Here is a 115,343-nt window from a genome sequence, read left to right as displayed (position 1 = left end):
GCCTGGCAGCAGCCTCCCTTGCGTCACGTCGACGGATTTATTCGTTGCGCTGACGATCATCCACAAGAACGGGAATACAGAGACGACGGTGGCCGCGATGAGGAAAGCATACGTGAAAGCCCTTCTCGGTTTAACCATTTCGATCACCTGCCGCTTTGAACTGGATGATGGAGAAAAGGACAATCAGAGCTACGACCGAATAAGACACCGTTGCCGCGTAGCCGAAGTCCGGCGTGTATTTGAAGGACAGGTTGTAGATGTACTGGGAAATGGTCGTGGTCGCGTTGCCCGGACCGCCCTTGGTAATATTCATGACCTCGTCGAAGAGCTGAAGCGTCCCGATCGTGGAGGTGATCGAAGTGAACAGGATGATCGGCTTCAGCAGCGGCACGGTGATGCCGAAGAACTGGCGGACCGGACCTGCTCCGTCGATGCGGGCCGCTTCATAGATCGAGCTGTCCACGTTCTGCAGCGCGGAGAGGTAGAAAATCATGTTGTACCCGGTCCATCGCCAAGTAATGGCGATGATGATCGTCGCTTTGGCCCAGAATGGGTCCGTCAGCCACCCGATCGGCTGGGAGACGAGATGGAGCTGGATCAGCGCCGTGTTGACCAGCCCGTCTTGGCCGAACAGGTATTTGAAGATGACGGAATAAGCGACCAGGGAAGTGACGCAGGGCAGGAAGATCGCCGTGCGGAAAAAACCTCTGAACTTGAGCCCGCTGTCGTTGAGCAGCACGGAAATGAACAAAGCAAGCACAATCATGATCGGAACCTGGATGATGAGGTAAGTGAATGTGTTCTTCACGGCCGCCAGAAAGGTCGTGTCTCCGAACAAGCGCCTGTAGTTCGCCAAGCCGGCAGCGTGCAGGTTCGTGCCTTTGCCCGATTTCAAAGACAAGAGGAACGCTTGAATCATGGGATAGAAATAGAAGGCGCAGATCAGCAGCACCGCAACCGAAACAAATATCCAGCCGATGGCTTGGGATTTCCGCTGCAATCTCGCTCCGGTTCTCGCATTCATGCGGGAGCAGCTCCTTTCTTTTGAGGACGCCAAAATAAGGGTAGAGCGTCCGGAAGCCGGCCGGGTGTATCCACACCGCCTGCCTTCGGACGCCCAAGATTTCGGAAAGACTATTGGGTTTGCGCTTCCGCTTGCTGCTGAGCGTCCTTCAGAACAGCGTCAATCGATTTCCCGCTCAAGAAGTTCTGCATTTCCACGATCAGGATATCTTCGATCGCATATGTGCTGGCGCCATAGTTGACGCGCGGGATCTGATTGGTCCAGTTGGCGAAATCGGCGATGACGGTCTGATTGTTATAGAAGGGATCGGCTTGGGAATAAGCTTCTCCGGAGGCGGCAGGCGCATAGGTTCCGATGGCGCCGATGTCGGTGATCAGCTTCTGGTACAGCTCCGTGCTGGAGCCGAACGTTTTGGCCATGAAGTCGGCAGCCGCCTCTTTGCCGGGCACGTTGAGGACATACCACGAGCTGCCTCCGAGGTTCGATGCATTGACGGCGCCCGATTGGCCGGACAGTCTTGGAATCGGCACGACCGCCCATTTGCCGGATTGATCTCCTTGCGACTTGATGGAAGCGCTGATCCAGTTGCCGGTCGGCACCGAAGCGACGTCGCCGCTGTTGAAGGCCGCCAGGTATTGGCTCCAATCGGACACCGGCTTGACCATGTTGTCCTCGATCATCGTTTTGTACAGCTGGAAGGCTTCCTTGAGAGCCGGATTGCCTTCCAGGTAAGGCTTCTTGCCGTCTTTGTCCATGTACCAGGAGCCTGCCGTCTGGATCATGGTCCGGACGATTCCCAGGTCGTTGGGATCCAGGGCGAGCATATTTTTGCCGGTCGCCTCTTTCACTTTTTTGCCGATCTCGATGTACTGGTCCCAGGTGATGTTTTGCAGGTCGGAGGTTTTGTAGCCGGCTTTCTCCAGATAATCCGTCCTGACAAACAGGCCGGTCACGCCGGAGTCGAACGGGAGTCCGTAATTTTTGCCGTCGACGCTCGTCGGCCCGATTTTGTACTGGGCGAAGTCGGAGCCTTTGATCGAAGAGGTGAGATCGAAGAACATGTCCGGGAACGCCTGGAGGAAGCTTTGCGCGCGGTAGTCCTCGATCAGGACGATATTCGGAAGGCCTTTGTTCGAACCCGAGCCGAAGCCGGTATTCAGCTTCTGGACGATATCGGCCTGGGCATTTTCAATGACGGTGATTTTGGTGTCCGGGTGGTCCTTCGCATACAGTTCCTTCGCGAGCTCCAAAGCTTTGATGTTGAAGTTCTTGTCCCAGGCCCAGATCGTGATTTCCTTGGATGAGCTTCCGCCGCTCGGCTCGGTTCCGCCTTTATTGGCGCTGGAGCTGTTGCCGGAGCCGCTGTCGGAGCTGCAAGCGCTTAGGATCAGGAGCAATGCCATGGCTAAAAGCAAGGTTGCTTTTTTCATTCTCGAACCCCCAAAATCATAGTTTGTAAGCGATTTCCGCCTTGAAGCCATCGTAGCATCCGCGAAAATGAGGGGGTTAGCATTATCTTTATCTCAACCGGTACTTTTATCGCTTTCCTGCAGATGACAGCCCTTTCATTCCGCACTTTATTTGGAAAGCAGCACGATTTTCAGCTTTTTTGAAAAGGAATCCGAATCCGTACCCGCGTCCCTTCTCCCTGCACGCTGTGGATGGAGATTCCGTAAGGCTCGCCATAGAGCAGGATCAAGCGGTCGTGGACATTGCTCACCCCTATTCCCGTGAACAGCTGCCGCCTGCTCTTGGAGCTCTTGGGCCTCGGCCCGCTCATGTCCATGCCGTCTCCGTTGTCGGCGACCTCGCAGGTCAGCGTCTCGCCTTCCCGGGTGATCGTAACGTACACATGACCTTCCGGCTTCGTATTGAAAGCGTGAAAAAAGGCATTTTCGATGAAAGGCTGGATGATGAGCTTCGGCAGAGACGCTTCGCAGCATTCCTCCGATACGAAATACTGCACCCGGATGCGATCGCCGTAACGCACCTGGTTGATGAATACGTAATGCTTGAGATTGTCCAGCTCCTGGCCGACCGTGACGGTCTCGCTGACGTTGCCTATGGCGTTCTGGAGCAGGGAGATCAGGGCGTTGATCGTTTCCGCCGCCTTCTCCCGGCTTCCCTGCTTCACCATGATTTTAATCGAGGCCAAAGTATTGTACAGGAAATGGGGATTGATCTGGCGCTGCAGCGCGGCCAGCTCCGCCTGCCTCTGCTTCTGCTGGGTCTGCACGAGCTGCTCCACATATTCATGCAGCTCGTCGAGCATGAAGTTGAAGGCTTGGGCCAGCTGCCGGGTTTCATAACTTCCCGACACCTTCACGTAATGATGGAACTCGTACTTCGAAATGGTAGAGATCTGTTTGACCAGCCGGGTCAGCGACTTCGTCATTTTGCGGGTGATGAAGAAGACCACGATAAGGGCTCCGGCCACGATGGCCACACAGATCAGAAGGATCGACCGGGTATCGATAAGCTGGCCTAGCGCCCACTGCTTGTCGATGAGATTGACGATGTACATGTCATAGAAAGAGAGATCCTGCGCGAGGATCAAGTCTTTTTTGCCCATGAATTCCGCTTCCTTGAAGGAAAGTCCCCGCTGCTGGATGTCCACGGCATGCCGGAGCAGATCGGGGGCTTCCTGGCCGATGAGAGCCGAATCGTTGCTGGAGATGATGACGCCGGATTTGCTCAGGATCACAACCGAGTTCCCTCTGCTCGTATAGCTGCTGTAGAAGCTTCTCAGCTGGCTCTCTGGAATCGCTACGTACAAAGACCCGTAGACCTTTCTTGTGGTCCGGTCCATCAGCGCCTTCGCAGCGACAATAAACGGCTTTTGCTCCCCTTTGTCCGGATCGTAATGGAACTCGTACTGAAGCCGGTCCGGCGCCGACTGGACGCTTTTTGCCAGCGGGCTTGCCTTGAGCTGATCGTCCGTGACGGACCAGATGCTGCGGCTGGTGGAGTATGTGCGGCCATTGTTCCCGAGCACGAGGAGATCGACATCGTACGCATCGAGGTTCGAGCTGCTCGGCTTGACCTGCTTGCTCATGCTGTAGTAGCTCTTGAACAAGGCCGCCGAATCGGCCGTCCCCTCCGTAAGGAACTGCCGTACCGTTCCGCTTTGCTGGATGTTGATGATCGAGGTGGAGACGGCGTCGTTGAACGATTCGAACCCCGACTTGATCTGGCTGATCACCTTGGCGTTCGTGATGCTGAACGTATCCATGAACAAGCGCTCGGAGATCCGGATCGTGCTCCACGAGGTCAGAAGGGATACGGATACGATGCTCAGCAGCAGAACGACGAACATTTTCATGAACAAGCCGTGGAACTTCAACCGTTCCAATTTCCGCTTCATTGCCTGCATGCCGGCCACCCTTTTCTATTTCGCATAATGGCGTCGATACTCGCTGGGCGAGAAGCCCGTCGCCTTTTTGAACACTCTGGAAAAATAGCTGGGATCCGAGTAGCCGACCCTCTCGCTGATTTCGGAAATCGTCGCCTCTCTCTGCCTCAGCTGCTCGGCCGCCTTGTCCGTACGGATCTTGTTCAGATACTCCGTGAAGCCCTCCTTGTTATGGGAGGCGAAGTAGCTGGACAGGTAGGAAGGATTGAAGTGGAAGTGCTTGGCCATTTCCTTCAGCGTGAGAGGCTCCGCATAATTTTTCTCGATATATTCGAGCAGCCTCTTCATGTTGCCGCCGCCGGGCTGCTCCTGCTGCCCGATGCACAGCTTCGCCTCTTCGATGAAGGCATTCAGGCATTCCGCTGCATCCGGGGCGTACAAGGACTCGTTGATCTCGTTGAAGTAGGCGTATTTGACCCGTTCCAGCTCCTTGACATCATGCTTCCCATTGACCAGAAGCACCGTAATATTGAACATGATCGCAGTCAGGAACGATTTGAATTCGAACACATCCGTGCCGCAGCATGAGGCCCATGCATCCACATAGTTTTTCAACTCCTCAAAAGCAGCTTCGTAACGGCCGTGCCGGATTTCGTCCGCGAATCGATTCAGCGGGAAAGGGCCCGGCGGGAGCCCGGCAGCCGGCAGCTCCTCCTCCACGATGACCCTCCGGTCCGGCAAATAAAACCGGCTGTTCAGCCGCTTGGCAAGCTCGCCGTCATATACATCCGCCGTGAGGGCGATATTGCCGTAGACGCGGCTCAAGGCGAATGCGGCATGCGGGAACTGCTCCTCCGTCAAGCGGGCAACGGCCCGCAGCCACTCGAGTACGCCGGAACTGCCGCAAGACTCCAAATTGAGCAGCGCCAGGACAGATCCGCTCTTCGGCTCCAGCACGCATGCGGCCGTGTCCGGTAGCAGGCAAGCCAGCATTTCCTCCATAATCTTCCGCATTTCTCCTGTCTCGAAACTCGAGGAGGGACGGGTCCTCAGCTCCGCCCCCGCCAGGCAAAAATGACGATGAGGAAACATTCCCTCCATCGAGGCTTCGTCCAAGTCCGCTCCGCGGCTGCCAAGCAGCCTTTCCACTGCTGCCCGCATGGACAGCTTCTCCGGAGAGGCAAGCTCGGCCCTGGCGAGCGACGGAATCCGGGCAGCCGTTTTTTTCAAGATGCGCAGCAGCTCGTTCTCCTCCAGCTTCGGCTTCAGGATATAATCGGCGACGCCGCTTTGGAAGGTCGCTCTCACATAATCGAATTCTCCGAAGCTGCTCAAGATGATGACCTCGATATCCGGATACCGGCTTTTGATTTGCCGTGTAAGCTCCTCTCCGTCCATGACAGGCATGACGATATCCGTCAGCACGATATGGGGACGGAGCTTGTCGATGAGCGACAGGGCTTCCTTGCCGTTGGAAGCCTCGCCCGCGATGCGGAATCCCTCCTGCTCCCAGTTCAGATAATGCTTGATGCCTTGCCTGATCAGCACCTCGTCATCCACCAGCACAATATCGCACCATACTTTTTCTGTCATGGTCAGCCCCCCGAATGATAACGCTGTCATTTTGAAGCTGCCGGCAGCCTTGGCTGCCGCGCCGAGCTACCCTGCTTAAATGAAAAAAACCACCTCCCTCTTTGCGCAGATCGCAAAGGGGGGAGTGCGTGGTTTAACCGGCTCCTACCTGTTATGAACTTGATTTCATAGTAGCATTTCGAGGCGCAAATGAAAACGGGGTCCTTTTTCCCACTTCGATCCGCTTCCAGCTGGGATAGCTTCTGCAAGCCGGCGTGGAGGTCCACTCCTTCTTCCTGCGGTGCAATAGGGCGTTACAAAGAAAAAAGGCTCGTGATCTGCTCTGGGAGCATCTCACGAACCTGTCGATGATAAAGTGGTGCGGTCAAGAGGACTTGAACCTCCACGTCATTGCTGACACTAGAACCTGAAACTTGCGCGCTAAAGGGAAGCAAGCGGAAGCTATGTTCCTTTAGAGGAACCAAAAAACCACGAAAAGCCTATAAAATCAAGGGGTTTCGGCGTTTCACGCCACCCTTCCCTAGTGCCACAAGGCGTCTCGTAAATTCATCAAAAAGTGACTGAAATTGCACGTTTGAGAGAACTCGGAGAGAACGATACTCGAATCAGCCCTGCTCCACTACCATCGACAAATTATAGCGGAGCAAGAAATTAAATACCTTTCTTGTGTAAGAAGCCTAATACAATCGCTTGATTAGGTTGTTTCCCTAGTTGACGATTCTTATATAAGAACTTTTCACTAAGTAACTACGATTCTTGTATTTTTACGCACATATGATAAAGCCGTGTATTTTTACCTGAACGATTATGCGTAGTTGTCATGAATCTTATATCAGAGTATGAATAATCTTTATCAGCATTTGTATCAGAAGAGACAAGCATTACTGGATATTCACGTGTTTTAACGTAGTTGCAATACCTATCCCAAAAAGACCCAAAATCTTTAACTTTAACATATGACAAACATACATTGAATGCATTTCCTGTTGTATCGTAAGAATATATCTTGTCAAGATGAACATCAAGATAATTAGTATTTAAGCTATCCAAATTAAGGGCTTCAATAATAGTAAAAGGCATTCTATCGTTTTCAACAAAAATATCAATTTCGCCAGATGATTTACCACTAGCAGAACTTCCGCGTCGAGTTTGGTCTTTTATGCGATATCCGTTTGTCTCCAGTAAATCTGTAATAAAGTCATTACGCTCATCTTCTGTAGTGCTAACGTAAAGCTTACGTGCTTGAAGTTTGATGCAAGCCAAGTAAAGATCACGAATAAATAAATCGGTTAGTGACTCTGTATTTTGTGGAGGCTTGAAGAAAATCTCGTTTGTAATATTTATCACTTTTATTGCATAAATATTTTTACCTTCAATACTAAGTGTACCAAATTCTATTATTGGTTGCTCAGCTAACAAACTGAGTGCCCGTTTAATAGGTTCATCTAATATGAACCCATTACTTATTCCATTAATAGAGTAATTATCTGTATTTTTGCTTACCCCGATTACAATGTAGCCATACCCCTCTGTCATGTTTGACAGAGCAGCAATAAACAAAGCCAAATTTTGCGGTCTGAATTCTACGTTTCTACAAATAAGATTTTTTGAATCAGGGGATTGTAGTAATTGCTTTACTTCATTAATGTCAATCATTTTTCTCTTATGCTCCTAAGTGGAATCTTGTTAACACCAGTCAGCTTTAATATTTTCCCAAATGTAATTTTTTGCGGCTCGCTCTTATCATCTTCAACCCATAATTCACAATCCTTTTCATAGTCAAGCATATCCAACTCAGTATCATAATATAATATTATTTGACCATAATCAGACGGTCGAGTAATTAAATATATTTCAGTACCGTGTTTTTTTATTACGAAGATAGTATTACTAATTCTGATTGGATCTGAAACGTCATATTCCGATTTTTTCTTATCTAAAAATTCAAGGATTTTATTCTTGGAGCGCTCAAGAATATCTTGGACATAGCTGAATAATTCTGAATTGCGTTTAGAATCATGAATAAATTCTGGGCCAAACACATTATTTGCCAGAGCACGATTTAAATCTTCTTCAGTTGAAATACCCCATTGTGCAAGAATTTCCATTGAAATCTCCACCGTTTTACTAGAACTACTTTCAACATTTGAGCGAGATAATATCTGCTCTAATTCTTGCACTCCAGAAACACCATATTTCTCTAATATGTCGTTGTATTCTTCAATTTTCGACATATTTTCAGCAATATCATTATCATTATAAAACCAATGTAAATTAGTTGATAATTCTTTGAAGCACTTTTTTACCTTTTCATTAGCCAAATTTTCTCTAAGCCAAAGATACGTTTTATTAAATACTTCTTTTACATCAATATCGTTGTGCCCAATGCTGTTTTTATTTTCTTTCACATACTGTGTGATTTTCTCGGAAATATTCTCTAGGTAGACAGTTCTATTTTCAGGCAGATCTAAAATAATGTCTTTTGATAACAATGTTTTACGTACATCATATCCAGCATATTTAGATGCATCTTTAAGGATTTCATCAATTTCACCTGAATCCAGTGATAATTCTGCTCTCATTTTGAAATTTCCATATTGATCAGGCAATATAGCAATCCGATCCAATAAACCATCTTGCTCATATTTCACCAAAATTCGAACGAAATTTGACACCCACATCATCGCCTCATGCTCACTGGCAAAATTAAAACTAGAGGCAAAGATTCTTATACTTTCATAGGAGCTTATGTCCTTGGTTATTTTTTCCCTCCAGAATTTCAATGCCAATTTTAATAGCTCTTGTGAATGTTTCGATACACTATTCCTTATCCAGGCATCTTTACCTTGTAATTCATAAACAAGATCTAAAAAGTCATTTTGTTCGCTATTCTGTTTAGCTTGAAGAGAAATAATGCTCTTATAAAAGTCTTCTGCTGAAGGATGTGATCTATGCAATTTTTTTAGAATCTCTGAGAAAACATCATCTAACGTGAGTTTTTTTAAATTAGCAAGGAACTCACTATTAATTTCTCTATCCAATAATTCAATTTTAAAATCGAAATTTAATACAGTAGATATGTCTTTATAAATTTCATCAATACCGCAATCAAGTGATACCTCATCTAAAGTACGAAATTCACCGTATTGATTTGGCAAAATACGTGGGCTTCTGCCAAGGTTGTTGGTATACAAATATTCATTAGAATAGAATAATGCTAATAATTCATTTAGCCAGTCAGTTACATTACCATTAAGATGTTTTGATAACTCACTAATATTTTCAAATGCTTCTACTCGGTTAATTAAATCTAATAAACCGTAATTTCGGCATTCTTCCCATAAAGAATTGTACCAACACTCTAATTCTTCACGCTTTGTAATCATATGGGGAATGAGTTTGCTTGATAGTGTCCATACTTTTGCCCTGAGAGTTTCATCTAAATCTTTTGGAATGAATACACCTGTACCGCCCCATTCATCTATAAGAGGCATTTTGCCAGCATTATGTGTAGAAATGAGAGGAATTTCTATGATATGAGACTTTAGTTTATTAATTATTTCTTGCTCAAACCACTCTTTAGATAGCCAATCCTTTGCAGGCTGTTCAGGGATTTTAGTAATGTTGTAGATTCCCTCATATTCTTTTTCTAAAAAGTAGTCCACTATCTTAACATAAAATAGTGAAGCTTCCATTAATATTTGCTTATTTTCAGCTATTTGTTTATGTACTTTATCCGTTAAATGTATTCCGTTTCGTGGTTCTGTTGGATTAAACTTAGGACTGTTTACTACAACAGGAAATGAAAAATCATTTGTTCCTAAGAGAGGAAAGTCGCAAAATATTTTGGGTAATTGAGTATCGTACTTTGTTGTAAAATTGTTACCTGCTTGCTGTTCGACTTCTACTGCAACAGATAAGTCATTCGTTCCCAAAACAAAAATATATCTATCTTTTGTCATCCCCTTTGTTGCAATTACAACATTTGTCACACTCGCATCTTCAAGCTCAGTTTCAATCATTCTGCCGCGGCTAATTTTTTGTATATATTGACCGCTTGTTACTGTGATTGAACCTATCTCTGGAACAAATGCAAATACGTAAGGTGCAGCAATAAGCAGATTCTTCAGACCTTTCTTTGCTGTTGACACTCCAGATTCGTCCAAAACATAGGTGAAGCAAGTATTGAAATCTTCGTCATTTATTGTTTTGTCAGTAGTTATGGTAGTATTCTTATCTAACTGCGAACAACTTTCTTGTATGGCACTAATTATTGATTGCTGATCCATACCAGATCGGTCTAAAATAACATTAAAAGAACATGGTGATTCACCAGCATCCTGCAGATATCCAGAAACCCTAACTTTTTCTGAAAGCAAGTGAGTAGTTAAAAAGCCTGTTCCAAATTTCCCAGTAGTCTTCTTATTTTTTTCATTAGTTATTGTGCGATCTTTTGTTGACACTTGTTCTATAAGAAAAACAATATTTTCTGTCGAGAACAGTTTACCATTATGTTTGAATTCAACAGTCTTATTGCCTTCGTCAAAGTTTATAATTATGTCAACCATCCCACTTGTGTTAACAACGTCTTTCGCATTTTGTATAAGTTCCCAGATCCATCTATAAGAGGTTGTCTCATCATTCTTCAATTTTAACTCAGTCAGCATATCAATTATTTTATTTGCAGCTTGTGTCTCTTGGGCTTTATTTCGTAAATTACGTATTTTCTGCGAAAACTCCATCATTTCACTATCACCTTCAACTATTCAATTGGATTATTGCTCACTGATTCAGAAATATTGTCAACCGGAATAAAACCATATCTCCCCACACCAATTACTTTGCTAAAGTGAATATAGTTCATGTTATCCTGTACTTCTTTAATAGGGTCTATATTTTCAAAAATGATTACCTGAACATCATTTCGAAGTTTAGATAAATTTTTGAAAAAGGCTTGCTTCATGTCTAACGATATATCTTCTTCACTACTGCTTAGTGTTGTTTGATTGAGTCTTTCTTTGTAAGTAGTTAACGGAGAATCTAAAATAATCAGCCCAGGATGCTTGAGTCCAATACTTCTTGTATATTTCATAATAGCAATAACAAAAGCAGCATTTAATATTGCCCGATAACCTTTTCCATGATTTTTTCTTTTCTTACCTGAAACAATTAACTCCTGATCATCATAATCTATGCTTACACTTGTTAAATCAGGGTAGTTCCATCCAGCAAGTAACTCTTTCACTTCTGTAGCAAAATCATCATAAATTTCTGTTGTTATTTCATTAACGAATTTCATCTTCTGATTCTTTTTAGACAACTCCCTCATAATATCTAACTGGCTAGTTTGATACTCAGCAATACGACGTTCATTAAGTTCAATTTCTTGAAAAATCTTTTTTATGTTCAACAAAGTATCCATTCTTTCTTTCGTTAATACTGCAACTGGCTTTAATTCACGCTGAATAATGACCTCAATTTCCTTAATTCGTTGACTTAAAAGTTTAACTTTTTCATTGTTTTCTTTATTCTCATTTTGTAGATTTGTTAATGTTTCTCTAAGATCAATTAGCTGAGCGTTAATTTTATTACTTTCCTCAGAACACGCAATTTGTAAATCCTCTAAGTAAAAATCATGATTATGCTCAGTAGTTTTTGAGTTGAAAGGATTATTGCAAACAGGGCAATTTGAATCAAATAATTGTGAGATATAGTGATCCCCTTCAATAAGAAATTGAAGTCGATCTAAATCAGAAAGATAGCTTTTTTCAAGCAATCTGAATCTTTCTAATAGTTCTTCAAGCATTAAAATTCTTGATTTTATTTCTTGTTCTTGAATCCATATTTCTTTCTTTTGTCCCATCCTAAGATTAATTTCTTTGCTATTATTTGATAATGTACTCATTAATTTCTCAATCTCTTTTGTTAGTTCATTGGCATCATAGTCCTGAATTTGTGCGCCTTTTTCTTTCAATTCCATTTTCAATTTCTGCAACAAAGAGCTTACAAACTCCAACTTTCCTTCGAGTCGGGTTCTGTATATCTTAGGGTCTTCTATCTCTTCTCCATGATTATCGTCTACGCCTGTTAGAATAGTCTTAAATGCAGACTGTTCAGTCGTTTTATTAGAGGGTATACCTGAAAAAATAGGCACTTCCTCTGATATAATTTTTTCCTCATTAAGCATCATTAGAGCAACAAGATTTCTAAAAGAAAAAGATACTTTGGTTCCTCTTGCATTTTTCCTTAAAAGCATATCTTTGATTCCCGTTAAGGATAAGAGAAATGTTGATATATTGTCCTTGTCATCCTTATCATGCTTAGCTTTCAGTTTCACACAATTCTGCAGAAATGAAATATCATCAATTTTTGACTCATAGACAAAAATTGATGAATCACCAATTTCACGCTTTAATGTATAGCTTTCTCCTTCGTATTTCTCAAGTTCAATAAAAATAGTTGAATACCCAATACTTTCATCTATTTCTTTTGGTTCATCTTTACCACCAAACATATAGTTTATTAATTGAAATATGTAAGTCTTCCCAGTATCAGAAGCACCTGAGATAACATTAAGCCCTTTTTTGAGTACGATACTAGCATTTCTCTTATTTTTTCCTGTAAGTCGGATTTCCGAAATAAAAAAACCCTCTGTATTCATTAGTTGTCCCCCCTTACGAAAGCTTCTTTTACAAATTCTCCACCCCAGCGATCAATATTTTTCATTATAAAATTTTTGAGTTCCACATCAGTATAATTAGAGAATTTGTCGATCAGTAATTTATTCACATCCAGAAGCCGTAGCATATAGTTAGACTCAAAATGTTGAAGAAACGCTTTAGAGTAAGGTGTTGCTCCATACAAAATTCCGCTTTTTCCATATTCGATGTTAATAAGCTTTTTGCTAATCATTAAGTGAAGCCCTTGGCTTACTAAATCTCGCTTTATCAGTATTTCACCAGATCGAGATGGTGTTGAAGGATGCAGACTCTCAAATTCTGGCTCAACATCACCATAATGTGTTAATAGATAATCCAAATAAATCAACCTTTGAATATCTATAGCTTTATTTTCTAATCCTGCTAAAATCACTAAGCATCGAAGTCCAGTTTCTAATGGAGTATTGAATAGGTAGGTTTCTCTACTTAATTTTACCTCGTTCATTTTCTCACCCAGTTCAGAATGTCATTGTTCGCCAGTTGATGGCAAATTCCACTTCTATCACTTCCATCAATGTAGCTAATTAGTACATTGCTTGTAATCTCCAATTTTCTAGCTTCTTTTATTGTTTCCTTAACACATACAAAGCCGTCAGCATGAGTATCCTCTGCAGTGTCTATTACTCCTCTATAAATTTCATCCTGCAACTTTTCAAAGGGCTCGTCATAAGGCAACTCATCTCTAGCAAATCTTCTAAGTGATTCTGCTTTATAATAGTCTTCCCGCTGTCTATTAAAATGTCGATGCAGCGAGCTGTAGCTTTTCAACTCCTCAACACCAGCAATCTTTTTTCCAAGGTGATCTGAATATGCTTCAAATAGTTGTGAAACATATCTTACTTCTTCCGGTTTTATTGAAGGCCCTGGGGCCTCCGACTGAGGTCTAGGCTTATTTAACCCACCACCAAAACGATATTTATAAAAAGGTGTGCTGCTGTACTGTTCTATCAATTTCTGAGGAGGACAGTGATTTATTATTGAAAAGTCAAACTTTTGGATATATTCCAGCAACTCATTAGTTAAAGAAACTTCACTTACATTCGTAATCTTTCTCTTGCATTTATCTTCCCAAGCTGAGATTAATCCAGCATTCAGACGAGTCGGATACTCGATTAATTCTGATAAAGAAGTTCCCAAACCACAAGAAGAAATCAAATAGTACTTTCTTGGAATTGTATATTCTTTAATAAACGTGTAGTAGCATAGTTTCCCCAATTCTAACCATACATCACTTGGATAAAGCGGATGGTCATAATGCTTACATTGATAATTATCCCAGACATGATTCGGGGAATCATTATTTACAAATGCAACTATATCCCTTCCCTTATCACCTGCCGAGCCTGAGCGATACACAGATGTATACTCTTTTTTCAAATATCCATCGACCCATTCACAAATCATATCCTCAAATTGATCTGCTGAAAATGTTCGCAATCTATCTATAGGGGGGATAGGCAACCCAAAAAGAATATCGTAATTATCCGGCTTTTGCGGTAATTTGAATGGTTTTAATTCACTTAGAGTAGTTTCCATATAATCACCTTTCAACAAGAAATGCTACTTCATTAGGATATTCTACATTTTCCAAGCATTTCCTCCCTTTTCCGCAAAAATGCTGGTCATTAACTCAACTTCCGCAGGGCGAAAATCGACTTTGATCCTTTTTGTTGGTAGGTTATTGGCGGTTAGATAGTCCAATTGCAAAATAGAAAAACACCGCTTTGTATGGCAATGTGAGAGTATCGAGCTACCACTGCCTGACCGAAAGGTGTCTTCCATCTTGATAACCGAGCAACCTGAATGTTTTACCAGATGATTGTTTTCAGCGGAGGCTAGCTTGTTCGGGAAAGCCCTATTACTCCACTGGGATACAGGATACAATTGAACCAGAACGTTATTCCACCAAAAATAGGATTCCTTTTGCTCCACTGAAATACGAAAGTTCTACCCCTGAATATGAGGTCTGCCAAACAACACTTGCTTGTCCGAATCAAACAGATTGCGGTACACTACTTGTCCCCGGCTTGAGGAAGCATCTACAACTTTGCCATCCCCCGCATAAATTCCAACGTGGGTAATATCCATAAACCTACCATTTCGCTCATAGCTCCAAAATACAAGATCGCCAGGAACCAGGTCTGCCGCGCTTACTGTCAGGCCATTTTCTACGCAAAATCTTGCTTGTTCCGCTGCGGTTCGCGGCAGGTTAATGCGTAGCTGTCGATAAACCCACTGAACGAGATAGCTACAATCTGTAAAGTCATCCTGTCCGGCCTTCGGTTGACTGTACGGATCACCTAAACGAGTTAGCGCCAATTTGACGACTTCACTGCCTATTTCTCCCTCGGGCAAATGCTGCCCTATATCCGCAAGCTGTCCCGGCGTCAAGCCGACATCCGTTTCTTTACCGAGCATCTCAAACATGAGTGGCCGAAACTCCCCAGACATCATTTCTCTCATGATGTCCATCTGTTCATTAGTAAAGTGGTAGGAGTCAGCTTGTTGCTCCGCAGTTTTGCTCGAAACGGTAATATGCAAAATGTGTTCATAACTGGTAGTCGTCTCTTCGCTGGTACTCCCATCTTCATGCTCTACCGGAACGGTTTCCGTATGTTCGATCGTTTCAATACGGGATTCCAGTTGATTCATGTCCCAAAACACCGATTGGATGATCCCGATCCTTGTTGCATCAAGTGTTGCTACATCCATTCCGTTTTCTGAATCCATGACAGTCTTCACGGCAAAAACGGCTATAATATCCATCCAATTATCTATTCGCGTGTTATCCGCGCTGCCGGGATAATGAAACTCCACCCGGTCTACACGGCCAGAGGACTGCTGTATTTCTGCCAGTCGGTCGGCATACTCAATGTCCAGCTCTTGAACGATTCGGGAAAGCGGCTTTACATCGGCATCCGTATTTTCGCCGGATACAAAGATACTGAAAGGCGAGGAAATGACAGCAGCTATTGCCATAACAATGCACAATAATACAATAACGGAACTACTGATTCCCAAAAGCGCGGCTACTCCTTTGACAAGCAAAGCGGCTGCTTTTACTACCATTTTAATGATCCGAAGATTTAATCGCGCTGCAGCTTGTGCCCTTTGAATGGAGCGGCGGGCAGTCATCGCCATCTGTGCAGTCCGCTGCGCTGTCCTGGCGCTATTCATTTTTCCTTCCGCTTGATAATCAGAGTGGCTTTTAGCCTGTCCTAGCCGTTGTCCCGTTTTTATAAATGGCGATAATGTCTTAAATTTCCTTTCTTTACGTTTGATCGTATGGCTTGCTTGCTTTGATATAGCGAAGGGGATTCGGGATGACGGTGGCCTGAAATGCCGCTTCCTCATGCTTACGGACGTTAGCGCTTTTGGACGATTCACGCGTACATTTGCTGAATGAGATGCCGCGGCGGCTAATGCTCCTTTTTTCCCGGCCGGTTCTTGATCTCTACCTTCCCGATTTAGAATTCGGTTAGTAAAGCTATTTTTGCGAAGAGGATGCAAAAGCCGGGCATTGACCCGGCTCCGTATAAAGCGTTGTTTTTTTGATTGATGGTTAGCTGACAAGAGATATTTCCCATCTACCGGCTTGCGGAGATGCAACCTACGGGCAAGTCGCAATTGACGTGTACCTGAAGGCTTAGTAATTATAGCAGCGGGGTTCTGTATCGATACCGTATCCCCTTCTGACTTTGCCCGCCTTTTTTGAATGAGCCTTATCAATCTTTTGCTAGCAACCACGCCCATACCAATTTGAAAACGTACCGTTTTATCTATGGCCGATGCAGAATGGTGCTGCGCATATTCATTTGGAGATTGTGAAATCGTCTTGTCATTGTCTTTATGCTGTTTTGTGCGTGCGCTCGAATGTTTTACACGATCCATCAAGTTTGGCAGTTTGTCCAAACGTTTAATGTCTTTCACAACAGTCCTCGTTTTAATATCCTTCATCTATTCCACTCCCTTAACTAGTTGACATTCAGCGAACTTGTTCGTTCAGCCGCTTGAAATTCTTCTCCTGGCTTCGGCAATAATCCGGATAACGAAGTTGAATCGCTTCAAAAAAATAGGGAGCGTAGCTGCAATCGAATAATTCGTGGGGAGTAGAGTAGCGTTCCCCACCTTTTTCCGTCCAGCCATTCCAAAGATTAAAAGCAAGCCTGCACACGCGGATAGAACTACCGGTTTGCCACGAGGCTGCGAGACCTCCGGGCTTAATGCCCCCATTAGAAAAATCAAACAAATCGCGGATATGACTCCGAGTATCGCGGGAAATACCTAATGTGTAGAAAAGTGCCCGATGATAGCCGTCGCTGCATTTCCTTTCATCAAGCATCCGATAGTAGAAACTTTCGTGTTCAGCATCTCGAAATCGAATCGGATTCATTGTTACCTGCCCCCCTCATGGAAAATGAGCGGCTGGTTATAACCAGCCGCCGCCTACATAAAGCTCTTTACCTATCTGTTCATTTTGGCAAGAAAATCGGACCCTTTGACCTACCGCAATCACATTTTTTTGAGAAACTGCGCCATTTGTTTTAAGCCGCGTTCAATAGATTTTCGTACTGCCCGTTCATCAACTTGCTCAGCTTGGGCAATCGCTACTTTGCTCATGTCTAAGAAGAAGTGAGCATAAATTCGTCTGAACGATTTTTCCGGCAATCGACACATAGCCGCATAAAGCTGCTCATTGGAAAGCTTACGCTCGTAATATTCCTCCGGGGAAATCGAAAGGAAAAGAACATCTTGTTCTATACCGTCGTTCCGATCAAGCGAGTAATAAGCGCGATGACGATAGGTGCGCAATTTATATGCACTTTCGTTTAAGTCGAAACGGCGGATTTCTTGTGCCACTTCATCATCTAAGTCGATCCATACATCCGTTTTGATAAAGGGATACATGTCCCGCAAATTAATCCTTTTCATATTCGTCCCTCCATTTTGGTTTGTGGGCAAACCAAAATGGAGGGGGAGAGCGACAGCCAACGCTCCCTTTAAAACGATTGTTGATTTTGTTACAAAAATAAAAAAGACCTTGCCGCTCAGCAATCCAATGCTGATTTGCAGCCAAGTCTGATAGTAATATCCATCGTTGAGGCGTTATGAGCCATACGAATAGTAAAAACACATAAAAGGATCGTGGTTTGACATTGCATGCAACGTGGGGCACATAATATCAATTTCCCTCCTCACATGGCAACACCATTGCGAGAGGAATAGCCAGTCTGTTTTATGATGGTGTTGTCCTACGTTTTAGTTCAAACGCTCCTTTTTGACTGTCCCGTATCACATGCCTTCAGCACTCGTCACTGTAATAGCTACCTTCTTTTGGGTTTCAATCAGAAAATAAAAAAGAGCGCTTCGCTTCTTTTTGCTGATCATCACAGCAAAAAATGAAGCGGCGCTCAATGGCTGGAATGCAAAGTAATGCGCATAGCATAAATACAGATGTATCCAGTTCAGGATGCATTTCTACCTATTTCTAAAAAAACAGATTAATAGGAACCGCATCATCGCCCTCCTTTCATCGGTATGATTGTACGACTTAATGCGGAAACATGACGAAACCATGGAACAAGTTATGCCCGTTTCGTCAATCCTTGCTTCACAAACATAAAGGACAGCCGATGATCTTGTAGGCTGCCCTTAAGCTTGCTATACTATCATCGTATCAGGAAAATCGTGCATATCGGGTGCACAATTCGTGCAAAACAAGAGCAAATCTAGTGCAGCGTTCGGTGCATGTTCGGTGCAAGAAAGATTCACGGCATCTCATCTCTTGGTGAGGAGTTAATCGTACTCGGAGAGATTGAACTGACTGCTAAAAATGGGGGTAGACCCTAGAGCCTGTTTGAAAAGATGGGGGATTGAGGTGATATTCTTCAATTCACGAACCATAAAAATAGAAGATGCGTATGTGCATCTTCTGAAGTAATGATATGATCAGTCTTCTCCAAAGGAATCCAGTTCCAACAGGACCGCCCGATCTTTGATTTTTCGATATACTTTATGCAGAATTCGCTTCCGATGATAAAAGAACGCGCGGCGGGAAAGTGCAATGCGATCTATAATGACCGAAAGCGCCAGTTTATCCAAATATCGTAGACGAACGAACAAAATTTCCTCTGTGGTGAGAGCCGAGAAAGCGTAATCGATCAATCCGATTCTCGATAATAGCAACGGGATTTCATGTTCAGTGATCTCTATCCGATGAATGACCGTACGCAACAATGGTTCTTGTTTTCTTCCATTGCCATGATTCACCCACTCATGCAAAGCCCTCGTTAATCCCGGAATATGCTTAAGCTCTGCCTGCGCATATTCCAACCTTGCTTTCCAATCACTATAGGACATAAGCCATGCTTCAACTTTTTCATAGGGGATGGACTGTTGAGTAAGATTCATCAAACACCCTCCCCAATTCCAAGAAATACTACAACTCTCCTTCCGCAAAACTGCTGAATGAAGTGCAAATCAATCCATGTTAATAAACATAATTCACGCTCCGTTTCTAATTGATCCATGACGATCATCCCTTCATTGTTATATTGGGGACAGCCGCATAATTACGTAAGTTAAAGGCACCATCCTCTTCATTTTACGAGAGCCTGTCCCATTTTGATTTACTTCAGACTCCGATTCACGACAACAATCTCCAGCATTCATCTTTTTTCTCTCCACCTCCTTTGGTACGGGATAATATTCCTATTTTCCCTTAGATTACCCCTTCATTTTACCTATTATTAGTTCGAATGGGGAGGGTGATCTTTTTGTCACCCTCTGTCATGATAATTTTGTCGAAAATCCCCGAATTTTCCCAAAGCTTGTTTCAATTTCAGTCCCATTAACTCACGTAGCATAGTGCTGATCATACAGACCTCTTCGTTTCGCCTTCTCAGCAGCTTCTCGAATGGATCGGGTGTCGAATTTACGAGTGATATGCCGAACGTGCGATTTTAGGGTGTTCGAAGTAATGCCAAGTAATTCTCTGATAATTGTCTGTCGATAGCCCAAGCCTATGAGTTGCAAAATTTCTTTTTCCGTAGGTGTGAGCATGCAATGCAATTCTTTTCGCTTTATAAGCTCGATCTCACTACGGATTATCGTCGCGACATCCGCATGGAGAGAGGACTGACGTCGGTGAGCTTCTCTGATCGCAACCGGTATGTCCATATAGTTGGACTTTGTAATATAATTGACCGCTCCGGCAACAACTGCATCGACCATGACTTCCGGATCATGTATCGAAGAAAGGACAATAATCGGTAACTCTTTATTTCTGAGAATCTCCGCTACGGCGTCCAGCCCGTCTCGTTTGGGCGAATTCAAAATCATTTCCAAGATCATTACGTCTACGTCTAATTGTACACTCGCTCGAATCGCTTCCTCTTTTGTCGAAACGATGTTAGATAAATAAATATCTGGCTCGGATTCAAGCAACATAGCGAGTCGCTGTTGCCAAGCTAGGTCACCATCCGCCAGTAATACTTTGATACTCCCGTTCCTACGGATCATATCTTTTATCTCTACAGAAAAGCTTGTTTGTTTGTTCATAATCGATCACCTCTTTTATTTTCAAATGACAAAAAGACACGCCCTCTCACTGGCGTGCCTGCTTGTCATCTTGGTGTGGTTTGAGAGGGTAACCCGGCGATCATTGCACTAGTGCAGAAGACCCGTGGCTTTGCGTCCCTGTCTTTCGATCAGGTTTGCCTTTTTTCCTAGTCTATTCGACATATTGAATTAATTTATTTTACCATATTTCAATAGATGCCAAAAAGTTTGCTTGGTGTCAACCTTAGTAACGTATGTTCGAACATAGCGCAACCCACTTCTTCTTTCGGGGGTCTCGCCAACATTTTAACGAAAATATACGCTAAGCAAAGGCGAAGGCGCTGCCAACTTACCGGCAGCGCCTTATTGTTTATGCCGAACATGTTCAACTCAACTCGAGCTGCAACAGTTCGGCCCTTCACGGCTCAAGCCTTGATGGCACGTATCGCGGCAGACACCAGGTATTGTTCGACATTTGCGCCGGGAATCCAATCCTTGATGAACGTCTGGGATTCGTCTTTAGGTTCGATCTCAATTTGGGTAAACCCGCTTTGCGCAAGCATGGCTTCCAACTCCCCGATAGAGGAAGCTCCTGAAATACACCCTGAATAGATACGGTCGATATCCTGCTTGATTTCTTCCGGAAAATCGGCTGTTGCCACGACATCCGATATGGCCAGTCTGCCGCCGTCACGCAGCACACGGAACGCCTCGTCAAACACCTGCTGCTTCGATGGGGACAGATTAATGACACAGTTTGAAATAATCACGTCAACCGAGTGGTCCTGAACCGGCAGATGCTCTATCTCGCCCAACCGAAATTCCGTATTGGTAAATCCGCTTTTACTGGAATTTTCGCGGGCGCGGCTGACCATTTCCGGTGTCATATCTACACCAATGACGCGGCCGGAAGCGCCCACCTGACGGGAGGCAAGAAAGCAATCAAACCCGCCGCCGCTGCCCAGGTCCAGCACGACTTCTCCCGGTTGCAAAGCAGCAATGGCTTGCGGATTGCCACAGCCGAGGCCCAGATTCGCCCCATCTGGAACGGCTGTTAATTCTTCTGACGAGTAGCCCATTTTAGCGGAAACATCCGCGGCCGAACCACAGCAATCATTGGCTGGCGCTGGCTTACAACAGGACCCCGCCCCTACGTCCTGTAAGGCGATTTCTTTATACCGATTCCGAACGTTTTGACGAATTTGATCATTACTTACTTGATTCATGAAAGTTCACTCCTTAGTTTTTTATACATCAACAGCAGCTCGTAACGCAGCAAGCCGTTGGTGTTGCACGAATGATTGGCCGTCGGTTAAAGAATCGGACCGATTGCTTTTGCATAGCGTCTGACCATTTCCACGCTTCTCTAGCAGATCGTTCGATTTCCCTTTGGCGTTGTTTCATAAGCATTTCCGCAGCAAACCAATTGAGGTTCAAGTCGGTCCCATCCTTTTATCAAAAAATGTAAGCATTCAGTGTTTAAGGTGATGCAAAAGCTTTTTAACAACAAACTGCGCGTCCGGCCCCCCCCCCCTTATGGTAGCAGAAGCAAAGGAACGCTGCCCTTCCAGCCCCACATAATAAAGTCCCGGAACGTCGCTTATGCCTGCTTGATGTAACGGCCTTCCTTCCGAATCCAGCGCGCCAATCGCTTGAAGGTAGGGAAGATACGGCCGGTAGCCTGTCGCAAAGATCACCGTATCTACCGGCTCTTTTGTCCCGTTCGGCCAAATCACGCCATCCTCATAAAAGGATGTGAACATCGGTTGTTGATCTGGTTTTCCTGCCGCTACTTTTTCTTTGTACCCGCCCGAATCGTTCACCGCACTTGAACTCGGCGCGGTTTTCCCGAACCGCCAAAAAGGAAAGGTGTCAAACCCAATCAGTTTGATCCAAAAATGCACATCCTGATCCAACAGCCTCGATTTCATGAATTGGATCGGCCGGAGTACCGCTAAAGACGTCTTGCTCACCTCGGCCAGCTCAACTCCGATCTGTACGGCAGAATTGCCACGCCCGACCACCACTACGCGTTGATTGCGAAATGGCTCCGGATTCCGGTATTCGGAGGAATGAAGTGTGCGGCCTTGAAACGCCTCCTGCCCCGGTAAAACTGGCGTATAGGGATTGTGAAATGAGCCGGCCGCATTAATGATGGTGCGTGCCCGAAACGTATCCCCTACCATCGTACGGACCGTAAACCCTTCTCCATCCCTTTCGACCGATGCTACGCGTTGATTGGTTCGGACCGGCAATTGAAATTTTGCCCGGTAATCCTGTAAATAACGAATGACTTCATCACGCTTGGGATAGCCATTCGGATCGCCGGGGAATGTCATGCCTGGCATCGACGAGAAACGTGCCGGAGAGAACAGTTTGAGACTATCGTAATAACGCGGCCACGAGCCCCCCGCCTCGTCGCCCGCGTCCAAAATCAGATATCGAAGTCCTTTCTTCTGTAGATGATAGCCGGAAGCCAGACCCGCCTGCCCCCCTCCAATGACAATCGTATCCAATACCTCATTCATACCCAACACCCTCCGATTTATTTGCAAAATGCAAGTATTAGAGAAAAGAAATCACCCGATGGGGGTGGAACAGCAAAGGCTGGATTTTGACATAGCTTCATTCAAAAGCTTAATGGAGCGAATGACCGTTTCTTTTTCAAAATCGTTCATGTGAGAGAAAATCTCTGCTAAATAAGCGTTACATTGCTGGTCAATCGTTGTGGCTACATATTTGCCTTCTGTCGTGAGAGAAAGCACAAATACCCTTCGGTCGTTGGGATCGGGCGATTTTTTCACTAAGTTCATTTTGATTAACGATTGGATTTGTCGGCTAAAGGTCGTTATATCGGTTCCTAACGCCTCGGCTACCTGCTGAATGGACGGTTGATGCTGACGATCGATCTCGTAAAGAATATGGCTTTGCACTAAGGAAATATCGCAGCCACCGGCGGTGCAGCAATTTTTATTGAGAAACCCAAAACGGCGTGTCATGATCTGAAATAGTTCGCGAACATTTTCCACTGTGATTCACCTCATGTTTCAGTTATACAATATATATTTGCAAATTGCAAATATTTTTAATCGCACAAAAAGAAAACCACTCGGCTGAGTGGTCTCTTGCTTGCTTATTTACCGGGATATAGTTGGTGCAAACATTCTCTCTGTGATGGCTTAATATCAATGATGTTGCGAATGCTCTTTGCCTTGGCCTCGGCTTCGTCAAGCGTATCGCTTAATCCCAAGGCAAGCAAGGTGCCAGCGGCTACCGTACCGGTCCGTCCCTTTCCTCCGCCACAATGAAAAGCAACTTTCTTGTTTTGGTGATAAGCTTCGGTGACGGCCTGGATCGCTTGACCGAAGGCTTTTTCTTGCGGCATAGCGGCATGATCTGCTAACGGAATTTGAATCCATTTCGCACTCGCCGCTGGATAGGTGCATTCCGTCGCTTCGCCGCGAAGATCCACGATCACGTCGATACCTTCATTTTTTACCATCGATTCCACATCAGTTGCCGCGCCCATGAAAATTTTATCCGGAATCAAAGCATGGTAGGTTTTTTCAGACGCCATAGACTATACTCCTTTTTTAAACGATCCAAACTCAATCGGAACCGGGGCCGCTGGCGGCGCGCAGCAAAGGGACAAATCCCTGGCTTCTCCGGCGGATTCGAATTCGGAATCTTCTTTTGTGTAGAAAATCTCCCAAGCGTTGCCGTCCGGATCATACACCCAAACTTTATCCTGCACCGCATAGCAACATGTGGTATTCATCTCGTCAATCAGCAGCAGTCCGCTTTGACGAAGCCTCTCCCCTATGGCCAGCACTTCTTCCGTATTATTGACTTGGAAGCCCAAGTGATTCAGTACACCCTTTTGTTCGAAGGGGCGCACATTGAGCGAAAAATGCAGCGCCGGTTCTTCTAACTCGAATTTGGCGTAATTATCTTTAATCTTACTCGGTTCGGCCCCAAAAAAAGCGCGATAGAACTCCAGAGACTTGTTCAGCTCCGTACAGTTTAAAGCAACATGCATTCGTTTGATCATCGTCGCCACCTCATTTCCCTTCTTTGACGAATTGTTCAATCCGGCTCTTAATCGAATCGCGAACGGTGCGGAACTGGTTCATGATTTCTTCTTCGGTTCCGGTTGCTTTTGCCGGATCATCAAAACCCCAATGCCATTTCGTTACGTTCTTGTTGGAGATCACAGGGCAATGCTCGTCGGCGTGGCCGCATAAGGTAATGACATAATCGGCGCGATTCAAAATGTCCGGATCGATCACATCGGAGGTGTTTTTGCTAATATCTACCCCAGCTTCTTGCATGACTTGCACCGCACGCGGATTCAGTCCGTGTGCTTCAAGACCTGCGCTTTTGACTTCATATTTGTCGCTGCCTAGCGCGTTTAAAAACCCGTCCGCGATTTGGCTTCTGCAAGAATTTCCGGTGCACAAAAAATAAATTAACGGTTTTTTCTCCATGGTGAACAATCTCCTTTTGATTTCAATTCATTAATCGCCTTGATGAACTCTTTTCGCTTGTTTACTTCCCATAAAAGACTTCATGATCATTGCAACCACCACCAGGACGACCACAATCACCGCAATACATAGCCATACATTCACCTGTAGCGTCTGGAGAACATAAAGCCATACATAAAGACCGGTGAGCGTTATGAACAACGTGGGAATGGTTAACAAGATGCCGACTTTAAAATAATAGCCCCATCTGATTTTCACGTTTTTTGTGGATAGTACATGCAGCCAAAGCAGCGTGGCCAGGGAGCCGATTGGCGTAATTTTCGGCCCTAAGTCCGAACCGATCACATTCGCATAGATCAGCGCCTCACGAATGAATCCATCGGTTTGTGTACCTTGGATGGCCAACGCATCAATCATGACCGTTGGCATGTTGTTCATAATGGACGACAGGATGGCTGCAATAAAGCCCATCCCTACGGTAGCCACAAATAACCCTTTGTCTGCGACCGCTTGAATGACGCTGCCCAGTGCATCCGTAAGTCCGGCATTGCGCAAGCCATAAACGACCACATACATGCCGATAGAGAAGATCACGACAGCCCAGGGAGCGCCTTTTACCAGTTTCCAAGTATGAATCGCAGGGCTCTTTCTCGCCGCGAACAAAAAGGCAATCGCTGCAACCCCGGCAATAATGGATACAGGGATCGAGAAAAATTCGCTAATAAAATACGCAACAAGCAGCGCGGTTAAAATGACCCAAGATAACTTAAACAGCCGCATATCCTTGATGGCTTCCTTCGGCCTTTTCAGTTGCGTGAGATTGTAATTGTTCGGGATGCTTTTCCGGAAATACAGATACAGCACAATGAGGCTCGCTATGACGGAAAAGAAATTCGGAACAATCATGCGGCTCGCGTATTCCGCAAAACCGATGTTGAAATAATCGGCGGATACAATATTCACCAAGTTGCTGACGACAAGCGGTAAAGATGCCGTATCGGCAATGAACCCACTCGCCATAATAAACGGTAGGATCATCTTTTCATCAAACTTAAGCGCCCGGACCATGGCGAGCACAATCGGCGTAATAATCAAGGCCCCGCCGTCATTGGCAAACAGCGCGGCAACCGCCGATCCAAGCAGGATGATAAATACAAACATGAGTAGACCGTTTCCGCGTGCCAGCCGCGCCATATGCAAGGCAGCCCACTCAAAAAATCCGATTTCATCCAGCACCAGTGAGATTAAAATAATGGCCACAAACGCCAAGGTGGCATTCCACACGATGCCGGTTACGGTGCCGACGTCAGCGAAGCTGACCACGCCAAATATTAAAGCAAGGATCGCTCCGACACTTGCCGACCAGCCGATGTTTAATCCTTTCGGTTGCCAGATGACAAAAAGCAACGTTACCAAGAAAATGAAAATCGCTACATAAACCATATGCGTCCTCCTGAACTACGTACAGCAATCATTGGTTTCGCAAACGACAGGCTCAATCATCGCCGCTTGCGAAGGAATTTCCTTTAGAATATCCAAAATATAAGGCTTGTCTTCCAGGCAGAGCGAATAATAAACCCATTGCCCCCTGCGGGACTCTTTGACCAAGCCCCCGTCCCTCAGCTTGCGCATATGCTGACTGATATTGGGCTGGCTTGTTTTCAAAATGTCCACGATCTCGCACACGCACAGTTCCTTCACCTGCAACATGGCTACGATAGTGAGCCTGTTCCGGTCCCCTAATAGCTTCAAGGCATCCGCTACTTCTTCTAGTTTGCTCAACTGCTTCACTCCTTTTAAGCGACGGGAATGTCCATCCCTTTTAACAACCCAATCACTTTCTCCCGAATCTCGTCACGCGCTCTCTTCACGTCTTCCAGGCTGCCGCCGTCTACGGCCAACGGGTCAGGGATGTTCCACTCGACGTTCATGATCTTAAACGGTACGATAGGACAGCGCTCCACAATTTGTTCGCACAGCTTGACGATCGCATTCGACGCTAGAAAAAATTTCATATCAATTTTTTTGCAAACATGCTGGGAAAGATCGATGCCTACCTCACGCATAGCTTCAATGGTGTAAGGATGCACTTCTTCGGATGGATTTAATCCAGCACTCTCCACCACTACATGATCCCCGCCATAAAACTTGGCAAAAGCTTCGGCCATCTGACTTCGGCACCGATTTTGCCCGCAAAGGAAATAAATTCGTTTGACTTCCCGTTTCATTCTCCCACACTCCCCTACCCGCTGTAAATAGCCATATAATTATTTGCTTATTTCTATTATGATCATATACGCCAATTGTTAACGCAGTATCAACGTTGAAAAGAATATTTTAGATATGTTTGATAGATAATCAAATATACATTTGAATAATCGAAAAGTTTGTTGTATGATAACAATCAAATACTCGTTTGATTATAGAGGTGAGAATATGAGCGGTATGAAAGAAAAGGACTCATGTGAAATTTATTGTTATGACGAACCTAAAGTCCGAAAGGTACAACATGCACTTGAAGGACAAAATATTCAAGGCATGATAAAGATGTTTAAGGTTTTAGCTGACGAAACCAGAATGAAAATCGCTTTTGCCCTTTGCGAAGAAGATGAATTATGTGTTTGTGATGTGGCTAACATTATCGGTTCTTCGTTGGCAACAGCTTCACACCATCTTCGCACCTTAAAGCAGCTTGGCCTAGCCAAATACCGCAAGGATGGCAAATTAGTTTTTTATTCGCTAGAAGACGACCATGTTCGTCAATTGGTACAGCTAGCTTCTACTCATTCGCGGGAGTTGATCACCAATGGAAAATAAAATTGAAAACACAGAAGATAAAAACGTCTACAGAGTTCAAGGCTTTACCTGTACGAATTGCGCAGGCATTTTCGAGAAAAATGTAAAAGGTTTGCCTGGCGTTAAAGATGCTCAAGTCAATTTTGGAGCATCCAAGATTACCGTTTATGGAAGTACCACAATGGAGGATTTAGAAAAGGCTGGAGCTTTTGAAAGCCTGAAAGTCACACCTGAAAAACAACGGACGATTGAAAAGAAAAAGCCATTTTGGCAAGAGCATTGGAACGTGTTGGTTTCTGCCGTATTGCTTGCGGCAGGTTATTTTCTAGGTGAGGGAAGTATCTTATCCGCAGTCATTTTTGCGGCTTCTATTCTCATTGGCGGTTACGATCTATTCAAAAAAGGGCTTAAAAATCTCTTCCGGCTTCAGTTCGATATGAACACCCTTATGACGGTGGCCATCATCGGTGCCGCGGCGATCGGCAAATGGGGCGAAGGCGCGACGGTTGTGATCTTGTTTGCAATTAGTGAAGTTTTGGAACGTTACTCTATGGAGAAAGCGCGTCAATCCATTCGTTCCCTGATGGATATTGCACCGAAGGAAGCTCTGATTCGACGCGGTTCCGAAGAAATTACGGTAAGTGTCGATGATATACAGGTTGGCGACGTCATGATTGTAAAGCCTGGTCAAAAACTCGCAATGGATGGCGTGGTTATTAAAGGGACATCAACCATTAACCAAGCTGCGATAACCGGCGAATCGGTTCCCGTAACGAAAACAATTGATGATGAAGTTTTCGCAGGCACATTAAACGAAGAAGGATTGCTTGAGGTCAAAGTAACGAAGCATGTCGAGGATACTACAATCTCGAAAATTATTCACCTTGTTGAAGAAGCACAAGCCGAACGTGCACCTTCACAAGCGTTCGTTGACCGATTTGCGAAATACTATACGCCCGCGATTATGATTTTGGCATTAGGTATTGCCGTTGTTCCCCCTCTGTTCGTCGGCGCTGATTGGGGCGATTGGGTATATCGGGGATTAGCGTTACTCGTCGTCGGCTGTCCTTGCGCATTGGTCATTTCGACACCTGTTTCGATTGTTACAGCTATCGGAAACGCGGCGAAAAATGGCGTCCTTATCAAAGGCGGCATACACCTTGAAGAAGCTGGTCGCCTTGCCGCAATCGCATTCGATAAAACGGGTACGCTGACGAAAGGATTCCCGGAAGTAACAAATGTCCATACTTTCGGAACGAAAGACGAAAAAGAATTGCTTGCCATCGCGGCAGTTATCGAAAAAGGTTCGCAACACCCGCTCGCTTCCGCGATTGTTCGTAAAGCTGAAAATCTCGGAGCCGACTTATCCCTCACCGTTGAGGATTTCCAATCGATAACTGGAAAAGGCGTTAAAGCAAAAGTAAACGAGGAATTGTATTACGTCGGTAGTCCAAAACTCTTTGCAGAACTTCGCTCCGATATGAATGTTGAAACGAATCAACGTATCGAAGCTCTACAAAAACAAGGGAAAACGGTTATGGTCTTGGGAACGGAACAACAAGTTCTTGCCTTAATAGCCGTGGCCGATGAAGTGCGCGATTCCAGTAAAGACGTTATTAAGCAATTGCACGAAATTGGCATCAAGAAAACGATTATGCTTACGGGTGATAATCAAGCAACCGCCGAAGCTATCGGGAGCCGGTTGAATGTTACAGACGTTAAAGCCGACCTCATGCCGCAAGATAAATTAGATTACATTAAGCAGCTTCGTAAAGACTATGGCAATGTCGCAATGATTGGCGATGGCGTCAACGACGCGCCCGCGCTTGCGGCTTCAACGGTTGGTATCGCTATGGGAGGCGCGGGTACGGATACGGCGCTTGAAACGGCGGACATTGCACTTATGGCTGACGACTTAGGTAAACTCCCGTATACGATTCGGTTAAGCCGTAAAACCCTTGCGATAATAAAGCAAAACATTACGTTCTCGCTCGGGATTAAACTTGTCGCTTTGGCTTTGATTGTTCCTGGATGGCTTACGCTATGGATGGCTATTTTTGCAGATATGGGAGCTACCCTAATTGTTACTTTGAACAGCTTACGTTTGTTAAAAGTGAAAGGGAAATGATCGCCTATGAATAACCCTTGGAATAAAGTGATTTATCGGGTATGGGCACCCTTTTATGATTATTTCTTTAATTCCGGGCCTTTTCTAAAGGCTCGGAAAAAGATTTTTGAGGACGTCGACATTAAAGCTAACAGCCAAATTCTTTTTGTGGGCGTCGGGACAGGTGCAGACTTGCGGTTCATTATGGGGAAAGATATTTCTGTAACTGCAATCGACTTGTCACCCGAAATGCTTGGCCGAGCTAAGAATCAATATGACTCTCCTAACGTTACTTTCATGGAAATGGATGCACAAAATTTGACCTTTTCACCGGAATCATTTGATATGGTCATTGCGAATCTGATCTTATCTGTGGTCCCTGATCCGAACCAATGTTTTCAAGAAATGATTCGGGTTACGCGAACTGGGGGACGTATTCTCATTTTCGATAAGTTTGCCCCTCCATCTCGGGAGTTGCCTGTAATGAAGAAAATTCTTCGCCCCGTCGTAGCATTGATGGGTACAGACATCGGTCGTCATTTTGAGCAAATCATTATGCCGTACGAGAAACAAATTCGAGTGGAAGAAGATGCATCAGCCCTATTTAACGGTATGTATCGAAAAATCATAGTTCGTAAACATCAAACTTAACTAGGTATCTCCTAGGCCAAGGTATTGAGGGGGAAATGTCCCCATGTACTTTACGGGTGGTGTCAGCTTTGTTTGCTGGTACTACCCCATCATTGGCCGCCGCGGAACTGACGATAGCTTAGAACGGCTCATTGATTTCCTCGTATTCCTTCACTCGCCGGTAAAATGTAGGCTTTTTCATACCGATCCGACGTATAGCGTCCGTCGCGGTAATCTGGCCTGCTTTCCATTCCCGGTACGCCTCCACATTTTCCATCGATCTCCTGCTTGGGTCGGCCGAATACAACAGCCCTCCTCTCGGGGAACCTCGATTCCTTCCGCCTGCCGCTGCCGGTTCTTCTTCCGCTCTTGCTCGGCCACATAGCTAATACAACCAAAATAAAATTATTTCGGAACTTTAAGGAAATAAATAAAGATGTCTTGACTATGTATCATGGTACAGGGTTTACACTTATGAGGGAGGTGAACCATGAGGTATCATTCAGGAGATATATCCAAATTATGTAATGTGAATAAAGAAACGCTTAGATATTATGAACGAAAAGGTCTGATTGCTGAACCTGTAAGGTCGGATGCAGGTTACCGGCTTTATCCGGAAGATGCGGTAAAACGAATCATGTTCATTAAACGTATACAAGAGCTTGGTTTTACGTTATCTGAAATTGATAAATTGCTTGGTGTCGTTGATAAAGACGATGTGAGATGTGCGGATATGCACGATTTTGTTGTTCAAAAACTTGAAGATGTTCGGTTGAAAATAAGAGACCTTGAGCGAATCGAATGTATGCTAAAAGATTTAAAAGACCGCTGTCCAGATGAAAAGGCAATTCATGAATGCCCAATCATCGAGGCGTTAATTGACAATGAGGAGGAAATCCTGTGAAAGACAATACAAAGAAAATGGGATGGGGCTTTTTAGCTCTGCTTTCCTGCCCTTGCCATCTCGTTTTGATTCTTCCTCTGCTTGCTGGCACAACACTGGGTGCGTATTTTGCAGCCCATCAAGGCGCCGCTAGTGCTATTTTGGCTATTCTATTTGTGATTTCCCTTTGTATGGTATTCAAAAGGACGAATATACAAGAAAAAACCGATGTGACACACGATTGCTGCTCAGTACCAGGGCAAAAACGAGGTGAATGATTTTGAGAGAAAAACTAACGAGCTGGGGGGCGGTATTATCTGCCTTTCTTGCTGCCTCGGACCCTTAATTCTCATTCCACTCGGATTATCCGGTTTGGCAGGTACACTCGCGATTATTTCAATCAAGTACCAGATGTTTTTAATGATCACGGGTACGGCAGGCGGCAGCAATGAAAATCATCGGCAGCAGTGCAAACTGCAAGTACAACTGTTGCAAATCAATCGGCGACGTTCACGGTCACGGGATTAGAATGTTGCCCACCTTCTGTGATTCAAGATTTAATTTCAAGGTAAACGGAGTCAGCAAAGTAGAAATTGAACCTAAGGGAAGCACTGGAAAAGTGACGGTTTCCTTTGATGATCTGAAAACCGATGTAAAGCTAATCCAATCATCGGTTACAAAATATGGGTTTGATGTAATGGGAGGATAAAAAATGAAAAAATACCGAATCAACGTTCAAGGCATGACATGCAGCGGCTGCGAAGAACACGTAGCAACCGCACTTAAAAACATTGGAGCCGCCAATATCGAGACGAGTTTTCACCGTAATGAAGCCACGTTTGAATTGCCCGATGACGTTATGATCGAAACCGCCCAAAAAGCCATTAACGAGGCAAAATATCAATCCGGAGATGCGGAAGTGATAGAAACTCATGATGCTCCGGTTCTCGGCGATGAAGGCGACTATGATTTTCTGATCATCGGTTCCGGTGGAGCAGCTTTTTCCGCAGCGATTCAAGCGGTGGAATATGGCGCAAAGGTCGCGATCATTGAGCGGGGAATTGTTGGCGGAACCTGCGTAAATGTTGGCTGTGTTCCATCAAAAACGCTGCTTCGTGCCGGTGAAATCAATCATTTAGCCAAAAGCAACCCATTCTTGGGACTAGCCACATCAACAGGAAAAGTAGATTTGGAAAAGTTGGTCGAACATAAAAATGAACTGGTAGCCAGTATGCGAGAACAGAAGTATGAACATTTGATTGGTGAGTACGGATTTGAACTCATTCGAGGAGAGGCAACATTCGTAGATGAAAAAACCATTGAGGTAAGTGGACGACTGGTTACAGCGAAACGATTTTTAATTGCCACAGGAGCTTCTCCGTCCATTCCGGATATTCAAGGATTAAGGGACGTGGATTATTTAACAAGCACATCACTACTTGAGCTCAAACAATTGCCTAAAACGGTTGCCGTCATTGGCTCAGGCTATATTGCAATGGAATTGGGTCAACTCTTTCACAATCTAGGGTCAGATGTTACGCTGATGCAAAGAAGTCCTCGCATTTTGAAAGAGTATGACCCTGAAATTTCCGAAGCGGTGACAAAGGCTTTAACGGAGCAAGGGATTCACTTGATTACCGGTGTAACGTATGATCGCATAGAAGCAAGTGGCGATCTAAAACAAGTGCATATTTCCGTAGATGGCGAAAAGAAAGTCATCGAAGTCGAGCAGCTGCTTATTGCAACCGGTAGAAAACCAAATATTGAAGCACTAAACCTTAATGCTGCGAACGTAAATATAGGTTCCAAAAGCGAAATCGTCGTCGATGATTTTTTAAACACTTCGAATCCTAGAATTTATGCTGCAGGCGATGTGACGATGGGGCCGCAGTTTGTATATGTGGCTGCTTATGAAGGTCGCATCGCGGCCGATAATGCAATAGGCGGCTTAGAGAAAAAGGTAAATCTTGAAGCTGTTCCAGGTGTTACGTTCACTTCTCCTTCCGTTGCTACTGTAGGACTCACGGAAGAGAAAGCCAAGGCAAAAGGGTATGAGGTTAAAACGTCCATTCTTCCTTTGGATTCGGTGCCTAGAGCACTTGTTAATCGCGAAACAACCGGCGTTTTTAAATTAGTGGCTGATTCCAAGTCGTTAACGGTGCTTGGTGTTCATATTGTCGCTGAAAATGCCGGAGATGTAATTTACGCTGCGACACTTGCAGTCAAGTTCGGTTTAACGGTCGAGGATCTACGCGATAGCCTAGCACCGTATTTAACGATGGCTGAGGGATTAAAACTAGCAGCTCTTACGATCAATAAAGATGTATCTAAATTATCCTGTTGTGCTGGATAAGATATTGGCCAAGCAACCTTGATCGTAAAGACAACTGTTCTCAACTGATCGTTTATCGATAATGAAAACCAGTCAAACACTAATTTTCGTGTTGACTGGTTTTTGCATTCAACCGACTGCAATTATATTACCTCTTCGTTTCAAGCGCTTTGGAGTCCTCCAAAAAGCGACTTTCTTAGCTTCTTATGGACTCTCGGGTTCCGTTTTTCTAATTACGTGTCTTTCCATATCTCTGCAAACTTGGTCAAAAATCAATGTCAATGGCTGTTCCGATATAAAATATCTGGATAGGAAATCAAACCAAAGATTATCGAAGGAAACGGCAATTCCGCCGTAAAAATCACGAACCGTTAAGTACTGGTCCCATAGCTTCACTCGGAATTTTTCCAGTTCAGCACATCGCCCCATAGAAATTCCGTATCAAGCAGCAGGGCCGTCGTTGGATTTTGTAGCAGCTTTCTCTCTTTCTTCAACCAAGCCTTGAAAATACTTGGCCCGTTCCAAATGAAACCCGCGCAACTGTTCTTGATAATGATGCAGGTTTCATATGCCATTCGTACATTTGTCTATAATAAGTGGCATTGTCTTGCGTGTACATCGGCATCGCATAGTGGACGAAATGATTCAAAGGAAATTCCCTCCTCGTGTGTTTGAACGTCTTCGTATTTCCACATTAGTCTATGGAGGGATACCTATAACGAGCACGGCATTGGCCTAGAGTAACCAGATTTACGGTACTGATACAACCGAATTTGCCATAGTGCCCATTTCGAGCATCGTAATATCAATGGTGACGACATCCGGCCGAATATTCCTGTAACAGTTGGACGGCTTCTTCCCCATTCTCTGCTTCTTTAAATTTATATACTTTAAATAAAGTTCCTACATGAGTGAGTACAGAATTTTTTCTACTGCGTCAGTTTAACCAAGAATTGCTACTTTAAGCAATTGAAAAGATAGAACACCGAAACAGCCTATCCCCAGAGTGGGATAGGCTGTTTTCGCCTTGTTTCAGCTTGCCATAGCTCGGCAAGCTTTTGCACAGGAGAAACAAGCATCGGCACAGCGCTGACAGTGTTCATGCTCGTGCTTTTTGCACTCATTCCCGCATGCTTCGCAAACATCGGCACAAATCCGGCAAAGCTCCTTCACATAGGAACTGTGATGGGACATCGCTTGCGCAGCAAAGGCACAAATGTCGGCGCACTCCCGATCCAACCGGATGCACTCTTTCATCCCCTCAAGGTGATCTTCATTCAAGCAGGCGTCATAACAGTGATTGCATGCCAGCATACACTTTATGCATTCATCAATGCAATGTTGAAATTGCTCATGTGACATGGGTTGTTTTACCTCCAATTTGAAATTTGTACCTTTTATGTTTTACCCAAACGAGCTGCGATATACTACAAACGAGTTTTTCTTAAAGCAAGCCTTACCGCTATATAAACGGCGACACCTATGATCGCGGCCATGAACAATGCACAAAACAGCATCATGACCCATGACCATCCGTACATCATCCCCATCATAATCAGACACCTGCTTTCTTTTGGAAATTTGTGTTCGACCTGATAATCAATGCTTCATGCCCGGCATATAGCCGCCGGTTGTGCCCTCACTTGGTTTAGGGGACGGTTCTGTCTTTGTATTTCCGCCGCCATGCCCGCCATGGCCTTCTCCGGTCTCCGATACGATCTCCAGCATGGAATCGATCTCCCCTTGCGCCACGGCGGATAACGAATCCTCGCTCCCCGTTAACCAAGCATGATTGTAAGGCCCTTCCGTTGGCTCCTTTTTATATTTCGGTTGAATCGACATGACATAGGACATCACCGTATCCGGCAGTTTGTCTTTGTCCGTCCAGAGAAGCGGTGCATGTTTGCCTAAATGCGAGAATGGAGCTGCCGCGAGTGCCAAGGCTGCGGAATCTTTATTGACGAACGAAAAGTTATGACCCGGGGTTGTAATCCCCCAACCAAAACCGGTTGTGGAATCTTTATACTTCGCGAAGGCAACGGCATTCGCATATGGATCGTTGCCCGCAATACGAACCACTTTCCCGTACTGACCCAATTGTTCTTGGACTTTGGCCGAAATAATCGATTCTGGCCCGAGCAAATAAATATTGGCTTTTCCGCCCCGTTTCTTTAAAGCATCCACGGTTTCTTGCGGAACCTCATCCTTTTTAACATAAAGTAGCGGCTCAGGCATATGAGAAATCCAATTCACTGCTGGCATTGAATATTCTTCGCTGTCCATAGAACCAATGATGACCGAAGGCGGATTTTCCATCGCGACAGCGGTATAATAAGCATCTACGGCTTTGGCTACGGCCGCCGGGTTGCCCCCTGCAATCTTGTCCGTCTTATATCCAAGCGCCTTTACCTGCTCCTCTACCTTGGGGTCAAGATCCCCGACCAATATAACCTGGGTTCCTTTATTCATGTCCGTCCCCATTGGTTTTAGTCTTTTCAATTCGTCCAGCGTTACATCCGGTACACTGTCTTTATTCACAAACAGAACTGGACCGTTATTCGGGTGATGAATCAAATCTGCACTAACGAGGGTCGTTTGCCAATCTTTCGGGTTCGCCAGAATGACGCCTCCGGGACGGTTCGCATCACTGGTTGCCATCCACAGCGTTTTTGAAACCAGCACCGCAGCTTCCACCGGCTCACTTGTATTGATGCGCGTCGTGTTTTTTGAGGCAATCCACGGCAAAGATACCGCACTGGCTGGGCTTTGTGCCGAACCAGTTTGCTGGCCCATGTTGTTCATATCGTGTGGAGTGGAAGAATTGGATTTGTTAAAGCATCCGGTCAGGGCCAGTGCTGTAGCCGCCGAAATAATACCGACTTTCAAGCTTTTTTTCATGCTTAAAAACCTCCTATTTTCGGTTGATAGTTTTGCCTTTATCTGCAATTTGTATCCATGTAGCGCCGCGATCGGTAGAAAGAAAGACATCTTTTGGCTCCGTTGCGATGGCCAGCTCTTTCGGATTCGCTGGATTCTGGACAACATAGGTGATCGTATCCTTGCTTGGCGTCTGAATCACCAACGATTGCTTGCTCTCTATATTAATTTCAATCAGCGAAGCATTGGGGCCGGAGGTAGCTACTAGTACGTTACCGGAATCCGTGAAAGCCAGGGCCGAAACCGGTTGTTCCGGAACCAATGCGGTAAACCTCTGGCCGTAATCCTTCGACAGAAAGGCACCTGTTGTCGTGCCGACGGCAGCAATTGCTGCATCAGAAGGGTGAGCTGCGATTGCCATCATCTGCCCTTGGAGCCCGGTTGCAGGACTGCTTGTCCAGGTTTTCCCCTCATCCTTGCTATAAAACAGCCCTGCCTGTTTCATTTTGGTGTTAGGTTCCGGGTTCACCACGTATAGCACATGCGAACGATACCCGGCTGTCATACCGTGTAGATCGACTTCTCCCTCAAGTGCCAGGACCGTGATGGTTTTCCCGTCATTCGTACTTTTCACAAGGCCTAATGGATTTTTAAACTTCGAACCCGGTGCTGGATGGCCGCTGCTGTAAAATCCGTCATCGACAGCGGTGAACCCCATATAATCGTGCTTCACCCCCGGACCTTCACTCCATAAACCATCTGCATATAACTGTAGTCCGTTGTGAACGGGAATGAAAAGCCGTTTTCCGTCTGCGGAGTAACCAAGGCCATGTAGGTGCATAAAAGTGGTACTCGCATTGGAATTCGGCCCTTGCTCTGCCTTTTTCGAGCATGCCGTGGTCCCGATCAAGAGTACTGCCGCTAGTGCAAGCATCGTCATCTTTTTCAAAAAAATTACCCCCATATCTAAAAAAGAGACCTGAATTCAGTGTCCCCCATGTATTTCCAAACCATTCGATAAAAATGCAAGTCATATACAGTGTAATCGATACTTTTGAAGATTCGATGTAGAATGCTTGCTCTATTGTCTTTTGGGAATCCGAATTGTAAAAGCGGCACCTTCCCGGTTCTCGGCCGAAATTTCCCCGCCGTGGGCTGCAACCAACTCCTTGACGATGGTTAACCCCAGGCCGCTGCCGCCGGTCTTCCGATTGCGGGACTTATCCGCCCGGTAAAATCGCTCGAACACATAGGGCAAGTCCTCCTGTGGGATTCCCGTTCCCGTGTCTTGAACTCGGATCCAAACATGTCCGCTGTCTTCACTACCCTCAATTCGCACTTCTCCGTGTTCAGGAGTAAATTTCAATGCGTTGCTAAGCAGATTCACAAGCACCTGAATCATGCGATCATGATCGACAAAAACATCAATATGAGGACTTACGGAACACCGTAGATGAACGTTTTTTTCACGATAGGCAGCAGCAACCAGTTCTTCGCCTCTCTCGATGATGGCCGTCAATGATTCTTCTTTTCGCACCAATTGAAAACCGGGGGACTCCACATGCGTCAAGTCTTCCAACTCGGCTACTAGCTGCGTCAATCGTTCGATTTCTTCGTAGCAGGAATGGATACGCTCCGGCGTAGGCTCCCAAATCCCGTCTTCTAGGGCGCGCATATGACTTTTGAGCGTAGCCAAAGGGGTTCGTAGCTCATGCGCGATGTCTTCGGTCATCGTGACGCGCAGTTGCTCATGCTGCTGCAACTGCTCTGCCAGCGTATTTAGCGATGCGCCCAAGTCTGCAAGCTCATCTTTCCCTTGAATGTCCACTCTCGTACTCCATTCCCCGTCCGTCATGCGTTCCGCGACTCGCTTCATATGAATGAGAGGAGCCGAAATTCGTTTGGCTACATAAAAACCGAGAAATACGGCAAGTACAATCGCAACTAAACACGTCCAGATGATCGTTTGCATCAACGCTTGTTCCAAATGATAATTCAGTTCGGGTAATTCGTGCGTCATACCGGCTTGAGCTTGATACAAGGAGAAATGATAGTGTGTCGTCAAAATGACGCTAATGGTTGTAATCAGGACAATGCCAGCAGCAATCCCGATAATAATCAGAGCCAAACGGGTATGCAGACGCTTATTCATGTTGTTCCTCCTGCAAACCGATAGCCGGTTCCATACACCGTCACAATATATTTTGGGGACTTGGGGTCGCCCTCTATTTTTTGCCGGATATTTTTTACATGCTGATCGATCGTTCGGATATCACCGTCAAAATCATAGCCAAGCACGCGTTCTACAAGCTCCTCTCGTGAAAAGTGACGCTGCGGATGCTTGGCCAGGACAAGCAGCAGCTTATATTCATTCGGGGTCAGGTTCACCGGTTGGCCGTCGCGGAATACTTGCTGCTTTAACGAATTAATGATAAGTTCCCCTTGATTAAAGGCCAGGCGATCCGCAAGCAAATGATATTCGTCCGTACGCCGCATAATCGCCCGAACCCGAGCCACTACTTCGCGTGGGTCAAAGGGCTTGATCAAGTAATCGTCGGCCCCCATGGATAACCCCTTAATCCGATTGTTCTCGGAAACCTTGGCGGTAAGCATCAAAATCGGAACAGAATGGATTTGACGAATCGCTTGGCAAACCTGCTCGCCCTCCATATCCGGAAGCATAAGGTCCAGGATGACAAAATCAATCGATTCGTTTTGCACGCGCCGAATGGCCTCGCTGCCCGTTTCGGCTTCAACGGTCTGAAAACCGTCTTTTTTCAAATAGGATACAACCACATCCCGAATTTTCGATTCATCATCGACGACCAATATCGTTTTCATGACCATCCTCCGCGAATAACGCCTCTATGTATCACTTTACCCATGACTTATGTAGAACTGATGTAGATGCAGAGATGCCGTGCAGAAACAACAAAAGGGCGACCCTAATCAGCCCGAATCAGTCCCCTTTTCCTCTATAGTATTCATCAGTCGGTTCCTTTTTATAAAGGGATTCCATCCAGCGAAGCCATACTCGATAGCCTGCGTATACAACCACCAGAAAGAACATGTAAATGAACAGCGTCCGTAGCATAACGGGCCAGTTTGAATCCAACTGACTCCCCATGAAGGCAAACACAACCATGACCGGTACTTTCCCGACCGCAGTGGCCATAATAAAACTTCCAAAGGACATTCGGAAGAGAGCCGCACCGATATTGACGATTACCGCGGGGACGAATGGTAGCAGGCGAGCCAGTATGACCGCAAAGAATGCATTACGCTCCAGAAGGAAGATAAACCGTTCTGCTCCTTTCACCGAAGCCATGAGCTGACGGCCTCGTTCCTGAAAAATCAACCGAACCGCCCAAAAGGTCAAGGCTGCCGCGGTGGTTGAACTGACCACATTGATCAAACTGCCCCAGACCGGCCCATACGCGGCCCCGATGATTCCGGCTACAATCCCAAAAGGAACGAGCGGAATCATCGCAAGAAGGATCGCAGCCCCGATCATCCATGGAAGACGCTCCACGCCTCCAAGAGAGAGCCATGAAAGCAGAGATTCCTTGAAGATTATGACGGCGGCAATCACGACCCCATAAAGAAGAACAACCAATCCTTTTTTCATCATGTTTCCATTCCGTTCTCCAAAGGAAAGCTGCGTAAGCCCATTTATTTGATCCCCACAACCAGGAGTGATTCCGATGGCCCTTCAAATCCTTCTGGCCCTTCGAATGTCTGCAGCGCACGAACAATTTCCATATGCATCTTTTTGCGTTCTTCCTCACTGAGCCGTTTAATGATTTCACCCAGCGGACCGGCGGATACGTCTTCTCGCCCACGACGGCTAAACTCCACAGCCGAAGCATAGCGGTGAATATGCGGGACAGCCTGCACCGTTACATCCCGGAAGCCCACTGTCTGAAAGGCTTCTGCCAGTAAGTCGGGGTTACCAAGTGAGAACACGCCTGGTTTTTTGCCGCCTTCCATAATCGGGATGCCTGCATATCGTGAAATGATAGAAATCGGCAGGGACAAGGTCGGGTTCTTATCCGGACTCGACCATACGAGTGCCGCGAATTTACCGCCCGTTTTCAACACCTCTCGGATACCCGTCAAGGCTTGCCCCAGCTCTGGAACAAACATCAAACCGTGACGGGATATAGCCGCATCAAAGGTGTCTGTCCGCAAATCTACATGCTGGGCATCCATGACATGCGTTTGAATATTAGTGAGCGTCTCTTGTTTCGCGATCTCGGCAAGGACCTGCAGCATGGTCGCTGAGATATCGGTAGCAACAACATTTCCTGCCGGACCGATCATCCGGGCGGCCATGAACGTCTGGTCCCCCATCCCCGCCGCTATGTCCAGAAGCTGCGTTCCTTCCCTAACGCCAGCTTCCCGCAGCATAAGCTCCGTCGCTTCCCCTAGAAGCCTTTCTCGATCGTCACTGCTTCGATTCCAAGCCGCTACTTGCCCTGCGGTTTCCCATGATTTTGATCTTTCTTCATTTTGCTCGGACGCCACGATAGTACCTCCCCTTATGAATGCTCCTAACATTCGGATTAAGGCAACCACTCTTTAGTCACGGACACAAATAGCAGCCTGCGCGAGACACCTATAAGTTCTTAGCCTACAAGGAGTTTGCTTATTTCATTCAAGTTCTCGGCAAAACCGACAAATACCTTGTCTTTAATGACGATGGTCGGTACGACCTGCTTTCCTGTCAGCTCCAGAACTTCTTTCGCATATTCGATATTTTCTTCACAATTGTAGTCAACATAGGGAACTTGATGCTCATTGAAATAGCGCTTGGCAAAGTGGCAGTCGCTGCAGGTCGGGATCGTGTAAATTTTGATCGGATCTTTCGGATCGATTTGCGACATGGAATTTCTCTCCTTTACGCGACGATTTGTTTCAACTGCTCCATCGTGATCCGATCCACGAATTTGCTGAACTTCTCTTTTCCTTTTGCTTGTTGCTTATAAAAATCAATAAGCGTGGATACAACAGGAACAAGTCGTTCCTCTGTTATGCCGGAGACAAGCAACCGCCCCGTCGCAGCTTTGATGCCTTTAGGTTCTCCTCCAACGTAAATATCGAACGTATCCCGCATTTTGACGACAGCGATATCTTTCAGCAGCGGTTCACTTGTGCCCAGCGCACAGCCTGCGTAGCCAATCTTCAGCGGCGTGGGCGTCGCGATGCCAGCGATCGCCCGATTCAAGATGCGAGCCGTCTCCAGACCGGCTTCTTCCGCACCTTTGCAGAAGTTGCAGGCGATCAGGCTCTTGGTCGCAAATCCGGCCGGATATACTTCCAGACCGGCACGCTCCAGTTCTTCCTGGATGGCTTCTCGCTCATCAAGAGGCACTTCCACGTAAAGCTGCTTGAACGAGGTCATTTCAATTTTGGCGTCTGAACCGACAACCGTACCGATCTTGGCAAGTTGATCCGGCGTAAATAGGCTTCCCCCGACTTGAATCGCAGGCGATACCGCCAGTTTCGTCTTATCTCCCATGATCATTCTCCTCTTCGATCCGTTATCTCACATTGACGACGAAGGGGACGGTGAACACCTCGCCATTGTGCTGAAATTGTCCCCAAATTTTGAACGTGCCGCTTTGCGGAAAAGAAGTCGCGAATTTCGCATCCGGCCCGGTCGCTTTCTCGTCGATCGGATGAACATGAAGATACTGATTCGCATCTTCCGAAAGAATTACGACATGGCCAACCGCACCCAAATAAGGCTGCAGATTATTGATCCCCTTCTTCGTCTTCGCGTCGCGAATGTTGAAGGTCAATGTCACGTCTTCTTTCGGTTTGGCGGCACTCATAGAGAGCTCAATTTCCTTGCCATCGACTTCTTTCACAAGATTTGCGTCAGCTGCAATCGCGGCATGCTTGCCTTCTTTGCCTTCCACCTTCACCCACTCGCTGAGCGTTGTATTGGCCCCGCCAGTCGGAATAAAATCCGCAAACACTTTGTACTCACCGCCAGCCGGGAACGACGTATTCACCGTAAATGTGCCGTCACCCTTAAACTCGGGGTGAATGTGGTTAAAGAACGATAAATCGTGATTGACGATAATGAGATGAAGCAATTTCTCGTGATTGACATCATATTTATTGACCGGTTTCCCGTCCTTATCCTTCACTTGAATGGTCAATTCCGTTTCTTCATTTGCTTTTGCGGCGCCTGCGGGGAAGGCAAATGATGCTTGAAGATTCTCCGCAGCAGGCTTCGCATCTGCGCCATGGCCGCCGTGGCCGCCTCCATGATCCATCTCTCCCGCCTCCTTTTTCTCGTTTCCTGCAGGCTTCTCGGCGTTCTCTTGCCCGCTGATGGCTCCATGACCGGCATGATTATTTCCGCCTGCGGGTTTCTTATCCCCTGCTTTGCCGCATGCGGCCAATATGCTTAACACAAGTACCGCCGCAGCGACGAGGATGATTTTCTTCTTCATGGTTTATATCAACTCCACTTCATTACAAGTTCGATGCAGAGCGTACTTTGACACGCTGCAGACGCAAGGCGTTAAGGACGACGGACACGGAACTGAGCGCCATCGCCGCGCCCGCAACCCAAGGGGCCAGCAGTCCAATCGCGGCAATCGGAATGCCGAGGGTGTTGTAGCCGAGCGCCCAGAAGAGGTTTTGGCGGATGTTACTCATCGTCTTGCGGCTCATGTAGATCGCATCCGGAATGCTCGTCAGATCGCCGCGCATCAAGGTGACGTCGGCGGCCTCCATGGCCACGTCCGTACCGGTACCGATCGCCATGCCGATATCTGCCATCGCCAGCGCGGGGGCGTCATTGATGCCGTCGCCGACCATCGCCACTTTCTTACCCTGCGCTTGCAGCTTCTTCACTTCTTCCGCTTTGCCTTCTGGAAGCACTTCGGCGCGAACATGATCGATGCCGACTTGCCCCGCAATCGCCCGTGCGGTGCGTTCGTTGTCTCCCGTGATCATGATCACCTCTATGCCCATTTCTTTCAGCCGCGTTACAGCCTCTTTCGATGTTTCTTTAATCGTATCGGCCACCGCGACGAGACCCGCATACGCTCCGTCAACCGCGATCAACATCGCCGTTTTTCCATCTTCTTCAAGCTGCGTCATCCGATCAAGCGCCTGTTCAACCGAAACGTCATATTTCGCCATCAGCTTGCGCGTACCGGCCAGAACCTCTTTGCCTTCAACGACGGCACGAATACCAAACCCTGGAATCGCCTCAAACTGTTCCGTTGCCGGAAGCTCGATGCCTTTAGCCCGGATTCCGGCAACGATCGCTTCCGCAAGCGGATGCTCGGAATCCTTCTCGGCAGCGCCAACTAAGCGGAGAAAAGCATGTTCGTCTATATTTGCGGCGGCAACATCCGTAAGTTCCGGTTTCCCCTTCGTTACGGTGCCGGTTTTGTCGAGAATGATCGCATCGATTTTGTGCGTGGATTCCAGATGCTCGCCGCCTTTGAACAGCACGCCAAGCTCCGCGGCGCGGCCGGAGCCCGCCATAATCGATGTCGGTGTAGCGAGCCCCAGTGCGCAAGGGCAGGCGATGACCAGGATCGCAATCCCTTTCTCCAGCGCATTTGCGAAATCGCCGGGTGTCACCCAGAAGTACCAAACCAGAAATGCGGCAACCGCAATCCCTACGACGATCGGCACGAAGATTCCGGAAATGACATCCGCTACCCGTTGAATCGGCGCTTTCGAGCCTTGCGCTTCTTCCACGACCTTAATGATTTGGGCAAGCGCGGTTTCCTTGCCGACTTTGGTCGCTTTCAATCTCAATCTGCCGTTTTTGTTGACGGTAGCACCGATCACGCTGTCTCCGGCTTTTTTCTCGACCGGGATACTTTCGCCGGTCAGCATCGATTCATCGACCGACGAACTTCCTTCCAGCACTTCCCCATCCACCGGGATCTTCTCCCCCGGTTTCACCACCACGATATTGCCGACGAGTACGTCTTCGACCGGAATCGTCATTTCCTGCCCGTCCCGAACAACGAGAGCCGTTTTCGCCTGAAGGCCCATCAACGTCTTGATCGCTTCAGATGTACGGCCTTTAGCCAGCGACTCGAACAGCTTCCCGAGAATAACGAGAGTGATGAGGACCGCGCTCGTTTCGTAGTACATCGATGGACCGTGATGCGCCATGCTGCCCATTGAGGCCCATTCAATTGTTAAGTATAAGCTGTAAAAGTATGCAGCTGACGTTCCGAGCGAGACGAGTACGTCCATATTGGCGCTCTTATTCCGGAGCGCTTTGAACGCGCCCACATAGAACTGTTTGCCAATGTAAAATTGAACTGGTGTAGCCAACGCCAATTGAAACCACGGATTCATGAAGAGCTCCGGCATCCAGATCCAGGATAAGAACGAAAAGTGGCTGACCATGGACCAGAGCAGCGGCAGCGAAAGAACGGCGGAGATGAGCAGTTTGCGCTTTTGTTGTGAAATGGCTTTCTCGCGATGCTCCGAAGGATTGGCTTCGTCTTGCTTCGGTATCGCTTTATAGCCCAGCTTTTCCACGCGTTGCTGCATATCGGAGATAGATACATCGGCCGCGTTGTACTCGACCCGAGCGGTTTCCATCGCGAAGTTAACGGAAGCGTTCGTGACGCCGGGCAATTTTCCAAGGCCTTTCTCAATCTTATTCGCGCAAGCCGCGCAGGTCATGCCTTCCAGTTTGAAATCAACGACTTCTTTTGCCGTACCGTAGCCGAGTTTTTGAATGCTTTGTTCCATTTGCGCGACATTTACTTTTTTCGGATCGTACGTAACCGTCGCCCGTTCCAGGGCAAAGTTCACGTTCGCTTCCGTCACGCCTTCGAGATTATTGAGTCCCTTCTCAATCCGGTTTGCGCAAGCGGCGCATGTCATACCGGTTAATTGCAGGGACGTTTGCTCCGTTTCCAGCCTGACTGCTTCCATCACGAACACCTCGTTTCTTTTCCGATTCGTTACACTACGTCGTATCCTTGTTCTTCAATAGCTTCCTTAATGGCAGTTATCGTCAGTTGGCTTTCATCGTACGCTACAGCTACCGTTCCTCCCGAGAGATCGACTTTGCCGCTTGCCCCAATTGTTTTCAAAGCCCCTTCAATCGAATTGACACAGTGTCCGCAAGACATACCTTCAACTTTCAACGTTACATTTTTCATGGATTCATTCTCCTTTGACTGTTTATTGGTTTTTATTTCATCAGCTTTTGAATGGTCTGCAGCAGCTCATCTACGACTTCGGCATCGCCTTGTTGGATGCGCTCCACCACACACTCTTTAAGGTGTCCTGTTAAAAGAACTTTTCGCACGCCGTTTAGTGCAGCTTGGATGGCGGCGATCTGATTTAACACCTGATCGCAATAAGTGTCTTTATCAATGAGGCCTTTCACACCGCGAATTTGCCCTTCAATACGATTTAGGCGAACGGTCAGGTCCGACTTTACGGCAAGTGAATGGTGACTTCTTCGGCCATCTTCGGACGAACAGCATGCTTCTTCAGCCTTCACTTCCATAACGTCCATCGTCAGCACCTCCTTGATTTATAGTATACCCCCCTATACTATATGTGTCAACACTTATTTTACATTACCCCCCAACCCTATTTTTGAATCCAAACAAAAGGGATTCTCACGAATCCCAGGCCATTCCTTATTTCATAAGCTTATTAATGGTGACTAGGAGCTCGTCGATCACTTCGTTCTCTCCATCTTGAATACGTTCGATCACACAACTCTTCATATGGTGCTCCAAAAGAAGTTTTCCTACACCGTTCAATGCGGACTGGACCGATGAAATTTGATTTAGCACATCGTCGCAGTAAGTATCCTTCTCAATCAAACCTTTAAGCCCCCGAACCTGACCTTCGATTCTGTTGAGGCGGCTTATCAAATTGTTTTTCGTCTTTTCAGAATGGTGACTTTGCCGTCCGTTCGTGCAGCATGAATCGTGGGTAGGCGTCTGGGCATCATCTTGCGTAAGTTGCTCCATCCAAATCACTCCTTTCTCTCACTATTGTACCATAGTCCCCCTACCCTATACAAAGAAAACAAAAAACGACCCAGCCGAAGCTGAATCGTCATCGTCAAATTCTTATTGCTTCGGTTTCCGTAAGAAAAGTAGCGCAATGAACGCGCCTGCGACTGCGGCTATTGCCGCGCCGATAAACGCCGCATGGAAGCCGGTATTCAGTGCGGCAATTTGCTCTGCCCCTTGCTCAAGCTGCCCGCCTGTCCAGGAGGCTGCCACCGCAGACATGATGGCAAGACCAATCGCAGAACCGATCTGATAGCTTGTATTGGCGATCCCTGATGCGAGGCCCGTTTCTTCTGGCTTCGCCCCTGACATCGAAGCAATAGTGCCGGGGATGAAGGCAAGCGCCATTCCCAGTGCGCCCAGCAAAGATGCCGGAAGCACATTGGCCACAAAGTTCCCGTTGATCGGCGTATAGCCAGCTAACAGGAACAGAGAGCCTGCCAGAACAAGAAGCCCGATAACCAGAATGCTTTTAAAACCAAATCGTCCGACTAAACGCCCCGTTAATCCGATCATGACAACCATGACTAGAACCGTCATCGGGACAAGAGCTACGCCGCCAGCAAATGCTGAGAACCGCAATACTTGCTGCAAATACAAATTCAAGAAAAACCATAACGGAATCCACGCACCCGCCAGCAGGCCAAAAGCAATGTTGCCGACAAGTAAGTTCGGCGCGGCAAATATGCCAAGCGGTATAAGGGGCTCTCTCTTTACTTTTTGAATCACAAAGAATACGAATAACAGCAATGCGGCAATAAGAAGCAAGGTAATCGTCTGAACGGATCCCCAGCCAACTTGCTCCGCCGTAACAATAGCATAAACAGCGAGCACAAGCGCCGCTGTGATCGCCAGCGCGCCGATAACATCAACGCTCCCCTTCTGACGAACTCCGGCTGGAAGAACCCTCATGCTATAAATCAATGCGAATATCCCTACCGGGATATTGATGAGGAATGTCCAGTTCCAGCTGAGCCACTCGGTAATGACACCGCCAAGAAACACTCCCGCCGTACCACCAGCTGCCGCTGAGGCTCCCCAAAAACCGAGCGCCTTATTCAGTTCTTTCGGGTTATGACTGAATAAAATCATCACAATCGTCAGCGCGGCTGGCAAAATGAACGCCGATCCTAGCCCCTGCAGGGCTCTACCGGTATTCATCGCTGCCTCCGACCAGGCAAGACCGGCCAGCAAAGACGCCATGGAAAGAATGAGAAAGCCCAGCATAAACATTCTTCGCTGGCCAAACAGATCAGATAGGCGTCCGCCAAGGAGCATAAGGCCCCCCAGGAATATAACATATGCGTTGAATATCCACTGCAGGTTATCTTGAGAATAGCCGAGCGCTTCCTTTATAGCCGGAAGCGCCACCCCGATAATGGATGTATCCATAATCACCATGAATTGTGCGAGACAAAGCAAAAATAAGGCTCTCCATCTTCGTGCATCCGGCGCTGCAATTACATTTGCTTGCGTTGACATTTTGATTTCCTCCTTGCTGAAATTTTGAATTGGTTTGGTCAGTGCACTGACCACCTTCGATAAAATAGTATAGCCCCCTACCCTATTTGTCAAGAAGATTTTGTAAGCGATTTTTGTTCACGCAAATTGAAAAAAGACAGCCCCTAACGTAGGAGTTGCCTCTTCGCAATTATATATCTTCGCCGGCCTTCAAAATTCCGAACACTATGTTTTTAAGACTGACTACTCCTTCACGCGCCCGGGAAAACGTTATCTTCCTAATTCCGAACATTAATTATCAAATTACTGCAACACCTTGTAGCCTTCTGCCACCTTCCTTGCAAAAGAAAGCGTCTCTTCAACAGAAGTATAATGCGCATAAACTAGATTTGGATTGTTCATTAACCAGTGATTATGCAAGGTGGATAACATGATTCCGTTTTTTTGCAAATTCCAGGTAAACGGATAAACTTCATCCTGAAGAAGTGCCGTTTCCCCCAAGTTTAAGGTCCTTCCTTGTAAATCCATTGATTCAAAGGACCACATGGAATGAGGAGCAAGCCTCGCGTATCTTTTTATCAGCTTATGCCTACCTTCACAAATCGGTGTACTGAAGTATAAAGAAATAAACCTGTCTCTGCGAACTCCTTCTCGCTTCTTCAAAAGTTCTACATAGGCTTCGGCTATGATTGATCTATAGGAAGTTCAGATACAGAAAGGAATGAATATGAATGAAGCTTAGCTGGAAGCTCAAAAGTATAATTGCAGTCGGAGCTTTATCTGTTGTATTGGCTGGTTGTTCCGGTTCGATGAGCGGAATGGATCACTCGAAAATGAATATGGAGGGAACAAAGGAGACTGCGAAGACGACAAATACTCAAACAGAAAAGTCCGTTGTATTAACAGGAAAAGAATTTAATTTGACTGCCTCCCAAAGCAATCAGGAAATTGCTCCTGGAAAAACGTTGCCGGTTTGGACATTCAACAATTCCGTTCCTGGTCCACAAATTCGGGTTAAGCAAGGAGATACGATAAAAGTCAATCTGAAAAATCAGTTGCCCGAGCCAGTCACCATTCACTGGCACGGCGTTCCTGTACCCAACGCTATGGACGGCATTCCGGGCGTAACGCAAAATGCCGTTCAACCAGGTCAGTCGTTTACGTACGAGTTTAAAGCAGATGTCCCTGGCACCTATTGGTACCACTCCCATCAGGATAGTGTGAATCAATTGGATCGCGGATTATATGGGGCATTCATCGTTGAACCGAAAGAAGGTACCGACGTTGACCGTGATTATACACTTGTCCTCGATGAATGGATGAGCTCCGGAGAAATGTCCGGCATGAATATGTCCGGAGGCAACATGTCGGAAATGGATCATAGCAAAATGAATATGGGCAGTTCGGATGGCAAAGACAATAAATCCAGCATGAACATGTCTGGCAATTTGTCGGGCATGGATCACAGTACGATGAATATGGGGAACGAAAACAAAGCGTCGACCAATACCGATAATAGTTCCATGAATATGGGACACGATATGAGCATGTACGATCTGTATACCATAAATGGAAAATCCGGTTCGCTGGTAGATCAGCTCCCTGTTAAGGAAGGAGATAAAGTTCGAATCCGTTTGATTAATGCGGGCTTTCTGTCTCATCAAATTCATTTGCACGGACATGAATTCAAAGTTATTGCTACCGACGGACAACCTATAAACAATCCAGGTATCCTGAATGATAATGTCGTAAGTATTGCTCCAGGAGAGCGTTACGATATTGAATTTGTCGCCAGCAATCCGGGCCAATGGTTGATCGAGGACCACGGCGACAAAGCTGCTGTTAAAGGGATGAAAGCCACGATTGCTTATGAAGGAGCTCCCGCCGGTTCCGACAAAGCGAATGAAGCAGAGAAGCTGACGGCTGTCGATATGAGCCGTTACGGCCAAGTGGGCAAAGCCAACTTTAAGTTAGATCAGAAGTATAATTTGGAATACACGATGAATTTGAACACCGAAATGAAAAACGGCGAAATGGTCTACACCATAAACAGAAAAACGTTTCCGGAAACCGAACCGATAAACGTCAAAAAAGGAGATACCGTCAAGGTTCGCCTTGTCAATAACTCGAAAACTGACGACCATCCGATGCACTTGCACGGTCACTTCTTTCAAGTGCTAAGCAAGAACGGGAAACCGCTTGAAGGATCTCCAATCATAAAGGATACGTTGAATTTGAAGCCGGGCGAAGAATACGTTGTCGCATTCGAAGCAAATAATGAAGGGAACTGGATGTTCCATTGTCATGATCTGCATCATGCTTCTGCCGGCATGGTAACGGAGCTGAAATATACAGACTATAAGACAAATTTTGTTGCAGACCCGAATGCAGGGAATAAACCGGAATAATGACCAGGGGATGGCTTCAAGCCATCCCCTGATTCCCATTCTCTGCATCGTCCTTTGAAGCAACGGGCGATTGCTTGTTCTGTCCATTTGCTCCCTCATACTCCCTCACCCGCCGGTAAAACGTCGGTTTTTTCATACCAATTCTTCGCATAGCCTCGGTTGCCGTGATTTGCCCTGCTCTCCATTCCCGGTATGTCCGGATAAACTTATCGTCAATTTCCTGCCTTGGCCTCCCGAACGTTACGCCATCCGCTCGGGCAACTTCGATCCCTTCCGCCTGCCGCTGCCGATTCTTTTTCCGTTCCTGCTCGGCCACATATGCCAGCAGGCTTAAAAACTGGTCCTCCATGACTTTGCCGAAATCACCCATTTGTTTGAACTTTTTGGAATCGAACAGCGTTTCGTTATCCAGACATACGATGTCTGCGCCGATCTCTCGTGTAATGGCTTTCCATTCGGCAATTATGCCGTCGTAATCTCGGCCCAGCCGATCCAGCGCATCCAGGTAAACCAGGTCGCCCTCTCTAATCATCAGACGCATTGCCTGATAGCGCGGCCGCTCAAAATCCTTGCCGCTCTGCTTGTCAACAAATATGTATCTTTCATCAACGCCCAGCTCCCGGAACTTGACGAGCTGCCGTTCCGGATTTTGGTCTTTTGCCGATACCCGATACATTTTGATACGTATAAACAGAGCAAAAAAATATGTATCAAAAAGCATGCAATTTGAAATGATGAATTGGATAAACTACCCATTAATGTTTTGTAAAGAAGTGACAGAAACTATGGAATGCGAATGCTCGGCAGAACATTGTAAGTTTCCTAACAGCCAAGATTTACTGGTGAAGAGTCCATGAGAGATGTATATTAGTGCTTAAGCGGCTGATCCTGTTTGCGATCAGCCGCCTACTGCTGTTTATCCATTACTCTCCGGGCTTCGTTGTCATTAGGCCATACAGTTTCGTGTGCCGCGGGAACTTGTCGGTAAACGGTACGAGGGAGCTGCCGACCTTCATCAGACCATTCCCGGCGTCAACATTCGTAATGTAAGACAGTTGCAGATCCGAAATGTTGAGCAACTCGGCAAGCTCCATCCGGTCGGTGCTTGCCTGATTCAGCATGACGATGAATTCACTGTTTGCGAGCATGGTGCGGGCTGTATGGCTTTGCAGCAGATCGTCCACATTTTGCGTAATCCCTGTGCAAAAAGCGCCATACTTTCGGACACGCTTCCAGAGCGTGAAAAGAAAGTTGGCGCTATATTCGTGCTGGAACAGAAGGTAGATTTCATCAATAAAGATAAACGTATTCTTGCCTCTGGCGCGATTTTGCGTAATCCGATTCAAGATGTTGTCGAGTACGACCAGCATGCCGATGGGAAGAAGCTGCTTGCCCAAGTCGAGAATATCGTAGCAAATCAGCCGATTGTGGACGTTGACGTTGGTCGATTGGGCGAACGTATTCAGACTACCGGAAGTAAATAATTCAATGGCCAGCGCGATGTCCTGCGCCTCCGGTTCTGCTTGCTTGAGCAGCTCCGCGCGAAAATCCTGCAATGTCGGCGGCTGTCCCTTATAGTTGCTCCGCAAATACTTGCGGTACACAGCGGCGGTACAGCGATCGATGAGCGACTTCTCCTTGGCTCCAAGTTGATGTCCTCCGATCAACTGCTCGCACAACGACTGGACGAATTCCGATTTAAGAATGATCGGATTGGCTCCGTCGCCATAATCCCGGTTCATATCCATTGCATTGATATGGTTCGACGAAGTAGCAGATATATGAATCGTCTCGCCACCCAGCGCATTTACCAGAGCGGAATACTCCCGCTCCGGGTCAATCAGAATAATGTCGTCATCGCTCGCCAATATCTGGTTGACGATTTCCCGTTTCGCGGCGAAGCTTTTACCGGAACCGGATACGCCAAGGATAAAACTGTTTCCATTAAGCAGTTGCTTTCGATTGGCGACGATCATATTTTTGCTGATGACGTTTTGGCCGTAATAAATGCCGTCTGGATGCATGATCTCCTGCGCTCGAAACGGGATAAAGACAGCCGTACTTTCAGTCGTGAGCGTCCGCAAAGCATGAACCTTTCGCAGCCCATACGGCAGCACCGTGTTCAAACCGTCCATTTGCTGATAGGAGAGCGTGGAAAACTGGCACAAATGCTTGCGGGCCGTAGTGAGCAATGTCTCCGTATCGCTATCGAGTTGTTCTTTGCTGTCCGCGACATGCACCATCGTAAGTAGTCCAAACATCATCCGCTGGTCGCGTGTGGTCAGGTCGCTAAGAAATTCCTTGCTCTCTTTGCGCTGCTGCTCCATGTCGTAAGGGATGACAGCAGAAAAGTTGTTGTTGCGATTTTGCCGTCGCTGCCAATTCGTAATGTTCGTTTCCACGCCGAGCAGTCGATTCTCCACTTCACGGACAGCTTCGTCGGTCGGAATCGGGATCACATCGAGCGACAGCAGCAAGTTGCGGTTCAAGTCGCACAGTTCGGCTACCATGCTGTCCTTGATGTAGCTGGCGTAATCACGCAGAAAGATGACCCGACCGTAGTATTCGCCCATCCGAAAATGATCTTTGGCAAACTCGAAGGTGTCCGGGCAAATGTAATCTTTGAAATCGTGTCCCTTGCGCATCATCTCCTGCATGTCGAAGCGAAAATCGGCTTCCTCGCCAATCCGGAAGAAGTCATGCAGAATGCGCAGGCGGTCAGTCGCATCAAGCTCGGTACATTTCGAGCCGAGACGAGAGAAATGCGCCGTCAACTCCGTGCCGACCCGCGCGAAGTAATGGCGAGCTTCATCCACGTTCTTTTTAACCACGGAGATGGTGATGTATTTCTCTTGAATCGTCCCATTGGTGTTGCCATCCGTCGCTTTGCCAAGCAACATGTCGTTGTACTCCTGCCGATACACATCCAGCCCGTCGTGCTGGAGCGGAATAAGAATGGAACGTTCCACATCTGCCTGATTCAGCCGCCGATTGTGAATCGTAATCTTCGTCGTCGCGCCGCTGTCAAAAGAATTAAGCAATTCGGAGTAGGAAAGGAACATCGTCTCCTTGTCCTCTCTCGATGCGACAGCGTAGTTGATGTCCGCGAAACGGAACGACTTCGAGAATTTGTTGCCGACAGCAAAAATCCCGTCCGGCCAGATGGCGCGGATCGGGATCGCTTGTTGTACGCTTTTGGGAATAACAGACCGTTCCTTGTCCTGCTTCATGGTGCGCCTGAGCGTCTTAATCATTGCGCTTCATCCTTTCTTGCTCACACTTGTGCAGGCTTCCTTTCAGCGCTTCGTAGTATATGTTGGTCGAGCGGAAGACAAGCCGTCTTGGCATCAGAAACTCCGACTTCACATACGCCCACAATAGTTGCTCCGCCGTCATACCGTGATAGCAGATAAATCCGAGCGCGGCGCAGGGAGCTGCCCCCAATATGCACATCCAACTGAGCGTTTCCAGTCCGAAATGACTGCGCAGCCCGAAATACAGTCCAATTGCCGCTGCGACCGCCAGAACAGAAAAAAAGAACTGCCGCAAGGACAGTCCGAAGAACAAGCTTTCCGTATAATCCCGGATTTCCCGGTTGATTTTCACTTCCACTTTTATCCCTCCCGGATGAGCAGTCTACGCCTCAGGCTCGTTGCTTTCAGGTTTGAACAGTGTGTCGTCATCAAATGGCACAGGATTGCTCAATAGTTCCACAGCAAGCTGAAAGCCATCCTTCATCCCTTGCAAATATAACCACTCATTGATAATCGATTGTTTAAAATGATGTCTGTCCTCCCAAGCTTCAAATTCAGGCATACGACCAATATCCATACCAACAAACAAGACTTGAAAAGCCTTCTTTTCTTCAGCACGAACACGCTTGAGATCAGGATGATGCTCGAATCGTGCAGAAACGTAGTCCAATCGACCTTGAATAGCTGTTCGAAACCACGGTGGAATTTCCATTACCTGCTTCCCCCCACAACTCTTTTACCTTACCCGCTGCTTCTGCTTGGCTTTCATGTGATGATAGCAGGCTACTAGCTGATCGACCTTCTGACTTTGCTCTTGAAATGCTTGATGGCCGGATAAAGAAATGGATTGCTTTATTAACTGTTCACCAAGCGAATTCAGCTTTCGCCGCTCCTCTTCCAGCTCTCTTAACAATTCGTTCATTTATCCATCCTCCCGTTTTTATTGTGAGAGCCGACATTTTTGAATGAAACACGGTGTATGTTAGAAGACTACTTCGATGGTAAGTTTTAATCTCATTTATGTCAATTGTGTACTCCTCCATAATGGGAGTTATAAACTCAACCCCTGTAAAGAGGTGACGCTTGATGATTGGTTACGATAAAAAGAAGGTGGGGCAACGCATTCGGAAGCAACGAGAGGCATTGGAAATTTCTCGTGAACAACTGGCTGAACGAGTTGGACGGGTCCCAAGATTTTGCGCCGATATTGAACGAGGTAAAGCCGGGATGTCCATTGAAACGATGTTCAGTATTTGCAATTTGCTCAAGCTTTCTCCTAATGAATTGCTCCTGGGTCAAGAGGAGAGCGCCACACCTTACGATGAAACGGCATTGATTATGGCTGCGCTCAATCAATGCACAGAGAAGCAGCGCAAGGATGCTCTGGCGCTATTGAAGCTATTTTTGACCGCAATCCGATAACTCCCATCATTCACAAGGTGATTACAGTCCCATCATTTCGCGCACGATACGATCTGCCATCTTCACCGTACCGACAAGAACGAGCATGTTGAAAATGAGTTCCCCGATATACGTCCACACCATCGTAACCGCGCCCGCACTAGAATCGACGGCTGGAGGAGCGGTAGCAAAGGCGGAATAAATGATACACGCCAGTACAATAATCGCGCCTTCCAGACACGCTGCCGCGTATCCTTTCAGGAACGACTTGCCGATATTTTGGCTTGGCTCCCCCGCAAATGCGGACAGCGGAACGGGGGCTATTGCCGTATACAAATAGATACGGAAAAAGCGCCCGTACACCGAAAGGATCATCACAAAGGATAGCACCGTAATGAACAAACTGCCGAGAATGGTGACGATCCACAGCGGAATGCTTTGCCAGAAGCCAACGTCTTCAATCGCTTGCGCTACCGTATCCGGCAAGGCCATAGCCTCTGTCGTTCCAAACCCGGAGCGTCCCATCATCGTTGAGATGATCCCCTGTACAATCGTAAAGAGAGCCATCATCAACTCCAGACCATAGGTTACGACCGCCTTGGCGAGCACAAAGCGGATAAACAGCTTGACGGCCATCTCCGGCCTTTTCACTTCCGCAAAACTGCCGGTCGACTTCACCACGCCAATCACAAAAAACAAGACCAGAAGCGCCAGTCCCGTCGCCTGCAACGCACCGTGAATATCTGTGATGACACGCCAAACGCCCCCACCCTTAAAATCCGCTGGCGATTGCGTAACGAGGCTCCAGATTTCATTCATCTTATCGTTCCAGGTATCCAAGGCATTTTCGAGGTTGTCGATCACCCAACTGTTTTTTGACACATGCTCACCCCTTCCGTAAACGGGGAACAGACGAAACGTCCGCCCCCCTTCATGCAAAGCTTCAGGCTCATCCGGCAATCAGGGTAAGAATTTCCTTCGTAAACGTAATAATGACCCCTCCGGCGAGCGTCAGAAACCCGTTTGCGCGCTGAGAAGGGTCATGGGATTTTAGCGACAATCCAATTTGAACAATGCCGAAACCGAGAATAATCATGCCAATCGCACGGATTAAACCGAAGATAAAAGTAGACAGGTTGTTGACTGTCGTCATCGGATCGCCCTCTGCATAAGCAGTGGAGACGAATACAGTTCCCGTTAAGATCAGCACGATGTACAGGGCCAGCAGCCGTTTCGTTTTCATTTTCAAGTTCATCATTCCCTTCGTAAAAATAGCGACTCTACTTCTTCTTCCGAAAGAAGTTCATAATCCCCGTCTGCATGAAGGAACACGGATTGCCAGTCCAAAGCGTGTTCCGTGCCGCCATGCTGATAGGGAAGACCGTTACCATCCGTCGTGAGCGAGACATGAGGATGCCTGAGCAAATCATATTTGTCGTCCTGGACTGGATGTTCGCCACGGATAAAGAGCAGGCAAAAGCGGTTATCCAGCAACCTCACCTCGTCTGGTGTGAGCAATTCGCGGCCTGATTGCTGGTAGTTGATCGAGTAGCTGCCGTTTCTCCCCTTACTCTGGCCGTAGGTATTGGTATCAATCGTTTCCTTGCCAAGCAGCTCCGAGACGTATTTGTGGGTAGACTGTTCGTTGCCGCCCAAGTACAAAAATTCGTCGCAGTTGCCCACAATCGATTCCCACGCATCCTTGTACAGCGCCTTGAGTTGCGCTAAATTTTGCAAAATGATAGAAACGGAAATTTCCCGGCTGCGCATCGTGGAGAGCAGCTTGTCAAATTCGTCGGGAAGCGCTACATTGGCGAACTCGTCCATGACAAAGTGAACATGAACCGGCAGGCGTCCGCCATGCCGATAGTCCGCCTCGTACATCAAGCATTGAAAAAGCTGCGTGTAGAGCATGCCGACAATGAAGTTGAAGCTGCTGTCGTTATCGGGAATGACGGCAAACATCGCCGTCTTCTTCTCCCCCATAACGGGCAATTCCATTTCGTCGACCATGCTCATCCCCGCAATCGTATGCAAATTGAACTTCTCCAATCGAACGCCGAGGCCAATTAAAATGGACTTGGCCGTCTTGCCCGCCGCCAGCTTGAAAATGTTGTACTGCTTGACGGCAAGGTGTTCCGGATCGCGCATGGCCAGCCGCTCGAATAGTTCATCGAGCGGGCTTTGGTACGTTTCGTCCTCCTCCCGCACCTCCGCAGCCGCGATCATTTCCATGACCATTGGGAAGTTTTGCTCCTCGGGCGGTGCTTCATATAGGAGGTATAGCACGAGCGCTTCCAGCAAGGCGGTCTCGGATCGCTCCCAAAAGGGATCGTTGGTATTGCTGCCCTTCGGTGTCGTATTGCGGATCAGATTGGTGACCAGCTTGAGAACATCCTTGTCGTCTTGCAAATAGGCGAATGGATTGTAGCCATGCGAACGGTGTTGATTGATGAGATCCAGCACCTTGATGTCATAGCCTTCGGACTTGAGTAGATGCCCGGTATCGCGCAAAATTTCGCCCTTGGGATCGAGCACGACAAAGGACGTATGCGCCTGCATAACGTTCGGCTTGGCGTAAAACCGCGTTTTGCCGGACCCGGAACCGCCGACGACAAGAACATTCAGGTTCCGGCGATGCTTGCGGCCATCCAAGCCGATGCGTACCTGCTGCGTCAGAATCTTATTTTGTTCCGGTTGCTTGTCGCGATACTTGGCATTTATCCGTCCGGCCTTGCCCCATCGTGCGCTGCCATGCTCTTCGCGCCGCCGATAGTTGCGCGGGGACGCCAAGTAGATGCCGACCGAAATCCCATAAATCAACGTGAACAGCAACAAGCTTCGCGGCGTATCCTCGACCCATTGAATCTGGAAGGGATTGTTAATCGCCTCGCTGAGATACAGCAGAAGTGCCGGTAATCCCTTTGACAAAGCGGGGGCGGCAAGCAGCGCCGCCCACACGACCGGAATAAAAAAAACCGCAAAGAGTAAAAGATTACTCCTTGCGGTTTCAGCGCGCCGCATGATGACTCCGGCGCTTTATTTTTTGATAGGGAGCGTCAATCGCTTTGAGCAGTAAATCGTCAACAGGATCGGTCGGCCGCTGCTGGCCGATCAAGTCGTTGCGGAGCGCATTCAAGGCGTTGATGACAATGCCATGCTCGTAATGATCCATTCTCAGGATGCGTTCTTCCTCTTTCATCGCCACTCCTCCCAACAGAAAAATGAAAAGCATGCCACGACTAGCGGATGGAATCGCTGCGATTCGGTTGCTGCTGTCGCTGCTGGGCCAGCATACGGTGTATACGACGGGAAATGTCGTGTGCCGCATCCTTCATCACCGTCAGCTCGGCGCGAATATGCTGCGGCTCCAACTCCTTGAGCCGTTCGTGAACCTGGCCGAAGCGGAAAGAAGCCGTCTCGACGCCGAACTTTTTGCAAAGCATATACGCAGCGCAATAAGCTTGGAAATTGTAATGGGAGCGGCTGTAGTCGTTATGGCCGCGATCAATCTCCGCATGCGCCAACTCCTGTGCGAGCGCCCGAAAAATGTCACTGGCCCCAAGCCCGTGACGTATCACGATGTTTCGCGTATCCGGCTGATAGAGCGCATGAACCTCCGCAGGCAAGGCATCTCCAATCGTAATCGTAACAGGTGAGCGGTCCATCAATGCCTTGATGCGCGTGCGGTCATCCGGGTAGATCGGCGATTCCTTTTTCGGTGCGGTTGTTTGCGCAACATCGAACATCTTCTTGGGGTTGTAGCTGATTGCGGTACTCCCATCTTCTCGCTTGTATTCCTCGCCTGGCTCCAAGATGTAAAATCCGGATTCCTTGCGACGGATATAGACGCCTTGTTCTTTCCAGCTATCAAAATCAGCAATGCGAGTGGCATCCGGGCGCTGCGCGAAAATAAGCAGCGCATTCGCGACGCTGTAGAGATCAAAACGGCTTTGTACGTCCAGATAATGCTGAAATTGTTCGCCGTTTTGCGTAATGGCGGCTGTGGCAGTATCAATCGTCTCATACGTCCACTGCCGCAGTTCTTGCTTTTTTTGCGCCCACGCTTCTTTGTCGAACGGCTGCTCACGCTGACCGGAGGCCGTCGTGACTTGGGGCTGGAATAACTCGTCCAGTTCGCTCATTTCGATTTCCCTCGCTTTCGACTCCCGGCCATCGGAACGGATGCTTTACTGCCGGACGCCGAATTCCCGCGATCTCTGCGCTTAGGCAACGACGGTTCCTGCACCTGCTGCCGCCGTCTGCTCTCTGCCGCCCGGTTTTCCTCCCGAATTTCACGCAGCAATTGGCGGACGGACACTTTTTCCTTCGGCTTTTCAGGGTCAATCGTAACCCTTTCGTATGCCGCGCTGCGCTCGGAGGTAGGCGCGGACGGAGAGGATGGTTCCGTTGTCCTCTCCTCCTGTGTCGGCGGGAGGGGAAGCGGACGCTCCGGTTCCGTTCGCTCGACCTCCCACGCCTCGGCCGCCGGTTGATCGGTTCCCTGCTGCTCGTTTACCGGCTGCACCTCCGCCGCCGGCTCGGGCTTTCCCAACAGATCGTCCAAAAAATCTTCGCTCACTACCGCTCCCTCATTTGAAGCTGGCGACTCGTTGGCTCCTTCTTCGGGTGTCCCGGCATGTTGCTCCGGTGGTTGCGCCGCCCCTTCACGCTCGACCGACTGCTTCTCGCTGCGGGATTTCACAATCTCCTGCTTGATGCTGGCCGTATCTACGGTCGCCAGCTTGAAGCGTTCAACGATTCGGTTGATCTTGGACGCATCCTCGGCCCGTACCATGACGTCGCAAAGCCCGTCCACATTTTTCTTGTCACGCAGCGCGCAATAGAGGACACCATACCGCTTCGCTTCTTTGCAAAACGTCGGCAAGTCTTCATTTCGTACTGCAAATACCTTCAGTTCCTTACCGCTGCGCAGCAAGCTTTCCAAACGAATGCGGCCTCTTGTTCGTTTTTGCCCTTGCAGGGCGGCGAACAAATAAACAGCCAGATGCTTCGCGCCTTCGCCGGAAATTTTCGCCATGACTTCAATGCCACGAAGACTCATGCTGACGACCTGATCGGCCGCCTCGGTTCCGCTGCTCATGGACATTGGCCTCCCTTCGTGTCGATTGGTCTTCCTCGTTACGTTGCAGCTTGTTTGCCAGTTCGTCGGATCGGGCAAGAACGCCCGTACAAAGCCTCACCTCCTTTCGGAGCTTCGCAAGCTGACGGGAAAGTTCGGCAATTTGCGATTTATACGACTCGATTTGCTCGGGAAGCTGACAGCGGCGAAGCCGGTTGTACAGCATTTTGCGGGAGCCGTATCCTTGTCGCAATTCCGTTTGCAGCCCGTCAAGATAACCCGTCAATTGATCCGTATTGAAAATTCGATGACGGCATAACAGCTTGGTTTGCTCCGTGATGGCCGTCAGATATCGTAAGTCTTCGCGCAATAAAAAAGACGTCCGTTTGAGGGACGCGCGGGAATGAGGCAGAATCCCCATCTTGAATAAGTACCGCAGATACAAGGCTTGCAGACCGCTAAATCTACGTCCGATATGCAGGGTACTGCGAACGATGACGGCTCGTCTGCGCCGCGGCAACGGCATCGGTGGCTGACGCTGCGGTAACTGGTTTTGCAGAATACGCTCTTTTATCGCATGCTCCGTGTAATCGTCGCCAAGACTGCGCAATCGAACAAACCGCTCTTTGCCCGGCGGGCGTACCGCCAAATGCTTGACGTTCGACTTCATTTCATAACCCTGCTTCTGAAGGATCGCGAAAAATTGCGTCATCGTCATGGCAGCGGCGATAGCGGCGTCGATGTCCTCGCGTATCAAGCCGCGCCAAGTCGGCTTGCTTTCCTGTTCCGCTCGCCACTCACCGTAATGCTTGGCCTTACCCGGTTCCGGCTGCTCGATGACCGATAAGGCATGCTCCCGGCAAAGTCGATCGGATGTTTGCCGCATCAGCGCGTAAGAGGCTTTGTTATCGTAGTAGCGTTTACCGTCCAGGAACGACACCGCATTAAGTACGAAATGATTGTGCAAGTGCTCCTTGTCCAAATGGGTTGATACAACGACTTCAAAGCGCTCCCCCCATAGCTCCTGCGCCAGTTTGATGCCAATGGCATGTGCCACCTCCGGCGTCGTTTCGCCCGGTGCAAACGCCTGATACCCGTGAAAAGCCACAATGCCATCAGTCTTTTGAAATTGTCGTTTGGTTCGCTGCATTTGCTCGTAAGCGGTAAGCGGATCGCAATTGATCCCGCTCACGTAAAGCTGTTTTTCCGTTTTGGCATCCGCGCTGGTATAAGCGAGCACCTGCTGTAAATCATCATGCGCTACACGCGCTTGATCGGTCTTATCAGGATTGGTGGCGTAATCCAGCACACGCTTGAGGCGGTCGGTAACGTCCCATATTGCGGTTGTCGCCATGTGCGCTGTCCCCTTTACGGTGGATGTACGTTAGAATTTCCTTGTAGCTCGTTTCTCGGTTCCGGTGCGGTCACGGCTTGTTGAATCTGCTGGACGGCGCGGCGCAAGTGGTCTGCTTCCTGCTGAAAAGCCGCTCGATCCAGATGACCTGTCGCATGGGCCTTCGCTGCGAGTTGGTTAAGGTTATTGCCGATGGCGTGAAGCTCGCGCATCATAGCGAAATAGTCCGTTGGCGGCATCGCCTTCGGGACATATCTATTAATCAGGGATCGAATATAACCTTCCTGTGAAAGTCCCGATGTCTTCGCACTCGCTTGGAGCTTTGCGTTTTCATCATGGTTCACCCATACCTGAATGCGAATCGCTCGTCTTCTCATCATGTTCACTCCTTCTTCAAAGGACATGGCTCGCACGAAATAGCTGAATGGTTTCTGCTGTTTCTGAAAGATACCGATCATTGTTGAAACCTATATTCTTATTAAAAGAGCGTGTAGCTGAGGCAGGGGTATTAGGGGCTTGCCCCTAACAAGCGAATTTGGGAGACCAAATTCAGTGCTTGCTGCAACACGAGACATTCGTCTCGCGTCGCCCTGAAGGCACCTGCCGGGAAAAAGGGGAGGGGCATCGAAACGACAAAAAGACGCTGATCGCTCAGCATCATCGAAAAGACATGATTCACTTACAGCCGATCCCCGTACCCATCGCTAACGCGTTAGCTCAGAGCGATGTTTTCGATAAGCTACCAGTTCATCGTTAACATCTTCACCTTTAGGTAGCTCGTCGGAAATGGCATAAGCGGTGCCAAGCAAACGAATAATCATATTTGCCGCTGAACGGCCCGGATCGTTGTTATCTAAATGAAGCACCAGACGATTAACCTTTGGATAGCTTTGCAAATAATGAGTGAGTGCAGCCGGTGTCGTATCTTCATACGTATTTTCTTTTGGACCATATATCCCTCCAAGTGATAATTGATGAGATAAACGCCAGTCCTTTTCAAAGATTGAGGCAAGAGTACAATACGATAACAGATCAATCGAACTCTCAAATACATGCAGTTCAGAGCTGTTCCCAATGGCGGGGATGGAGAACGAATACCGTTTGTCACTACCTGACGCTTCGCTCCTGTATCGGGTTTTGGTTGTTCCTCGAATCGCTGCGTACCGTGGGGAACCTTTCAAATCAAATCCCACAAATACTGCGTTATGGTACATTCGGCTTTCGTAAAGACGTCCCGAGTCGAGACAGAATTCGATTACGTCGCGAGAAATGCCGCGTTTGCGAAGATAAGCGATGACGCGATTCGAATTCTCATACGGTTCGGGAAGCTCCAGCCGCGCATTTGAACCATCCTGCTGAATGGCAGGGGTAGCTGGAGCCATGTGAACGGGTGGATTACCGTCAATTTGCAGCACCGCATCGGGAAACGACATGCCTCTTACTTTAATGAGGTAGTCCAGCGCAGAACGACCGCCGATCCCCCTAGACCACCAGAACCATTTACCGTTGGAGATTTTAAGGCTGTCGTGGGAGCGGGTCGAATAGGCGTTGCGCGAGCACCGCACCAGTTCGTATGGCTCGAAACATTGCAAATAGGTGAGCAGGTCCAATTGCTTTGCACGTTCGATTTGTTCCTTGCTTACATAGCTCATTGCCGTAGTTCCTCTCGAAAAAAGTAAATTAGCCACAACGGGCTTTAAAAATCGTGTCTCTTAATTGTAAGGCTGATTTTCTTTCATCCTGCTTCATTTGTTCATCGTGCCTTACCCTTCTTTTTGGGATACAGATAAGCTCTTCTTTCCCTCAACTCTGAAGCGCCTTTCTTTTTCATGAATGCGTCTAACTCGCTTTCATAGACTTGACTGGTCACCCCGTTCGAATCACGGATGTAATAATACGTGTCTCCAAATCAGTTCTTCCCTTTGGATATCAATTCCAATTCCGGCATGGTTTCTCCCTCCTCGGTCGGATCGGTTCCATAACAAATAGGCGGTAGAATCGGGCAAAAGCATCCGCCGCCGCTTGGGATGGCATACAACATGTGCGTACCTCCAGAAATGCGAAAAGGACCCCAAAAGCCGGAGTCCGTTTCGTCCTGTGATTTATACCTTTCCATTGCTGTTATCGCTCTCGATCCGCAACCCGCCGTTCGGGTGCTTCCGGTTCTTCATCCGACACGCTGTCCACGGCTTCGTTTTCCCTTTTGTCCATGTTCAGCAGCACATTTAACTCCGCGAGCCGCGCGGACTTCGTTTGCAATTCCTGCTCCTGCTTGAACGGTGCCTCGATCTGCTCCTTCGCCGTTACCATCTGTTGCTTGAGTGTTGCGAGCTGGTCACGGCAATAGGCGAGCTTATTCGGCAAATCCGACAAGGTGTTGTTTATTCGACTCATATTGCCGCCTGCATCCGGTCCTAACGTAATCGTATGGCCCAAAGCGCCGCGCAGCGTCACCTTGTATTCCTTTGCAAAGCTATCAAACGATAGCCATAAGGAAAAGCCCATGTAACTGCCTGCATCCTGCGGATCGGGAGAGGTCATGCCCTTGCAGGCTTCCAGCAGGGCAACGCCCGCCGTAGCACGTTCCGAGTACGTGTAATCTTTGATGGTCATACCGGGAAAACGGGAATCGTCGCTGCTAGCCTTTTCCGACGCTTGGGCGCGCATGAACAAGGCCACGTCCTGCTCATACCCAGCAATGCGTTCCTCCGTTGACTTGAACTGTTGCGGCAGCATTTTGAGCAGCCGATCCTCCAGCGCATAACGCTGGCTTAAATGATTCGCCTTGAGCAGCTTGAGCTTGGATACCTGGATGTCGAGGTCCATCTTCTCCTTGATGTACGGATTTCCGGTCGCCAGCGCTTTAACTTCAGCATAGGACAAAGCCGTCTCATCAATGTCCTCGGCAGAACGAACCGGCGATTTGCTGGTCATGATCTGCGAGATAAACCGCTGCTTGTTCTCCAGCGTTTGATAGAGGTAAGCGTCAAACGTGTTCTCTGTGACATAACGGAAGATGTGAACCTCGCTGTTCTGGTTGCCTTGCCGAATAATCCGCCCGCTGCGCTGCTCCAGGTCGCGTGGTCGCCACGGACAATCGAGGTCATGAAGCGCGATCAACTTGGTCTGAACGTTCGTTCCCGCACCCATCTTAAACGTCGATCCGAGCAATATGCGAATCTGTCCCGTTCGCACCTTGGCAAACAGTTCCTTCTTCTTCACTTCTGTATTGGCGTCGTGAATGAAGGCGATCTCCTCAACCGGAACGCCTTTCTCCGTCAGTTTTCGCCGCAGCTCGTCGTACACATTAAAGGTTCCGTCCTGCTTAGGAATGGAAAGGTCGCAAAAGACCAGCTGCGCGAGCCGCTGATCCCGACTGTCGGCCCATTGCCGAAAGACGTTATCCGCGCAGGCGCTTACTTTACTGCCTTCGTCATCGGGTAGCATGGCGTTTGCCAGCCGCTGATCGAGGGCCAGCTTGCGTCCGTCGTTGGTGATCTTGAGCATGTTGTCTTCATGCGGCTCTACTCGCTTCGCTCGCACCAGTTCGGCGCGGCTGGCGAGATCCGCGACCATCTCACGCTGAAAATCGCTCGGCGGAACAGCGACGTTGTGGAAGTGGGCTTTGGGAACCGGAAGCTGGAGCATATCCGCTGTCTGAATGTCCGCCACTTCCTTAAAGACGTTCATCAGCTCCGGCAAATTATAAAAACGGGCAAACCGCGTTTTCGCGCGATAGCCCGTTCCTTCCGGTGCCAATTCGATGGCAGTAACTGTTTCGCCAAATGTTGAAGCCCACGAATCAAAGTGCTGCAAGCCTTGCCCGCGGAGCCGCTCGTATTGCAAGTAGCGCTGCATCGTGTACATCTCGGTGATGGAGTTGGAGATCGGCGTACCCGTGGCAAAAATAATGCCCCGTCCCTCGGTCAATTCATCCAAATAGCGGCACTTGGCAAACATGTCCGATGACTTTTGCGCTTCGGTTTGCGATAGCCCGGCGACATTGCGCATTTTCGTATAAAGGAATAGATTTTTGTACGAGTCTGCTTCGTCGACGAACAATCGATCGATGCCGAGTTCCTCAAAGGTAACCACATCATCCTTACGGCTCGTGTCGTTCAGCTTCTCCAGCTTGACCTGCAGCGTCTTCTTTGTCCTCTCAAGCTGCTTGATGGCGTACCGCTCGCCCTTGGCTTCCTTTAGCTCGCGGATGCCGCTGGTGATTTCGGATATTTGCTCGTAAAGCTGTTGCCGCTGGCGCTCCGCCGAGATCGGAATTTTTTCAAATTGCGAGTGGCCGATAATAATCGCGTCGTAATCGCCGGTGGCAATCCGTGCGCAGAACGTCTTCCGGTTCTTCGTTTCAAAATCCTTCTTGGTGGCGACAAGTACGTTCGCGGACGGATAGAGCATCAAAAATTCCGCAGCCCATTGCTCGGTCAGATGATTAGGAACAACCAACATGCTTTTGTTGCACAGGCCCAAATGCTTGCTTTCCATTGCCGCGGCGGTCATCGCAAAGGTTTTGCCCGCGCCGACGCAATGGGCGAAAAGGGAATTGCCGCCGTAGAGCGTTCGGGCAACCGCATTGACCTGATGCTGCCGCAACCGGATTTCCGGGTTCATCCCGGTGAAGCGGATATGACTTCCATCATATTCGCGCGGACGGATGGAATTAAATCGATCATTGTACAGTCGCGTGAGCTGCTCCCGGCGCTGCGGATCTTGCCATATCCAGTCTCGAAACGCTTCCTTCATGGCTTCCTGCTTTTGCTGCGCGATAGCCGTTTCCTGCTTGTTCAGCACCCGCTTTTCCACACCGTTTTCAACGGCCGTATCGAATATCCGTACATCCCGCAGATTCAGCGTGTCTTCGAGAATTTTGTACGCATTGATGCGATTCGTACCGTAGGTGACATTGGCCTTAATATTGTTACTACGATCATCGCTTTTGCCTTTAACGTTCCAGGCTGCTGTGTAGCCGGAATACATCACGTTGATGGAGGTTTGGTACATATACGGCGTATCCACCAGTTCGAAAATGAATGCCCGAATGACTTCCGGCGGCAGCCAGGTTGCGCCCAGTCGTACATCAATCTCGGAAGCGTCCAAGTCCATCGGCTGCACGGCTTCCAGCGCTTTAACATTTTCAGCGTACCGCTCGGCGTCAAAGGCCGCAAACTGTTTGGCAGTGCGCAGCTTTTCACGAACATTGCCCGATAAATACGCATCCGCTGTTTCGTATATCGGTTGTCCTTCTTCGTCCAGATTTTCAGGATTCGGGAAGATCACGCCGCGAAGCTCCTGCACAAGCAGTTCCTGCGCGAGTCCGGTCAACTCTGCCATATACGGCAAATCGACGCGAGCTTTCGTACCGATGGAAACCGCCAGCGCCTCCGAAGCCGTATCCACCTGTTTTATGTTGGTGCGTTGCCGAATGGTACGCTTCGTGAACATATCCGCCTTACGTAGCAACCGTCCTTCCTCATCTATGACTTCCAACGAACAGAGAAGGAAGTACGAGCTGTCATCCGAAAAGGCAAGGCTATTGGCGCGACTGTTAATCAGGCCGTATTGCGTTGTGAACCGTTCGTATTGCGTATCCAGCTTGCGCTGTTGCTCCCTTATCGCTTCGTCGCTGTAATCCTCGGTTTGGTATTCGATCAGTTCGCGCACCGTGTCCCGAAGCTGAATCATGCCCTTGATACGGCCCGCCGCAGTTGCTGATGTTTCAACCGGTCGCATCCGGCTGTTTTCCCGAAAATAGATGCGTCCTTCGACCAGCGCAAAGCTGAAATTACGAACGGACGGGTCGGCAGGCAGGGAGACTTCCTCCTCCTCCGGCTGTTCCTCCCGTTCCAAGTCGAACCACTCCGCATGGATGTTCGCTAGCGCCTCACGCAGCAGCTCGTCCAAAGGAGCGTCCGGGTAGGGACGACAGGTCGTTTCCTGTTGATTGCCGTACATCCGATCATCGTAGGCCATCGTACCAAGAACCATTTCGGGGCGGGCCGCAAAGTAGCTATTCACCGGTACATCCTCTGCCGTAACGCCGAGCGAAAGCCATTCCTCGGTGTGCTCGCTGACGGCCATCTTACGGTCCCGTTTTTGCAAAAACAAAATGTCGGCGGTCACTTCGGTTCCGGCATTCGCCAGGAACGCATTATTAGGCAGACGCACCGCGCCAAGCAGCGCGGCCCGTTCCGCGATGTATTTTCGGACGGTTGGGTTATGTTTGTCCATCGTTCCTTTGGAGGTAATAAAGGCGATGATGCCGCCCGGACGAACCTTATCCAGCGTCTTCGCAAAGAAATAGTCGTGAATCAGAAACTTGTGCTTATCGTATTTTTTGTCGGCCACGCCGTAGCTGCCGAACGGGACGTTACCAATCGCGAGGTCAAAAAAGCTGTCCGGCAAGCTGGTTTGCTCGTAGCCGCTGACAGCAATCGATACTTGCGGGTAAAGCTGCCGCGCGATGCGCCCGGTGATGCTGTCCAGCTCAACGCCAAACAACCGAGCGTCCTGAAATGACTCCGGCAATAGACCGAAAAAATTGCCGATGCCGCAAGACGGCTCCAAAATATTACCGCTACGAAAGCCCATTCTCTCCAGGCAATCGTACATCGCCTTGATGACGGTTGGAGAGGTGTAGTGCGCATTTAGCGTGGAGGCGCGGGCGGATGCATATTCCTCCGGGTCCAGCAAATCTCGCAGCTCCGCATATTCGGGTCCCCATTGCGGATTCCCATCATCAAACGCTTGCGGAATCCCGCCCCAGCCCACATAACGGGCAAGCACAGCCTGTTCGTCCGCTGTCGCCTGACGGTTATCCTTCTCCAGTTTCCCGAGCAGCCGAATCGCTTCCACATTCCACTTGTACTTGGTTTTCGCGCCGCCATGTCCCAATTCGTTGTCCATGATTCGGTAGTTGCTGACCGGAGCCAATTCATGCCGAAGCTTGGGGGCAGCGGAAGGAGGAGAGGGAGTCAATCCCTCACCTTCATCATGTGCCGCTTGCTCCGGTTCGTCCACCAGTTCCGTATCCCATTCCGCGTGTTCCGAATCCGATTCCTGCTGGCCGGAAATCAGATGATCGTTCAGCGGATTCTCGCGCAGCATGCGCTCGAAATCCCGGCGATTCATTTCCTGCATGAATAACGGAAATTGAACGTCCTGCAGTACAACCTTTCGCGGCTCCATCTGCGCAATTTCGTATTCATCCGCACCGATAAATACTTTGCTGCCCTCAGTATACGCATAGTGCGCCCGAGCCCGGTTGGGTATTTGCTGCGACTCATCCGGCTGCACTTCCGAAAGCGGCAGATTGTGTTCCGTCTTTTCCGCCGCGCGCTGCCTGCGCTTCTCCTCCTGCTGCTCGGCATAGGCAGGCAATCGTTCTTCTTCCTGGCGGTTTAGATAACGGCCCGCTGCCAGCAGCTCGCCGATTCGCTTTTGCACCTTGATCCATGGCAACACTACTTTAACGTCCGGGTTCATAATAGAACCTCGTGTCACCGTAATTCCCTTACTATCGTGATTTTCATGAATATCGGTGCCGATCAGAGCAGGGAGGCGCCCGCCAGTGCCATATTCCCGTTTCAGAAAATCAGCGTTTTCCTGCGCCGATAACGACTGTTGGAAAAATAGCGCGATGCGATGCTTTCCACTCTCAAAACCACTTCCACCTTGCAGAACAGCGTCGATGGCCGCTTGAGGAAGTGAAAAAGCGGAGGCTTTTTCGTCCTCCGCTTGCTTCATCCATAATGTCTGCTGCTGAATAGAAGGCACCGATGTACGAACAGGATCAAACTCGTTAAGGATCATCATGCTGGCGAAATGCCCGGCAATCACCGACCAATCGTAAAAGCTCTGCGCCGTCCGCTGCTCCGCCGATCCCGTCCAAAGATGCAGTACGTTGCGGTACGGCTCAAAACCGGCCTTTATGTCATCATCTAGCGTTAACTCCGTGATTCCCGGAGGGAACAGACTGCGTATATACAGCGTCCGTTCCCGATCTTCCTTATTCACATCAAAAAAGGCTTCGATAGCCGCCTTGCTCTCGGAAAGCGGCGCGGCGCGAAGCATATCGTTGATGATCGCTTGGTCATGAAAAAACGGAAGACTTCTGTCCTCCGTTTCCCGGTCGTACCATTTTAGTGATAAATCAGCTCCGTGAGAATCAGTTCCTCCGCTTGCTGCTTCAAGCTGTTCATGTGACTCGTCCAGCCCATCGGGTCGGTCGCCTTGTCCGGGGCCGGGTGCTGCCGAGTCAGTTCCTGCATCGTCAGGTTGATCTGCTCCCGTGCTGTCCGGTCGATGTCCGCCAGATGCCGGGTCAGTTGCTCCGACAGCATCAGGTGCGCGTAGGTTCCCTTCCGCTGCTCCTTGAGAAACGTCTTGTGCAACATCCCATATTTCCCGATGCTCATCGGTTCGGTCAGCGTCAGGTCGGGCAGCAGGTAATCCCCGCTCGGCGTGTAGGTCAGTTCCATGCTCAATCATCCTTTCGCGTAATTTAGCTTCATTTTGCGGCAAGGATTCTGGCCTTGCAACGGTACGACTCGCCTGTCGCTCTTTTTTTCGCTGCTCATCGCGGCGCATCGCCCGAACGGTGGATTCAATCTCGCGCAGCATCGTTTCAGCTACGTCGCTGATCGCCGCGCCCAAATGTGACAGCGCAGGGAGCGTATTGAAATAGCCGACACCGGACAGATCGTCAACGCTGATGTAACGGGAGGGTTCCAGACCGCAGCGTGTCAGCGCCATAAAGGTGACCGCGTGTTGAGCGGCTTCCCTGAACAACAGTTCCACATGCGGCTCATCCAGTTCTTCCAGCAGGCTGTTATCGCGTTCGGCCAGCAGCATTCGCACGTAATCGGCGCTGTGATCCTCCACCGCGTCTCGGGCAGCAGACAACAGCGTGTCAACCAACTCCATACCAGGCTCTCGTTCACTGCCAAATGCATTTTCCAGCGTTTCGATGACGGCTTCCGTATCCGGCTCCTCCATGCGCCATAGGGAGATGGGTTGTCGGCTGCGGCTCTGCGTGTCCGACACATCGAAGACATGACGCAGCCCCAGATGACTGCCCCGATCCTCGATCAGCGCGATGCCTTTTGCGCCGCGCTTTACCCAACGGTTCAACCGCTTGTTCCAGATTTCAATTGAAGCACAGGCCGTAGCATCGGGGCGCTGCGCGTAAATCAAAAGTTGATCTTGAAACGGATACTTGTAGTTCCAGGCTGCCGTTCGCAGAAAATCGGCCCAGCGCTCGGGGTGATCCGAAACCGCATGGGCCGTACTGGCGGCAAGCTCGGACATTCGCTGCAACTTGGCTGTCAAAGGTCGCACCTCCTCATACGAAGGTAATTTGGTTCGTCAGACGAATGCCTTCCTCGGAATATCTTGGCGTGAGCCGAATAAGTCCATTTTGCTGAAGCCGATGCAGGTTGCGACGCACAGCAGAAGTGGAAAGACCCACCTCTGATGCAAGTCGCCTGGACGAAAGCAGTACCGCGCCGTTTCGCCCGCCTGCACGATCCAGCAAATAGCTGTACAGCAGCTTCGCTGCAGGGGGAATAGATGCTCCGGTCAGCAACCGGTAACGGGCAAGATCATTCATAGAAGTGCATCCTCCTATCGTTCCAGTTCAGACTTCTGCTTTAGTGGTGCCGATGAAGGGGAATGGAGGGGCGACGACAATTCAATTATTCGCTCCGGCCGAGTGAAGCAATATAAATAAAAGTTATAGTCGCCGGCACGCGGAAAGCATCGCAGATAGTAACGATGCTTTGCCGTCTGTAAACAAAAGCCATAGACATCGCTGTGCCGCGCGCTTGGTAGACGGGCCTCTGGATGTTTTATACAAAAATCGTGCATGCCACTGCGGTTTTGAAGCAGCCCCTGTTCCGTCAACGCTTGAATGACCGCTCCAAGCTCCTCCCGAAAATCAGGAGTTTTCAACGAAGAGATATGTTCGAACCAAGTCGCCCAGAATGCCTCCCCATCTTTGCCGAAATCACCGCGCACATGCCCAATACAACCGCGCTCCGTATCCTTCTCGATGGAGGCGGAATAAAAATAAGCCTCATCCTCAGATGTGGCAATCTTCAGCTTCTCAATCATGCTCTTTTCCTCCCAAACGGTATGCTGTTTTTAATGGGTGCCGCCCGTACCAAAATCGTCGTAGCTGGACAAGTCGGCGTGATAAAACACAACATCCCCGTCTAGCAATAAGAACATCCCCCCGTAAGGATCGACAAAACTGCGCTGAAAACCTTCCATATGCCACTGGTTGTCCAGCGGCGCATTTTTATACTGCAAATGCGGGTGAGCGATGTCCTTATTGCGAATGGTTTCGATGTTAAAATTGACTACAAAATAGCCGTCACGCAGGAAGATCGGCGCATTGTCGTCCAGCCGGTGGGTACGTCCGTACTCGGCCAGATTCATGCCTGCTGGCACTGCATAGGGAGCAGCGGGAAGGCTATACTCGCCAAACCAGCGCTGCACCGAGGCATTAGCTCGTGCAGTATCAATGCCGGACGGCACCTGCATACTGCCGATAAACGTCCGGAGCTGCGAAGGAAGCAGCATGCCGTCGTAGCCACCGACGTAAATCCGCTTTTGCGCCGCTTCCCTCAAATACTGCTGTACATACGATGTCTGACTGCCGGAAGAACCATTCACCCTCCAAAGTGAACTGGCAGTATTGGTTAACTCCTGCTGCGACACATTGCGCAGACGGGTATCCAGCGTCACCAGCCGCTGCTCGGTGTCTTCCGTGGAGCCGATCCGAATAAACCGCTTGGTTCCCGAATGATAGTACAAGTCCACCTGTTGTCGGTTTTTGCCCTGCTTGTCAACGAAGTAAAAGGTAGGCGTGATTTTAATCCCGTCGCCCGCGCTGAACATGTTGCCGAGCGTTTTGACCTCAAATTTGAAGTGATAGCCTGTTTTTACGACAACATTTTTCTTTCCGCTCTCCGGGTGACTGCCGGGCCGAATCGGCAGCACGTAAGGGGCCGTATTGCCGCGCGCCGCGCCGTCGATCCCTTTTGTACCAACCCAATAGCTATTTCCGGTCGGCGTCGCACTGCCTGCCGCCGTTCTGAACACCTTTTCCCACTGGTAGTCGGCAACATCGGTAATTCGGAAGTCGAACAGACGGCCAATAACCTCAACCGCCACAACTTGTGTCGCCACATGATTAGTTAAGTCCAAATTGGCATTACTTTGTGATGTGAATGAAGCCGGACTGTTTTCGGCAAACGTGCGGAATAGTACATCATAATTTCCCTCATCTACCCAAACGGGCATGTAAAAAGTGGTTGTAAGCTGGCCGACAGGAATCGAAGTCCAGGTGTCCTTCGGAATCAACGTTGCGTGGTCAGCCTTGTATACATCGAATGGGAACCTTACCTGCTTGTCTCGCACATATTTGGCATAGTCCCGATTGCCGTAGCCGGTAATGTCCCGGTGCGGCCCGCTGGTAGGAATCGTCACGGTAAAGGGACGATCCAGAATAAGCGCCGAACGATCGGCTGTCGGCACCGTTTTCTGATTGTGCGCCTGATCGTTGGCTACTGATGCCAGATTGACGACGGGGGTATGCACCGTCACCGGATTGATGTCATTGATCGGGAAGCTTTGGTTCGATCCGCCGCCGATGCCCTTGACCAGCGTATAATAAATCGTGCCCGTGCTTGGCTGGCTCGCCTTGTTCGTTTTAGTCGGATCAATGACAAAGCCCGAACCATATAAAACGTCCTGCCCGATCATGGGAGATGCGGGAATCGCCCCCGGAGCGGGAGCCGTTTCCTCAACCGTCCGATTATCCATGATCGTTTGTCCGTTAAAGACGACCGTATCGTTTTTGACCTTGATTTTACCGACTGCATTTTCAGCCTCAGACTTCCAGTTCTCGCTTGGAACCGAAGGTCTACTGGAGCCGCCGTAAACCGTTTGTCCGGAAAGCACAACGTTGCGATACACCGGGTCCGTAATATGGGACGTAGCGGCTACATCATGGGTGGCGGAAACAGACGGTGTGGAATACCCGTTTGCTTGAAGCGTCACCGAACCGGAGGGAAGCGCGTAATTGACGACTGTCACCTTCTGTAAGCCATACACTTCCAAACGGTCTACCAGCCAATAGCTGTACTTTCGCTCCACGTTGTAGCTTTGGGTGACGGTTTGCGTGTCGGATCGGGATACCGGAACCGTGGTCGAATGGCCTTCGCTATCCGGCGGGCCGGGAACATATTCCGTCCAACTCAGCGTATACGTGCGGCTGACTGTAATCGGGTAAGATTTCGAGCCTTTCACTTCCGTGAATGTGTTGCGATACAAATACGCTTTGGCGCTCGCGTTAACATAAAGGCTTTCTGAGGTCGGAATGCCCTTCAAAACGTCAAAGCGTTCTGCGCCGCGCGAATCCGCCTTGATGATCGCCGATGCCGTGGCATCCATCGCCTCGGCTTGCTGGCTCGTGCCGGGTGACGAGGTATCGCCGCCATTGTCGCCTTTGCGTACGGTGTGATCCGAGGTGGAATCTCCGCTGTTACCATTAGCATCTTTCACGACGACCGTGATTTTGACGGTAATACTGGAGCCGGATGTGAATGGAATTTTGATCGGCAGCGATTTACTTGCCGTCAGCCCGCTGAGTGAGCCGGACTTATCGCTAGGCGTAACGAATGTTGCGTTCTCTATTTTTGTGATCTCATACGTTTTGAGCGGCACGGGTGACTTCGCTTCAAATACAAAATTTCCATCCACAGAGGTGACGGAAGCATCGACGTGATCTGGCGCGTCAATACGAGAGGTCACGGTAATCGGGGAAGGAATTTTATAGATGCCGACGAAGTTGGAGCCGCCAGAGCCAACCAAGATGGAGCGTTCGAGCAGCTTCGCGTCGCCTTTTTCTTGTATGAATAGCTTCTCATCCGGCTTCTTGTTGTTTGTGATATAAGTGCGAACAATTTCATATGTCTGGCCGCCAGATGTGAGCTGCGGATCAAACGTATAGTTCACTTCCTCTCCAGTCTCGTAGACGCCTTTGTCGACTTCCTTGAGTTTCGTACCATCTTCCTTTTGATAGATCGCCTTTACCGGGTTATTTTCAGCGTATTCGGCAATCGCTTCCGTTCCGCCAAGCGCAACCGTGAAGCTTCGCGTTCTCACCTTCGGATTCGTATCCGGATTTTCCTGCAACCAGCTTTTCTGCGTTAGGTCCTTCTTCGGCGATAGGTAGGAGCGGACAATACTGTACGTTTTCCCGTTATCCTCAATCGTCGCAGGAAACTCGTGGTTGATCGTCTCGCCGACTTTGTAGTCGCCCTTATGGAACGTGACCTCAGGCTGATTGAGGATCGTTCCTCTCACGGTTTTCGCAACGACATCGACAGGAAAATTCGCGCTGCGATAGGGGACGTGAATCCCAAAGTAATCATCGAGATCATCCGGGTGCGCCCAAGGTTCAGCGTTCTTGATTCCTTCTAACGTGTAAAATGGTCCTTTGCGCACGTTTCCATTGCCATCGACGGATACCATAATTGCGTACAAGTACAGGTCGTCGTTGTCCTTGATGTCTCCCATGCCTGCTTGCCACATGCCGTCCGTTACTAAATCTTCACTGACTTCGTAGTAGGTCGTGACCGGCTCTCCGGGAATTGGGGGGTTCGGATTTTGCGCGACTTGACGCACCTGTTGATTGACAAATGATGCGTGACTGCCGTTACGTGGATCACTACACTGTTTGGATGATGTATTCGTGCAGAGTTGGTCACGACGCACCGTCCAACCTACCGTTCTGTAGCGGATGGACGAGGTTGCTGCTGTGCTAGTGATTTCAAATTTGATCTTACCCTCATCTACCCGGACAGCCGGTGTCGCAGCATTCATAAGAAACGGAAAGCACGACAATAAAAAAGAGCATGCCAGCAGCATGCTCAACGTGATTCGTATGAATTTATGTTTGCGCATCTAGTTCGAGTCCGCCTTTCTAATGATATGATTGCGGAACAAACTTGCATTCGGATCGACCTTCAACGTACTTCCCCAATCGCCGCCTACATTAGTGGATAGAGAAATATCGGCGTAGCCTTCGTACCAAACACCTTTCTCAAACGTTTGTTTATTCGGGAACCACTCATCGTAAAGCAAGTCATTGCTTGCCTTGTACGAGACGAATTTAATCCTGAACTTGGATCGCACAAAGTTGTTGCCAAACCCATCTTTATAAATCATGGATGGCTCGGGATCAAGATAGCCTTCCATCTGGATTTGGTTCTCTTTGACCCATTCTGCGTAGCGGCGAATATGTTTCAGTTCGGCATCAGAGTTTTGCATTTTGGTAGCAAAAACCGCCTGCGCCCAAGCGTCATCAATCGTGTTGTAATTTACATTCAGCCAAAGCGCACCGAATGCTTTCAGTCTTCCCATCCAAATATCCACGTTCTTCTTGTTGAATTCCGGCTTCGTCGAGTAGAGGACGGATGAAACTTTGCTGTCTGTTGGATGCGAAAATGGATAGCCCATCTCGTACATTTCGTTCGGAACGTCCGCAAGAATGTATGGATAATCGCTCGCATTCTTCGGTAAGTCGGTCGTGCGAATCAAGCGCCCCCATTGGTCGATCTGCCCCGCGCTATCTTCGCTGGTCTTGATAAACACGGTGTCTGTCGGATTGTCCCAATCCACCTTCGCACCTAACACCTCGCTGACGAAACGGAGCGGCACAAACGTTCGACCGCCGCTCAGGATGGCTTTCGTATCCAAAGTGACCGCTTTGCCATCTACCTGCACAACATTTTGGTCAATCGTCAGAACGATAGATTGATCGTCTCTCGTAATCGGAACCGTCTGTGTTTTCGATTCCCAGCCGACTTTCGCTCCGAGCGATTCGGCGACAAAACGTACCGGGACGAGCGTTCGCCCGTTCTCATCAATAAACGCCTGCGCGTCGGGAAACCAGATTTTTTTGCCGTCCATGACGACGCTGACAAAGGTTGGCGGTTTACTGGCTGCGCTTGCCGTCAAACTGAATATACTTCCGAAAAGTGTCACAATGAGGAGGGATACTAACCTTCTTTTCAAATGCCTCACTCCCTAAAGAAATTGTGCGGAACTGGAAAAACTTGCTGTTGCCTACATCATAGTGCCGATTCTGTTGCCTGTCCACTGTCCGGCAGTCTGTCCTCTGCAGGAACCAGGAGCCGCTCGTTACTCCGTGCGCGAAGCCCTTCTTCTTATAACAACAACGACGATGACAAGAATCAGCAGCAAGCCCCCGTAGACGAAGGATGGGCGCAATCCAAATGAACCTTCATGATGCGGAGAAATGTCCCCAGTAGCTTGAATCACGGTTCCTGAAGGCATAGTCCGACCGTCCGTTACTTCAAAAGGGAATTCCTTCTGTTCTGTGCGGTCACCCAGCGTTGTCTTTACTTCCGCCATGTAAGAACCGGGAGAAAGCGGCCTGTTTAGGTCCGCCATGTACTGTGCGACCGTGCCTGCATAAATGGAATCAACCGTTGATTTCCTTTCAAACAAAAGCTCGCTGGCATCGTCCTGACGTTTGAGCCGCACCTCGATCTCCGGTTCGGACAAGCTATCGCCTTCATTGACCAGCAAAATCGTCAGGCTCGCTTTTCCGTTCTCCAGCGTATATGCGGCCGCGTGCGGGACAGCCTCAGGAGGCTTCGCTTCGTCCAACTTGTAGTTGAGGACGACCTGCAACCCGATTTTACGCGCCGCCGATTCCCTCATACTTTGATCGTAGACGCCGATGACGGACACGTACTGGCCCGGCTCCACACTTTCAGGTATCTGCATTTCCATTGTAAAGCTTTGCGTCTCGCCAGCCTTGAGGGTTATACTGCGATCCGGCGCCCTGTACCATGCAGCCGAACCGGTATCGGGATCGCTCGGTAAAGTAAAATCCTTTCCGCCGCCCAATGCAGGCATGGCATCGGCCGCATAGAGCAGCGCTGTTATTTCCTCATCAGTGGGATTCGTGACGTGAACCTTGTACTCTCGCTTATCGCCGGGTACTATATCCTCGACATAAGCGCCCAACTCCGGATTGATCCGGTCGGAATCCCCACTGATGACCAATTGCTGCCCGTCCATAGGGTTGGTAAATCCGGCGGCTATCCAAAAAACGATTGCCGCCAGCACCAGTCGAATCCACATGATTGATGAACTCCTTTGCTTGTATTCCGCTTGCCATCGCTTACATGAGCGAATAGGCATACGTTCCTGCTAGAAGGCCGAGCCGAGGCAAGTCAGGGGCATATATCCCTTGCGTGCGGCTGCTTGCTCGCTGGCAAACGTTTCTTCGGTCGGATAGGTGTAACCGCAGGAACTGCGGTAGTACACCTTCATACTGCCTCTCCTTGCCCCGATGATCGTTGGACGTTTCACGATGCGGCTCCCGCCAAGCGCATAGTTGTTGTACACCTTTGCTCCCATCGGGATACCTTGTACAAAAGCCAAAACGCCCACATCATCCACCGTATTGTGCCAGTCCTCATCGGAGATCAGAGGCAGGGTGAACGTGTAGGACAGGCCATTTCGAGAGACTGTTTCGTTATATCGATTGATCCGGTAGGCCAACTCGTCCTGGATCGCCCGGACAATCGTGCTTCGTCGTACCTGCTCGAAGAGCGCAGCATCCTGCAAAAGCGGTATCGTCGTTTGCTGCCGGATGTCCTGCCGCAAGCCCTCATGCCAGCTTCGGCTGGCCGCATCGTAAGCGAGTACCTGCTGGTCAAGCGTAAAGGACAGGCTGTTACCCGCCGCATCGACATACGCATAAGGCTTCTTCGTTCCCCAAGCCGGATTCATGACGGTTTTTCCGTCAGCCCCCGTCCATTCTTGCTCGGAATAGACGTAAAAGCCGTCGTAGCCGACGATCACGATAGCCGGAATGTAGCGATGCAGGACACCTTGCGACACCAGATCATCCGCAGCGCCGAAGCCCGTGTCCAGCGTCCGGTAGAACGCCGCTAGTGCTTCTTCCTTGTTCAGCGCGAAATGCTTGGCCGAGGCATATTGCGCTTCCTGCTGCTGGCTTGCGTTAACGACGAGCAACCTCGCGGCGTCGTCCACCGCCGCATCTAGTGCAGCATCGTAACTCATCTCCGACAGCACCGTCCGTCTCAGGGTATCCGTCTCATTCCGATTGACGATCGCGAAGGGAAGAAACAACAGCGCGCCGACGATAGCCCATTCAATCCATTTCATTGCGCACCACCCCGCCATACGGAATCACGATTTTTTCATTCGGGCTAATGGTATTGTTCAGAAAATCAAAGAACAACGTGCCTGCCGTCCGGTTCGTATTGCGCACAATTACCGAAAAGCTGTCGCCCGCGCGCATCCGATAACGACGGTTTGGGTCATCCTTTGCTGCCAGATTGTCGGGGAACAGCTCCGGCAGGATCTGCGCATTGAAAAACGCATCGTACTGTACCTCGTAGTTGCCCTTAAAGGTTTCGGGCCGTGTCGGATCGTCGTAAACCGGCACGTACTTCTTGCTGTCATGCTCCATCTGAACGTCGAAGGTATTGCCGGTCGCCGCAAGCGCGGTCATGAAATCGTTGTACATCGTTGGCGTGATGCCGCCTTTGTCCCGAACCGCATCGACGAAGGCTGTCGTCGCGCGCAAGGCAACAAGTTCCGAAATATCGTCCTGCTGGTCAAAGGCGGCAGAGAGCGGGTAGAGATAGAGCAGCAGAACAGCGATCAATACGGCGAAAATTTTGATCAGACTGTTCATGGCAGGCTCCTTAGTGTCAGGCGCTGCAAGTGACCAGAAACGTCCCGTTCATAGGCGGGCTGATAACGCCCCTTTAGACGTATGCCTGCGGACGAAAGCTGCTCCCGTTCCAGCGGCGGCGCGAACCGAACGCCGTCTACCACCATTTCCGCATCTCCTTCATCTAGGCGAGCGATAGCTTGCAGCACTTCCGCACCGGATACCGAACCGTCGCCCGAGAGCGGTACAGCGATTTGCTGCAAGTTACGATCCTGCGATTGGCCGGTTACATAGGCAAGCGAATTGAGTGAGGCACCGGTCTGAAACAAAATCAGACCGCTGCCTGCGGCCATGAGGAAAACGAGCAATGCTGCGCTCATCTCCAGCATCGTTCTTGGCGCATAGTTCATGTGTTACACCCCCTTCATGACGAAAGCGTCCAACCTGGGCCGGACGCTTTCGTAACCTCATCCGACCTTATTGCTGCCGGAAGACGATGCCGCGAATGACATTGCTGCTGTCCAGCACCAGCGTGCTGCGGAACTTGCCGCTTGGATTAACGTAGTTGATATCCGCTTCGTCTACGGTCTGGCTAATCTGGCCGGGTGCGGCTCCGACGATTGCGCCGTAGGTGATGCTATCCAGAGGCACACCGGTATTGATAACCTTGCCGTACCACTGACCGGTCGGGTTTTTGCCGGTAACGATCTGGATGCCAAATTGGTCCTGATCGCGGAACTTGCGAAGCGCGTTGACAACCTGACTGCCCGAAAGCGTCGTATTGTCATACACCGTAAACGCCGTTTGTGAAAGCTCCGTCTGGATATTGCTAAAATTGCTTTGAGCCGCCTTGGTCGAATCCTGGGCGGAAATAAACAGCACGACAGCCAGTGTAATGAGTGCGATGGCAAGGAAGATTCCTGCTGCCATGACAAGTGCCTTCTGCGCATTGGACATGTACAATTCTCTCCTTTGATTAGGGGATAAAAAAAACGCCTTCCCGCTGATGAAGGAAAGCGTCTATATGGGTTACTGGATGCGTTGAAGCTGATCGTAGTACACGGTCATCTGATGTAGGCTGACGACGACAAGCGGAATGACCAAATACCCGAATATCAACGTCATCAAGGGGGCAAACCCGATCCAGCGTCCCCAGCCTGCCTTTTGTTCAATTAACTGTTCATACTCCTGCTTGCGCTGCTCCCGCGCAAACGCCTGCTCTGCTTCGAGATCGTCGAATGCCTGCCGGATCGTCAAATGCTGCGAAGCCATTTCCAGCTTTTCCACGATCCGAACAAAAGGTAGAAACGGTGCATCTTCTTTGAGCTGCGCAAGCGCCTGCTCCTCACCCTGTTCAAAGTGAAGAAGGCAGGCTTGCAGTGGCTCCTTGAAGACCTGCGCGAACTGCTCCATCCATAACAGAAGCTGTTCAACCGACATCCGATCCATCCCGGCGAGCATGGCAATCACGGCCTGCAACTGATCCACCTCGTGTTTCATCTCCATCTGCCGCATACGCCGCTGGAACAGCCGAATACCAACTGGCAGCGTGTACCCGCCCCATCCTGCGGCGAAAGCCAAAAACGCTTCCCACCACGCCAGAAAAGGCTTATTCAGCTTCTCCAGCTTGCCCAGGATGCGCCGCGCCGCCTCTCGAAGCTGATCCTCCTTGACCTGTGCAGCCGGGTCCTTGCGCAGCAGGCTGATGACGCTATTTTCGCTTCGCGGCCTCACCTCCTTTAATTGATCGAGCATCCTGCGATCCAGCGCGGCGGCTTCCCGTGCCTTCGTTTCCTCCTCCGGGGACAACTGCCCGAAAAGTGTTCCCGGCTTCACAGGTGAATACAGCACCTGATGCCGCTCCGCTGCATGCAAGGACACGAATAAGCCCAGCACCGCCAAAAAGGCTGCGAACCCGGCTACGATCCGCTGCACGTAAAACCATTCGAGACGTAAGGGAGAGGCTGTATCCTTGAGCAGCCGGGTTATCCGTTCCGCTTCTCGCGAGCCGGGAACCGGCCCCAGCCGGTGGGCCAGCCAGCGCATCCACGGCCAGCCATAAACCCGTTGCTCCCATCTTTTTCGGCTGGTGGGCCTTGCTGTCGCATCCAGCTCCGACAGGTTGCGCAGCAGCACGTAGCATAGCCACACGACGACAAGCAGACAGAGTTTGGCGGCCCAACCGAAAGCGCTGGCGTAGAACGTGTCCATTGCCGGAAAAAAGTGGCTAGCCCAGGCTTCAATCGGACGGGTAAATAGCAGCGGCAGCAGCGCGATAACGGTCAGCCCCTGTAATAAGAAGCTGAGACGCTCGCGACGCAGCAATTCCAGATTCAGTTCGATGGACAGCTTTTCCAGTCCCTTGAGGTAGACCGAACCGCTTTCCGTTTGCTGATCGCCATGCTCCTTGATGAGATATGACAATCCCGCAAGGCCCTGCAAATAACGATTCGGGGCATGCTCCACATATTGCGCCAGTTTATCTTCGGCGTCGCTGTCCGTCAGCATGTCGTACAGCTCTTGCCCGTGCAGCGCCATTTCATACGGCGCGCTGTCCGCCGATTCATAGACGGCTTCATCTACCATCCCGTGACGATGGTAATGATGTCTCACATCCCCAAGAAACAGACGAAGTTGTCGCAGCAGCCGCATTTCGAGCCGATAAACACCCATATCCGAGAGGATGCCGTGGCCGACCCAAAGACCAATGCCGAGCATCGCCAGCGTGTAAGGGTCGCGCACCGCCAAAACAAGCGGAATCGCGGCCAAAAACAGGACAAGCCACATCAAGAGCGCCGATTTCATCACCTCAAGCCGCAGCTTCCATTCGTCCCCGAGCCGCAGGATGACCAATCGCCTGCGAAGGTGCAGCAAGTACATCCTTAAAACCGGCATCTGCTCGCAAACGCTGTATAGCTGCTGCATGAAACTGTAAACCGCCTGCTTGCGAGGCGCTTGCCCCGGCTTACGCAGCGCTTCGTAGCGCCGGACTGCCGCCACCTCCGAATCACGCCGGGACAGCCACAGGAAGGCCGCGACAGCGGCAAGAAAGAGCACGGTTGCGATGCCGAGCAGAGGGGAGAGCCATTCCTGAATCATGTCTCATCCCCCCAATGGGATGCCAGAAACGCATCAAAGACGGCCTTATCGGGGCCGCTCAAGTATTCCGCAATCTCGCAGCGACTTTGCTCGGACAGGGGATGAACGGCAGCGTAACGGCCGTCGCGGTATTCGACGAGATTTCGGGCGGTGTACAGCGGGCGATCCGTCGAGCGGCGGAAGTATTCGAGCGTCGTTTCCATAAAGGCTGCCATCCGTTCGTCCTTTGTCATTTTCCCGCGAAAGGCTTCCGGGTACGCCGTCTCCTGCGGCACTGGGACGCATTCCGTAATGCGCTCGATATAGCGCCGTCCGTCCAGGTCGCGGCGGAGGTGAATATCGAAATTGACGACGCTGACGACCTGCTGCTCCGCCACACGCTCGTTCGTAAACACCTTTGTTTTCAACAAGGAATTGCGGAGAGACAGCACAAGGTCACGGAAGGTTTTGGCGTGATGCGTGAACAAGGTGAATAATGACGCCACCTGTGCCATCTGAACCATCCAAGCGGCGACCGGGTCGGTCGCTACCTCGCCCAAAATATTGACAGAGCCGTCCGTCTTCTTCTGGATGTCCAGCCCCTGTTGACCGGAAATCGTCTCGGTTTCGCGCAGGCTGACGATGTTGCGTTCTGGATAAATTTTGCGCAATTGAAGCTCAAAGCTCATTTCCTGTACCCGGATCGGCAGCACTTCTGGAATATGACGAACCATCGCCATAAGCAGCGTTGTTTTGCCGCTGCCCTGCGCGCCGGTAATCGCGGTGATCCGCGCACCCGATACCAAGTAACGAATGAGGCCAATCGGCAATTCCGCGCCTTCGTCCTGAATCAACTGCTCTAGTGTCGCGCTTTGCACGTCGAATTTGCGCACAAAAAAAGCCCACGATTCACTGAATCGGGGGCGTAGCACGACGACGCGGGAGCCGTCTGCCATTTCATTGACCTTAAATCCGTTCGCCTCGGACAACTGGCCGGGAAAATTGTGCTTGTAGATGATCTGGCAAACGCGTCGCAGTTCCTGCTCGGAGCCGAAGGACAAGAAGCTCAGGTGGATGGACTTCCCCTTGTAAAACAGCCATATGCTGTCATGCGAACGGGGCAGCGACTGAAGCTGTGCGTCCTCCTCCAGCGACCATTCGCCCTCCCACATGAGCGGCGGCAGACCGGATACGCCCCCGGATACGCCGTCCACACGCATGTCGCGCAACTCGTCCACGACGCTGAATCCCTTGTAATGCTGATAAATCCGCTGGACGACAAGTTGGAGCTTATCGTCCGTCGTCAAACGCGGCGCTTCACGGGCGAAGACGCTACGAATATCCTCCGCCGTAATCCGGTACGTTTCAAGCTGGCCTTCCTCGTTTCGTCTTTGCCGATCCCATTCATAGGTTTGAACGAGCCGGTCGAGCGCATGAAGCCCGGCTTCCTTTTTATATGTGTAAAGCAGAATATCAAACTGGTCTTGCGCGGAGAGGGACTCCGGCTGATGAAATGGCAGCAGGAGGTTCAAATTCGCATCGTCCAACTCATAGCGCTGCACGAGCAGGTCGGCAATGATCTCCTTGACGTATTCCTTGTCCCGCAGATCACCGGAGGTGCAGCCCCGCAGCGCCTTTTTCAGCTCCGCCCGTTTGCTTTTTCGGCGGCGGTATTCTTCCTCCGACAAACCGAAGTCGGCTAGGTTGCTGCTGGTTAACTCGTGTAGCGTTGCTTTTACGAAAGTGGTCATCGCTTCCAGCGTATATACCGATGTGTCGTCCGTCCGTTCCGGCAATCGTCGGCTCAGGCGCAAATAAAGGAAGAAGATTGAAAGCAACAAGAGCGCGATCAGGATGAAGGCATTGAGCAAAGCCGTCATGGCGTGTCGCCCTCCTTCCCTTCGAAAAGGTGCTGCCTTGCGCCTGCGCTTTCTATCACAGCCTGCGCCAATCGTCGCACCTGCTGCACGAACAGGTGGTTCTCATGACCGCTTGCTATCTTTCTGTTGCGAAACCAGAAAGGATTCGCTTCGCCATGCTGTGCCGCATCCATCCAGCCTGTATTATGTGCAACAGGGTACACGGTCGGTCCTATACGGAATTGACGCATGAGATTTTTAGAAGTGAGCGTCGAATAAGGGTCGTACTGTCCGAACACGAGCAGCGTTCTTCGGCCTTGCAGCATCGCTGCTTCTGCCGATTGAAAAAATCGCTCTAGAAGGAGACGGTTTTGCGGCAGGCAGACGACCCATACGTCGGCCTGCTGCCGCAGCATTTCGTCCCAAGCCGACCCGCTGCCGCTCCCCCCATCCAACAGCACTACATCGTAAGCGCGGCGGGCAACCGCAAGCAGCGGTGTGAGCCATTCCTTTGCCGTTTCGATAAAGATATCCTCTTGCTTGATGGAGCCGGGCAAAATATCCAGGCGATCCCGCAGTAACGGATGGGCATAGTCACGCAGCATGACAGGCTCCAGCTTGCGGTTTTTCAGCAGACGCAAGAGCGCATCAATTCCCGTGTCCGGGGTATGCATGTCCTCTCTTCCGGCAGGTCGATAATAGGCTCGTTCGACAGCGGCGTAACTGCTTAGCAAATGCCCAAGCAACAGCAATCGCGCCGAATATTCCAAACCCATGCACGTCGCCGCGGCGAGCAGATTAGTCGTTGTCCCGGCCTGACCTGATACAGGACTCCAAAATACAACGGTAGCTCCCATAAACGTTCTCCTTTCTACCACACCCGCACCCGTTTACGGGCGATTGCCCAGGCTCGTCGCGCTGTCTTGCGGTCGCAATCGCCAAGCTGCTCCAGCATCGTCAGCAGCATCTCGCGAAACGCCCCGGTCAGCCCGCGAAGGTCGATGCGGCCGTGGTGTTGATTGTTCAAATCGACGGCTGCATCGCGTTCGTCAAAAGGGAAGCGAAACACCGTATCCTCCAACTGGATATGCCGCAACCGCTTTTCGGCTCGCCACGCTGCCAACTTTCCCGGTATGTCAGGGGAGAGCAACTCGAAAAACGAGATAGGCTCTTCCGTGTTCTGTAAGCCGAGACGAAGCATCAGCTCCTCGTTTTTCTCCAGCGATAACCGCCTTCCATCCCAGCACCACACCCGCTTATCAAACTGGGACAGGTTGTGGTGGAAAACAAATTCCGTATGGTCAGTGTCCACCAGCATGATGTCGTATGCCGGTGTCGTCCCTGCCTGTGCCAAGCCTCGTTCAAGCTGTTCGGGAGTGAGATAGCCGTAGGCCACATCCATACCTTCATAATCCTGAACGGCGCTATTGGCATAGGCGTGCGGCAGATAACCCCGAATCGACTGCGTGACGGTGGAATCCACCAACAGCACTTTATTCCCCAAGGCCACAAGCAAGCGGCCAAGCACCAACAAAGCATGCGTCTTGTCCGCTACGCCGATAAAAACAATTTTTTTCATATCCGCACTCCTCATTGATTGAAGATGTTTTCCCACTTATCTTCGCTTGCCGGAGGCGCTTCGGTTGCAGGAGGCATACCCGATGGCAGCGACGGCGAAACGGCAGGAGGGGGCGTCTGTTGATTTTTCGGAGATTGAGTAGCTGCTGCACCAGCAGCATCACTCACGCTAGGCTGCGGACCATTCGTCGAAACTGCTGATTCTCCAGACTGCGGTGTGCCTACTGGCTGTGTTCCGCCCATGGCATTGCCCTGCCGCGTCGTCATCCGTTCGTTTTGCAACTGCTGCTGCACGGTTACACTACCGCTGGTGACGCGAAGTTTGTCCGAGTCGCTGACCGCCTTCAAATTGCCATCCAGCGTTTGACGCAGCGCGCGGGCAAGTTCGATTTTTGCGGTTTCGAGCAGATTGGGATCGACCGCCATCAGGTTCAATACCTTCTGATTGGCCGGATAGTTGACCACAGCCGCTTCCTGTAAGCCCGGCTCGATGTACGGGAGGGCATACAGCCGCGCTCCCTGCAAGTACGCATCAATAATTGCGCTGGACGTTTGGAGGATGTCCATCTCATTCAGTTCCAGCCACACAACCGTACCGGACAGCTCCTGTACCTTCTTTTTAGATAAAAGAACAAAGTCCTCGCCGGTTGGAAAGCCGATGCGAACGTCTATATATTGGTTAGGCTTGAGATTAGAGGGAAGCTGAATGACCTGAAACTCCTGTATGCGCAAATCCTTCGGAATGGGCTGTCCTTCGTACAATAAAGAGGAAAGTAGCGGCATTCCTGATGCAAGCTCGATCTTGGCGTTTTTGCCGATGATGCTTTCCCGGTCGGTGATTACGCCCGGCGGAACCAAACTGACGGGCATCGGAACAGCCTTGAGGTCATCCGCTTTGAGCGAGACGCCTGCCGGTATCGTTTTTGCAGTCGTCCAGACATTTCGGCTGTTTTGCTGCTCCTCCTTTTTCAATTGCTGAATCTGCCGCTCATACTCCTCTTTCATCTGTTGCTGCTTTTGCTGCTGGTCGGTGTGCTGCATCAGCATATACAAGGCCGCTGCTACCAGAAGCGCCACGCTGATCGCAATGGCTCCCATGATGAGCGTCTTGCGGTGTCGATACGTCCATGACATCGTTCACGATCTCCTTTCATTTATATAGAAGATACCTTGCGCTTCTCTTAACGCGCTTCGCCTCGCGGACGCGGCTTTGATGGGGCTTGCTCCGCTTGTCGTTGTGCCAGCTTCTCGGCCGCCCATGTGGGCGTATGCTCCGGCTTCAGGAACCCCATCAGGTCTTCCCGGTTATAGCGGTATTCATCGCCGGAATAGAGGGTTTCCGCATAGACCGCCCGCCCACGTGAGTTCCCCGAAGCCCCGAAACCTCCCGTTACCCAAATCAACTGATGGTCTGCCGTGCGAAATTCCGGCCGCAACCAATCCAAACGGGTCACAACAATTCTGCCGCCGAGATCATCGTCACTTTTGATGGGCAGGCATTGGTCCGGTTGAATGGGAGGCATCGGCTCCGTGATCGTAGCGCGCTCGGTCTGGAGTTTCTCGATTTCCCATTGCAATAGCTTGGTAAATTCCTGCATTGCGACTAGGTAATCCTCATATCCTTCTGCACCGTAATACTGATCGATACCAAACAAATTATTCTGCGAGCAGTAGCAAACCAAATAGGGCTTTTCGGTATTCGTGATGTCGATGCCTAAAACAACCTCCACCCTGCCAATGGGTAGCGCTTGATAGACTTCGTAGTCACCGGCCATTCGTTTCTCTTGCTCCATCGTCAGCCCTCCCGGTTCTTTTTGCGGTCACGTTTCTTGTGCCAGCCTTCGGCTTCCTGAGCCTGCTTGCGCAGTTGTGCTTCTTCCTCCTCAGATGGCCTACTACGCGCAAAACCCGGCTTTTCTTTCATCAGACGTTCATACTGACGCCGTTTTCCTTTCGTAAAGTCCATTGGATGATCTCCTCCCCGAAAATGGGCATAAAAAAAGCTCTCCGTCAGGGGAGAGGGTGCATGAACAAGGCGGCAACGGGGGAATTACCGTTCGTGCTCCCTCTGCCGCCTTTTGTACCAGCTTTCCAGCAGTTGCACGATCAGGTCTTCCTTTTGTTTTTCCGAGAAGTCTCGTGGGAAAAAGCGGTCGATTCGTTCTCGCTGAATACTCATTTTTTCTTTCTGATTCGGCTTTTCCTCCGTTAGTATGGTGTAAATGACATCTGTATTCAGCCTGCCTTCTTGACTCATCTTTTTCATACGCTGAGCCTGTGCAAGTGAAGGCGTGCAGTCCTCTGCCTGCATGGTATCGAATAGGGCTTGCTGTTCTTTCTCGGCCAAGTAAGATAACTCAACGGCAGGATTAAAGGCAATCCGTTTGTCGTCTACCATTTCGAGAATGTGAGGAGTGAGTTCGGTTAGGCGAACGTATCTAAATATTTGGTTTTTGCTTTCGCCCATCTGTTCTGCTAATATCTCGCTTGATTTCTTTGCAGCAGACTTGTTCCCAACTTGGGAACGAGTTAAATCTGTTCGTTGTCCTTGTCTGTTCATTGCTTCCAATTTCATTTTGTAGGCAAAAGCTTTTTCACTCGGAGAAATATACTCCCGTTGCAGGTTGCTATCCACCATGATGATAGTCGCCTGATCGTCATCCAACTCGCGAACGAGACATGGAATTGTCTCCATACCAGCCAATTCACTTGCCTTCTTTCGACGATGGCCGGATACCATCTCGTATCCACCGCCTACCTTTGGCCGAACTAAGCCGGGAACAAGGACACCATACTGCTTGATACTATCCGCCATTTCTAACATCGCTTCATCCGCCCTTACCTTAAAGGGATGACCGGGAAATTCACTAATTTCAGCCAATGGAATATCCATCACCTTTTCCCGTTGCGAATCGTTGCGGCTTTCCTCTGTCGAGAATAAATCATCGACTTTGGTCAGCTTTATGCTGGCGAGCCGATCTTCTTTCGCTGCCAATATCCTGCACCTCCTTCGTAAGTGCAGCGTAGGCTTTAGCAACCTGTCCGTTCGGATCGTGGGCGTAAATGCTTTTACCCTTGGCGCTTGTTTCCGCCGCGCGGATGGACAGGGGGATTTCTGTATTGAATACACGCAGCTTATCCCCATAATCCCGACGCAAAACTAAAGAAATGTCTTTGGCGAAATTGGTTCGGCTGTCTACCATCGTGAGCAGCACACCGTCCACAGCCAGCTTCGGATTAATTTGACGCCGAACGCGGGCAACCGTCTGCAAAAGCTGCGTCATGCCTTTGGCGGGCAGATAGTGTGCCTGTACCGGGATGATGACGCTATCCGCCGCTGCCAATGCGTTGATCGTCATCATGCCCAAGCTCGGCATACAGTCGATCAGGATATAATCGTAATCTGCTTTTACGGAATCGATGTACGAACGCATAATCGTTTCCCTGCTCATCGTATTGACGAGCGCCACTTCGACCGCCGATAATTCGATGTTTCCCGGCATCAGGTCGATACCTTCGTGATGGTGCAAAATACCTTCCCTCGGTTCATACGGCTCCTCCGTCATGCCCTTCACTAGCATTGTGGCGAGTGAAATGGACAGACTATCCGGTTCATGGAAGCCTAACGAATCCGTCAGGTTGCCCTGCGCATCCGCGTCCAGCAGCAAAACTTTCTTACCTTCAGCCGCTAAGCCAATACCGAGATTGACCGCCGTTGTCGTTTTGCCGACGCCACCTTTCTGATTGGCGAGAGCGATTACTTTGCTCATCCAACAACTCTCCTTTCACGCAAAAAAGCCGACTGCACTGAACATTCAATAGTTCAGACAATCGGCTTTTTTGAAAAGTATCTATATAAAAAGAGAACGCCCCCGAAAGTGGAAGGCATTCTCTTGGACATTCATCGAATATAGCAATCTGGCATCAAAAACAAATCGCGAAACTATTCTCTTTCGTTCAACATATCTACCCATCCCACGCCCAAATCCAAGTCACTTGACCACAAGGATATTTCTTAATACGTTGATCGTCCAATGATCTCGGTAACATTATCGTATAAATTATCGAAGTGAAGAAGACTAATTTTATCGTTATCCTTCATATTGCGTTGAATCCAGTAAGTATTTTCATCAAAATCTTCGCGGCGTCCCGCTACAACTGTGTAATGAATCCGCGTTTTATCTAGTTTAAGAAATTCGCGGGGTAGTTCCATGTTCGGATGTTTGTATTTGTTAAACGATTCTTCAAGCGTGGGAAAATTAGGTTCAAGGTATCGTTTCCATTCGTTAATTTGCTTAATCCCCTTACGAAACGCCGCACCTAATTCGCCGTCTTTAATGGTAATGTCTTTTTTGGGGTGTTCCAATTCAACGAGAATAAATTCGTAGCCGCCTGATCTCTTCCCAATTATCAGATAATCAACGCGGTATGTATTGCCGAACCAAAATTCCGGTATAACGTAGGCTTCATGATGCCCGAAGTTGTGGTCTTTGAGAATGGAACCAATTATAAAATACGCTTGGTTCTGTTTTATAAACCTCATGATCGAAGCTTCGGTGGCATCCGGCTTGTCTAGTTCAACAAGGAACTTTTCCGTTAGATGGTTCAATCTATCTTCTTCTCTCAGTTCTTCGACATCCAAAAAATTGTTTGGAAATAAGCTCATGAAATGCCGCGCTGCCTTCGGATATTCTCTATAACGACTTCTTTTCCGCCATCTTCCTGTGCCTATTTTTTCATCTTGTTTCATCGCTTCCCATGTAATTCTTTCTTCTTCGGTAAGTTTCGTATAATCTCGCGAATACAATGACATTTTAACGATTCACCCCTATTAAAAACCGATCATCGATCTAAATGGCGTATATCCAGTTACAATCGTAACAATTGAACTGACTAGACCTATCACACCAATAAGAAAGGAAAGCAGCTTGACTGGATAGTTATTTGAAAGTGTGTTGTACATCCTATATCGTACTAATCCTGACCAATACATCAAAGATATTGGACTTGTAACAACAAAGCGGACCCCTTCACGAAGCCATATTAACGGGTTCTTCACTTCCTTTTGTGCTTCATTCACCCAGCCTTCTGCGGCGCCTATAAACGTAAGCAACACATCGTCTATCGTACTGATAACTTCCTGCAATATTCGACGTTCCAAATCCAAACTATAACTATTAACCATCTCTGAATAGTTTTCTCTAATGCCACTTATTCCGTTTACGATAATTTCATAGTTCCTAAAATAATGATTCGCGCCGGGTGGTTTATACACCGATGCTATACCGAATGACCCCATTAACGTTTGCATCTTTGTTGATTTCATTTTTAGCCATTGGTATTTGTCGCCGTTGAATGTGTTTTGAAACAACGGCGAACAAAAATCTCTATAATTATTCATAAACTCGATAGCGAAGTTTTCGTTTTTTACTGTGGTTCGAAGAGTAGCAACTGTTTTGACGAAACCAATAACAATAATTAACACGACAATAATAAATGGTAGCCAGTTGTTCAACGACACGACTCCTTAACATGTTATATGGACGGACGATATGTATAATATTGTATCATATTTTGACGCTTATCCGGGAAAGCCTTCATCGTAAAATAACCTATTCAACACGTCGATCAATTAAAATCACACATAACAGATATGTTACTTTCAATGATAATAAACTCATCCAGCGAACGGCGGTTAACCGTCCTCATAGGCTGTCGCCCCTTCCAGGATCACTGCAAGCCGCCCCCATTGCGATAACTATGGCTAGACGGAAGTATCATTATCCCGCCGCATAGATTATCGCCAAAATGATACCATCATTTATTTTTGCATAGGTAAAGATCGCTCGCACCCCAAATAAAGGATGGTCGTGGCGCACCTGCAAAATGGCTTTCCCTTTCGGGTATGCGGGGAACGTACCGGATGAGTGGTTATGTTATTGTCAAAGAACGGTGGAGGGATGTATCCCCTCTACCATCCGTTTCATTTTTGAAGCCAAACCGGACCCTTCTCTCAAAAAATATTTATGAAAATAAAAGCGGCAGCATCAAACTCTTCATAGAGCTTGGTGCTGCCGCAAATTATTGTGTGTAACTGCATCCTTTCCGTATGTTTGAAAAACTCTTTAATATAAGATATGTTCTAGTGTTTTAGGACATTGATCATTTCATAGCATTCGCGCAGGTGCGAGTCCTCCTTCAAACACAGGTTTACAAAGGTTTTCATTTCCTCTATTGACCACCGCACATTCCCCAGAATTTCACAACAGACATGAACTCCATACTCACGCCCATTCTGTTTTCAGCGAATAAAGTAAATTTTTTCTCGGAAGTGTCCGATTTCCCCCAAAAAATGAAACGGATAGTAGAGGGATATTTCAGAACCTCATCTCAATCGAATTATGTTGAATAAGGAGTTCGCCCATGCCACACAATCAAAATCAACCAGTTCTTGAACCTGATCCTTACCAACTTCTTTTTCAGACCATGCCTGATGTCGTAAATGTCGAGCAAATGTGTACCATGTTAGGCGGCATTAGTACCAAGACAGGCCGCAAATTACTCCAATCAGGGCGCATCGCCCACTTTCGCATCGGGCGCTTCTACAGAATCCCGAAGCTGAGCATCATCCATTATTTACGGGAAATCATGACCCCCGGCACTCCACTCGACTATGACGCTTTACAGCATTGAACTAATCTTTCTATGCCTGTTATCATTAAAGTGTCGATGGTAGGAAGCCGGGCTGCTATCCTGGGAGGGATTACGATGGTAGCAGGCCATCTGCAAGAAAAGAAAGGGAATTATTATATCGTTCTGAATTACAAAGACGAAGAGGGCAAGCGGAGAACCAAATGGATTGCAACAGGGTTACCGACAAAGGGGAACAAGAAGAAAGCAGAAAGCATGCTGCAAGACGCACGCAAGAGCTTTGAAATTCCTTCTGAAACGATTGTCGAGGAAATAACGCCGCCGATTGAGAAGAAAGCCACTCCAGACGCGGACAGTCCAGCCGGTGTTCTTTTCAGCGATTTCATGTTGGAATGGCTGGAAATGATGAAGCATCGAGTCGAAGTCACTACTCATGCCGCGTACACCTTTGGGGTCAAAGGCCGAATCGTCCCTTACTTTCGTGAAAAAGGATTTCGACTGCTGGAGATACAACCCAAACACTTGCATGATTTCTACCAGCACATGTTAAAGGAGTTCAAGCTTTCTACAAGTACCGTACAACACTTTCATGCCTATATCCGTCAAGCTCTGCAACACGCGCTTAAAATGGATATGATTTTAACCAATCCGGCTGATAAAGTTGAGCGCCCAAAAAAGAACCATTTTGTAGGAAGCTTCTACAACGATCAAGAGCTTCAGGAGTTATTCGAGGCAGTAAAAGGCGATCCAGTCGAGCTTGCCGTCCTACTGGCCGCTTTCTATGGCTTACGGCGCGGCGAGATTGTAGGGCTCAAATGGCAGGCGATCAACTTTCAGAACCAGACACTTACCATCCAGCACACCGTCATTCCTGTTTCCTATGAGGGCAAACAAATCACAATCGCAAAGGACCGGGCCAAAAATAAATCCAGTCGTCGCACCCTTCCCCTCGTCCCGGCGTTTCAGGAATTGCTTTTGCGATTACTTGAGGAACAGCAGCGAAATCAGGCGCTCTACAAAAGTTCGTACTCCAATGACTACAAAGACTATATCTATGTAGATAAGCTAGGGCAATTGATAAAACCGGGGTATATTACGCAGCACTTCCCGATTGTGCTAGAGAAGCATAATTTGAGAAGGATTCGCTTTCACGATCTTCGGCATAGCTGCGCCAGCTTATTGCTGGCAAATGGCGTTAATATGAAGGACATTCAAGAATGGCTTGGGCATAGCCATTACTCCACAACGGCTAACATTTATGCTCATCTTGACTACAGTTCAAAGATTTCGTCGGCACAGGTCATGAGCAACACTTTACAAATCCCAATCATGCAAAAAGCTCCTGAATCGTCACAAGGACAAATTCAAGAGCTCGTTAATTGTTAGGGTGGTGCGGTCAAGAGGACTCGAACCTCCACGGTATTGCTACCACTGGCACCTGAAGCCAGCGCGTCTGCCAATTCCGCCATGACCGCACATTTTTACCCTCATGTGCCTCTCGGAAAACGGAGAGAACTACAGGAGAGAACTTGGAACCAATACTTCAGTAAAACCGCATAACCACAAGGGTTTTGGGGAATCTCAACCAGCTTTCGCACAAGTACCTGAATCTAGCGCGTCTGCCAATTCCGCCATGACCGCAAATAAACCGCTTCGGCAGCACATGTATCGTCGCTGCAACGTTAGTTATAGTATCATGGCAGTCATGGACAAGTCAATTGAATCAAAGAAGTTCCGCAATTCAGATTTTGGACGGGACAGGCTGATAGGCATAGCTGCCTCCCGCCGATTGTCCCCGCTCCGTCTCGGACACCCTCCCGAAATCTTCGGGAGGCATTCCATATGAGGCCGCACTCCGATCTGTATCGGTTGCCTGGACGTCCTCCGGCACATAGCCGTATCGGCCGCAATCGAAGCTCCCGTTGCCGGACTCCGGTGCTCCATACACAAGAGCGTCGATGCCTATGCTTTCATGGCTGGATCGACCGGAGCTTTCCTTGTCCGACGCGCCGAACGGCGCTTCTTGCGTTGTCTCGGCAGCACCCTTGGGAGCGCAGGGATACAGCTCCACCCCTCCGAATGCCAGCTTGTCCTCTTCATGTCCGGACAGCCGCACGCTTCCGCATACCGGGCACTTGTGAATCGAGATTCCGTCCGCTTCCGTATGATTCATGACCATATGGTCGTTAGGGCATAACATGTTGCGCCGCCTCCTTCGTTTGTTGAGGACGATCAGGAACGCGGAGCCGCTGCAGGCTCGTACCGGTAGCTCCGGCTCAGCTTGACGACACGCTTGTTGGGCCTTCGGATCATGACCGAGTCGTCATCCCACGCTACCACGATTCCGAGCACATCGTTCTGCTCCATCTCATCCCGGATCACCCTGACCTTCTCGCCTGAGATCCGATATTGGTTCAGCAGGTCTTCGCTTGCGATGTTCATAAAATTACCCTCCATTCTCTCGGTTGAAACATTTTCAGCTTGCCTCTCCTATCCTCAAGACACAAAAAAGCCCCGGGAAGACTGGCTGGCGGCATGTCTCCCGGGATTCTCTATGCTTTCATTCGGCGTTGCCGAAAGATTTCATTCGGCGTTGCCGACAGGCTCCTTCCGCGTTGCCGAATGATTTCATTCGGCGTTGCCGACATGCTCCTTGGTGTCGTTGGTCTCGAACCATTCGTCCAGAACTCTGGAAGACATGACGCGCTTGGCGATATAGTCGGCCTGGCGTTCCGTGAACTGGCCCTTCCACTCCATCCCCAGCTCCTCGCTGAGCTTCACGACCGTCAGCAGCTCCGACCAGGCGACATAGCGCTTGTACCAGAAAAACTGCGGATGCTCGATCATGTAAGGATAGAGATCGTCAAACTCCGTATGTTTGCAATCGAGCGCGCGCTCGAAATGGACTTTGGCATCGGACAGCTTGGATTCAAAAAACTCGGGACTCGCGTTTTCCATATCCTTATGCCTCCCTTGAAGAATCTTGTTCCTATTATAGGGGATACGGCTATCCGGGGAAAGAGTTGATTTCCCCATACGGTTGTGCTCAATCCGCGAACACGATGTTCCCGTTCTCGAGCGAGGCGATCTTGACCAGGGATTCGACGCGGATTCCGCTCTCCCTCAGCGTGCTTGCGCCGGCTTGGAAGGCTTTCTCCACGACGACGCCGAGACCGGCCAGCGAAGCGCCGGAGCGCTCGATGATGCGGACCAGGCCGCGCGCGGCATCGCCGTTCGCGATGATGTCGTCGATGAACAGCAGCCGGTCGTCCGCGGAGAGCATGGACTTCGATACCATCAGATCCGTCACGATTCCCTTCGTGAACGACGGCACCCGTTCCGAATAATGATCCGGATCGGCGATCAGCGTCTTCTTGCGGCGGGCGAACAGCAGCGGCACCCCGAGCTCGAGGGCGGTGGCGAATGCGACAGGAATGCCGGACGATTCCACCGTAATGACTTTGGTCACCCGCTCTTCGGCGAAGATGCGCGCGAATTCCCGCCCCATCTCCATCGTGAGGATCGGATCGACCTGATGATTCAGAATCGCATCGAGCTTGACCACGTCGCTCGACATGACCGAGGCTTCCTGCAAGATGCGTTGCTTCAATTGTTCCATGGCGCATTAGTCCCTTCCGGCGTCATTCTTTCCGTTAAATTATCATAGCTGGAGCGATCGCGCAACCCGGGACCGGCCCGCCGCCTGCCAAAGACTTGTCATGCCTGTCCCCTCGCTGTCATAGAATGGTAAGGATTGATTTAGAAGCGGAGGCGACGAAAATGCCGGGACGCACAGGGCGAGTGCTGCAGATCGGGTTTACGTATATGGGCACCATCGTCGGAGCCGGCTTCGCGACCGGACAGGAAATCCTGCAGTTTTTCACCCGGTACGGCTACTGGGCTTCCTTCACGATTGCTGTCGCGACGGTTTTTTTCATCTGGCTCGGAGCCAAAATGATGATTCTGGCCGGGGAGATCGGCGCCAAATCCTACGAGGATCTCAACAAAGCTCTGTTCGGCCGCTCGATCGGTCAACTGGTCAGCCATTTCATGCTTGTCGTGCTGCTCGGCGTCAACGCCATCATGCTCGCCGGAGCGGGAACGATCTTTTATGAGAACTGGAACATCTCGTACCAGACCGGGCTCGTCGTCACTCTCGTCGCCTGTTATGCGATGCTGCGCAGAGGCATGAAGGCGATCCTTACCGTCAACAGCATCGTCGTGCCCGTCATGCTGCTGTTCACCGTTTTCGTCCTGTTCGATACGTTCCATTCTCCCGGCGCAGAACGCTGGATCACGCTGCAGACCGACGCATCGCCGCTTCGGATATGGGCTTCCCCATTCCTGTATACAGCTTTCAATCTCGCCATGGCCCAGGCCGTGCTCGTGCCGCTCGGAGCCGAGATCGCCGACCGCAAGGCGATCAAGCTCGGCTCCTGGTTCGGAGGCTTCGGCATCGGCTTCATGCTGCTGGCCGGCCATATCGCCCTCAGCTCCCATATGCCGGGCGTCCAGCAATACGCGATTCCGATGGGCGGCATTGCCCGGCAGCTCGGCAGCGGCGTGCAGCTCATCTACATTTTCCTGATCTTCTCCGAGATTTTCACGACGCTGATCGCGGACGTGTACGGTCTTGCTCTCCAGCTGCAGGACCGCCTTCCCATTCCCCGGAACATGATCATCATCCTCATCCTTATTTTCTGCTACCTGCTCAGCCAGATCGGCTTCGGCCCGCTCGTCTCGACGCTCTACCCCTTGTTCGGCTTCGTAAGCCTTGGATGGCTGCTGCTGATGATACGCAAAAAAACCGGGAGCGGGGGGAACTAGCCTTTCCCGCCCGCTTCCGGCGCCGTCTCGAGATAAACCTGCTTCAACTGGGAAATCACTCTCGTGAGGGAGTAGGCTTTTTTCGCCTTGTCCCACGCCGCTCGCGCCAGCTGATAGCGGAACGTCGAATCCGTCACGAGCCTCTCCAGCGCAGCCGCGAGCGCGGCCGGATCGTCCGGGGGAACGAGCAGCCCGTTCACGCCGTCATCGATCTGCTCGCCGATGCCGCCGACATCCGTCCCGACAAGCGCAAGCCAGCATAAGGCCGCTTCGGCGAACACGCTGCCGAACGCCTCCGCTCTGGACGGAAGGACAAAAACGTCGAAGAAAGGCATGAACTCCTCGGGATGAAGCATATAGCCGTAAAAGATGATGTCGTCGTATAAGTCCAGGCTTAGGGCCAGCGCCTCGAGCTCCTCTCGGATCGGGCCGTCGCCGATGATGTGGAGCACGAACGGATGCCCTTTCGCCTTAAGCTCCGCGCAGGCATGAAGCAGGATGTCGATGCCCTTGGCCGGGACGAGCCGGCATACCGTAATGAGCTGGGGAACCGCATTTTCATGGCTGATCGGCTTGAATCTGCGCTCGTCGAATCCGTTGGCGATGATTCCGATCTCTTCGGGGCGCTCCACATAGGGCGCCAGATAGGCGCGGAATGAATCCGATACCGTCAGGATCCGGTCGGCGGTATCCTCGATTTCCTTGTAAATGGATGTCAGGAACCGGTGTTCGGGACCGCCCTCCTGGATTTTGCCGTTCAGGATCAGCTCCCTCTCGTAGCTGGAATGAATCGTGACGACCAGCGGCGTATCCGGAAAGACCTGCTTCATGACTAGCGCCGCTACGGGATGATGAGCATGGATCAGATCATAGGAGCGCTTGATGCGCAGCTTTGTCCACCACAAGTAATCCCGGAGCGTCTGCAAATATTTGGCCGTAATCGGATTGTCCTCGAACTCCCTCGCCTCCAGATGGAGGAACGGAAAGTCCTCTTTTCCTTTGCCCCGGATTCTTTTGGGCAGAGAGAACAGCTCCGTCGGCCAGCCGACTTTGTTGAACCTCTCCTGCATGTACGGAACCATGGAAGAAACGCCGCCGGGCTGTTCCGGCGGAAAAAACAAGGCCTGTAAAATTTCCATCGTCCGCATCTCCTCCGAACAGACATGATCATGTTATACTAGAACGGACGTTCCCTCTAATATCTTCCTTCCGTCAAGCCGATACCGCCATTGTAGCATGAAATGGACTCTCGGTAGATTCCAGGCAGCAAGATCATGAAGATCGAGATCAGAAGTCGCAAGAAGAAGAATCGTTGAAAAAGACGGAGTGTAATCGCTATGACCAATTGGATGTCCGATCCTTCCATCGGACTGTTCGCTTCAGCCTGCTCCCTCACCGTGCTGGCCATGATGATGTTCATGTCCGTGCGCCTGTACCGCAGCTACCGGCGGCATCCCGTCTACCGGCTGCTGATCGTCGTGCTGCCGCTCCTGATGATGCTGCAGCTGCTTCAGGCTGCCGGAGCCGACGGCGGGACCTCTCCGCCGCTTCTTCAGCTCGGGACCAGACTGCTGGGCATCTTTGCTTTCATCATTATAAACTTTGTGTTCATGAAATTATACAGCCATCCCGCCGTCCGCCTCAAGGGTGCGCCCTTTTTCCTGATGGCGCTCGCCGCCGCTTTCATTGCGGGACTCGAGATCGCATTCAACCCGCGTCTGCTGGAGACTTCCGCCGGCGCACCGATCCCGTTCGTAGGCCTGGATTTCTATGGGATTCTCGTCAATTTCCTGATTTTGCTGGATACGAGAGGGGTCGAGCTGCGCACGAAGTATTCCGTCGGCCTCATGATTTACTTTGCCGGAGACCTGGCCCGCGTCACCGACCGCTACGTCTTCCAAGGCAGCGTGCCGATGCTGCTGCTGCTCTCGAGAATGCTGCCCGTCATTTACTTCATCCTGCTTTTCCTGCTGCTGTTCGAATGGGTAGTCGACAGGCTGCTGACGACTTACCGCTCATCCATTACCGACGGGCTGACGGGATTGTACAACCGCAAGCACTTTCATCAGAAGGCCGGCCAGATGATGGTCCGCGGCAAGGGAATCGCCGTCATCTTCGGCGACATCGACAACTTCAAGAAGCTGAACGACACTCATGGGCATCATCGGGCGGACGGGGTGCTCAAGCAGGTCGCCGAGATCATGCGGGAGATCAGCCAGAGCGGGGGCATAGCCGGCCGTTATGGAGGCGAGGAGCTGCTGCTCGCTGTCGGCTCCGGGGACAAGGCCGCCGAGATCGCGGAGCTGCTCCGGCGCCGGGTCGAAGAAGAATCCATCGTGACGATGAGCATCGGCGTCAGCTATTCCCGCAGCGGCAGCACCGTGGAGGAAGTCATCCGGGAAGCCGATGAAGCCATGTACCGCTCCAAGACGACGGGCAAGAACAAGGTGACGGTCGTCAATACGCCGGTCCGTTCGGGACGCGGCAAAAAAGCGGCTCCCTGAACATCAGGAAAGCCGCTTGATGGATGATGCCGTCTGGCCCCATGCATGCCGGATCGCGTCGGGAAGCTCGGCCAGGCTGGAGATGACGGCATCGGGCATGACCGCGATGGATTCGTTCCAGGGCTGGCTCCGCTTGAGCCATACGGCCCGCATCCCGCTGAGAAGAGCACCTTCGACGTCGTTGACGGGATGATCCCCGACGAAGAGACCCTGCTCGGGATTGACGTCGAGCTCAGCCAGAGCCTGGGCGAATATGAGAGGAGACGGCTTCTTGATACCGGCCGACTCCGAGACGACGATGGAGCCGAACCAGCCCCGAATGCCCAGCTTGTCGATCTTGCCGTTCTGGATGTCGTCCCTGCCGTTCGTGACGATGCCGAGTCTATAATAGGGACGTAGCGCGGACAACAGCTCTTTCATTCCCTCCATCGGAACGGCGGAAGCCACATAGTGCGTCTGGTAGTATCGGTACAGCTCTTCCCATCCCGCCGCCGGCCTGCACGGAAGGCGCTGCAGTATTTCCCGGAACAATTGCGGTTTGTCCTTGTATCCGTCTTCATCCCATTCGACGACAGAGTCGATCCAGCTCCGGCGTTCCTCGCCTTCGGCATCGGCGTAATCCTCCGCCAGCCTGGTGGCAAAGCGGAGGAAAGCGGCCTGGCGGTCGAGCAGCGTGTTGTCCAGGTCAAACAGGATCGCGCGTATCATCGGCATCGCCTCCACTGTCAAATCGTTTTGCCGCGATAACGGCCGGTTCTCAGCTCCAGCGTATAAGCCTCGGTATCGGGCATGCCGGCCTCGACGGCCAGCCGAACCGCCTCCTCGATATCATACGGCACCCGGATCAGCTGCAAGGAGAACGGAGCCATGTCGTCCTCCTGCTGCGATCCCTCCAGAACCGCATAAGAAGCTTGGGTCATATCCAGCGGGTTGCCTACGCTGCCGCAATTGAACAGCAGCCGGCCGTCCAGATGCTGGGCATAGGCTTGGTGGATATCGCCGTATCCAAGCACATCGGCCCTCTCCGCCTCTCCAAGCGGAGGCTCGAACATCGCCAGCCTCGTCTCTTCGGAATCCCAAGGCTGCACGCGCTTATACACGCTTTCCGGAGAGGCATGGAGCAGTCGAATGAGTCTGCCGCTCCGCACATATTCCGCGGAAAAGGGAAGATCGGCCAAATAGCGGAGCCGTTCCTCCCCGAGACGGGTTTGATGCCACCGGATGAATTCGAGCTCGGATTCCTTGCTGATGAAGTCGTCCCAGTTCCCCTTAATGACGGCTTCGCAGCTGCTGCGGATCCTGTCGACGGCTTCAGCCGAGCCCGGCCCCTTGCCGATCAGATCGCCCAAGCAGACGATCCGGCCGATTCCCCGTCTGGCGATGTCGCCGAGCACAGCCTCCAGCGCCGGCATATTGCCGTGGATATCCGAGATGATGGCGATTCTGTCCATAAGGGCTTCCTCCTTGATGAAGCGCGCCTGATCTAATCTATGCCGATGGCGGATTTGGCATATCTATCCGCCGGTTATCGTCGGCGCCTTATTTTGCCGGAGCTGCCGAACTTCGTCTTCGGCACGCTCTTGCGCGGAGACAGCCACGATCCGCTGCTGTCCGAGGAGGATCCGCTGCCCCGCTTGATCGTTCCTTTGCTTCCGCTCGAGGTCGTCGGATTGCGGTCGAAGAGGCCTCCGCTGTCGCTCGGACGATCCGTGACCTTGCCGCCTCGCTTGGTGATGAAGCCTTTTCCGGGCACGGTCAGAGGGGGCGCCATCTTTTTGTCCGACACGGTAGGCGTCCGGTACGAGCCGGTCGCCGGCTTGTAGACATCGCGGCCTGTATACCCGCGGTATTTGCCGTAGCTCCCGATTGTGTCGAACAGCTGTCCGACCAGCACAGCTGTCAAGTAGCCTTCCAGGAAGGAAGGGTTGTAGTTCCGCTGTATGAATTCCTTATTGTCGATCTCGATCAGCGTATCCCGGGGCTCGGCCGGATCCCTCTGCAGATGGTACCACTGGTCGGAATAGACGAGGAACATCCGCTCATCGTCCGAATCCGACATCTGCTGAGGCTTCTTCTGCTCCGCCAGCCTCGCCGCGACTTCCGGAACGGTCTCGCCGGCAGCCCGGTACACATAGGATGTCTGGCCGCCTTCCTTGCTTACCGACACGAGCGGGTACTGATCGCTTACTCTGGGAGCTCCGCAGCCGCTGAGCAGCGATACGATCAGCGTCGCGGCCAGGACCCACTTAAGGGCGTTCAACCACTTTTTGCCCATCTGCTAGCCCTCCTAGCTTCCCCGCAGCACCTTCACGTCGGCCGTAAGGATCGATTCCCCTTCATAGAGAAGAATTCTCCCTTCCTGCCATTCGATGCGGAGCAGCCTGCGGTCGTCGGATTGGTACTGCCATACATGTAGCTCCCCCGCCGCCTGATGCGGCGAGCGGCCCGTCACCTGGACCGGCGACGAATAGTTCTCTTCCAGGTAATAGTCTCTTCCGTCCAATTCCATTGTGGAAGGGATTTCTTCCATGGAATCCATTCTTCCGTCCACCGGAGCATACAACGTATACTCGGTGCTCTGACGGTCTTCGATATGAAGATAGCGCAGCTCCGTCCCGTCCTGGAGGGACAGGAACGTTTCCTTGCGCCTGACGTTCTGCGTCTTGCCGATGACCTCATAGGTGACCAGAGACACCTCGCATATATCGCCGGGTCCCAGCGTGAGCACGCTCTTTTCAGGCTTGGGCGGCTCCGGCTTCCGGAGGATGCCCGAGATTCGTTTGAACAGGCTCATCTCCCGTTCCCCCTGTCTATAAGTTCCGTCCTTGTGCGTTACAGCGTAGAAGCGACAATCAGCGCCCCGGTGAGATGCAGCGATCCAGCCAGCAGCGCATGGGCGATTTTGCCGTCCTTCGTCCCCTCGTCGAGATGGAAGCCTCCAAAGCGGTCCAGCAGCCGGCGAACGACTAGCTCGATGATCAGCAGGATGACAAAGGAGACGACCGACACGATCAACGCCTCGGACAAGCTGTAAGAGGTGCGCACCGCTTGGGCGAGTATGTATCCTTGTGCAAATAATTTCATGATAAACCGAGTCGTCACCGCTACATTCCCCTTGCGCATCTCCGCAAGATCCTTATAGCGGGTCGTCAGCGAATCGACGGCCATCAGCAAGGCCAGAAGCAGAGCTCCGGCAGCCGTCCAGGCGAAAGTTCCGGTCAAGAGCCGGACAGCGGATTCAAGCGTCATCAGAAGTTCCCCCGTTCATTAGATAAGGGGCGGCCGCGCCATGCGGCACGGCCTCCCCTTACAGCTTATTTTTCGTATTGCTTCAACAGGGCGGCCAGCTCATCCTCAACGGCCTTGTCCTTGCCCAGAGCCTCGAATTCCTCGTCGAGCGACTTGCCCTTGTCGTTCAGCACGTTGCTCGCCTCGGCTTGCGACTCCATCTGGAGCACCTTCTCCTCCATCCGCTTCAGTCCGGCCATTGCCGTATCGTTGCCGAAGCCGTTCATCGTACGGTTGATGTCCACTTGGGCTTTGGCCGCATTGGCGCTGGCTACGAGCGTCTCGCGCTTGCTCTTAAGGTCGGCCAGCTGCTTCTGCATCTGGCCGAGCTTCTCGCGCAAGTTGTCGGCGGACGCCTTGTTGCTGTCGTAAGCGGTCTTGAATTCGTCGCGCTTAGCTTCCGCGGATTTCTTCTCTTCCAAAGCGCGGCGGGCCAGATCGACATTGCCGTTCTGGGCGGCGAGATGGGCCTGCTCGTTGCGCTTCTGCACGAGCGCTTCCTGCTCTTCATACTGCTTTTTGAATCTTTTTTCAAGCGCGATCTGGGCGGCGACCGCCTTCTCGGCATCCTCCAGATCGTCGGCCATGTCACGGATGTATTGATCGGTCATTTTCACCGGATCCTCGGCTTTTTCAATCAGGGAGTACACATTGGAGAGCGTCAGGTCGCGAAGTCGTTTGAACAGGGACATGGTTTGTTTTCCTCCTTGGGTCGGTTCTGAATGGAATCGGCATCAGCATAGTTAGCTAGTAAGAAGCTCTGAACCGAGTTTTTTCTGCCGTTGAATCTACATACGGCGCAGCGGCAGGAAGGTTTCTTCCGCACCGCCTTTTTTTGCATGGATTAGAGCATGCGCCGTCAGGGTACAACTGTGGTAAAAGCTTCAACCGTTAATGGGGGTCTGCCGGGTGAAAATCGGACGTTTTTATCAAATCTGCATCAGCATCATTCTCGTGCTGCTCATCTTGTACCTGATGTCCAAGCTGGACTTCGTCTATCGTCCGGTGCTGCTTGCATTCAACATGCTCCTGCTGCCGTTTGTCGTGTCCTTCTTCTTCTATTACCTGTTCAGGCCGCTCGTCACCCAGCTCCACAAGTGGAACCTGCCCAAGTGGCTGGCCGTGCTGCTGCTGTTCATCCTGATCTTCTCCGTCTTCGCTCTGCTGATTGTGCTCGTATGGCCGCCTCTGCAGTCCCAGACACAGGAATTTTTGAACAACCTGCCCGCCTTGGCTTCCGCCGTTCAGGACCAGATCGACTACCTGCAGCAGCAGAGCATCGCGGGCTTCAGCCTGAAGGAGCTTGATCTGACGACCAAGGTGTCGACCTATCTGGAGCAGTTCATCAACTACGCTTCCACTTATCTCCAGGGTGCCGTGTCGATCGTGACTACGGTGTTCCTCGTCGTCGGCACGGTGCCGGTCCTCCTCTACTATATGCTGAAGGAAGACCGGAAAGGCTATACGTCGTTCGTCCGGTTCTCTCCGGCCAAATACCGCAGCGATGCCATCGAAATCTTCAACTCCATCGACAAGATGCTCAGCGAGTTCGTCATCGGGCGGGTCGTCTGCTGCCTTGCGCTCGGCGCTTTCTGCTACATCGGCTTTTTGATCGTAGACCTGCCGTATTCGCTGCTGCTGGCGATTTTTGTCGGCTCCATGAACATGATTCCCTATATCGGCTCCATTATCGGCGCGGTGCCATGCATTCTGATCGCCTTCACCGATTCCTTCTCGTCCGCCGTATGGGTTCTCGTCATCATCCTGATCGCCCAGCAGCTGGAAGGCAACCTGATCTCCCCGTTCGTCTACGGGCGGACGATGGACATCCACCCGCTCACCACGATCGTCGTCGTGCTGATCGCCGGGGCGGTCAGCGGCATCGTCGGCGTCATGATTTCCATTCCCGTCTACATGATGGCCAAAATCATCATCCTGCAGATCGCGGAGCATTACGAGAAGAGATCTCAGCCGGAAGGCTCTCCTTGAGTACGAAGGGAGGCTCGGCCGGAAGGCTCTCCTTGCTTTGGGAGCCGACTACGACAAGCTTGAAGCCTGCCTCTCCTTCAGCGGAGCCCGCTCGTTCCGTCCATTGGCATTTGCAAGCAGCCGCCTGTACCCAGGCGGCTTTTGGGCTTGCGGACGCAGCCGCATCACGCGGCTGTCCCCGAGTCCGAATCACTCCGGCGGCAGCCAGGTAATCTCTTCGACGGTCCAAGATGTGCCGCTGTAAGCCGCGTCGATTCCGATCTCGCGTGCGAATCTTCTCGGAATTCTCTTCACCGGAAGCGAGGTCGTCAGCTCCCGCTTCAGCACGGGAGCCGAGAACCGCACCGCGCCGGGCCCTTCCCAGCCAGCGGACAAAATGTCCCTGTCCGGAAACAGCTTGCGGGAAGCGCCGAACCCTGCCCGGTACCACGGATGCTCCTGATCCTTCGGCGTGCCGGGATCATTGAGGCAAGCGTACAGCGACAGGCTGTCGAACAGCTGCAGCCGCGCCATATCCAGCGCGGCCTCTTCCGCACTCGCACGCATATTCATGCGGATCCGCCTTTGCCTTACCTCCTCATGCTTGCGGAAGCCATCGACCTGCGCGCCTTCGAACCCTTCGAAAAATGCGGTGTAGAACAAGCTGATCAAAAGCCCCGCATAAGGACATACAGCCTCCGCCTCTTGTATGCCTCTCCGGTAGTAGGCCATCTTGGGCAGGAGAGGATAATCCTCGAATGCGAACGGCCTGCCGGCGGCGTCATTCCAGATCGGGGTCTCGTCCAGCTCGATCCAGCCGCGGTCATGCTGCTCGATCGCATACAGCCGCTCCGCGGAAAACCTTCCGATCGGCAAAAAGCTGTCGCACGCCGCTCTTGCCAGCGCCGCCGACAATGCGGCATGGTCATGCTGGCGGATCAGGACGAACTCTTCTTCCATTTCCCGAATGATCAGGGCAAACACCTCCTTACTCAGCTTAAAAAACAGCTATTGAACGGCTTCTTGCTGCCAGCCCTGTATGCCTCCCACTTTACCACATCCGCCAAGGGATGGAAAAGTCTGCAACTTCAAGCTTCCGCTTGCCGTCTTAAGGATAAAATCGTACCCGGAGAGGAGCGGCATAATGCCAATCAGACGAAAGGCCCGGATGTCCGCGGTTGTCCTCCTCGGCACGTCCATGCTCATGGCCGGCTGCGGAATGTCTGCCCAAGACAAGGAAGCGAAAGCGGAGAAAGAGTTCCGCAAGCAGTCCAGCCGCATCCAGAATCAGGAGCAGGCGCGGTCAGAGGCGGCTCTCAAGCTGAATGAGCCTTATGTGCAGGCAGCCGATGCCTTCGGGCTGTCGCTGTTCCGCGAGCTGGCCAAGACGGACAGGGACAAGAACATCGTCCTCTCTCCATACAGCGTCTCGGAGGCTCTCGGAATGGCTTGGAGCGGAAGCGGCGGCGGGACCAAGGCGGAAATGGCGAAAGCGCTTGGCTGGAACGGCTCTCATCCGGACGAGATCGCGGCCGGCTCAAAAAAGCTTCGTTCCTATCTCCGCCTTCCGGCGGAGGGCATCAAGCTTAAGGCGTCGAATTCCTTCTGGTATCAGAAAGGCCTGCATCTCCTTGAGCCTTATGAAGCCGCGCTCAAGAACAGCTATGAGGCCGACCTGCAGGCCGTCGACATGCCTTCGCCCAAAACGGTCAAGGCTTTGAACGAATGGGTCTCCAAGCATACCGAGGGGATGATCGAATCCGTCTTTGATCCCTCCCAAACGCTGAATCCGGATGATCGCGCCATCATGATGAACGCCGTTTATTTCAAAGGGGCCTGGAAGGATGAATTCGACCCTGTCCGGACAAAGCCGGAGCCGTTCCACACGATGGACGGGAATGTTCAAAAGGTCCCGATGATGCAGAGATCCGGTTCTTATGCGCATGTGAAGACGGAACGCCTGGAAGCGGTCCGGATTCCGTATCTTCAGGACAAGCTCGACCTGCTCGTCGTCGTGCCGCAGAGTGGGCTCGGCGTTCCGGATATCGTCGCCGATCTGGAGCGGTACGGGGTTTGGAAGGACGAGCTGGCTCTCTCCTCGGGATCCGTCGCGCTTCCGAGGTTCAAGGCATCTTATAAGGCCGATCTGATTCCGGTCATGAAAACTTTCGGCGTGCAGGACGCCTTCTCGAGCGGAACATCGGATTTCACCGGCATGTTTGAGCCTTCCGCCCTTTCTTCCGGCCTTTTTATCAATCTCATCCAGCATCAGGCTGTCCTCGAGGTCAATGAAAAAGGAACCGAAGCGGCAGCCGTTACTGCGCTCGGAATGGCCGGCTCGAGCGCTCCCTCCGATCCTTTCTCATTCCGAGCAGACCGCCCGTTCTTTTATGCCGTCGAAGACACGACCTCGGGGATGTGGCTGTTCCTCGGCGCCATCAACGATCCTCTCGCAGCGTAAGTGCCGTTCAGGCTTCCCCTCGACCGGGAGGCCTGCCGCGGGTTTCCATGATATCGATGATCCTTCCGATTCCAGTGAGCAGCAATCCCCCTATCAGGCATGCCAAAAAGCTGATATAGATATAGTCGCCGGCAATGCTGAAGCTGAACGCGCTTCCGAATACGGCGATCAGAATGCCTGCGATCATCAAATATAAACCCATCCGCATCCTCCTTTTGTTGCGTTTTGTTCCGATATGACCACAAAAAGATTGCCATTAAGCCTCATAGCCGATACAATGGGAACAAATAAAGTTTAAGGGCTTTAACTTTGGTTCAACCCCGTTTCGGCTTTGCAAACCGCAAAATTTTTTTCGTCAAAAGTTTAAGCGTTATAACTTTCGAATTTGCCGCACCAAGGAAACTTTCTACTCAGGGGGCACGGCTCATGAAACCAAGCATATTCGATGTCGCCAAGCGCTCCGGCTTGTCGGTCGTGACGGTATCCCGAGTGCTCAACGGGAGCGGCAACGTCCGCGAGAACAACAGGCTGAAAGTGCTCAGCGCGATGAAAGAGCTGGACTACCGTCCAAGCGCCGCAGCCCGGACGCTGGCGCGCGGAAGCACGGGCGTCATCGGACTCACCCTTTCAACGCTCCAGGATTCCGTATTCGACGCCATCGTAAAGAGCGTTCATGACGAGCTGTCGGCTCAAGGCTATTTTCTGGCGCTGTCGATCGCGCCGGAATCCGGCGAGCCGGGCAGCAGCTATCTCATCCGCGAGAACCGGGTGGACGGGGTCATCGTCCTGTCGCCTTCCGACGAAGACGAAATCGTCCGCGAATTGGAGCAGAGCGGCATTCCATACATCGTCATCGACAGTCAGGACGCCAAGTCCGCCCCGTCCACCGTCAAGGTCGACCATGAGACCGGAGGCTATATGGCCTGCAGGCATTTGACGGAACTGGGGCTGCGGAAGATCGCTCATCTGAGCGGGCCTGCTCATTACGACAGCACTCGGGAACGCAAGAGCGGGTTTCTGAGAGCTCTTCAGGAGGCCGGACTGGAGCCGTTCCTGATCGAGGCGGGCGACTACTCCATCGAGAACGGCTACCGCAGCGCAAGACGCTGGCTCGAAGAGAACCGGCTTCCGGAGGCTGTATTCGCGGGGGACGATTACATTGCAGCCGGAATCATCAACGCCCTGCAGGAAGCGGGGCTTTCGGTGCCGCGAGACCTTTCCGTCGTCGGCTTCGACGATCAGAACCTGGCCTCCCTGCTCCATCCCCTGCTGACGACGGTCCGGCAGCCGGTCCTTCCCATCGCCCAGGCGGCCGTGCACGCCCTTATGGCCCGAATGGAGGATGGCGCAGCGCCGGAAGGCGTCGTTATCCAACCGGAGCTTGTCATCCGGGAATCGACCGGACGAAGCGCAAGCCCTATGGTGGACAATCAGGAAAAAGGAGACACTCCATGAGCTATTATGTAGGAATCGATGCCGGAGGCAGCAAAACGTATGCGCTTGTGTGCGACCATACAGGCCGGATTGCAGGCAAAGGAAGCGCAGGCGGAGGCAATCATCAGAACGGCTATGAGGAAGCCCGCTCCAACCTCTCCATCTCCCTCCAGCAAGCTCTCGACGAGGCGGGAATTTCAGCCGCAGACGTCGATCATGCCTGTTTCGGGCTGGCGGGAGCCGATCGGGAGGCGGACTTCCGCATTCTGCATCGGCTTGTGAACAGCCTCGGCTTCACGGAAAGGTATACGATCGTCTGCGATACGATCATCGGCCTGCGCGCAGGCACCCGCCGTCCCTACGGGGTTTCCGTCATATGCGGCACCGGAGTGAACTGCGCTGGCGTCGCTCCTGACGGCCGGACGTACCAATGCGGTGGCTTCAGCTACATGTACGGGGATTGGGGCGGCGGAGGCGGCTTATGCGTCGAAGTGTTCCGTGCGGTCGTCCGCTCCTGGGACGGCCGAGGCGCCGCCACGCAGCTGACGCCGATGCTGCTCGGACTGCTCGGTTACGGCACGGTCGACGAGATGTTCCATGATTATCTCGACCATAACCGCAGCGTGCCGCTGGATGCCGTGCGCCTGCTGTTCCAGGCCGCCGGGAGCGGGGATGACGTCGCTCTGGGCATCCTGCGCGAACAGGGCAAGGAGCTGGCCTTGTCCGTCCAAGCGGTCGTCTCCAAGCTGGGCCTAGGCGGAATCCCGTTCGACGTCGTGCTCGCAGGCAGCCTGCTTACACGCGGCGACGCCGGCTGGATCAGCGGCCCTATCCAGGCGATGCTGAAGGATGCCGCTCCTCTGGCTTCGCTCGTGAAGCTGGAGATCGAGCCGGTCATCGGTGCGTTATGGAGCGCGCTCGACGCCTGCGGCCGGGAGATTACCGGCGAGATGTATGCCGCCATGGGCCGGTACCAGAATTTCGAGGACATCCGGCCTTCAGGCGGGCAGCTCTGATTTCCGGCGCTTCCCTGCCAGCTTCAAGCGGCATGACAGCCGCCCAATCCAACGGAAATGAGTGATCGTGCATGAGCAAAGGATTAAAAGTTGCCGTTATCGGCGGAGGCTCTTCCTATACGCCAGAGCTAGTCGAAGGATTTATCCGTTATTACGATTCCTTGCCGGTAAGAGAACTGTGGCTCGTCGATATCGAAGCCGGCTTGTGGAAGCTGAACATCGTTGGAGAGCTGGCCAAGCGCATGGTGGAGAAGTCAGGCCTTCCGATCGAAGTCCATCTGACGACGGACCGCCGGCTCGCCATCGCCGGTGCCGACTTCGTAAGCACGCAGATGCGGGTAGGCATGCTAGAGGCGCGCGGCCAGGATGAGGCGATTCCGCTCAAATACGGAGTCATCGGTCAAGAGACGACCGGCCCCGGAGGCATGATGAAGGCGCTGCGCACGATTCCGGTGCTGCTGGATATTTGCCGGGATATCGAAGAGCTGGCGCCGCAGGCGTGGCTGCTCAACTTCACCAACCCGGCCGGCATGGTGACCGAGGCCATCCACAAGCATTCCTCGGTCCGCAGCGTCGGATTGTGCAACGCTCCGATCGGCCTGCTCAAGTGGCTTTCCGGCAAATACGGCACGACGACGGACCGGGTCTACGCCGAGTTCGTCGGCCTCAATCATCTTCACTGGGTCAGCCGCGCCGAGGTCGACGGCGTCGACCGCCTGCCGGAGCTGCTGCGCGGCGACGATTCCTTCTCCGCCGCCAACGTCGCAGCCGGGGAATGGGACCCCGCCTTTATCCAAGGACTTCGTTCGCTGCCTTCCTACTATCTCAAATACTACTACATGACGGATGCCATGCTTGCCGAGCAGCAGGAATCCCTGCGCAAAAACGGCAACCGTGCCGAGGTAGTGAAGCGCGTAGAGGCCGAGCTGTTCGACCTGTACAAGGATCCCGACCTGAGCGAGAAGCCGAAGCAGCTGGAGCAGCGGGGCGGCGCCTATTATTCCGAAGCTGCCGTCAACCTCATGCGCTCGCTCTACAACAGCACCGGCGACGTGCAGACGCTGAACGTGGCGAACAACGGCATCCTGGATTTCCTCCCGGACGACGCTTGCATCGAGGTCAACTGCCTCGTTACCTCCCAAGGTCCCGTTCCGCTCCAGCTGACGGCCGTCCCCGCGCAGGCCAAAGGGCTCATCCATGCCGTCAAAACGTACGAAGCGCTCGCGATCGAAGCAGCCGTAACCGGCGACCGCAGCCTGGCGCTGCAGGCGATGGCTCATCATCCTCTCGTTCCGTCCGTCGCTGTCGCGAAGGAGCTGCTGGCTGAAATGCTGGAAGCGAACCGCAGCTACCTGCCCAAGTTCTTTCCCTCTTGACGCATGGCTGACGGCAGCCCGAAAAGAGGCCGGATAGGATGCGTTGAACATCGCCAGTAGAGCGGGCAGCCTCAAACAAATCCGCCTCGTCTGCCTTTGGAATAAAAAGAGTCCTGGCGCCAGCTTTTGGCCCAGGACTCTTTGTCGTATGCAGCATCTGTCTGGCGAGCCTGCGGTCCGGACAGCACAGCCATCCGCTGAAGCCGCTCCCCCTTGGCATGCCTGCGAGGCCCTTGGACCCGGCCTCAGGCGGCCGATCATGTCGTTGCAGCCTGCGCCTCCGCCGGCCTTTCCCCCGCCGCCGTTCCGGGCAGCCACCGATCCAGGAAAGCCGTCACGGCGGCATCGTAATGCTCCGGGGATTTTTGGCGGGCAACCCCATGCTCCGCATCCGGCACGAGCAGCAGCTGCTTCGGCTGCGGGCAAGCCTCGTACAGCTTCATCCCCATCCACGTCGGCACGAACGTATCCGCCTCGCCGTGGATGAACAGCATCGGCACCTTCGCCTTCTTGACCTGTTCAAGAGCGGAAGCCTCGCCGAAGAAATAGCCGGCCCGGAGCTTGGTCACCAGGCTCGTCAGGGGCAAAAACGGAAACGCCGGCAGCTTGTACATCCGCTTGAGCTGATAGACGAGCTCGTCCTTCGCGGATGTGTAGGGGCAATCGGCCACGATCGCCTTCACCTGGGGAGGCAATTCCTCGCCGCTCGTCATGCATACCGTGGCGCCGCCCATCGATACCCCATGCAGAACGATTTCCGCGCCGGAGCCGATCCTCCCGGCCGCCCAGTCGATCCAGCGGACATAATCCTTGCGTTCATGCCAGCCGAAGCCGATATAGCCGCCTCCGCTCCTGCCGTGCCCTCGCGCGTCAGGCATGAGCACGTTCCACCCCAGAACTTCAGCGTAGTAACGGGCAAACACAGCCATCTGCGCCGCCTCTCCCGAATAGCCGTGTGCCAGGATGGCGGTACGGCCGCTTTCAGCCTTGCTCGGAAGCCAATAGGCTTGCAGGTCCAGGCCGTCGTCGGAAACCAGATGGACCCGCTCCGGGTGCCGGCCTCGGAGCCATACCTGCTCTTCCCTCTCGGATGGGTCCAGTTGGGAGACGGACGCTTCCTTCGGAGGGAGATCGGGGTTGCCTTCCAGATAAGTCTTGGGCGTGCGCGCGATGGCGACGCGATAGAAATACATGCTGGCCGCCGCCAGCAGAAGCAGCAAAGCGGCCGCGGCCGCAGCCGTCCAAAGCCAAATCGACATGGCGTTTCCGTGTTCCTTTCGCTGGAGGATCCTGCTGTCTTTCTTGCACCTGCGGTTCCGATGACCGCCTATGCAATACAGTATATCCTATCCGGGAAATTCCTGCATGCCTGCCGGCGAATTCCGCAGCAGACGTTGCCGGAACGAGCCCCTCTCCAGGACAGCAAAAAAGGCTGGTCCGGGCAGCCCGGACCAGCCTTAGCTCAGCTTTGTTTATTTGACGACTTTGACGCGAGTCTCGATTGGAGCGAACTGTTTTTCCCCGGCAGGAGCCATAGGCTTGCCGAACGGCATTTGAGCGATCAGCTTCCAGCTCTCGGGCAGCTCCCAAGTCTGCTTGACCTGCTCGTCGATGAGCGGATTGTAATGCTGCAGAGAAGCGCCGAGACCTTCCGCCTCGAGTGCCGTCCATACGACGAATTGCAGCATGCCGGACGATTGGCTGGACCATTTCGGGAAGTTGTCCTGGTAGGTCGGGAACTGATCTTGAAGGCCCCGCACGACATTCTCGTCCTCGAAGAACAAGACCGTGCCGTAGCCGGCTTTGAAGCCCGCCATGCGCTGCTCGGTCTGATCAAAGCCTTCGCCGCCGCCGGTCACGACGCGAAGCGTCTCCAGCGTCAGATCCCACAGCTTGTCGGATTGCTCGTTGAAAAGCACCAGTACGCGGGAGCTTTGGGAATTGAAAGCCGATGGCGTATGGTTGACGGCTTCTTCAATAATGGATTGCACTTTTTCTTCGGAGACCACTTTTTCCTTGCTGATGGCATAAAGAGAACGACGACCTTTTACCGCTGCGAAAAATTGTTCGGAAGACATGTGGTTTAACCTCCAATAAAGTGGGTTTATTTTAGTTACTTAAGTAACGCACTTTTTTAGTGTAACTGATGAATCGGGCTTTTTCAAGAGTCGATGCCAAAACGTGTCAAATGATTTTGCAAGCCTTCCGCCTGCAATACCCGGATTTGTACAGGACCAAACAAATCCATATGAGGATAGCGCTCCCTGCGGTGAATATACCGAGGGTCAAGCCCATGCTTGCGGCACCATGACTCCAGCTTGACGATGTCGCTGCAGCCGGCTTTTGTCACGGTTTTCACGCCGGGGAACCGTTCGTCGATCCAATAATGGGTCAAGAAAGCGAGTTCTCCCCGCGCAACGGCCGCCTTCCAGCTCTGCAGCTCTTCCCTCCGGATCCCGAAGGCCACCTTCAGTTCCCTTCGGCCGCCGGCTGGCCGTCAATGATCGACTTGACCCGTCCGACTTGGCCGTCGGCCAGCCGCACCTTGATCCCATGCGGATGCGCAGGCGATTTGGTCAGCAGATCCTTCACGATGCCCCGGGTCAGCTTGCCGCTTCTCTGGTCTTGCTTGAGCACGATATCTACGGTCATGCCCGGCCGGATAGACGCACGGTTGCTTCCGTTCATCCTCCATCATCCTTTCCTTTGCAGGCTCATAATATGCCTTTGTCCGTCACAGACTATCATACCCGGAGCCGGCGGGCAAAAAAACGGCGTGGAATGCCCCGGAAATTCACCCGATGCCGTGTGCATCCGCACGCGCTTGCTGGTATACTGGTAAGGATACAGCGAAGCCGGCAGGCGCCGGCGCACAATCAGGAAATGAGGAACCCCATTCATGTCATCATCATTCACCGCCCTCGGCATCAGGACCGAGCTTGCCGGACGCCTGGCGCAGGAAGGCATCTCGGAGCCGACTCCGGTGCAGGAGACCGCAATTCCCGTCCTTCTCCAAGGAAAGGACGTTATCGTACAAGCTCAGACCGGCACAGGCAAAACGCTTGCATTTGCTCTGCCTGCCCTTCAGCAGATCAATCCGGGCAAAACATATACGCAGGCTTTGATTCTCACGCCGACGCGAGAGCTTGCCATACAGATTACGGGCGAGCTGGCCAAGCTGGCCCCTGTGCTCGGCATTACGGTACTGGCCGCATACGGCGGGCAAGACGTCGAATCCCAGATTCGGAAGCTCAAGAATGCCGCCCCGCATGTCGTCGTGGCGACTCCGGGCAGGCTGCTCGACCATTTGCGCCGGGAGACGGTCACGCTGAGCTCCATCCGCATGCTCGTGCTCGACGAGGCCGACCAGATGCTCCACATGGGCTTCCTGTCCGAAGTGGAGGCCATTATCGACCAATGCTCCATCAAGCGCCAGACGATGCTGTTCTCGGCCACCATGCCGGATGCCGTCAAGCAGCTGGCTGCCCGCTACATGGACGTGCCCCAGGATATCCGCATCAAGAGCGCGGCCGTGACGCTCGACGCCATCGAGCAGCGTGTCGTCATCACGACGGACCGCAACAAGCAGCCGCTCCTGCTCCGCTTGCTCGAGACGGAGAATCCTTATCTTGCGGTCGTCTTCTGCCGCACGAAGCTGCGCGCCAAGAAGCTTACCGAAGCGCTGCAGGAAGCCGGCGTTCCCGCCGACGAGCTGCACGGCGATCTGACGCAGGCCAAGCGCGAAGCCGTCATGAAGCGGTTCCGCTCCGCAAGGCTGCAGGTGCTCGTCGCGACGGACGTAGCGGCGCGCGGTCTCGACGTCGAAGGCGTCACCCACGTGTTTAACTATGACGCCCCTGCCGACGGCGACACCTATATCCATCGGATCGGTCGGACAGGCCGTGCCGGAGAATCCGGCAAAGCGATCACGCTCGCGACTGCCCGCGACCGTGCGAGCCTGGAGGCGGTGGAGCAAAAAATCCGCGCTTCCATCAAGCGCATCCAAGGTTCGGAGTACGGCATCGGGCTCGAAGCCGGCACCGAGCGCTTTGATGCCGAGCCGCGCTCCCCTCGCACGGGCGGACGCAGCTCCGGCGGACGCAAGGCTCCAGCAGGCGGACGCGGCTCCAGCCGCCCAGGCTCCCGCGATAGCGGCGGGGGGGGCCCCGCCGGGCCGT

The 115,343-nt window shown here is 50.7% G+C and carries 111 protein-coding genes, 1 tRNA gene and 1 riboswitch (1 of these 113 cut by a window edge); of the genes, 19 read left to right on the top strand and 93 right to left on the bottom strand.

The annotated features are described in order from the left end of the window. The 24 genes from VE23_RS01400 to VE23_RS01300 form a co-directional block, all read right to left on the bottom strand. On the bottom strand, window positions 1-138 hold the 5' end (the start) of the coding sequence (locus VE23_RS01400; RefSeq protein ID WP_049867115.1) for a carbohydrate ABC transporter permease. The gene continues 687 nt to the left of window position 1, outside the view; 138 of the gene's 825 nt are visible here — the first part of the coding sequence; its start codon is at window positions 136-138; its stop codon lies beyond the left edge, outside the window. Continuing rightward, a complete protein-coding gene (locus tag VE23_RS01395) occupies window positions 131-1,024 on the bottom strand; it encodes a carbohydrate ABC transporter permease (protein WP_048749409.1) in 894 nt (297 codons plus the stop codon). The genes VE23_RS01400 and VE23_RS01395 overlap by 8 nt, the downstream gene beginning before the upstream one ends. Before the next feature lie 110 nt (window positions 1,025-1,134). After that, on the bottom strand, window positions 1,135-2,454 hold the full coding sequence (locus tag VE23_RS01390) for an ABC transporter substrate-binding protein (RefSeq protein ID WP_048749411.1): 1,320 nt from the start codon (window positions 2,452-2,454) through the stop codon (window positions 1,135-1,137). 170 nt (window positions 2,455-2,624) lie between these two features. Continuing rightward, the gene (locus VE23_RS01385) at window positions 2,625-4,388 is read right to left on the bottom strand and encodes a cache domain-containing sensor histidine kinase (protein WP_048749416.1); all 1,764 of its coding nucleotides are present in this window, start codon (window positions 4,386-4,388) and stop codon (window positions 2,625-2,627) included. 24 nt (window positions 4,389-4,412) lie between these two features. Next, window positions 4,413-5,969 carry a response regulator transcription factor gene (locus VE23_RS01380; protein ID WP_049867114.1) on the bottom strand — a complete coding sequence of 519 codons (1,557 nt, stop codon included), beginning with the start codon at window positions 5,967-5,969 and terminating at the stop codon, window positions 4,413-4,415. 747 nt (window positions 5,970-6,716) lie between these two features. Further along, entirely contained in the window at window positions 6,717-7,625 is a 909-nt protein-coding gene (locus tag VE23_RS25600) for an AlbA family DNA-binding domain-containing protein (protein ID WP_021877435.1), read from the bottom strand. Beyond that, complete coding sequence (locus tag VE23_RS01375; protein WP_198156122.1) at window positions 7,622-10,714, bottom strand: sacsin N-terminal ATP-binding-like domain-containing protein; 3,093 nt, start codon at window positions 10,712-10,714, stop codon at window positions 7,622-7,624. Before VE23_RS01375 ends, VE23_RS25600 begins: the two co-directional genes overlap by 4 nt. 17 nt (window positions 10,715-10,731) lie before the next feature. Then, the gene (locus tag VE23_RS01370) at window positions 10,732-12,630 is read right to left on the bottom strand and encodes a hypothetical protein (RefSeq protein ID WP_048744030.1); all 1,899 of its coding nucleotides are present in this window, start codon (window positions 12,628-12,630) and stop codon (window positions 10,732-10,734) included. Continuing rightward, window positions 12,630-13,133, bottom strand: coding sequence for an ABC-three component system middle component 2 (locus tag VE23_RS26275; RefSeq protein ID WP_069202419.1), 504 nt, complete (start codon window positions 13,131-13,133; stop codon window positions 12,630-12,632). Before VE23_RS26275 ends, VE23_RS01370 begins: the two co-directional genes overlap by 1 nt. Beyond that, window positions 13,130-14,242, bottom strand: coding sequence for an ABC-three component system protein (locus VE23_RS26270; RefSeq protein WP_153783395.1), 1,113 nt, complete (start codon window positions 14,240-14,242; stop codon window positions 13,130-13,132). Before VE23_RS26270 ends, VE23_RS26275 begins: the two co-directional genes overlap by 4 nt. A gap of 393 nt (window positions 14,243-14,635) precedes the next feature. Next, window positions 14,636-16,645, bottom strand: a complete 2,010-nt coding sequence (locus VE23_RS26890) for a C40 family peptidase (protein ID WP_198156121.1) — start codon at window positions 16,643-16,645, stop codon at window positions 14,636-14,638. Between the two features lie 28 nt (window positions 16,646-16,673). Then, window positions 16,674-17,081, bottom strand: a complete 408-nt coding sequence (locus tag VE23_RS25590) for a DUF6075 family protein (RefSeq protein WP_021877429.1) — start codon at window positions 17,079-17,081, stop codon at window positions 16,674-16,676. A gap of 119 nt (window positions 17,082-17,200) precedes the next feature. After that, the gene (locus tag VE23_RS01355) at window positions 17,201-17,620 is read right to left on the bottom strand and encodes a sigma factor-like helix-turn-helix DNA-binding protein (RefSeq protein WP_048744023.1); all 420 of its coding nucleotides are present in this window, start codon (window positions 17,618-17,620) and stop codon (window positions 17,201-17,203) included. A 1,017-nt stretch (window positions 17,621-18,637) separates the two neighbouring features. Then, window positions 18,638-19,099 (bottom strand): hypothetical protein, encoded by a 462-nt coding sequence (locus tag VE23_RS01350; protein ID WP_021877427.1) that lies wholly within the window; start codon window positions 19,097-19,099, stop codon window positions 18,638-18,640. Window positions 19,100-19,543: 444 nt separating this feature from the next. After that, the gene (locus tag VE23_RS01345; RefSeq protein ID WP_049867113.1) at window positions 19,544-20,248 is read right to left on the bottom strand and encodes a response regulator; all 705 of its coding nucleotides are present in this window, start codon (window positions 20,246-20,248) and stop codon (window positions 19,544-19,546) included. A gap of 84 nt (window positions 20,249-20,332) precedes the next feature. Then, a riboswitch (cyclic di-GMP riboswitch) is annotated at window positions 20,333-20,418 on the bottom strand. Window positions 20,419-20,673: 255 nt separating this feature from the next. Continuing rightward, a complete protein-coding gene (locus tag VE23_RS01340) occupies window positions 20,674-21,474 on the bottom strand; it encodes an arsenite methyltransferase (RefSeq protein ID WP_021877425.1) in 801 nt (266 codons plus the stop codon). Between the two features lie 246 nt (window positions 21,475-21,720). After that, complete coding sequence (locus tag VE23_RS01335) at window positions 21,721-22,776, bottom strand: flavin-containing monooxygenase (RefSeq protein ID WP_048744018.1); 1,056 nt, start codon at window positions 22,774-22,776, stop codon at window positions 21,721-21,723. A gap of 51 nt (window positions 22,777-22,827) precedes the next feature. Further along, window positions 22,828-23,277: a MarR family winged helix-turn-helix transcriptional regulator gene (locus VE23_RS01330; protein ID WP_048744016.1), complete on the bottom strand. Its 450-nt coding sequence runs from the start codon at window positions 23,275-23,277 to the stop codon at window positions 22,828-22,830. Between the two features lie 104 nt (window positions 23,278-23,381). After that, window positions 23,382-23,825, bottom strand: a complete 444-nt coding sequence (locus VE23_RS01325; RefSeq protein WP_021877422.1) for a protein-tyrosine phosphatase family protein — start codon at window positions 23,823-23,825, stop codon at window positions 23,382-23,384. Window positions 23,826-23,828: 3 nt separating this feature from the next. Further along, a complete protein-coding gene (locus VE23_RS01320) occupies window positions 23,829-24,299 on the bottom strand; it encodes an ArsI/CadI family heavy metal resistance metalloenzyme (RefSeq protein WP_028598746.1) in 471 nt (156 codons plus the stop codon). Window positions 24,300-24,309: 10 nt separating this feature from the next. Next, on the bottom strand, window positions 24,310-24,735 hold the full coding sequence (gene arsC / locus VE23_RS01315; protein ID WP_048744013.1) for an arsenate reductase (thioredoxin): 426 nt from the start codon (window positions 24,733-24,735) through the stop codon (window positions 24,310-24,312). Window positions 24,736-24,765: 30 nt separating this feature from the next. Further along, window positions 24,766-26,178, bottom strand: coding sequence for an arsenic transporter (locus VE23_RS01310; RefSeq protein ID WP_021877420.1), 1,413 nt, complete (start codon window positions 26,176-26,178; stop codon window positions 24,766-24,768). Between the two features lie 15 nt (window positions 26,179-26,193). Next, window positions 26,194-26,517 carry an ArsR/SmtB family transcription factor gene (locus tag VE23_RS01305; RefSeq protein ID WP_048744011.1) on the bottom strand — a complete coding sequence of 108 codons (324 nt, stop codon included), beginning with the start codon at window positions 26,515-26,517 and terminating at the stop codon, window positions 26,194-26,196. Window positions 26,518-26,531: 14 nt separating this feature from the next. Next, window positions 26,532-26,963 carry an arsenate reductase ArsC gene (locus VE23_RS01300; RefSeq protein WP_021877418.1) on the bottom strand — a complete coding sequence of 144 codons (432 nt, stop codon included), beginning with the start codon at window positions 26,961-26,963 and terminating at the stop codon, window positions 26,532-26,534. Between the two features lie 217 nt (window positions 26,964-27,180). Here VE23_RS01300 and VE23_RS01295 point away from each other — a divergent pair, with 217 nt between their 5' ends. The 7 genes from VE23_RS01295 (at window position 27,181) to merA (ending at window position 33,504) form a co-directional block, all read left to right on the top strand. Continuing rightward, window positions 27,181-27,552, top strand: coding sequence for an ArsR/SmtB family transcription factor (locus VE23_RS01295; protein WP_048744055.1), 372 nt, complete (start codon window positions 27,181-27,183; stop codon window positions 27,550-27,552). Further along, complete coding sequence (locus VE23_RS01290) at window positions 27,542-29,659, top strand: heavy metal translocating P-type ATPase (protein WP_021877416.1); 2,118 nt, start codon at window positions 27,542-27,544, stop codon at window positions 29,657-29,659. The genes VE23_RS01295 and VE23_RS01290 overlap by 11 nt, the downstream gene beginning before the upstream one ends. A gap of 6 nt (window positions 29,660-29,665) precedes the next feature. Then, window positions 29,666-30,289, top strand: coding sequence for a class I SAM-dependent methyltransferase (locus VE23_RS01285; protein ID WP_021877415.1), 624 nt, complete (start codon window positions 29,666-29,668; stop codon window positions 30,287-30,289). A gap of 469 nt (window positions 30,290-30,758) precedes the next feature. Beyond that, window positions 30,759-31,172, top strand: coding sequence for an Hg(II)-responsive transcriptional regulator (gene merR / locus VE23_RS01280; RefSeq protein WP_021877413.1), 414 nt, complete (start codon window positions 30,759-30,761; stop codon window positions 31,170-31,172). Continuing rightward, complete coding sequence (locus VE23_RS25585; protein ID WP_021877412.1) at window positions 31,169-31,429, top strand: Uncharacterized mercuric resistance protein MerE; 261 nt, start codon at window positions 31,169-31,171, stop codon at window positions 31,427-31,429. Before merR ends, VE23_RS25585 begins: the two co-directional genes overlap by 4 nt. A gap of 170 nt (window positions 31,430-31,599) precedes the next feature. Beyond that, on the top strand, window positions 31,600-31,860 hold the full coding sequence (locus tag VE23_RS26265) for a heavy-metal-associated domain-containing protein (protein WP_021877411.1): 261 nt from the start codon (window positions 31,600-31,602) through the stop codon (window positions 31,858-31,860). A 3-nt stretch (window positions 31,861-31,863) separates the two neighbouring features. Then, window positions 31,864-33,504: a mercury(II) reductase gene (gene merA / locus VE23_RS01275; protein WP_021877410.1), complete on the top strand. Its 1,641-nt coding sequence runs from the start codon at window positions 31,864-31,866 to the stop codon at window positions 33,502-33,504. Window positions 33,505-34,515: 1,011 nt separating this feature from the next. Here the strand turns inward: merA and VE23_RS25580 are convergent. The 16 genes from VE23_RS25580 to VE23_RS27580 all read right to left on the bottom strand — a co-directional run bounded on the left by VE23_RS25580 (window position 34,516) and on the right by VE23_RS27580 (window position 48,524). Next, on the bottom strand, window positions 34,516-34,845 hold the full coding sequence (locus VE23_RS25580; protein WP_083436180.1) for a four-helix bundle copper-binding protein: 330 nt from the start codon (window positions 34,843-34,845) through the stop codon (window positions 34,516-34,518). A gap of 237 nt (window positions 34,846-35,082) precedes the next feature. Continuing rightward, complete coding sequence (locus VE23_RS01260) at window positions 35,083-36,381, bottom strand: cell wall-binding repeat-containing protein (protein ID WP_048744006.1); 1,299 nt, start codon at window positions 36,379-36,381, stop codon at window positions 35,083-35,085. 13 nt (window positions 36,382-36,394) lie between these two features. Beyond that, the gene (locus VE23_RS01255; RefSeq protein WP_374725869.1) at window positions 36,395-37,300 is read right to left on the bottom strand and encodes a F510_1955 family glycosylhydrolase; all 906 of its coding nucleotides are present in this window, start codon (window positions 37,298-37,300) and stop codon (window positions 36,395-36,397) included. 141 nt (window positions 37,301-37,441) lie between these two features. Continuing rightward, a complete protein-coding gene (locus VE23_RS01250; protein WP_048744001.1) occupies window positions 37,442-38,512 on the bottom strand; it encodes a sensor histidine kinase in 1,071 nt (356 codons plus the stop codon). Further along, on the bottom strand, window positions 38,509-39,201 hold the full coding sequence (locus VE23_RS01245; RefSeq protein ID WP_049867111.1) for a response regulator transcription factor: 693 nt from the start codon (window positions 39,199-39,201) through the stop codon (window positions 38,509-38,511). Before VE23_RS01245 ends, VE23_RS01250 begins: the two co-directional genes overlap by 4 nt. A gap of 118 nt (window positions 39,202-39,319) precedes the next feature. Continuing rightward, window positions 39,320-39,991 carry a TVP38/TMEM64 family protein gene (locus VE23_RS01240; protein ID WP_048743995.1) on the bottom strand — a complete coding sequence of 224 codons (672 nt, stop codon included), beginning with the start codon at window positions 39,989-39,991 and terminating at the stop codon, window positions 39,320-39,322. A gap of 41 nt (window positions 39,992-40,032) precedes the next feature. Further along, a complete protein-coding gene (locus VE23_RS01235) occupies window positions 40,033-40,887 on the bottom strand; it encodes a class I SAM-dependent methyltransferase (protein ID WP_048743993.1) in 855 nt (284 codons plus the stop codon). A 101-nt stretch (window positions 40,888-40,988) separates the two neighbouring features. Beyond that, the gene (locus tag VE23_RS01230; protein ID WP_021877401.1) at window positions 40,989-41,246 is read right to left on the bottom strand and encodes a glutaredoxin family protein; all 258 of its coding nucleotides are present in this window, start codon (window positions 41,244-41,246) and stop codon (window positions 40,989-40,991) included. A gap of 14 nt (window positions 41,247-41,260) precedes the next feature. Then, window positions 41,261-41,881 carry a nitrite reductase gene (locus tag VE23_RS01225; RefSeq protein ID WP_153783394.1) on the bottom strand — a complete coding sequence of 207 codons (621 nt, stop codon included), beginning with the start codon at window positions 41,879-41,881 and terminating at the stop codon, window positions 41,261-41,263. A gap of 22 nt (window positions 41,882-41,903) precedes the next feature. Next, entirely contained in the window at window positions 41,904-42,827 is a 924-nt protein-coding gene (locus VE23_RS01220; protein WP_021877399.1) for a hypothetical protein, read from the bottom strand. Window positions 42,828-42,849: 22 nt separating this feature from the next. Then, complete coding sequence (locus VE23_RS01215) at window positions 42,850-45,297, bottom strand: heavy metal translocating P-type ATPase (protein ID WP_049867110.1); 2,448 nt, start codon at window positions 45,295-45,297, stop codon at window positions 42,850-42,852. Window positions 45,298-45,326: 29 nt separating this feature from the next. Further along, a complete protein-coding gene (locus tag VE23_RS01210) occupies window positions 45,327-45,527 on the bottom strand; it encodes a cation transporter (RefSeq protein WP_048743986.1) in 201 nt (66 codons plus the stop codon). Between the two features lie 32 nt (window positions 45,528-45,559). Further along, entirely contained in the window at window positions 45,560-45,889 is a 330-nt protein-coding gene (locus VE23_RS01205) for a metal-sensitive transcriptional regulator (RefSeq protein ID WP_048743983.1), read from the bottom strand. Between the two features lie 127 nt (window positions 45,890-46,016). Continuing rightward, complete coding sequence (locus tag VE23_RS01200) at window positions 46,017-46,355, bottom strand: metal-sensitive transcriptional regulator (protein ID WP_048743981.1); 339 nt, start codon at window positions 46,353-46,355, stop codon at window positions 46,017-46,019. Between the two features lie 102 nt (window positions 46,356-46,457). After that, the gene (locus VE23_RS01195) at window positions 46,458-47,882 is read right to left on the bottom strand and encodes an MFS transporter (protein ID WP_049867109.1); all 1,425 of its coding nucleotides are present in this window, start codon (window positions 47,880-47,882) and stop codon (window positions 46,458-46,460) included. A gap of 282 nt (window positions 47,883-48,164) precedes the next feature. After that, window positions 48,165-48,524 carry a DUF1259 domain-containing protein gene (locus VE23_RS27580; protein WP_228551418.1) on the bottom strand — a complete coding sequence of 120 codons (360 nt, stop codon included), beginning with the start codon at window positions 48,522-48,524 and terminating at the stop codon, window positions 48,165-48,167. Window positions 48,525-48,592: 68 nt separating this feature from the next. Between VE23_RS27580 and VE23_RS01185 the strand changes: the two genes are divergently transcribed. After that, on the top strand, window positions 48,593-50,269 hold the full coding sequence (locus VE23_RS01185; RefSeq protein WP_021877391.1) for a multicopper oxidase family protein: 1,677 nt from the start codon (window positions 48,593-48,595) through the stop codon (window positions 50,267-50,269). A 16-nt stretch (window positions 50,270-50,285) separates the two neighbouring features. On the opposite strand, the gene VE23_RS01180 is transcribed toward VE23_RS01185, so the two are convergent. The 5 genes from VE23_RS01180 to VE23_RS01160 all read right to left on the bottom strand — a co-directional run bounded on the left by VE23_RS01180 (window position 50,286) and on the right by VE23_RS01160 (window position 54,445). Next, window positions 50,286-50,990 (bottom strand): recombinase family protein, encoded by a 705-nt coding sequence (locus tag VE23_RS01180; RefSeq protein ID WP_407945017.1) that lies wholly within the window; start codon window positions 50,988-50,990, stop codon window positions 50,286-50,288. Between the two features lie 202 nt (window positions 50,991-51,192). Continuing rightward, complete coding sequence (locus VE23_RS01175; RefSeq protein WP_021877388.1) at window positions 51,193-53,523, bottom strand: VirB4-like conjugal transfer ATPase, CD1110 family; 2,331 nt, start codon at window positions 53,521-53,523, stop codon at window positions 51,193-51,195. Beyond that, the gene (locus tag VE23_RS01170; protein WP_049867107.1) at window positions 53,516-53,881 is read right to left on the bottom strand and encodes a PrgI family protein; all 366 of its coding nucleotides are present in this window, start codon (window positions 53,879-53,881) and stop codon (window positions 53,516-53,518) included. Before VE23_RS01170 ends, VE23_RS01175 begins: the two co-directional genes overlap by 8 nt. Window positions 53,882-53,905: 24 nt before the next feature. Further along, window positions 53,906-54,235 carry a hypothetical protein gene (locus VE23_RS25425; protein ID WP_021877386.1) on the bottom strand — a complete coding sequence of 110 codons (330 nt, stop codon included), beginning with the start codon at window positions 54,233-54,235 and terminating at the stop codon, window positions 53,906-53,908. A 24-nt stretch (window positions 54,236-54,259) separates the two neighbouring features. Continuing rightward, window positions 54,260-54,445 carry a hypothetical protein gene (locus tag VE23_RS01160; protein ID WP_021877385.1) on the bottom strand — a complete coding sequence of 62 codons (186 nt, stop codon included), beginning with the start codon at window positions 54,443-54,445 and terminating at the stop codon, window positions 54,260-54,262. A 164-nt stretch (window positions 54,446-54,609) separates the two neighbouring features. On the opposite strand from VE23_RS01160, the gene VE23_RS01155 reads away from it, so the two are divergent. Continuing rightward, entirely contained in the window at window positions 54,610-54,945 is a 336-nt protein-coding gene (locus tag VE23_RS01155; protein WP_036684668.1) for a helix-turn-helix domain-containing protein, read from the top strand. 21 nt (window positions 54,946-54,966) lie between these two features. On the opposite strand, the gene VE23_RS01150 is transcribed toward VE23_RS01155, so the two are convergent. From VE23_RS01150 to VE23_RS01015, 30 genes are all read right to left on the bottom strand, one after another. Beyond that, entirely contained in the window at window positions 54,967-55,806 is an 840-nt protein-coding gene (locus VE23_RS01150; RefSeq protein WP_228551416.1) for a hypothetical protein, read from the bottom strand. Between the two features lie 67 nt (window positions 55,807-55,873). Beyond that, window positions 55,874-56,167 carry a glutamyl-tRNA amidotransferase gene (locus VE23_RS01145; RefSeq protein ID WP_256715116.1) on the bottom strand — a complete coding sequence of 98 codons (294 nt, stop codon included), beginning with the start codon at window positions 56,165-56,167 and terminating at the stop codon, window positions 55,874-55,876. Between the two features lie 11 nt (window positions 56,168-56,178). Next, window positions 56,179-57,948, bottom strand: coding sequence for a VirD4-like conjugal transfer protein, CD1115 family (locus VE23_RS01140; protein ID WP_048743973.1), 1,770 nt, complete (start codon window positions 57,946-57,948; stop codon window positions 56,179-56,181). Beyond that, entirely contained in the window at window positions 57,935-58,126 is a 192-nt protein-coding gene (locus tag VE23_RS01135; RefSeq protein ID WP_021877380.1) for a hypothetical protein, read from the bottom strand. Before VE23_RS01135 ends, VE23_RS01140 begins: the two co-directional genes overlap by 14 nt. Window positions 58,127-58,166: 40 nt before the next feature. Continuing rightward, the gene (locus tag VE23_RS01130; protein ID WP_048743968.1) at window positions 58,167-59,069 is read right to left on the bottom strand and encodes a hypothetical protein; all 903 of its coding nucleotides are present in this window, start codon (window positions 59,067-59,069) and stop codon (window positions 58,167-58,169) included. After that, window positions 59,066-60,028 (bottom strand): PcfB family protein, encoded by a 963-nt coding sequence (locus VE23_RS01125; RefSeq protein WP_069202417.1) that lies wholly within the window; start codon window positions 60,026-60,028, stop codon window positions 59,066-59,068. The genes VE23_RS01130 and VE23_RS01125 overlap by 4 nt, the downstream gene beginning before the upstream one ends. Beyond that, entirely contained in the window at window positions 59,970-61,361 is a 1,392-nt protein-coding gene (locus tag VE23_RS01120) for a relaxase/mobilization nuclease domain-containing protein (protein WP_021877805.1), read from the bottom strand. The genes VE23_RS01125 and VE23_RS01120 overlap by 59 nt, the downstream gene beginning before the upstream one ends. A gap of 14 nt (window positions 61,362-61,375) precedes the next feature. Continuing rightward, window positions 61,376-61,819, bottom strand: a complete 444-nt coding sequence (locus VE23_RS01115; RefSeq protein WP_021877804.1) for a plasmid mobilization protein — start codon at window positions 61,817-61,819, stop codon at window positions 61,376-61,378. A 246-nt stretch (window positions 61,820-62,065) separates the two neighbouring features. Further along, window positions 62,066-63,013 (bottom strand): DUF3991 and TOPRIM domain-containing protein, encoded by a 948-nt coding sequence (locus tag VE23_RS01110; RefSeq protein ID WP_048743965.1) that lies wholly within the window; start codon window positions 63,011-63,013, stop codon window positions 62,066-62,068. A gap of 469 nt (window positions 63,014-63,482) precedes the next feature. After that, on the bottom strand, window positions 63,483-70,703 hold the full coding sequence (locus VE23_RS27805; protein WP_437348426.1) for a DEAD/DEAH box helicase family protein: 7,221 nt from the start codon (window positions 70,701-70,703) through the stop codon (window positions 63,483-63,485). Window positions 70,704-70,716: 13 nt separating this feature from the next. Continuing rightward, window positions 70,717-70,983, bottom strand: a complete 267-nt coding sequence (locus tag VE23_RS25570) for a helix-turn-helix domain-containing protein (RefSeq protein ID WP_084781212.1) — start codon at window positions 70,981-70,983, stop codon at window positions 70,717-70,719. A 14-nt stretch (window positions 70,984-70,997) separates the two neighbouring features. Beyond that, a complete protein-coding gene (locus tag VE23_RS01100) occupies window positions 70,998-71,486 on the bottom strand; it encodes a hypothetical protein (protein WP_049867106.1) in 489 nt (162 codons plus the stop codon). Window positions 71,487-71,516: 30 nt separating this feature from the next. Further along, entirely contained in the window at window positions 71,517-75,347 is a 3,831-nt protein-coding gene (locus tag VE23_RS01095; RefSeq protein WP_228551405.1) for a DUF5704 domain-containing protein, read from the bottom strand. Beyond that, the gene (locus VE23_RS01090) at window positions 75,348-76,403 is read right to left on the bottom strand and encodes a copper amine oxidase N-terminal domain-containing protein (RefSeq protein ID WP_232316759.1); all 1,056 of its coding nucleotides are present in this window, start codon (window positions 76,401-76,403) and stop codon (window positions 75,348-75,350) included. A 183-nt stretch (window positions 76,404-76,586) separates the two neighbouring features. Further along, a complete protein-coding gene (locus VE23_RS01085; protein ID WP_049867104.1) occupies window positions 76,587-77,558 on the bottom strand; it encodes a DUF916 domain-containing protein in 972 nt (323 codons plus the stop codon). Between the two features lie 69 nt (window positions 77,559-77,627). Further along, window positions 77,628-78,611 (bottom strand): hypothetical protein, encoded by a 984-nt coding sequence (locus VE23_RS01080; RefSeq protein ID WP_049867103.1) that lies wholly within the window; start codon window positions 78,609-78,611, stop codon window positions 77,628-77,630. Beyond that, the gene (locus VE23_RS01075) at window positions 78,598-79,146 is read right to left on the bottom strand and encodes a hypothetical protein (protein WP_049867102.1); all 549 of its coding nucleotides are present in this window, start codon (window positions 79,144-79,146) and stop codon (window positions 78,598-78,600) included. Before VE23_RS01075 ends, VE23_RS01080 begins: the two co-directional genes overlap by 14 nt. Next, a complete protein-coding gene (locus VE23_RS01070) occupies window positions 79,143-79,535 on the bottom strand; it encodes a hypothetical protein (protein WP_049867101.1) in 393 nt (130 codons plus the stop codon). The genes VE23_RS01075 and VE23_RS01070 overlap by 4 nt, the downstream gene beginning before the upstream one ends. A gap of 67 nt (window positions 79,536-79,602) precedes the next feature. Continuing rightward, entirely contained in the window at window positions 79,603-80,082 is a 480-nt protein-coding gene (locus tag VE23_RS01065; RefSeq protein WP_049867100.1) for a hypothetical protein, read from the bottom strand. Between the two features lie 72 nt (window positions 80,083-80,154). Next, window positions 80,155-82,224 carry a hypothetical protein gene (locus VE23_RS01060; RefSeq protein WP_049867099.1) on the bottom strand — a complete coding sequence of 690 codons (2,070 nt, stop codon included), beginning with the start codon at window positions 82,222-82,224 and terminating at the stop codon, window positions 80,155-80,157. Then, window positions 82,221-84,083, bottom strand: coding sequence for a Flp pilus assembly complex ATPase component TadA (locus VE23_RS01055; protein ID WP_049867098.1), 1,863 nt, complete (start codon window positions 84,081-84,083; stop codon window positions 82,221-82,223). Before VE23_RS01055 ends, VE23_RS01060 begins: the two co-directional genes overlap by 4 nt. Next, window positions 84,080-84,919, bottom strand: a complete 840-nt coding sequence (locus VE23_RS01050; protein WP_048743945.1) for a hypothetical protein — start codon at window positions 84,917-84,919, stop codon at window positions 84,080-84,082. The genes VE23_RS01055 and VE23_RS01050 overlap by 4 nt, the downstream gene beginning before the upstream one ends. Window positions 84,920-84,933: 14 nt before the next feature. Beyond that, window positions 84,934-85,641 (bottom strand): hypothetical protein, encoded by a 708-nt coding sequence (locus VE23_RS01045; RefSeq protein ID WP_021877788.1) that lies wholly within the window; start codon window positions 85,639-85,641, stop codon window positions 84,934-84,936. Window positions 85,642-85,652: 11 nt separating this feature from the next. Continuing rightward, window positions 85,653-86,774, bottom strand: coding sequence for an SAF domain-containing protein (locus tag VE23_RS01040; RefSeq protein ID WP_021877787.1), 1,122 nt, complete (start codon window positions 86,772-86,774; stop codon window positions 85,653-85,655). Between the two features lie 47 nt (window positions 86,775-86,821). Further along, a complete protein-coding gene (locus VE23_RS01035; RefSeq protein ID WP_049867097.1) occupies window positions 86,822-87,433 on the bottom strand; it encodes a hypothetical protein in 612 nt (203 codons plus the stop codon). Window positions 87,434-87,435: 2 nt separating this feature from the next. Further along, window positions 87,436-87,606: a hypothetical protein gene (locus VE23_RS26260; RefSeq protein ID WP_021877785.1), complete on the bottom strand. Its 171-nt coding sequence runs from the start codon at window positions 87,604-87,606 to the stop codon at window positions 87,436-87,438. An 84-nt stretch (window positions 87,607-87,690) separates the two neighbouring features. Continuing rightward, entirely contained in the window at window positions 87,691-88,635 is a 945-nt protein-coding gene (locus VE23_RS01030; RefSeq protein ID WP_048743941.1) for a ParB/RepB/Spo0J family partition protein, read from the bottom strand. After that, entirely contained in the window at window positions 88,583-89,410 is an 828-nt protein-coding gene (locus tag VE23_RS01025; RefSeq protein WP_021877783.1) for a ParA family protein, read from the bottom strand. Before VE23_RS01025 ends, VE23_RS01030 begins: the two co-directional genes overlap by 53 nt. Before the next feature lie 245 nt (window positions 89,411-89,655). Beyond that, window positions 89,656-90,453 (bottom strand): Shedu anti-phage system protein SduA domain-containing protein, encoded by a 798-nt coding sequence (locus tag VE23_RS01020; RefSeq protein WP_069202412.1) that lies wholly within the window; start codon window positions 90,451-90,453, stop codon window positions 89,656-89,658. Window positions 90,454-90,471: 18 nt separating this feature from the next. After that, window positions 90,472-91,161: a hypothetical protein gene (locus VE23_RS01015; protein ID WP_021877781.1), complete on the bottom strand. Its 690-nt coding sequence runs from the start codon at window positions 91,159-91,161 to the stop codon at window positions 90,472-90,474. A 902-nt stretch (window positions 91,162-92,063) separates the two neighbouring features. Here VE23_RS01015 and VE23_RS01010 point away from each other — a divergent pair. Together VE23_RS01010 and VE23_RS01005 are read left to right on the top strand one after the other, a co-directional pair. Then, window positions 92,064-92,333, top strand: coding sequence for a helix-turn-helix domain-containing protein (locus VE23_RS01010; RefSeq protein WP_048743932.1), 270 nt, complete (start codon window positions 92,064-92,066; stop codon window positions 92,331-92,333). 75 nt (window positions 92,334-92,408) lie between these two features. Then, on the top strand, window positions 92,409-93,677 hold the full coding sequence (locus tag VE23_RS01005; protein ID WP_083436177.1) for a tyrosine-type recombinase/integrase: 1,269 nt from the start codon (window positions 92,409-92,411) through the stop codon (window positions 93,675-93,677). A gap of 2 nt (window positions 93,678-93,679) precedes the next feature. On the opposite strand, the gene VE23_RS01000 is transcribed toward VE23_RS01005, so the two are convergent. The 5 genes from VE23_RS01000 to VE23_RS00980 all read right to left on the bottom strand — a co-directional run bounded on the left by VE23_RS01000 (window position 93,680) and on the right by VE23_RS00980 (window position 95,910). After that, window positions 93,680-93,766 (bottom strand) — tRNA-Leu (locus VE23_RS01000). A gap of 266 nt (window positions 93,767-94,032) precedes the next feature. Continuing rightward, the gene (locus VE23_RS00995) at window positions 94,033-94,491 is read right to left on the bottom strand and encodes a hypothetical protein (RefSeq protein WP_157053885.1); all 459 of its coding nucleotides are present in this window, start codon (window positions 94,489-94,491) and stop codon (window positions 94,033-94,035) included. A 32-nt stretch (window positions 94,492-94,523) separates the two neighbouring features. After that, window positions 94,524-94,727: a hypothetical protein gene (locus tag VE23_RS00990; RefSeq protein ID WP_127507673.1), complete on the bottom strand. Its 204-nt coding sequence runs from the start codon at window positions 94,725-94,727 to the stop codon at window positions 94,524-94,526. A gap of 192 nt (window positions 94,728-94,919) precedes the next feature. Next, entirely contained in the window at window positions 94,920-95,249 is a 330-nt protein-coding gene (locus VE23_RS00985; RefSeq protein WP_048745550.1) for a hypothetical protein, read from the bottom strand. Window positions 95,250-95,337: 88 nt separating this feature from the next. Further along, the gene (locus VE23_RS00980) at window positions 95,338-95,910 is read right to left on the bottom strand and encodes a xanthine phosphoribosyltransferase (protein ID WP_021877826.1); all 573 of its coding nucleotides are present in this window, start codon (window positions 95,908-95,910) and stop codon (window positions 95,338-95,340) included. A 161-nt stretch (window positions 95,911-96,071) separates the two neighbouring features. Here VE23_RS00980 and VE23_RS00975 point away from each other — a divergent pair, with 161 nt between their 5' ends. Continuing rightward, a complete protein-coding gene (locus tag VE23_RS00975; protein WP_048745552.1) occupies window positions 96,072-97,118 on the top strand; it encodes a YkvI family membrane protein in 1,047 nt (348 codons plus the stop codon). Here the strand turns inward: VE23_RS00975 and VE23_RS00970 are convergent. Beyond that, a complete protein-coding gene (locus VE23_RS00970; RefSeq protein ID WP_049867095.1) occupies window positions 97,115-98,257 on the bottom strand; it encodes a glycosyltransferase family 4 protein in 1,143 nt (380 codons plus the stop codon). The two genes, VE23_RS00975 and VE23_RS00970, sit on opposite strands and share 4 nt — an antisense overlap. 198 nt (window positions 98,258-98,455) lie before the next feature. On the opposite strand from VE23_RS00970, the gene VE23_RS00965 reads away from it, so the two are divergent. Next, complete coding sequence (locus VE23_RS00965) at window positions 98,456-99,622, top strand: GGDEF domain-containing protein (protein ID WP_069202411.1); 1,167 nt, start codon at window positions 98,456-98,458, stop codon at window positions 99,620-99,622. A 3-nt stretch (window positions 99,623-99,625) separates the two neighbouring features. Here VE23_RS00965 and VE23_RS00960 read toward each other — a convergent pair whose 3' ends face one another. The 6 genes from VE23_RS00960 to VE23_RS00935 all read right to left on the bottom strand — a co-directional run bounded on the left by VE23_RS00960 (window position 99,626) and on the right by VE23_RS00935 (window position 103,602). After that, a complete protein-coding gene (locus VE23_RS00960) occupies window positions 99,626-100,330 on the bottom strand; it encodes an HAD family hydrolase (RefSeq protein ID WP_048744555.1) in 705 nt (234 codons plus the stop codon). Between the two features lie 17 nt (window positions 100,331-100,347). Further along, a complete protein-coding gene (locus VE23_RS00955; protein WP_048744557.1) occupies window positions 100,348-101,073 on the bottom strand; it encodes a metallophosphoesterase family protein in 726 nt (241 codons plus the stop codon). Window positions 101,074-101,147: 74 nt separating this feature from the next. Then, entirely contained in the window at window positions 101,148-101,897 is a 750-nt protein-coding gene (locus VE23_RS00950) for a DUF4247 domain-containing protein (protein WP_049867094.1), read from the bottom strand. A 12-nt stretch (window positions 101,898-101,909) separates the two neighbouring features. Further along, window positions 101,910-102,416 carry a DUF4178 domain-containing protein gene (locus VE23_RS00945; protein ID WP_048744561.1) on the bottom strand — a complete coding sequence of 169 codons (507 nt, stop codon included), beginning with the start codon at window positions 102,414-102,416 and terminating at the stop codon, window positions 101,910-101,912. A 38-nt stretch (window positions 102,417-102,454) separates the two neighbouring features. After that, a complete protein-coding gene (locus tag VE23_RS00940; RefSeq protein ID WP_048744563.1) occupies window positions 102,455-102,871 on the bottom strand; it encodes a DUF350 domain-containing protein in 417 nt (138 codons plus the stop codon). A gap of 65 nt (window positions 102,872-102,936) precedes the next feature. Further along, window positions 102,937-103,602 (bottom strand): PspA/IM30 family protein, encoded by a 666-nt coding sequence (locus VE23_RS00935; RefSeq protein WP_049867093.1) that lies wholly within the window; start codon window positions 103,600-103,602, stop codon window positions 102,937-102,939. A gap of 217 nt (window positions 103,603-103,819) precedes the next feature. Here VE23_RS00935 and VE23_RS00930 point away from each other — a divergent pair, with 217 nt between their 5' ends. Further along, a complete protein-coding gene (locus VE23_RS00930; protein ID WP_048744567.1) occupies window positions 103,820-104,899 on the top strand; it encodes an AI-2E family transporter in 1,080 nt (359 codons plus the stop codon). Window positions 104,900-105,088: 189 nt separating this feature from the next. On the opposite strand, the gene VE23_RS00925 is transcribed toward VE23_RS00930, so the two are convergent. After that, window positions 105,089-105,862 (bottom strand): DUF3891 family protein, encoded by a 774-nt coding sequence (locus VE23_RS00925; protein ID WP_157053884.1) that lies wholly within the window; start codon window positions 105,860-105,862, stop codon window positions 105,089-105,091. A gap of 160 nt (window positions 105,863-106,022) precedes the next feature. On the opposite strand from VE23_RS00925, the gene VE23_RS00920 reads away from it, so the two are divergent. Continuing rightward, window positions 106,023-107,339: a serpin family protein gene (locus VE23_RS00920; protein WP_198156120.1), complete on the top strand. Its 1,317-nt coding sequence runs from the start codon at window positions 106,023-106,025 to the stop codon at window positions 107,337-107,339. A 7-nt stretch (window positions 107,340-107,346) separates the two neighbouring features. On the opposite strand, the gene VE23_RS00915 is transcribed toward VE23_RS00920, so the two are convergent. Next, on the bottom strand, window positions 107,347-107,541 hold the full coding sequence (locus VE23_RS00915) for a hypothetical protein (RefSeq protein WP_021877838.1): 195 nt from the start codon (window positions 107,539-107,541) through the stop codon (window positions 107,347-107,349). A gap of 224 nt (window positions 107,542-107,765) precedes the next feature. Here VE23_RS00915 and VE23_RS00910 point away from each other — a divergent pair, with 224 nt between their 5' ends. The 3 genes from VE23_RS00910 (at window position 107,766) to VE23_RS00900 (ending at window position 111,165) form a co-directional block, all read left to right on the top strand. Further along, window positions 107,766-108,794 (top strand): LacI family DNA-binding transcriptional regulator, encoded by a 1,029-nt coding sequence (locus VE23_RS00910; protein ID WP_049867090.1) that lies wholly within the window; start codon window positions 107,766-107,768, stop codon window positions 108,792-108,794. Continuing rightward, window positions 108,791-109,789 carry an N-acetylglucosamine kinase gene (locus VE23_RS00905; RefSeq protein ID WP_049867089.1) on the top strand — a complete coding sequence of 333 codons (999 nt, stop codon included), beginning with the start codon at window positions 108,791-108,793 and terminating at the stop codon, window positions 109,787-109,789. The genes VE23_RS00910 and VE23_RS00905 overlap by 4 nt, the downstream gene beginning before the upstream one ends. 71 nt (window positions 109,790-109,860) lie before the next feature. Next, window positions 109,861-111,165: a 6-phospho-beta-glucosidase gene (locus tag VE23_RS00900; RefSeq protein WP_049867088.1), complete on the top strand. Its 1,305-nt coding sequence runs from the start codon at window positions 109,861-109,863 to the stop codon at window positions 111,163-111,165. Between the two features lie 257 nt (window positions 111,166-111,422). Here VE23_RS00900 and VE23_RS00895 read toward each other — a convergent pair whose 3' ends face one another. The 4 genes from VE23_RS00895 to VE23_RS00880 all read right to left on the bottom strand — a co-directional run bounded on the left by VE23_RS00895 (window position 111,423) and on the right by VE23_RS00880 (window position 113,853). Next, complete coding sequence (locus tag VE23_RS00895) at window positions 111,423-112,424, bottom strand: alpha/beta hydrolase (RefSeq protein WP_048744576.1); 1,002 nt, start codon at window positions 112,422-112,424, stop codon at window positions 111,423-111,425. A 213-nt stretch (window positions 112,425-112,637) separates the two neighbouring features. Continuing rightward, window positions 112,638-113,243 carry a nitroreductase family protein gene (locus tag VE23_RS00890; protein WP_049867087.1) on the bottom strand — a complete coding sequence of 202 codons (606 nt, stop codon included), beginning with the start codon at window positions 113,241-113,243 and terminating at the stop codon, window positions 112,638-112,640. A gap of 83 nt (window positions 113,244-113,326) precedes the next feature. After that, the gene (locus VE23_RS00885; RefSeq protein ID WP_049867086.1) at window positions 113,327-113,632 is read right to left on the bottom strand and encodes a hypothetical protein; all 306 of its coding nucleotides are present in this window, start codon (window positions 113,630-113,632) and stop codon (window positions 113,327-113,329) included. Between the two features lie 2 nt (window positions 113,633-113,634). Next, entirely contained in the window at window positions 113,635-113,853 is a 219-nt protein-coding gene (locus VE23_RS00880; protein WP_049867085.1) for a YwbE family protein, read from the bottom strand. Between the two features lie 211 nt (window positions 113,854-114,064). On the opposite strand from VE23_RS00880, the gene VE23_RS00875 reads away from it, so the two are divergent. After that, window positions 114,065-115,343, top strand: a 1,279-nt coding sequence (locus tag VE23_RS00875; protein WP_084781207.1) for a DEAD/DEAH box helicase, incomplete at its 3' end; no start/stop codon positions are given.

This window comes from Paenibacillus sp. D9, assembly GCF_001188365.1.
GTDB lineage: Bacteria > Bacillota > Bacilli > Paenibacillales > Paenibacillaceae > Paenibacillus_O > Paenibacillus_O humicus.
The sequence above is the reverse complement of the archived record's forward strand: the minus strand, read 5'-3'. Positions and strand labels throughout refer to the sequence as shown.

Coding starts and splice junctions, on each gene's coding strand:
- VE23_RS00905 (WP_049867089.1), top strand. CDS start 108,791: ATGAGCTATTATGTAGGAATCGATGCCGGAGGCAGCAAAACGTATGCG.
- VE23_RS01120 (WP_021877805.1), bottom strand. CDS start 61,361: ATGGCGACAACCGCAATATGGGACGTTACCGACCGCCTCAAGCGTGTG.
- VE23_RS26265 (WP_021877411.1), top strand. CDS start 31,600: ATGAAAATCATCGGCAGCAGTGCAAACTGCAAGTACAACTGTTGCAAA.
- VE23_RS01310 (WP_021877420.1), bottom strand. CDS start 26,178: ATGGTTTATGTAGCGATTTTCATTTTCTTGGTAACGTTGCTTTTTGTC.
- VE23_RS26275 (WP_069202419.1), bottom strand. CDS start 13,133: ATGAACGAGGTAAAATTAAGTAGAGAAACCTACCTATTCAATACTCCA.
- VE23_RS01050 (WP_048743945.1), bottom strand. CDS start 84,919: ATGGGAGCTACCGTTGTATTTTGGAGTCCTGTATCAGGTCAGGCCGGG.
- VE23_RS01340 (WP_021877425.1), bottom strand. CDS start 21,474: ATGAATCAAGTAAGTAATGATCAAATTCGTCAAAACGTTCGGAATCGG.
- VE23_RS01355 (WP_048744023.1), bottom strand. CDS start 17,620: ATGAAAAGGATTAATTTGCGGGACATGTATCCCTTTATCAAAACGGAT.
- VE23_RS01225 (WP_153783394.1), bottom strand. CDS start 41,881: ATGGGAGATAAGACGAAACTGGCGGTATCGCCTGCGATTCAAGTCGGG.
- VE23_RS00910 (WP_049867090.1), top strand. CDS start 107,766: ATGAAACCAAGCATATTCGATGTCGCCAAGCGCTCCGGCTTGTCGGTC.
- VE23_RS01025 (WP_021877783.1), bottom strand. CDS start 89,410: ATGAGCAAAGTAATCGCTCTCGCCAATCAGAAAGGTGGCGTCGGCAAA.
- VE23_RS01345 (WP_049867113.1), bottom strand. CDS start 20,248: ATGAACAAACAAACAAGCTTTTCTGTAGAGATAAAAGATATGATCCGT.
- VE23_RS00880 (WP_049867085.1), bottom strand. CDS start 113,853: ATGAACGGAAGCAACCGTGCGTCTATCCGGCCGGGCATGACCGTAGAT.
- VE23_RS01180 (WP_407945017.1), bottom strand. CDS start 50,990: ATGCTTTTTGATACATATTTTTTTGCTCTGTTTATACGTATCAAAATG.
- VE23_RS01325 (WP_021877422.1), bottom strand. CDS start 23,825: ATGGCGTCTGAAAAAACCTACCATGCTTTGATTCCGGATAAAATTTTC.
- VE23_RS01020 (WP_069202412.1), bottom strand. CDS start 90,453: ATGTCATTGTATTCGCGAGATTATACGAAACTTACCGAAGAAGAAAGA.
- VE23_RS25425 (WP_021877386.1), bottom strand. CDS start 54,235: ATGGAAATTCCACCGTGGTTTCGAACAGCTATTCAAGGTCGATTGGAC.
- VE23_RS00950 (WP_049867094.1), bottom strand. CDS start 101,897: ATGGGCAAAAAGTGGTTGAACGCCCTTAAGTGGGTCCTGGCCGCGACG.
- VE23_RS01175 (WP_021877388.1), bottom strand. CDS start 53,523: ATGATTAAGACGCTCAGGCGCACCATGAAGCAGGACAAGGAACGGTCT.
- arsC (WP_048744013.1), bottom strand. CDS start 24,735: ATGGAGAAAAAACCGTTAATTTATTTTTTGTGCACCGGAAATTCTTGC.
- VE23_RS01300 (WP_021877418.1), bottom strand. CDS start 26,963: ATGAAACGGGAAGTCAAACGAATTTATTTCCTTTGCGGGCAAAATCGG.
- VE23_RS01135 (WP_021877380.1), bottom strand. CDS start 58,126: ATGAAAGAGGAAGAACGCATCCTGAGAATGGATCATTACGAGCATGGC.
- VE23_RS00895 (WP_048744576.1), bottom strand. CDS start 112,424: ATGTCGATTTGGCTTTGGACGGCTGCGGCCGCGGCCGCTTTGCTGCTT.
- VE23_RS00935 (WP_049867093.1), bottom strand. CDS start 103,602: ATGTCCCTGTTCAAACGACTTCGCGACCTGACGCTCTCCAATGTGTAC.
- VE23_RS01080 (WP_049867103.1), bottom strand. CDS start 78,611: ATGAAATGGATTGAATGGGCTATCGTCGGCGCGCTGTTGTTTCTTCCC.
- VE23_RS01085 (WP_049867104.1), bottom strand. CDS start 77,558: ATGTGGATTCGACTGGTGCTGGCGGCAATCGTTTTTTGGATAGCCGCC.
- VE23_RS01195 (WP_049867109.1), bottom strand. CDS start 47,882: ATGTCAACGCAAGCAAATGTAATTGCAGCGCCGGATGCACGAAGATGG.
- VE23_RS01145 (WP_256715116.1), bottom strand. CDS start 56,167: ATGAAAACGAAACGGCTGCTGGCCCTGTACATCGTGCTGATCTTAACG.
- VE23_RS01065 (WP_049867100.1), bottom strand. CDS start 80,082: ATGTCCAATGCGCAGAAGGCACTTGTCATGGCAGCAGGAATCTTCCTT.
- VE23_RS01035 (WP_049867097.1), bottom strand. CDS start 87,433: ATGGAGCAAGAGAAACGAATGGCCGGTGACTACGAAGTCTATCAAGCG.
- VE23_RS01130 (WP_048743968.1), bottom strand. CDS start 59,069: ATGAGCGAACTGGACGAGTTATTCCAGCCCCAAGTCACGACGGCCTCC.
- VE23_RS01250 (WP_048744001.1), bottom strand. CDS start 38,512: ATGAATAAGCGTCTGCATACCCGTTTGGCTCTGATTATTATCGGGATT.
- VE23_RS01295 (WP_048744055.1), top strand. CDS start 27,181: ATGAAAGAAAAGGACTCATGTGAAATTTATTGTTATGACGAACCTAAA.
- VE23_RS01070 (WP_049867101.1), bottom strand. CDS start 79,535: ATGAACTATGCGCCAAGAACGATGCTGGAGATGAGCGCAGCATTGCTC.
- VE23_RS01385 (WP_048749416.1), bottom strand. CDS start 4,388: ATGAAGCGGAAATTGGAACGGTTGAAGTTCCACGGCTTGTTCATGAAA.
- VE23_RS00955 (WP_048744557.1), bottom strand. CDS start 101,073: ATGGACAGAATCGCCATCATCTCGGATATCCACGGCAATATGCCGGCG.
- VE23_RS01200 (WP_048743981.1), bottom strand. CDS start 46,355: ATGGAGCAACTTACGCAAGATGATGCCCAGACGCCTACCCACGATTCA.
- VE23_RS01045 (WP_021877788.1), bottom strand. CDS start 85,641: ATGAAAAAAATTGTTTTTATCGGCGTAGCGGACAAGACGCATGCTTTG.
- VE23_RS01110 (WP_048743965.1), bottom strand. CDS start 63,013: ATGAGCTATGTAAGCAAGGAACAAATCGAACGTGCAAAGCAATTGGAC.
- VE23_RS01350 (WP_021877427.1), bottom strand. CDS start 19,099: ATGAATCTTACTCAACAGTCCATCCCCTATGAAAAAGTTGAAGCATGG.
- VE23_RS01230 (WP_021877401.1), bottom strand. CDS start 41,246: ATGTCGCAAATCGATCCGAAAGATCCGATCAAAATTTACACGATCCCG.
- VE23_RS01040 (WP_021877787.1), bottom strand. CDS start 86,774: ATGTCATGGACGTATCGACACCGCAAGACGCTCATCATGGGAGCCATT.
- VE23_RS00940 (WP_048744563.1), bottom strand. CDS start 102,871: ATGACGCTTGAATCCGCTGTCCGGCTCTTGACCGGAACTTTCGCCTGG.
- VE23_RS00985 (WP_048745550.1), bottom strand. CDS start 95,249: ATGGAAAACGCGAGTCCCGAGTTTTTTGAATCCAAGCTGTCCGATGCC.
- VE23_RS01240 (WP_048743995.1), bottom strand. CDS start 39,991: ATGATGAAAAAAGGATTGGTTGTTCTTCTTTATGGGGTCGTGATTGCC.
- VE23_RS01220 (WP_021877399.1), bottom strand. CDS start 42,827: ATGAAGAAGAAAATCATCCTCGTCGCTGCGGCGGTACTTGTGTTAAGC.
- VE23_RS25600 (WP_021877435.1), bottom strand. CDS start 7,625: ATGATTGACATTAATGAAGTAAAGCAATTACTACAATCCCCTGATTCA.
- VE23_RS01055 (WP_049867098.1), bottom strand. CDS start 84,083: ATGACGGCTTTGCTCAATGCCTTCATCCTGATCGCGCTCTTGTTGCTT.
- VE23_RS01155 (WP_036684668.1), top strand. CDS start 54,610: ATGATTGGTTACGATAAAAAGAAGGTGGGGCAACGCATTCGGAAGCAA.
- VE23_RS01335 (WP_048744018.1), bottom strand. CDS start 22,776: ATGAATGAGGTATTGGATACGATTGTCATTGGAGGGGGGCAGGCGGGT.
- VE23_RS00995 (WP_157053885.1), bottom strand. CDS start 94,491: ATGTTATGCCCTAACGACCATATGGTCATGAATCATACGGAAGCGGAC.
- VE23_RS01160 (WP_021877385.1), bottom strand. CDS start 54,445: ATGAACGAATTGTTAAGAGAGCTGGAAGAGGAGCGGCGAAAGCTGAAT.
- VE23_RS01380 (WP_049867114.1), bottom strand. CDS start 5,969: ATGACAGAAAAAGTATGGTGCGATATTGTGCTGGTGGATGACGAGGTG.
- VE23_RS00915 (WP_021877838.1), bottom strand. CDS start 107,541: ATGGGTTTATATTTGATGATCGCAGGCATTCTGATCGCCGTATTCGGA.
- VE23_RS00890 (WP_049867087.1), bottom strand. CDS start 113,243: ATGTCTTCCGAACAATTTTTCGCAGCGGTAAAAGGTCGTCGTTCTCTT.
- VE23_RS01370 (WP_048744030.1), bottom strand. CDS start 12,630: ATGAATACAGAGGGTTTTTTTATTTCGGAAATCCGACTTACAGGAAAA.
- VE23_RS00970 (WP_049867095.1), bottom strand. CDS start 98,257: ATGGAAATTTTACAGGCCTTGTTTTTTCCGCCGGAACAGCCCGGCGGC.
- VE23_RS01100 (WP_049867106.1), bottom strand. CDS start 71,486: ATGATTGAGAAGCTGAAGATTGCCACATCTGAGGATGAGGCTTATTTT.
- VE23_RS01095 (WP_228551405.1), bottom strand. CDS start 75,347: ATGCGCAAACATAAATTCATACGAATCACGTTGAGCATGCTGCTGGCA.
- VE23_RS01010 (WP_048743932.1), top strand. CDS start 92,064: ATGCCACACAATCAAAATCAACCAGTTCTTGAACCTGATCCTTACCAA.
- VE23_RS01290 (WP_021877416.1), top strand. CDS start 27,542: ATGGAAAATAAAATTGAAAACACAGAAGATAAAAACGTCTACAGAGTT.
- VE23_RS01060 (WP_049867099.1), bottom strand. CDS start 82,224: ATGATTCAGGAATGGCTCTCCCCTCTGCTCGGCATCGCAACCGTGCTC.
- merA (WP_021877410.1), top strand. CDS start 31,864: ATGAAAAAATACCGAATCAACGTTCAAGGCATGACATGCAGCGGCTGC.
- VE23_RS01125 (WP_069202417.1), bottom strand. CDS start 60,028: ATGAGCAGCGGAACCGAGGCGGCCGATCAGGTCGTCAGCATGAGTCTT.
- VE23_RS01395 (WP_048749409.1), bottom strand. CDS start 1,024: ATGAATGCGAGAACCGGAGCGAGATTGCAGCGGAAATCCCAAGCCATC.
- VE23_RS26260 (WP_021877785.1), bottom strand. CDS start 87,606: ATGGACTTTACGAAAGGAAAACGGCGTCAGTATGAACGTCTGATGAAA.
- VE23_RS00945 (WP_048744561.1), bottom strand. CDS start 102,416: ATGAGCCTGTTCAAACGAATCTCGGGCATCCTCCGGAAGCCGGAGCCG.
- VE23_RS01140 (WP_048743973.1), bottom strand. CDS start 57,948: ATGCGGCGCGCTGAAACCGCAAGGAGTAATCTTTTACTCTTTGCGGTT.
- VE23_RS00920 (WP_198156120.1), top strand. CDS start 106,023: ATGCCAATCAGACGAAAGGCCCGGATGTCCGCGGTTGTCCTCCTCGGC.
- VE23_RS01320 (WP_028598746.1), bottom strand. CDS start 24,299: ATGATCAAACGAATGCATGTTGCTTTAAACTGTACGGAGCTGAACAAG.
- VE23_RS01185 (WP_021877391.1), top strand. CDS start 48,593: ATGAAGCTTAGCTGGAAGCTCAAAAGTATAATTGCAGTCGGAGCTTTA.
- VE23_RS01285 (WP_021877415.1), top strand. CDS start 29,666: ATGAATAACCCTTGGAATAAAGTGATTTATCGGGTATGGGCACCCTTT.
- VE23_RS01205 (WP_048743983.1), bottom strand. CDS start 45,889: ATGGACGTTATGGAAGTGAAGGCTGAAGAAGCATGCTGTTCGTCCGAA.
- VE23_RS01005 (WP_083436177.1), top strand. CDS start 92,409: ATGGTAGCAGGCCATCTGCAAGAAAAGAAAGGGAATTATTATATCGTT.
- VE23_RS00965 (WP_069202411.1), top strand. CDS start 98,456: ATGACCAATTGGATGTCCGATCCTTCCATCGGACTGTTCGCTTCAGCC.
- VE23_RS26890 (WP_198156121.1), bottom strand. CDS start 16,645: ATGAAGGATATTAAAACGAGGACTGTTGTGAAAGACATTAAACGTTTG.
- VE23_RS00900 (WP_049867088.1), top strand. CDS start 109,861: ATGAGCAAAGGATTAAAAGTTGCCGTTATCGGCGGAGGCTCTTCCTAT.
- VE23_RS01075 (WP_049867102.1), bottom strand. CDS start 79,146: ATGAACAGTCTGATCAAAATTTTCGCCGTATTGATCGCTGTTCTGCTG.
- VE23_RS01255 (WP_374725869.1), bottom strand. CDS start 37,300: ATGACGATGCTTGCACTAGCGGCAGTACTCTTGATCGGGACCACGGCA.
- VE23_RS01215 (WP_049867110.1), bottom strand. CDS start 45,297: ATGGAAGCAGTCAGGCTGGAAACGGAGCAAACGTCCCTGCAATTAACC.
- VE23_RS01260 (WP_048744006.1), bottom strand. CDS start 36,381: ATGAAAAAAAGCTTGAAAGTCGGTATTATTTCGGCGGCTACAGCACTG.
- VE23_RS01245 (WP_049867111.1), bottom strand. CDS start 39,201: ATGAAAACGATATTGGTCGTCGATGATGAATCGAAAATTCGGGATGTG.
- VE23_RS25570 (WP_084781212.1), bottom strand. CDS start 70,983: ATGAATGATCTTGCCCGTTACCGGTTGCTGACCGGAGCATCTATTCCC.
- VE23_RS00960 (WP_048744555.1), bottom strand. CDS start 100,330: ATGATACGCGCGATCCTGTTTGACCTGGACAACACGCTGCTCGACCGC.
- VE23_RS25580 (WP_083436180.1), bottom strand. CDS start 34,845: ATGTCACATGAGCAATTTCAACATTGCATTGATGAATGCATAAAGTGT.
- VE23_RS25590 (WP_021877429.1), bottom strand. CDS start 17,081: ATGAATCCGATTCGATTTCGAGATGCTGAACACGAAAGTTTCTACTAT.
- VE23_RS01115 (WP_021877804.1), bottom strand. CDS start 61,819: ATGATCGGTATCTTTCAGAAACAGCAGAAACCATTCAGCTATTTCGTG.
- VE23_RS01390 (WP_048749411.1), bottom strand. CDS start 2,454: ATGAAAAAAGCAACCTTGCTTTTAGCCATGGCATTGCTCCTGATCCTA.
- VE23_RS01210 (WP_048743986.1), bottom strand. CDS start 45,527: ATGAAAAATGTAACGTTGAAAGTTGAAGGTATGTCTTGCGGACACTGT.
- VE23_RS00980 (WP_021877826.1), bottom strand. CDS start 95,910: ATGGAACAATTGAAGCAACGCATCTTGCAGGAAGCCTCGGTCATGTCG.
- merR (WP_021877413.1), top strand. CDS start 30,759: ATGAGGTATCATTCAGGAGATATATCCAAATTATGTAATGTGAATAAA.
- VE23_RS01375 (WP_198156122.1), bottom strand. CDS start 10,714: ATGATGGAGTTTTCGCAGAAAATACGTAATTTACGAAATAAAGCCCAA.
- VE23_RS00975 (WP_048745552.1), top strand. CDS start 96,072: ATGCCGGGACGCACAGGGCGAGTGCTGCAGATCGGGTTTACGTATATG.